Origin of the sequence: Chryseobacterium angstadtii, assembly GCF_001045465.1 — a bacterium.
Classification (GTDB): domain Bacteria; phylum Bacteroidota; class Bacteroidia; order Flavobacteriales; family Weeksellaceae; genus Chryseobacterium; species Chryseobacterium angstadtii.
This window is the reverse complement of the sequence record NZ_LFND01000003.1, coordinates 1,095,759-1,211,101: the sequence shown is the minus strand read 5'-3', so window position 1 is coordinate 1,211,101 and position 115,343 is coordinate 1,095,759. Positions and strand designations below refer to the sequence as shown.

The 115,343-nt window shown below is 37.9% G+C and carries 110 protein-coding genes (2 of these 110 cut by a window edge); 60 read left to right on the top strand and 50 right to left on the bottom strand.

From position 1 onward, the window contains the following. Window positions 1-850 carry the 5' portion of a hypothetical protein gene (locus ACM46_RS13305; RefSeq protein WP_083997408.1) on the bottom strand. The gene continues 416 nt to the left of window position 1, outside the view, so the window shows 850 of its 1,266 coding nt (coding positions 1-850); it begins with the start codon at window positions 848-850; the stop codon falls past the left edge of the window. Window positions 851-1,162: 312 nt separating this feature from the next. On the opposite strand from ACM46_RS13305, the gene ACM46_RS13300 reads away from it, so the two are divergent. From ACM46_RS13300 to ACM46_RS13280, 5 genes are all read left to right on the top strand, one after another. Beyond that, window positions 1,163-2,041 carry an AraC family transcriptional regulator gene (locus tag ACM46_RS13300; protein ID WP_083997407.1) on the top strand — a complete coding sequence of 293 codons (879 nt, stop codon included), beginning with the start codon at window positions 1,163-1,165 and terminating at the stop codon, window positions 2,039-2,041. Window positions 2,042-2,299: 258 nt separating this feature from the next. After that, complete coding sequence (locus ACM46_RS13295) at window positions 2,300-3,952, top strand: GMC family oxidoreductase (RefSeq protein ID WP_083997406.1); 1,653 nt, start codon at window positions 2,300-2,302, stop codon at window positions 3,950-3,952. 11 nt (window positions 3,953-3,963) lie between these two features. Beyond that, complete coding sequence (locus tag ACM46_RS13290; protein ID WP_048507092.1) at window positions 3,964-4,956, top strand: amidohydrolase family protein; 993 nt, start codon at window positions 3,964-3,966, stop codon at window positions 4,954-4,956. A gap of 22 nt (window positions 4,957-4,978) precedes the next feature. Then, complete coding sequence (locus ACM46_RS13285) at window positions 4,979-6,427, top strand: aldehyde dehydrogenase family protein (protein WP_048507183.1); 1,449 nt, start codon at window positions 4,979-4,981, stop codon at window positions 6,425-6,427. Between the two features lie 71 nt (window positions 6,428-6,498). Continuing rightward, window positions 6,499-7,608 carry a cytochrome P450 gene (locus ACM46_RS13280; protein ID WP_048507091.1) on the top strand — a complete coding sequence of 370 codons (1,110 nt, stop codon included), beginning with the start codon at window positions 6,499-6,501 and terminating at the stop codon, window positions 7,606-7,608. 304 nt (window positions 7,609-7,912) lie between these two features. Here ACM46_RS13280 and ACM46_RS13275 read toward each other — a convergent pair whose 3' ends face one another. After that, a complete protein-coding gene (locus ACM46_RS13275; RefSeq protein WP_053082704.1) occupies window positions 7,913-9,277 on the bottom strand; it encodes a PQQ-dependent sugar dehydrogenase in 1,365 nt (454 codons plus the stop codon). Window positions 9,278-9,780: 503 nt separating this feature from the next. Here ACM46_RS13275 and ACM46_RS13270 point away from each other — a divergent pair. Genes ACM46_RS13270 through ACM46_RS13260 form a run of 3 tightly spaced genes read left to right on the top strand, consistent with a single transcriptional unit; the run spans window position 9,781 to window position 12,346 of the window. Beyond that, on the top strand, window positions 9,781-10,038 hold the full coding sequence (locus tag ACM46_RS13270) for a hypothetical protein (RefSeq protein WP_131707588.1): 258 nt from the start codon (window positions 9,781-9,783) through the stop codon (window positions 10,036-10,038). A 12-nt stretch (window positions 10,039-10,050) separates the two neighbouring features. After that, window positions 10,051-11,466 carry an inorganic phosphate transporter gene (locus ACM46_RS13265; RefSeq protein WP_048507089.1) on the top strand — a complete coding sequence of 472 codons (1,416 nt, stop codon included), beginning with the start codon at window positions 10,051-10,053 and terminating at the stop codon, window positions 11,464-11,466. A 49-nt stretch (window positions 11,467-11,515) separates the two neighbouring features. Beyond that, a complete protein-coding gene (locus ACM46_RS13260; RefSeq protein ID WP_048507088.1) occupies window positions 11,516-12,346 on the top strand; it encodes a universal stress protein in 831 nt (276 codons plus the stop codon). Between the two features lie 122 nt (window positions 12,347-12,468). On the opposite strand, the gene ACM46_RS23395 is transcribed toward ACM46_RS13260, so the two are convergent. The 9 genes from ACM46_RS23395 to ACM46_RS13215 form a co-directional block, all read right to left on the bottom strand. Continuing rightward, complete coding sequence (locus ACM46_RS23395) at window positions 12,469-12,753, bottom strand: bacteriocin-like protein (RefSeq protein ID WP_048507087.1); 285 nt, start codon at window positions 12,751-12,753, stop codon at window positions 12,469-12,471. A 323-nt stretch (window positions 12,754-13,076) separates the two neighbouring features. Beyond that, on the bottom strand, window positions 13,077-13,514 hold the full coding sequence (locus tag ACM46_RS13250; protein ID WP_048507086.1) for an SRPBCC domain-containing protein: 438 nt from the start codon (window positions 13,512-13,514) through the stop codon (window positions 13,077-13,079). 51 nt (window positions 13,515-13,565) lie between these two features. Further along, entirely contained in the window at window positions 13,566-14,366 is an 801-nt protein-coding gene (locus tag ACM46_RS13245) for a phosphatase PAP2 family protein (RefSeq protein ID WP_083997404.1), read from the bottom strand. Window positions 14,367-14,398: 32 nt separating this feature from the next. Then, a complete protein-coding gene (locus ACM46_RS13240) occupies window positions 14,399-16,822 on the bottom strand; it encodes a TonB-dependent receptor domain-containing protein (RefSeq protein ID WP_048507085.1) in 2,424 nt (807 codons plus the stop codon). A 5-nt stretch (window positions 16,823-16,827) separates the two neighbouring features. Then, on the bottom strand, window positions 16,828-17,256 hold the full coding sequence (locus ACM46_RS13235) for a PepSY-like domain-containing protein (RefSeq protein WP_083997403.1): 429 nt from the start codon (window positions 17,254-17,256) through the stop codon (window positions 16,828-16,830). A gap of 165 nt (window positions 17,257-17,421) precedes the next feature. Next, window positions 17,422-20,481 (bottom strand): M60 family metallopeptidase, encoded by a 3,060-nt coding sequence (locus ACM46_RS13230; RefSeq protein WP_173426481.1) that lies wholly within the window; start codon window positions 20,479-20,481, stop codon window positions 17,422-17,424. A 122-nt stretch (window positions 20,482-20,603) separates the two neighbouring features. Further along, window positions 20,604-21,890 (bottom strand): sensor histidine kinase, encoded by a 1,287-nt coding sequence (locus ACM46_RS13225; RefSeq protein ID WP_048507082.1) that lies wholly within the window; start codon window positions 21,888-21,890, stop codon window positions 20,604-20,606. Window positions 21,891-21,946: 56 nt separating this feature from the next. Next, window positions 21,947-22,624, bottom strand: a complete 678-nt coding sequence (locus tag ACM46_RS13220) for a response regulator transcription factor (RefSeq protein ID WP_048507081.1) — start codon at window positions 22,622-22,624, stop codon at window positions 21,947-21,949. 262 nt (window positions 22,625-22,886) lie between these two features. After that, a complete protein-coding gene (locus tag ACM46_RS13215) occupies window positions 22,887-23,813 on the bottom strand; it encodes a glycerophosphodiester phosphodiesterase family protein (protein ID WP_157859456.1) in 927 nt (308 codons plus the stop codon). 461 nt (window positions 23,814-24,274) lie between these two features. Between ACM46_RS13215 and map the strand changes: the two genes are divergently transcribed. The 9 genes from map to ACM46_RS13170 all read left to right on the top strand — a co-directional run bounded on the left by map (window position 24,275) and on the right by ACM46_RS13170 (window position 30,204). After that, a complete protein-coding gene (gene map, locus ACM46_RS13210) occupies window positions 24,275-25,039 on the top strand; it encodes a type I methionyl aminopeptidase (RefSeq protein ID WP_048507079.1) in 765 nt (254 codons plus the stop codon). Between the two features lie 11 nt (window positions 25,040-25,050). Next, on the top strand, window positions 25,051-25,863 hold the full coding sequence (locus ACM46_RS13205; RefSeq protein ID WP_048507078.1) for a helix-turn-helix domain-containing protein: 813 nt from the start codon (window positions 25,051-25,053) through the stop codon (window positions 25,861-25,863). A gap of 73 nt (window positions 25,864-25,936) precedes the next feature. Then, window positions 25,937-26,410 carry a DUF6265 family protein gene (locus tag ACM46_RS13200; protein WP_131707587.1) on the top strand — a complete coding sequence of 158 codons (474 nt, stop codon included), beginning with the start codon at window positions 25,937-25,939 and terminating at the stop codon, window positions 26,408-26,410. Window positions 26,411-26,841: 431 nt separating this feature from the next. Further along, complete coding sequence (locus ACM46_RS13195; RefSeq protein WP_048507076.1) at window positions 26,842-27,168, top strand: ArsR/SmtB family transcription factor; 327 nt, start codon at window positions 26,842-26,844, stop codon at window positions 27,166-27,168. Window positions 27,169-27,329: 161 nt separating this feature from the next. Next, window positions 27,330-27,830, top strand: coding sequence for an SRPBCC family protein (locus tag ACM46_RS13190; RefSeq protein WP_048507075.1), 501 nt, complete (start codon window positions 27,330-27,332; stop codon window positions 27,828-27,830). An 83-nt stretch (window positions 27,831-27,913) separates the two neighbouring features. Then, window positions 27,914-28,492 (top strand): YdeI/OmpD-associated family protein, encoded by a 579-nt coding sequence (locus ACM46_RS13185; RefSeq protein WP_048507074.1) that lies wholly within the window; start codon window positions 27,914-27,916, stop codon window positions 28,490-28,492. Between the two features lie 16 nt (window positions 28,493-28,508). Then, the gene (locus tag ACM46_RS13180) at window positions 28,509-28,907 is read left to right on the top strand and encodes a DoxX family protein (protein WP_048507073.1); all 399 of its coding nucleotides are present in this window, start codon (window positions 28,509-28,511) and stop codon (window positions 28,905-28,907) included. Window positions 28,908-28,956: 49 nt separating this feature from the next. Next, the gene (locus ACM46_RS13175; protein ID WP_048507072.1) at window positions 28,957-29,514 is read left to right on the top strand and encodes a DUF4256 domain-containing protein; all 558 of its coding nucleotides are present in this window, start codon (window positions 28,957-28,959) and stop codon (window positions 29,512-29,514) included. 189 nt (window positions 29,515-29,703) lie between these two features. Then, window positions 29,704-30,204 (top strand): hypothetical protein, encoded by a 501-nt coding sequence (locus ACM46_RS13170; protein WP_048507071.1) that lies wholly within the window; start codon window positions 29,704-29,706, stop codon window positions 30,202-30,204. 65 nt (window positions 30,205-30,269) lie between these two features. Here the strand turns inward: ACM46_RS13170 and ACM46_RS13165 are convergent, their stop codons facing one another. Beyond that, window positions 30,270-31,304 (bottom strand): threonine aldolase family protein, encoded by a 1,035-nt coding sequence (locus tag ACM46_RS13165; protein WP_048507070.1) that lies wholly within the window; start codon window positions 31,302-31,304, stop codon window positions 30,270-30,272. An 85-nt stretch (window positions 31,305-31,389) separates the two neighbouring features. On the opposite strand from ACM46_RS13165, the gene ACM46_RS13160 reads away from it, so the two are divergent. Beyond that, window positions 31,390-32,043 carry a metal-dependent transcriptional regulator gene (locus tag ACM46_RS13160; protein ID WP_048507069.1) on the top strand — a complete coding sequence of 218 codons (654 nt, stop codon included), beginning with the start codon at window positions 31,390-31,392 and terminating at the stop codon, window positions 32,041-32,043. Between the two features lie 123 nt (window positions 32,044-32,166). Here ACM46_RS13160 and ACM46_RS13155 read toward each other — a convergent pair whose 3' ends face one another. The 4 genes from ACM46_RS13155 to ACM46_RS13140 form a co-directional block, all read right to left on the bottom strand. Continuing rightward, a complete protein-coding gene (locus ACM46_RS13155; protein ID WP_048507068.1) occupies window positions 32,167-33,333 on the bottom strand; it encodes an aminotransferase class V-fold PLP-dependent enzyme in 1,167 nt (388 codons plus the stop codon). Window positions 33,334-33,442: 109 nt separating this feature from the next. Next, window positions 33,443-34,582, bottom strand: a complete 1,140-nt coding sequence (locus ACM46_RS13150) for a hypothetical protein (RefSeq protein ID WP_048507067.1) — start codon at window positions 34,580-34,582, stop codon at window positions 33,443-33,445. A 27-nt stretch (window positions 34,583-34,609) separates the two neighbouring features. Then, window positions 34,610-35,512, bottom strand: coding sequence for a TssN family type VI secretion system protein (locus ACM46_RS13145; protein WP_048507066.1), 903 nt, complete (start codon window positions 35,510-35,512; stop codon window positions 34,610-34,612). A gap of 54 nt (window positions 35,513-35,566) precedes the next feature. After that, on the bottom strand, window positions 35,567-36,508 hold the full coding sequence (locus tag ACM46_RS13140; RefSeq protein ID WP_048507065.1) for a type VI secretion system baseplate subunit TssG: 942 nt from the start codon (window positions 36,506-36,508) through the stop codon (window positions 35,567-35,569). A gap of 375 nt (window positions 36,509-36,883) precedes the next feature. Here ACM46_RS13140 and ACM46_RS13135 point away from each other — a divergent pair, with 375 nt between their 5' ends. The 6 genes from ACM46_RS13135 (at window position 36,884) to pdeM (ending at window position 44,894) form a co-directional block, all read left to right on the top strand. Continuing rightward, window positions 36,884-37,675, top strand: a complete 792-nt coding sequence (locus tag ACM46_RS13135) for a S1/P1 nuclease (RefSeq protein WP_048507064.1) — start codon at window positions 36,884-36,886, stop codon at window positions 37,673-37,675. A 226-nt stretch (window positions 37,676-37,901) separates the two neighbouring features. Then, on the top strand, window positions 37,902-38,768 hold the full coding sequence (locus ACM46_RS13130) for a sigma-70 family RNA polymerase sigma factor (protein WP_002979276.1): 867 nt from the start codon (window positions 37,902-37,904) through the stop codon (window positions 38,766-38,768). Between the two features lie 312 nt (window positions 38,769-39,080). Further along, a complete protein-coding gene (locus ACM46_RS13125; RefSeq protein ID WP_048507063.1) occupies window positions 39,081-40,103 on the top strand; it encodes a ligase-associated DNA damage response exonuclease in 1,023 nt (340 codons plus the stop codon). After that, window positions 40,100-41,680: an ATP-dependent DNA ligase gene (locus ACM46_RS13120; RefSeq protein ID WP_048507062.1), complete on the top strand. Its 1,581-nt coding sequence runs from the start codon at window positions 40,100-40,102 to the stop codon at window positions 41,678-41,680. The genes ACM46_RS13125 and ACM46_RS13120 overlap by 4 nt, the downstream gene beginning before the upstream one ends. 1 nt (window position 41,681) lies before the next feature. Continuing rightward, window positions 41,682-44,129 (top strand): ligase-associated DNA damage response DEXH box helicase, encoded by a 2,448-nt coding sequence (locus ACM46_RS13115; RefSeq protein ID WP_117614436.1) that lies wholly within the window; start codon window positions 41,682-41,684, stop codon window positions 44,127-44,129. A 120-nt stretch (window positions 44,130-44,249) separates the two neighbouring features. Continuing rightward, window positions 44,250-44,894 (top strand): ligase-associated DNA damage response endonuclease PdeM, encoded by a 645-nt coding sequence (gene pdeM, locus ACM46_RS13110; protein WP_048507060.1) that lies wholly within the window; start codon window positions 44,250-44,252, stop codon window positions 44,892-44,894. Between the two features lie 100 nt (window positions 44,895-44,994). Here the strand turns inward: pdeM and ACM46_RS13105 are convergent, their stop codons facing one another. Beyond that, window positions 44,995-46,209, bottom strand: a complete 1,215-nt coding sequence (locus tag ACM46_RS13105; RefSeq protein WP_083997401.1) for an MFS transporter — start codon at window positions 46,207-46,209, stop codon at window positions 44,995-44,997. Between the two features lie 151 nt (window positions 46,210-46,360). Here ACM46_RS13105 and ACM46_RS13100 point away from each other — a divergent pair, with 151 nt between their 5' ends. The 3 genes from ACM46_RS13100 to ACM46_RS13090 all read left to right on the top strand — a co-directional run bounded on the left by ACM46_RS13100 (window position 46,361) and on the right by ACM46_RS13090 (window position 47,783). Next, on the top strand, window positions 46,361-46,951 hold the full coding sequence (locus ACM46_RS13100; protein WP_048507059.1) for a TetR/AcrR family transcriptional regulator: 591 nt from the start codon (window positions 46,361-46,363) through the stop codon (window positions 46,949-46,951). Window positions 46,952-47,019: 68 nt separating this feature from the next. Continuing rightward, entirely contained in the window at window positions 47,020-47,484 is a 465-nt protein-coding gene (locus tag ACM46_RS13095) for a hypothetical protein (protein WP_048507058.1), read from the top strand. After that, window positions 47,481-47,783: a DUF3817 domain-containing protein gene (locus ACM46_RS13090; RefSeq protein WP_048507057.1), complete on the top strand. Its 303-nt coding sequence runs from the start codon at window positions 47,481-47,483 to the stop codon at window positions 47,781-47,783. Before ACM46_RS13095 ends, ACM46_RS13090 begins: the two co-directional genes overlap by 4 nt. Before the next feature lie 77 nt (window positions 47,784-47,860). Here ACM46_RS13090 and ACM46_RS13085 read toward each other — a convergent pair whose 3' ends face one another. Next, the gene (locus tag ACM46_RS13085; RefSeq protein WP_048507056.1) at window positions 47,861-48,550 is read right to left on the bottom strand and encodes a response regulator transcription factor; all 690 of its coding nucleotides are present in this window, start codon (window positions 48,548-48,550) and stop codon (window positions 47,861-47,863) included. Continuing rightward, window positions 48,543-49,883, bottom strand: a complete 1,341-nt coding sequence (locus tag ACM46_RS13080; protein WP_048507055.1) for a sensor histidine kinase — start codon at window positions 49,881-49,883, stop codon at window positions 48,543-48,545. The genes ACM46_RS13085 and ACM46_RS13080 overlap by 8 nt, the downstream gene beginning before the upstream one ends. A 143-nt stretch (window positions 49,884-50,026) precedes the next feature. Between ACM46_RS13080 and ACM46_RS13075 the strand changes: the two genes are divergently transcribed. Beyond that, a complete protein-coding gene (locus tag ACM46_RS13075) occupies window positions 50,027-51,217 on the top strand; it encodes an aspartyl protease family protein (protein WP_048507054.1) in 1,191 nt (396 codons plus the stop codon). Window positions 51,218-51,398: 181 nt separating this feature from the next. Here the strand turns inward: ACM46_RS13075 and ACM46_RS13070 are convergent, their stop codons facing one another. The 3 genes from ACM46_RS13070 to ACM46_RS13060 form a co-directional block, all read right to left on the bottom strand. Further along, a complete protein-coding gene (locus ACM46_RS13070) occupies window positions 51,399-52,355 on the bottom strand; it encodes a nitrilase family protein (RefSeq protein WP_048507179.1) in 957 nt (318 codons plus the stop codon). A gap of 61 nt (window positions 52,356-52,416) precedes the next feature. Beyond that, complete coding sequence (locus ACM46_RS13065) at window positions 52,417-53,217, bottom strand: helix-turn-helix transcriptional regulator (RefSeq protein WP_048507053.1); 801 nt, start codon at window positions 53,215-53,217, stop codon at window positions 52,417-52,419. A 2-nt stretch (window positions 53,218-53,219) separates the two neighbouring features. Further along, window positions 53,220-54,458 carry a Na+/H+ antiporter gene (locus ACM46_RS13060; protein WP_048507052.1) on the bottom strand — a complete coding sequence of 413 codons (1,239 nt, stop codon included), beginning with the start codon at window positions 54,456-54,458 and terminating at the stop codon, window positions 53,220-53,222. Window positions 54,459-54,928: 470 nt separating this feature from the next. On the opposite strand from ACM46_RS13060, the gene ACM46_RS13055 reads away from it, so the two are divergent. After that, window positions 54,929-55,435 carry a pyridoxamine 5'-phosphate oxidase family protein gene (locus tag ACM46_RS13055; RefSeq protein ID WP_048507051.1) on the top strand — a complete coding sequence of 169 codons (507 nt, stop codon included), beginning with the start codon at window positions 54,929-54,931 and terminating at the stop codon, window positions 55,433-55,435. Between the two features lie 192 nt (window positions 55,436-55,627). Here the strand turns inward: ACM46_RS13055 and ACM46_RS13050 are convergent, their stop codons facing one another. From ACM46_RS13050 to ACM46_RS13040, 3 genes are all read right to left on the bottom strand, one after another. Continuing rightward, window positions 55,628-55,861: a hypothetical protein gene (locus tag ACM46_RS13050; protein WP_048507050.1), complete on the bottom strand. Its 234-nt coding sequence runs from the start codon at window positions 55,859-55,861 to the stop codon at window positions 55,628-55,630. Window positions 55,862-55,869: 8 nt separating this feature from the next. After that, window positions 55,870-56,754, bottom strand: coding sequence for a dihydrodipicolinate synthase family protein (locus ACM46_RS13045; protein WP_048507049.1), 885 nt, complete (start codon window positions 56,752-56,754; stop codon window positions 55,870-55,872). A 252-nt stretch (window positions 56,755-57,006) separates the two neighbouring features. Further along, the gene (locus ACM46_RS13040) at window positions 57,007-57,462 is read right to left on the bottom strand and encodes a cupin domain-containing protein (RefSeq protein WP_048507048.1); all 456 of its coding nucleotides are present in this window, start codon (window positions 57,460-57,462) and stop codon (window positions 57,007-57,009) included. Window positions 57,463-57,564: 102 nt separating this feature from the next. Here ACM46_RS13040 and pdxR point away from each other — a divergent pair, with 102 nt between their 5' ends. After that, entirely contained in the window at window positions 57,565-59,010 is a 1,446-nt protein-coding gene (pdxR, locus tag ACM46_RS13035) for a MocR-like pyridoxine biosynthesis transcription factor PdxR (protein ID WP_048507047.1), read from the top strand. Window positions 59,011-59,646: 636 nt separating this feature from the next. Here pdxR and ACM46_RS13030 read toward each other — a convergent pair. After that, window positions 59,647-60,792, bottom strand: a complete 1,146-nt coding sequence (locus ACM46_RS13030) for an NAD(P)H:quinone oxidoreductase (protein ID WP_048507046.1) — start codon at window positions 60,790-60,792, stop codon at window positions 59,647-59,649. A 69-nt stretch (window positions 60,793-60,861) separates the two neighbouring features. Between ACM46_RS13030 and ACM46_RS13025 the strand changes: the two genes are divergently transcribed. Further along, window positions 60,862-61,662, top strand: coding sequence for a helix-turn-helix domain-containing protein (locus tag ACM46_RS13025; protein ID WP_048507045.1), 801 nt, complete (start codon window positions 60,862-60,864; stop codon window positions 61,660-61,662). 2 nt (window positions 61,663-61,664) lie between these two features. Here ACM46_RS13025 and ACM46_RS13020 read toward each other — a convergent pair whose 3' ends face one another. From ACM46_RS13020 to ACM46_RS12995, 6 genes are all read right to left on the bottom strand, one after another. Further along, a complete protein-coding gene (locus ACM46_RS13020) occupies window positions 61,665-62,165 on the bottom strand; it encodes a CinA family protein (protein WP_048507044.1) in 501 nt (166 codons plus the stop codon). A 55-nt stretch (window positions 62,166-62,220) separates the two neighbouring features. Then, the gene (locus tag ACM46_RS13015) at window positions 62,221-62,607 is read right to left on the bottom strand and encodes a hypothetical protein (RefSeq protein WP_048507043.1); all 387 of its coding nucleotides are present in this window, start codon (window positions 62,605-62,607) and stop codon (window positions 62,221-62,223) included. A gap of 14 nt (window positions 62,608-62,621) precedes the next feature. Continuing rightward, window positions 62,622-62,924: a hypothetical protein gene (locus tag ACM46_RS13010; RefSeq protein ID WP_048507042.1), complete on the bottom strand. Its 303-nt coding sequence runs from the start codon at window positions 62,922-62,924 to the stop codon at window positions 62,622-62,624. A 180-nt stretch (window positions 62,925-63,104) separates the two neighbouring features. Continuing rightward, window positions 63,105-63,719 (bottom strand): Crp/Fnr family transcriptional regulator, encoded by a 615-nt coding sequence (locus ACM46_RS13005; RefSeq protein WP_241486010.1) that lies wholly within the window; start codon window positions 63,717-63,719, stop codon window positions 63,105-63,107. Between the two features lie 255 nt (window positions 63,720-63,974). Then, complete coding sequence (locus tag ACM46_RS13000) at window positions 63,975-64,187, bottom strand: hypothetical protein (protein ID WP_048507041.1); 213 nt, start codon at window positions 64,185-64,187, stop codon at window positions 63,975-63,977. Between the two features lie 87 nt (window positions 64,188-64,274). Next, window positions 64,275-65,162: a DMT family transporter gene (locus tag ACM46_RS12995; RefSeq protein ID WP_117614435.1), complete on the bottom strand. Its 888-nt coding sequence runs from the start codon at window positions 65,160-65,162 to the stop codon at window positions 64,275-64,277. 91 nt (window positions 65,163-65,253) lie between these two features. Here ACM46_RS12995 and ACM46_RS12990 point away from each other — a divergent pair, with 91 nt between their 5' ends. Further along, window positions 65,254-66,666 (top strand): aminotransferase-like domain-containing protein, encoded by a 1,413-nt coding sequence (locus ACM46_RS12990; protein ID WP_048507040.1) that lies wholly within the window; start codon window positions 65,254-65,256, stop codon window positions 66,664-66,666. Window positions 66,667-66,668: 2 nt separating this feature from the next. On the opposite strand, the gene ACM46_RS12985 is transcribed toward ACM46_RS12990, so the two are convergent. The 5 genes from ACM46_RS12985 to ACM46_RS12965 all read right to left on the bottom strand — a co-directional run bounded on the left by ACM46_RS12985 (window position 66,669) and on the right by ACM46_RS12965 (window position 69,996). Further along, window positions 66,669-67,262, bottom strand: coding sequence for a Crp/Fnr family transcriptional regulator (locus ACM46_RS12985; protein WP_034730236.1), 594 nt, complete (start codon window positions 67,260-67,262; stop codon window positions 66,669-66,671). Beyond that, on the bottom strand, window positions 67,262-67,639 hold the full coding sequence (gene ytxJ, locus ACM46_RS12980) for a bacillithiol system redox-active protein YtxJ (protein WP_048507039.1): 378 nt from the start codon (window positions 67,637-67,639) through the stop codon (window positions 67,262-67,264). The genes ACM46_RS12985 and ytxJ overlap by 1 nt, the downstream gene beginning before the upstream one ends. Further along, window positions 67,636-68,097, bottom strand: a complete 462-nt coding sequence (locus ACM46_RS12975) for a DUF1569 domain-containing protein (protein WP_241486009.1) — start codon at window positions 68,095-68,097, stop codon at window positions 67,636-67,638. The genes ytxJ and ACM46_RS12975 overlap by 4 nt, the downstream gene beginning before the upstream one ends. After that, on the bottom strand, window positions 68,091-68,627 hold the full coding sequence (locus tag ACM46_RS12970) for a YfiT family bacillithiol transferase (RefSeq protein ID WP_048507038.1): 537 nt from the start codon (window positions 68,625-68,627) through the stop codon (window positions 68,091-68,093). Before ACM46_RS12970 ends, ACM46_RS12975 begins: the two co-directional genes overlap by 7 nt. A 226-nt stretch (window positions 68,628-68,853) precedes the next feature. Continuing rightward, complete coding sequence (locus ACM46_RS12965; RefSeq protein WP_048507037.1) at window positions 68,854-69,996, bottom strand: DEAD/DEAH box helicase; 1,143 nt, start codon at window positions 69,994-69,996, stop codon at window positions 68,854-68,856. A 169-nt stretch (window positions 69,997-70,165) separates the two neighbouring features. On the opposite strand from ACM46_RS12965, the gene pncA reads away from it, so the two are divergent. Next, a complete protein-coding gene (pncA, locus tag ACM46_RS12960) occupies window positions 70,166-70,771 on the top strand; it encodes a bifunctional nicotinamidase/pyrazinamidase (RefSeq protein ID WP_048507036.1) in 606 nt (201 codons plus the stop codon). A 269-nt stretch (window positions 70,772-71,040) separates the two neighbouring features. Continuing rightward, on the top strand, window positions 71,041-72,603 hold the full coding sequence (locus ACM46_RS12955; RefSeq protein ID WP_048507035.1) for an amidase: 1,563 nt from the start codon (window positions 71,041-71,043) through the stop codon (window positions 72,601-72,603). Between the two features lie 191 nt (window positions 72,604-72,794). On the opposite strand, the gene ACM46_RS12950 is transcribed toward ACM46_RS12955, so the two are convergent. After that, window positions 72,795-73,976 (bottom strand): pseudouridine synthase, encoded by a 1,182-nt coding sequence (locus ACM46_RS12950; protein WP_241486008.1) that lies wholly within the window; start codon window positions 73,974-73,976, stop codon window positions 72,795-72,797. 102 nt (window positions 73,977-74,078) lie between these two features. On the opposite strand from ACM46_RS12950, the gene aroB reads away from it, so the two are divergent. The 7 genes from aroB (at window position 74,079) to ACM46_RS12915 (ending at window position 80,739) form a co-directional block, all read left to right on the top strand. Next, window positions 74,079-75,125 carry a 3-dehydroquinate synthase gene (aroB, locus tag ACM46_RS12945; RefSeq protein ID WP_048507034.1) on the top strand — a complete coding sequence of 349 codons (1,047 nt, stop codon included), beginning with the start codon at window positions 74,079-74,081 and terminating at the stop codon, window positions 75,123-75,125. A gap of 279 nt (window positions 75,126-75,404) precedes the next feature. Beyond that, window positions 75,405-76,034, top strand: coding sequence for a porin family protein (locus ACM46_RS12940; RefSeq protein WP_048507033.1), 630 nt, complete (start codon window positions 75,405-75,407; stop codon window positions 76,032-76,034). Between the two features lie 323 nt (window positions 76,035-76,357). Beyond that, window positions 76,358-77,053, top strand: a complete 696-nt coding sequence (locus tag ACM46_RS12935) for a porin family protein (protein ID WP_048507032.1) — start codon at window positions 76,358-76,360, stop codon at window positions 77,051-77,053. A gap of 191 nt (window positions 77,054-77,244) precedes the next feature. Next, window positions 77,245-78,273, top strand: a complete 1,029-nt coding sequence (locus ACM46_RS12930; protein WP_048507031.1) for an SDR family oxidoreductase — start codon at window positions 77,245-77,247, stop codon at window positions 78,271-78,273. A gap of 3 nt (window positions 78,274-78,276) precedes the next feature. After that, window positions 78,277-78,930, top strand: coding sequence for an NAD-dependent epimerase/dehydratase family protein (locus ACM46_RS12925; protein WP_048507030.1), 654 nt, complete (start codon window positions 78,277-78,279; stop codon window positions 78,928-78,930). 53 nt (window positions 78,931-78,983) lie between these two features. Beyond that, the gene (locus tag ACM46_RS12920; RefSeq protein WP_048507029.1) at window positions 78,984-79,778 is read left to right on the top strand and encodes a helix-turn-helix domain-containing protein; all 795 of its coding nucleotides are present in this window, start codon (window positions 78,984-78,986) and stop codon (window positions 79,776-79,778) included. Window positions 79,779-80,031: 253 nt separating this feature from the next. Continuing rightward, entirely contained in the window at window positions 80,032-80,739 is a 708-nt protein-coding gene (locus tag ACM46_RS12915; RefSeq protein WP_048507174.1) for a porin family protein, read from the top strand. Window positions 80,740-80,960: 221 nt separating this feature from the next. Here ACM46_RS12915 and ACM46_RS12910 read toward each other — a convergent pair whose 3' ends face one another. From ACM46_RS12910 to ACM46_RS12880, 7 genes are all read right to left on the bottom strand, one after another. Beyond that, entirely contained in the window at window positions 80,961-81,908 is a 948-nt protein-coding gene (locus ACM46_RS12910; RefSeq protein WP_048507028.1) for a glycerophosphodiester phosphodiesterase family protein, read from the bottom strand. A gap of 144 nt (window positions 81,909-82,052) precedes the next feature. Next, window positions 82,053-83,552, bottom strand: coding sequence for an amidophosphoribosyltransferase (purF, locus tag ACM46_RS12905; protein WP_048507027.1), 1,500 nt, complete (start codon window positions 83,550-83,552; stop codon window positions 82,053-82,055). A 64-nt stretch (window positions 83,553-83,616) separates the two neighbouring features. Continuing rightward, on the bottom strand, window positions 83,617-83,976 hold the full coding sequence (locus ACM46_RS12900; protein ID WP_048507026.1) for a four helix bundle protein: 360 nt from the start codon (window positions 83,974-83,976) through the stop codon (window positions 83,617-83,619). 36 nt (window positions 83,977-84,012) lie between these two features. Beyond that, window positions 84,013-84,732 carry a phosphoribosylaminoimidazolesuccinocarboxamide synthase gene (gene purC / locus ACM46_RS12895; RefSeq protein WP_034705960.1) on the bottom strand — a complete coding sequence of 240 codons (720 nt, stop codon included), beginning with the start codon at window positions 84,730-84,732 and terminating at the stop codon, window positions 84,013-84,015. Window positions 84,733-84,765: 33 nt separating this feature from the next. Beyond that, entirely contained in the window at window positions 84,766-85,461 is a 696-nt protein-coding gene (locus ACM46_RS12890; protein WP_048507025.1) for a DUF3307 domain-containing protein, read from the bottom strand. Between the two features lie 2 nt (window positions 85,462-85,463). Continuing rightward, window positions 85,464-86,069: a SatD family protein gene (locus tag ACM46_RS12885; protein ID WP_048507024.1), complete on the bottom strand. Its 606-nt coding sequence runs from the start codon at window positions 86,067-86,069 to the stop codon at window positions 85,464-85,466. A 230-nt stretch (window positions 86,070-86,299) separates the two neighbouring features. Continuing rightward, a complete protein-coding gene (locus ACM46_RS12880; protein WP_048507023.1) occupies window positions 86,300-88,201 on the bottom strand; it encodes an endonuclease in 1,902 nt (633 codons plus the stop codon). A 193-nt stretch (window positions 88,202-88,394) separates the two neighbouring features. Here ACM46_RS12880 and ACM46_RS12875 point away from each other — a divergent pair, with 193 nt between their 5' ends. The 9 genes from ACM46_RS12875 to ACM46_RS12835 all read left to right on the top strand — a co-directional run bounded on the left by ACM46_RS12875 (window position 88,395) and on the right by ACM46_RS12835 (window position 98,794). Further along, window positions 88,395-89,534, top strand: a complete 1,140-nt coding sequence (locus tag ACM46_RS12875) for an acyl-CoA dehydrogenase family protein (protein WP_048507022.1) — start codon at window positions 88,395-88,397, stop codon at window positions 89,532-89,534. A 238-nt stretch (window positions 89,535-89,772) separates the two neighbouring features. Beyond that, window positions 89,773-92,700 (top strand): reprolysin-like metallopeptidase, encoded by a 2,928-nt coding sequence (locus ACM46_RS12870; protein WP_048507021.1) that lies wholly within the window; start codon window positions 89,773-89,775, stop codon window positions 92,698-92,700. 223 nt (window positions 92,701-92,923) lie between these two features. Then, window positions 92,924-95,158: a reprolysin-like metallopeptidase gene (locus tag ACM46_RS12865; RefSeq protein WP_048507020.1), complete on the top strand. Its 2,235-nt coding sequence runs from the start codon at window positions 92,924-92,926 to the stop codon at window positions 95,156-95,158. A gap of 482 nt (window positions 95,159-95,640) precedes the next feature. Next, window positions 95,641-96,351 carry a glycohydrolase toxin TNT-related protein gene (locus tag ACM46_RS12860; protein WP_048507019.1) on the top strand — a complete coding sequence of 237 codons (711 nt, stop codon included), beginning with the start codon at window positions 95,641-95,643 and terminating at the stop codon, window positions 96,349-96,351. Between the two features lie 10 nt (window positions 96,352-96,361). Further along, on the top strand, window positions 96,362-96,781 hold the full coding sequence (locus ACM46_RS12855; RefSeq protein ID WP_048507018.1) for a hypothetical protein: 420 nt from the start codon (window positions 96,362-96,364) through the stop codon (window positions 96,779-96,781). Between the two features lie 174 nt (window positions 96,782-96,955). After that, window positions 96,956-97,423 carry a pyrophosphohydrolase domain-containing protein gene (locus ACM46_RS12850; RefSeq protein ID WP_048507017.1) on the top strand — a complete coding sequence of 156 codons (468 nt, stop codon included), beginning with the start codon at window positions 96,956-96,958 and terminating at the stop codon, window positions 97,421-97,423. 1 nt (window position 97,424) lies between these two features. Continuing rightward, a complete protein-coding gene (locus tag ACM46_RS12845) occupies window positions 97,425-97,991 on the top strand; it encodes a TlpA family protein disulfide reductase (protein ID WP_048507016.1) in 567 nt (188 codons plus the stop codon). Window positions 97,992-97,993: 2 nt separating this feature from the next. After that, window positions 97,994-98,599, top strand: coding sequence for a DUF4230 domain-containing protein (locus ACM46_RS12840; protein WP_048507015.1), 606 nt, complete (start codon window positions 97,994-97,996; stop codon window positions 98,597-98,599). 12 nt (window positions 98,600-98,611) lie between these two features. Beyond that, entirely contained in the window at window positions 98,612-98,794 is a 183-nt protein-coding gene (locus ACM46_RS12835; protein ID WP_048507014.1) for a hypothetical protein, read from the top strand. Window positions 98,795-99,225: 431 nt separating this feature from the next. Here the strand turns inward: ACM46_RS12835 and leuB are convergent, their stop codons facing one another. Genes leuB through ACM46_RS12815 form a run of 4 tightly spaced genes read right to left on the bottom strand, consistent with a single transcriptional unit; the run spans window position 99,226 to window position 103,535 of the window. Next, complete coding sequence (gene leuB / locus ACM46_RS12830; protein ID WP_048507013.1) at window positions 99,226-100,350, bottom strand: 3-isopropylmalate dehydrogenase; 1,125 nt, start codon at window positions 100,348-100,350, stop codon at window positions 99,226-99,228. Next, on the bottom strand, window positions 100,331-100,936 hold the full coding sequence (gene leuD / locus ACM46_RS12825; protein ID WP_048507012.1) for a 3-isopropylmalate dehydratase small subunit: 606 nt from the start codon (window positions 100,934-100,936) through the stop codon (window positions 100,331-100,333). Before leuD ends, leuB begins: the two co-directional genes overlap by 20 nt. A 15-nt stretch (window positions 100,937-100,951) precedes the next feature. Further along, on the bottom strand, window positions 100,952-102,340 hold the full coding sequence (leuC, locus tag ACM46_RS12820; RefSeq protein ID WP_048507011.1) for a 3-isopropylmalate dehydratase large subunit: 1,389 nt from the start codon (window positions 102,338-102,340) through the stop codon (window positions 100,952-100,954). A 31-nt stretch (window positions 102,341-102,371) separates the two neighbouring features. Continuing rightward, the gene (locus tag ACM46_RS12815; protein WP_083997400.1) at window positions 102,372-103,535 is read right to left on the bottom strand and encodes a 2-isopropylmalate synthase; all 1,164 of its coding nucleotides are present in this window, start codon (window positions 103,533-103,535) and stop codon (window positions 102,372-102,374) included. Between the two features lie 146 nt (window positions 103,536-103,681). Here ACM46_RS12815 and ACM46_RS12810 point away from each other — a divergent pair, with 146 nt between their 5' ends. Beyond that, window positions 103,682-105,226 (top strand): hypothetical protein, encoded by a 1,545-nt coding sequence (locus ACM46_RS12810; RefSeq protein WP_048507010.1) that lies wholly within the window; start codon window positions 103,682-103,684, stop codon window positions 105,224-105,226. 128 nt (window positions 105,227-105,354) lie between these two features. Here ACM46_RS12810 and ACM46_RS12805 read toward each other — a convergent pair whose 3' ends face one another. Continuing rightward, on the bottom strand, window positions 105,355-106,323 hold the full coding sequence (locus ACM46_RS12805) for a dipeptidase (protein ID WP_048507009.1): 969 nt from the start codon (window positions 106,321-106,323) through the stop codon (window positions 105,355-105,357). Between the two features lie 261 nt (window positions 106,324-106,584). On the opposite strand from ACM46_RS12805, the gene thrS reads away from it, so the two are divergent. The 9 genes from thrS to ACM46_RS12760 form a co-directional block, all read left to right on the top strand. Next, complete coding sequence (gene thrS / locus ACM46_RS12800) at window positions 106,585-108,504, top strand: threonine--tRNA ligase (protein WP_048507008.1); 1,920 nt, start codon at window positions 106,585-106,587, stop codon at window positions 108,502-108,504. 195 nt (window positions 108,505-108,699) lie between these two features. Beyond that, window positions 108,700-109,200 carry a translation initiation factor IF-3 gene (gene infC / locus ACM46_RS12795; RefSeq protein ID WP_172617123.1) on the top strand — a complete coding sequence of 167 codons (501 nt, stop codon included), beginning with the start codon at window positions 108,700-108,702 and terminating at the stop codon, window positions 109,198-109,200. Between the two features lie 196 nt (window positions 109,201-109,396). Further along, a complete protein-coding gene (locus ACM46_RS12790) occupies window positions 109,397-110,218 on the top strand; it encodes an alpha/beta fold hydrolase (RefSeq protein WP_048507007.1) in 822 nt (273 codons plus the stop codon). A 208-nt stretch (window positions 110,219-110,426) separates the two neighbouring features. Then, window positions 110,427-110,624, top strand: a complete 198-nt coding sequence (gene rpmI / locus ACM46_RS12785; protein ID WP_047453167.1) for a 50S ribosomal protein L35 — start codon at window positions 110,427-110,429, stop codon at window positions 110,622-110,624. A 119-nt stretch (window positions 110,625-110,743) separates the two neighbouring features. After that, window positions 110,744-111,088, top strand: a complete 345-nt coding sequence (rplT, locus tag ACM46_RS12780) for a 50S ribosomal protein L20 (RefSeq protein ID WP_048507006.1) — start codon at window positions 110,744-110,746, stop codon at window positions 111,086-111,088. Window positions 111,089-111,326: 238 nt separating this feature from the next. Further along, window positions 111,327-112,499: a M28 family peptidase gene (locus ACM46_RS12775; protein WP_048507005.1), complete on the top strand. Its 1,173-nt coding sequence runs from the start codon at window positions 111,327-111,329 to the stop codon at window positions 112,497-112,499. 33 nt (window positions 112,500-112,532) lie between these two features. Further along, the gene (locus tag ACM46_RS12770) at window positions 112,533-113,708 is read left to right on the top strand and encodes a M28 family peptidase (RefSeq protein WP_048507004.1); all 1,176 of its coding nucleotides are present in this window, start codon (window positions 112,533-112,535) and stop codon (window positions 113,706-113,708) included. Between the two features lie 76 nt (window positions 113,709-113,784). After that, the gene (locus ACM46_RS12765; RefSeq protein ID WP_048507003.1) at window positions 113,785-114,972 is read left to right on the top strand and encodes a M28 family peptidase; all 1,188 of its coding nucleotides are present in this window, start codon (window positions 113,785-113,787) and stop codon (window positions 114,970-114,972) included. Window positions 114,973-115,231: 259 nt separating this feature from the next. After that, window positions 115,232-115,343, top strand: the beginning of a protein-coding gene (locus tag ACM46_RS12760) for a hypothetical protein (RefSeq protein WP_048507002.1). The gene runs 482 nt beyond the window's last position; only the first 112 of its 594 coding nucleotides appear in the window; it begins with the start codon at window positions 115,232-115,234; its stop codon lies off the right edge, out of view.

Below are 115,343 nucleotides of genomic sequence, written 5' to 3'. Positions count from 1 at the left end.
TTTTTACAATACCAAAATTGACAAACCCTATCCCGCTGGGGCCATAAGAAATAACTGCTGCATTACTTGTCCAATTGTCAACACTTCCCCAAACGTCTAAAACCATATCGTTGACACCATAAGTAATTACTTCGCCGTCTGTAATTACTTCATTGGCATGTGCACCATAGAGCACAAATACACCCGCTGTGATATAATCGGCTACGCCCAAAGGTATTTTGCCATTGGAATAAACCGCTTTTGTATGAAGTTTTGAAATTTCTGTTCTACCGCCTTTGTCTCCAAATCCTGAAATAAAAACACCAGACCCAGAAACGGGAGCATTCTTTCTGCCAATACTTAAATGGCTCACTGCAACTGAAATAAGGCTGTCTGTATTGGGATTAATATTGTAAATCGTCAAAGCACCCTGTAATACATTGACTCCATATTTTTGAGGCTGTTCTAAATAGTGGCGGGCATCTGCCGAATGAATGTCCAAATTATTAATAACAATGTTTGCTTTCTCAACACCCACTCTTGTAATAATAGAAACCTGCCCTTTTACGAGTAAATTTTCAAAGGTAAAAGTCCCGAGGTCCTGCTTTATCATCGTATTAAAAATGGCTTTATGGTTGACAGGTACATCAATATTGAGGTTTTTGACTGTATTGTTTGCGCTCACACCAATTCCATCAGAATGTTGAAAAGACAGCAAAGGAAGCTCACCGTTTTCTTGTGGTTTTCCATTTAGATTGACTCCTTCGGGTAATAAAAGACTGTAATTGCATAGGATGCTTCTGCTAAGGATAATATTCTTCTGCCCACCCTGAATAGCAGAAACAAGATCATTGAAAGTATTAATCGACATAATGTTTTTCGGTTTTATAACAAATTTAGAAAAAAACAGATATACGGTTAAGGAAATTAATATTGTGTGGCTAAGGTGTTAGTAATGAATACTCTGTCTTAGTTTCTTCAGCAGGCAAAAATTAATAAAACAATCTTGCAGTTCCATTGTAGGTTTCAATGGCTTCCACCTTCCTGCTTCAAACAGCAGTCTCTATTTCAAAGCCCAATTTAAATCCTATAAATCTTTGCTGTATAAAGGAAAGAATAATGTTTTTTTCCGAAATTTGAAATATCATCTGGATAAAACACGGCAATAAATGTAAAATAAATTATGGGGCACATTATCACATACGCTTTTAAACCCATTGAAAATCCTAAACAGAACCTTCATGTCATATCTGTTTTTGAACGAATGGAGAAAGGAAAAGATTCTGTCCTGGTACCACACCGTACGGATTTTTACATTATCCTGGTCGTTACCAAAGGAAGATCTTCCCATATGATAGATTTCAACGAAGTAACAATAGCAGAAGGAGATGTTTTATTTATCATTCCGGGGCAGGTGCATGCTTTTCGGAAGGGGATAGATTATGACGGATGGCTTATCGCTTTTTCAAAAGATTTTTTTTACCAGTCATCCCGTGATCATTATTTTATGGATAATGCCAATATCTTTAACAACCTATATCCCGTTACAAACCTTAATTTCCAGGAGGATGAACTGAATGTTATTATTGCCCTGATTTCAAAAATTGCAGATGAGATCAAAAAGAATCATGATATATTCCAGAGCCAGATTCTTCACAATTATCTATCTAATCTGCTTCTGTTTTCAGAACGCAGATTTAAACAGAATAATATAGACGAAACGCACAACAGTACATTAAATCAGGACAATAAGCTTGTAACAGAATTTAAAAAACAGATCAATAAATATTTCAGGAATCAGACTATGGTAAAATATTATGCAGGTGAACTTTCCGTAAGCGAAAGAACATTGCAAAAAGCAACCATGGCTGTATTGGGAAAATCCCCTAAAGAACTCATTAATGAACAGATTATTCTGGAAGGTAAGCGTTTGCTTGTGCATGAATTAATGACAGTCAAGGAAATTGGTTATGATCTTGGATTTGATGAACCCTCTAATTTTACAAAATTCTTTAAAAAACAGACCGGAATTTCTCCCAGCCAGTTTAAAAACGGAAACTGATTGTTTGAAAATTCCGACAAAATAACCTTTCAATGCACATAGTGGTGATTGTGCTTCTTATGGTCGTATCTTTCGTAATTCGTATAAAAACAGATTTTATTTATCTCAAAACCTGTCGTAGAGTGACGGGCTTTTTTATGACCTGAACTTATTGATAGTGAATCGGTATCATTCGCTTTCTGCCATCTTTATTTCGGCTTTTTACCTTTATCCGCCCTCTTTTGCATCGTTACTTTGTGTAAAGAAAATCATTATCCGATGAACACAAAAACAAGCTTATTAAAATATGTTCTGGGAATAGGTTTTATAGCCTTGACCCTACATCATGTAAATGCCCAAAATGGGAAGAAAACGGAAACAAGTCCAATCATTTTACCTACAAATACTGAATATGATTATTTAATAGTAGGTGCCGGATCTGCCGGTGCAGTTTTAGGGAACAGACTTTCCGAAAACGCGGCAAAAAAAGTTCTGTTGCTGGAAGCAGGGCCCATATTTGATAAAAAAGGATATCCTAATACTTTGGCAAGCAGTGATATTTTGGGAGCTAATGGGGATAAAAGATATGAATGGGGATATCACTCTACACCTGGATATATTGGTAAATCCCTCAGCGTTCCAAGAGGTAAAGTATTGGGCGGAAGCTCTTCAATAAACGGTTCGGTTGCTGTACGTGCCCTACCTGCAGACTTTGAAAGATGGAAGGCAAAATACCATATAAAAGGCTGGACCTGGGAAGATGTTTTACCCTATTTCAAAAAAATGGAAACCTCTGATATTAAAAATAAAACCTGGCATGGTGATCAGGGACCTTTTTTAATCCATCAGATGTCTAAAACAGAGGTGAGTCCTGTTCAATTGGCATTTTTAGAAGCCTCCAAAGCAAACGGATATGAAGAAATTACAGATTTCAACGCAGGAAAACAACATGGTGTAGGTCCCTACCCGATGAATATTATTAATGGAGTAAGATATAATACCGGCATGGCTTATCTCAATGAAGAAGTCCGTAACCGGGCAAACCTTACAGTGATTGGGGAAGCTCTTACGGACAGAGTTCTGTTTGAAGGGAAAAAAGCAATAGGCGTTATTACTGATGATGGCCGTATTTTCAAAGCTAAAGAGATTATACTTTCTGCAGGGACGTATGGAAGTGCAGCAATTTTGCTCCGCTCAGGTATTGGACCTAAAGATGAGCTGGATAAAAATAAAATTCCTGTTGTAGCAGAATTACCCGTAGGAAAAAAATTATATGATCATCCGTTTTACTACAATGCATATGCTTTAGACCCGCAAAAAGTAGGCAGACAGACACCTGTCATTGGCGTCAAGCTCTGGACGAAATCATCATATGCAAAAGAGGGAGAACTGGATCTGCATATCACGGCAACACACCTTTTTCCACACGACCAAAGCCCAACTAAAGTGGGATTTGTATTGGCAGTGGCATTAACGAACCCAAAATCATCAGGCAGCCTTAAGCTTTCAAGCAGGAACCCTAAGGATGCGCCTGTAATTGATTTAAATTTTTTAGCAGAGGAAGAAGATCGCAAAAGATTACTGGAAGGAATTAAGCTGGCCCGTAAAATAGCCAAAGCCCAACCCTTAAAAGATATTTTTGTACAGGAGCTGAATCCGGGAGCTAAAGCGGTGAGTGATGAAGATATTATTCAGTCGGCAAAAGCAACCCTGGATACTTATCACCATCCTTTTTCAACGGTACCAATGGGAGAAGAAAATGACAAAAATGCAGTAGTCGATTTTTCAGGAAAAGTATACAAAACAAAAGGATTGAGAGTTGTTGATGCTTCTATATTTCCAGATGCTGTTTCGGCAGCTCCCAATCCAACCATTATCATGATGGCGGAAAAAATTGCTGATGATATTAAAAAAGAGAAACAATACAATTAATCAAAATAGTTATGAAAAAGAAAATCGTATTAGAGGAACATCTGACGACAGAACTTAATAATAGCCTATGGAATTCGTCAGGAGAATCTGCCAGAAACGGTAAAAACTATATGGAAAATGTCGATCAAAAGCTTCTGGACGTTTCACAAAGAATTGCAGAAATGGATGAAAACGGAATTGATATTTCCATCCTGTCATTAACATCTCCGGGGGCCCAGTCAATCGTTGATATTCCAAAGGCTACAAGTTTTGCTCAAAAGACGAATGACGAGATCTATGAGAGATTTACTTCAAAAAATCCGGATCGTCTGAGTGCTTTTGCCACGGTAGCTCTACAGTCTCCAAAGGATGCGGCAAAAGAATTGGAACGGGCAATAAAAGAATTTGGTTTCAAAGGAGCTTTAATTAATGGGTATACCAATATTGGTGATGAAAATACAGCCCAATATTTAGATGAGGAACCGGTTTGGGAATTCTGGGATAAAGTGTCAGAACTGAATATCCCGGTATACTTACACCCCAGGGAACCGCTTCCAACGCAACGCCGTATTTATGAAGGATATTCCTCACTTGTGGGCTCAGCATGGGGATTCGCTCACGAAACGGCAACGCATGCCATCCGGTTAATGCTTAGCGGGCTATTTGATAAGTATCCGAATCTCAATGTTATTCTCGGTCATTTGGGTGAAGGGCTTCCGTTAATGCTGCCGAGGCTGGAGCATCGTTTATATATGCAAAGAGAGGGTGAAGGATTAGGAAAAGCTCAGCGAAAGGTCAGTGAATATTTTAACGATAATTTCTATGTTACAACCAGCGGACATTTTCATACCAAAGGCCTTCTGAATACCATCAGTGAAATTGGTGTTGACCGTGTTATGTTTTCAGCAGATTATCCCTACGAAAGTATGAAAACAGCCAGTGATTGGTTTGACCAGGCTTTGATCAGTGAAAACGACAGAATAAAAATTGGAAGAACCAATGCCGCAAGATTATTTAATTTCTAATACTAACTTAAATTACAAAAGAATGAATACTACAGCATTAAACTGGATCGGTGGAGAATGGATTGATAATGGCAATTACAGGGAAAGTTCAAATCCTGCAAATGGTGAAAAAATAGGTTTTTTTGCAGATGGCGGAAAAGAAGAAGCCGCACAGGGGATAGCCGCTGCAAAAAAAGCATTTAAAGAGACAAGCTGGAAAACCGATCGTCAACTAAGATATAAAGTGCTTAATGAACTGGCAGATCAGTTTGAAATCCATCACGAAGAGTTGGTAGATATGCTTACGCTGGAAAATGGAAAAATACGTGGAGAAGCTGAATTCGAATTTGGTTTAGTGGTACCAAAACTCAGGTATTTTGCTGCACATGTACTTACGCAACATGGCCGTGCCCTGGAAACTTCACCGGGTTCTTTCAGTGTGGTACTCACCGAGGCCATTGGGGTGGCCGGAGTTATAGCTCCCTGGAATTCCCCCATTATCCTGATGATCCGTTCGCTGGCACCCGCTTTGGCTGCAGGATGTACAGCAATTATTAAAATGCCGGCTCAGACTGCTCAGGTAAATGCACTGATCAATAAAGTTTTTGCATCAGTGAAAAGTTTGCCCAAAGGCGTGATCAATCAATTTACCGAAAGCGGAAGCGAAGGTGCTGCCCTTATTGTGGAGTCTCCGGATGTTCCTGCTGTCTCTTACACAGGAAGTACACATACAGGTAAAATACTAATGCATAATGGGGCTCCACAATTGAAAAGGTTTGGCTTCGAGCTGGGTGGAAAAACACCAATGCTGATATTTGATGATGCGAATCTGGATGTTGCAGTACCCACTCTTGAGAAAGCAATTACTGTATTTGCCGGACAATTTTGCATGACAGGCAGCCGTATACTTGTACAAAAAGGGATCGCTGATGAATTAATTAAAAAGCTTTCTGAGAGACTGGAAAACGTAAAAGTAGGCCCAGCTGCTGATTCCAGGAGTGATATGGGGCCAATGATTGACAAAGCCAATGTGGAAAGAGTAGATAAAATTGTTGAAAAGGCTATTTCCGAAGGGGCTGAAGTACGGGTACGCGGAGGAAAAATAACCGAAGGACCACTGGCTTCGGGGGCTTTCTACCGCCCTACACTCCTTCAGGTATCGGACAATAAACTTGAAATTATACAGGACGAAACTTTTGGTCCGGTGGCTACGGTACAGGTTTTTGAAACGGCCCAGGAAGCTGTAGAGCTGGCGAATGACAATGTGTATGGTTTAGCAGCTTCCGTCTGGAGTCAGGATGTAGATCTGCCTTTAAAGATAGTAAGAGAGCTGGAAGCCGGAACAGTCTGGATCAATGCTTGGGCTGAAGTACGGGATGAGTTTGAAGAAGGAGGATACAAGTTGAGTGGATTAGGCAGACTGAACGGGCTAGCTTCTCTGAACGACTTTCTGGAGCATAAACACATTGTTCATCAGCACGGAACAATATAAATTTCTACAATATTGAAATACTGTCATTATTCCCAACGAATAATGGCAGTACTTTATTTAAAAAAAATAATATGAGTGATATAGATTTTGATTCAATAGAATTTGCTACCGATCCTGATAGTATTTTATCCGGACTGCGTAAAGAAAATGGGCTTTATCCATATCAATTTCCGGATGGCCCAAAGGTTTGGCTGGTTACCCGCAGAAAGGAGGTTGAGGAAGTTCTTACATCAGCAAATGTATTTCAGGTGAGCCCTGCTACAAAAGAACAGTCTTATAAGAATAATCCTTTTTCAGAGGCCATTCCAAAGCCGATGCATCTTCTGGCTACGGATGGTTTTCAGCATAAAAAACTGAGAGAACCACTTGAAAAGTTTTTTACCATAGAGATATTAGAAAATTACCGTCAATACATAACCGATGAAGTAAAGAAATTGTTGTCAGGTTGGAAGAAAGGAGAATCTATAGATCTGGCGAAAAATTTCTCATATCCCATTCCCGTAAAAGTGATTGCTAAAATGCTGGGTTTGAAGTGGAATGAACATTTTCCGCAATATGCGATTTCCTTGCAGATGGTAAAAACGTATCCTGAAGATCATTTGAAAAATGTTGTTACATTTCATCAGATTATTAAAGAAACTATTGAACATAAAAGAATATACAATCAGGGAACTGATATTATTTCTGTATTATTAAATGCAGGTCTCACAGACGAAGAAGTATTGAGTGTAAGTCTTTTGCTCTTTATTGCAGGATCAGGTACTACAGCCAGCCTCATTATCCAGGGATTGCGTGAGATCATTAATAGTGGGAACGCCCCAGATCATCAGTTGACAGATAAAATACTGTTTCGTACACCTCCAGCCAATAGTGCTTTTCCAAGATATGTACATGCAGAATATGAACTTTCCGGAACAAAGTTATATCAAGGAGACTTGCTGATTGTAATTCTGGCCTCCGCCAATTATGATTTTAAAGACAGTGATGATCCTTTAAAAAGTTATTTTTCATTTAGTAAAGGAATACACCATTGTATTGGATGGTATATAGCTAAAATGGAGGCAGAAATTGCATTTGAAGAGTTCTATAGATTCTTCCCGAAATCAAAAATACTTTCTGAAGAATGGTTCAGCAATGTACTTTCCAGAGATATTGTTTCAATGAAAGTAGAGTTAGGATAGTTTTTATAGTATTTATAGGGCTTATTTTTTAGCCAAATTTTCACTTATGACTAGTCCTGAAATAATGATACAGATTAAAGCATAAAAATAATGAATTCAACCAGAGCAAATTTATTTTTGCTTTGGTTTTTTGTTTTATAAGTTTTCATTTTTAATTTTAATTGTCGATGTGTTCATTAGTTGTGGTTTATTCCGTATTCATTACATGAATTCTTTTTTATATAAATCTCAAAAAAGCACTTGCCATTTCCGGAAGTGCTTTAATAAAATACTGGTCTTTTCTTAATTGAACTAAAAAATATCTTTATAATTTCTGAATTTTTAAAACCTGTGATATCTCCCCTTTTTCCTTAATCTTCATATAATAAAATCCTGCGGTTAAGTCTGTAATATCTATCTGCATTTCTTTTCCCTGAAACTGGATTTGTTTTACCAGTTTTCCGCTCATGTCCACCAGATCAATTTCTGTATTGCCCTTATTCGATTTGTTTTGTAGAGTGATGCTGTTATGTGCAGGAACCGGGCTTACCACCCAATTGTTTTTTAAAGCTATTGTTTCATCTGTATTTAAGGAAGGTGTAGGATCGTATATTTCGTAAATTTTATCAACCTTGTTATTCACACTGTTTGAGTTGCTGGTACTGATATAAATTTTCCCATTGGTCGCAGCCAGTACATCCCTTAGTCTTCCAAAACTTACCTCAGGTATATCCACCTGTGAAATAATAGTATTTTGATTAGCATTGAATGTTAGCACATACAAGGCCTGATTTTTCAGCGAAGCCAGGAGTAATTTGTTTTGCCATTGAGGAAATAGAGGATGTGTATAAAACTCAATCCCGCATACGGCAATCGTTGGTGTCCAGGACTTGGCGGGTTCATAAACATTGTTGGCATTACAGAAAGTGACCTCTGCAGGCAGATTGCAATAGCCTTCTACGTTGGGCCAGCCATAGTTTCTGCCGGCTTCAATAATGTTGATCTCGTCATCGTTGCTGGGACCGTGTTCACTGCTAACGAGCTTGGTTCCCATCATGGTAAGCCCTTGTGGATTACGATGGCCAAAACTCCATACCGGAGAACCGGGAATAGGATTGTCGCTTGGAATAGTGCCATCAAGGTTATAGCGGAGAATTTTACCGTTCAGTGATGATGTGTTTTGAGGAAAACTTTGATCTGCTGCATCTCCGGTAGTCATATACAGTTTATTATTACTAATGAGTAAACGGCTCCCGTTGTGAATAACATCAGCTTCTATACCATCTACGATCAGTCTTTTATAGGTAAGAGCATCTGTAGTGGGATTATATTCGTAGACCACTAATTTTTCACGATAGTCATTCCCGTTAAGGTAATAATTGTAAGAGCAAAATACTTCAGGTGTATTGGGGAAATCGGGATGAAGAGCCAGGCCAAGCATTCCTCCTTCTCCGTTATTGATAGCCACATTTTGTTCAAAGATAAGTTGTTTCATAACTCCTGTAGCCGGATTGAGCCTTGAGATGGATCCGTGTCTCTGTGTAAACCAGATACTGCCATCAGGTGCGCTCACCATGTCCCAGGGAATGTATAATCCACTTTTAACTTCTCTTACGGAATAGTCGTTTGTTTGTCCAAAAAGCTGAATACTCATAAATACAGCAATAGCGAGGGTGTAAACTTTTATCATTATTTTAAGTATTGGTGTATTCAAATTTAGAAAAAAAACACATATTTGCAATACTTTTTAAGTGTCTTAAATGCTGGTTAATAATTAGTTATGTATTTTATTCTAAAGCTTTTTTATAAGTGTGAATTTTTAATTATAAAAATCTTATTTCTTTATATTTATTTCATTGATTTTTATTTTCTTTTTAATTTAAATTTTTTTATTTATTAACATAATTAATTTTAGTTGAACTCTTTCCTATCTTCCTCATGAAGACTTCCCTGTTTGGATGTGTACTAACCTACACTGATTACCATTGTAGATTACATAAAGTATTACCTATAACATTATCAACAAGTTTATACATGTGATTTGTTATTATTAATCAACAAGTAACTTTTTGTTGCGAATAATCGTTAATTTAATTCTATCTGTTAAATAATTGTCAATTATTTAACTGTAAATTAACAACGAGATAATATAATCATCGTTCATTTGTACAAATGAAGAAAAAATTATATTTCTTGCTGCTTATATTGCCTCTTAGATATGCAGCACAAAATAACAATGCCACGTCAAGCTATGATCCTCACGACATTAAGATTACGGGCTATCTACAGACTCAGTTCCAGAAAGCACAGTCTCCTGGAATAACTTCTTTTTCCGGAGGAAATTTTCCAGCTAACTCAGACAATCGTTTTATGATCTCAAGGATGATGTTTTTACAGCACGTTTGCAATACCGTTGGTAGTTTCCGTTACAATTTAATTATTTCAATCTAAATAAAACACACCATGCTTTTAGACAATGTTCTGCCTATTTTAGGTGAATCGGATTTAACAACAGGCCTTGTAATTGTTTTTGCACTATGCCTCCTTGCTGTAGTAGCTTTTGAATTCGTCAATGGGTTTCATGATACAGCCAATGCTGTAGCAACCGTAATTTATACCAAAGCCCTTAAACCTGTTATTGCTATCCCCTGGTCCGGATTCTGGAATTTCTTAGGAGTTTTTACCGGAGGAATAGCTGTGGCTATGGGGATCTTAAAACTTGTTCCAATGGATGCACTCATGACGCTCCCGATAGCTGTCGGAGCGAGTCTGGTGCTTGCTGTTTTACTGGCTTCCATTATCTGGAATCTCGGAACCTGGTACTTAGGTATTCCATGTTCAAGCTCTCATACTCTTATCGGAGCTTTAATCGGTGCCGGTTTAGGTTTTACGTGGTATTATGGTGGCAGTGGTGTCAATTGGCATAAGGCAGAAGAAATTGGTCTTTCACTTATTCTTTCACCGATTGTTGGTTTTGGCTTAGCCGTTTTATTGATGTGGTTCTTTAAATATGTTGTGAGATACAAAGCTCTTTTTCACATCCCGACAGGCGAAAATGATAAGCCTCCTTTAGTGATCAGGGCTATTCTGGTAACCACTTGTACTTTGGTCAGCTTTTTCCATGGAAGTAACGACGGACAAAAAGGGGTTGGTCTTTTCATGCTGATACTTATTGCATTTTTGCCTGCTAAATTTGCGATCAATCATGATATTCCTAATGATAAAATAATTCATACATTGAATCAAACTGAACGTGTTTTAGAAAAAATTGCTGTCAGAAATACTAAAAACAGTGCAGAATTTACTGCATTGAATGATAAAATTGATGCTGTAAAAATGTATCTTGATTATAAAAATGAAAAAGATAAGGAAGGAACTTATCGATTCAGAAAACAAGTGGAAGGGCTTATCAATTCTATGAAGGCATTCAATGAAAATAAAGGCATAACTATTGATGAAACCAGTAGAAAAGCTTTGAATAGTGAAGTGTCTGAGCTCAAAAAGCTGGTTGAATTTGCACCAATCTGGGTAATTATGACGATTTCCGTTTCCTTAGGCCTGGGAACAATGATAGGCTGGAAAAGGATTGCAGTAACGATTGGGGAAAAAATCGGTAACGAGCATCTGAATTATGCACAGGGAGCTTCAAGTGAAATTGTGGCAGCATCTACTATTGGGATGAGCACACTTTTAGGTCTTCCGGTTAGTACAACCCATGTTTTGTCAAGCGGTATTGCGGGTTCAATGGTAGCTTCCGGCGGTAAAAGCAATCTGAACGGGGCTACATTAAAAAATATTGGCTTGGCTTGGGTGCTCACCTTGCCCGTATCCATATTGCTGTCATTGCTGTTATTTACCGTTTTCCATCTGTTTATTTAATATCGATCCCCCTTTTGATTAATTTATCATTATTAAAAACCGAAATGAAATGAAACAAATACTAGTTGCCTCAGATTTTTCAAACAGTGCAGGAAATGCATTGGCTTATGCGCTGTCTCTTGCTCAAATTTTAAAGATGGAAATTGCGGTATTGCATGCCATTCATCCAACGGAAGGCATTAACAACAGTACTTATAACGCTATTTTCATTGAAGATTATTATGCGAAGAAAAGATTAGCTCTAAAAGAATGGGTAGAAGCTGTCAGACCAAACGATGAGTATAAAGAAATACCCGTTAAGGCCATCTGTGACGTAGGTTTTTTACGGAGTGTAATCACTAAATATATAGAATACTATGATGTATCTTTCTTAGTAATGGGAATTACCGGCGCTACAGGTATTAAAGGAATTGTGGGAAGCAATGCCAGTATGGCGGTTACAAAAATGAGAATCCCTACATTGATTGTACCTTTAGAAAGTACATTGCCTTCAGTGCCCGTGATCACACTGGCTACTGATTTTAAAACAGCCAGATTGTCGGTGAAGGATGTGAAAGCACTCAACCAGATCTTGAAGGTTTCCAGTCCGAAAAAGCTGGAAGTTCTTCATATTTCCGAAAAAGAAATTGATGCTAAGGTGATTAAAAATGGAGAAAAGAAATTAAAAGATCAGCTGCCTTCCGTTGAAATTAATTTTAACTATATGGACGACGAGGGTAAAACATCAAACGGAATTATAGATTTTATTGAAACTCACGAAACAGATATTTTATGTTTAGTGAAGCGTAATCATAACATTATTTATCGTTTATTTGCAAGCAGCACCGTAAATGAAATATTAAATAAATCTGTTAAAGCAGTCATGGTGCTTCACGAATAAAGAAAGGTTGCGATTACAAATACGAAACGCTAAAAAGTAGTATTTTATTGATCCTGCTGCGTCCAATAAAAAGGGGCTGTCTCAATGATGAGACAGCCCCTGTGCTTTTTTCAACCTGTTTCTTAGCAAGTAGATCCGCAAGAAAGTACCTGGATGTGTACTACTCCATTGATTACGCATTGTACATTACATAGTGTATTCCCTACAAGAGTACCTACGCCGTTTACAGCGCCTCCTACTGTATTTCCTACACCACCTACAACACCACCAACGATAGTACCTACACCACCTACTACTCCGCCAACTACTCCACCTAGTCCGCCGATAACACCACCGATGTTATCTAATAATCCGTTACCTGAAATTGATTTCAATTCGTTTCTGTCTAATTTTTTAAAGTTTTTCATGTGTATAATTTTATATTGTTAATACATCACTAAGATAAGAATAATTACAATATGTGTATATTATTTTGAATAAATTAATCAAAATTATTTATAACTTAATATTTCATTAACATAACTGGTATTTTTTGTATATATCATTTTTATTTCTATCTCCTTGATTTCAAATTAAATCGGGCTTTATTTTAGGATTTTCTCATAATCAATTTTTTTTGGAAATTTTAAAATAACTCAACAAAAAAAATGAGGAGATATGTAAAATCTCCTCATAAAACCTTGCAAAATCAATGAATTAACGAACTTTTCAAACCGAACTTCGGTCCTGTTTATTTTTGTTCTGCCAATTCTTTAAGCTTTGTATTCATAGCTTCAAAGCCTCTTCTTGTATTATTGTCAAGTTGCTTTTTAAATAACGGAACAAGAATTCCTATAAAATTTTCACTTTGTACAAGCGTTGTGGTACCATTTCCATTATCTGTAAGTTCGAACTTATGCTCACCGTCAAAAACTCCGCGAAACAACAGAACTCCGAGCCAGCTCAGCTTTCTATTAACCTCAAATGCGGTAACTGTTGGTTTAAAGGTGTTTGAACTTGCCTCCGGAGGCTCTATTTTTACTGTAATCTTATTTCCCGCCTTTACATCCCCAGTTAACGAGGTTACGAATGGATTCCAGTTAGGATAATTATCAAAGTCCGAAAGAATAGACCAGACTTTCTCCGGTGTTGAATGAATCAAAATTTCTGTTTTTACTTCAAATGCCATTGTGTTATTTTTTTAAGACTGTAAATATAATTCTATTTACAGGGGAATTACTTAAAATGTTTTAACCCAACCTATCCCTATACTTTTATTCTGATAATATGGCATGACCATTGTGGCTGATTTTTTATTTTTACCACCCAGCATAGTATTGATTTTAGGATACAGCCAGTAGGCCAGTTCCGTGGAAAGAATTCCGAATCCTGCTCCCGCTACAACATCTCCTACCCAATGCTTATCATTCAGCATTCTGTAGATTCCTGTGAAAACAGCCAATGAATATCCCGAAATTCCCAGCCAGAAATTAACATCTTTATATTCTCTGTACATAAACTGGGCTGAAGCAAACGCAATAGCCGTATGGCCGGACGGAAAAGACAACGTATTGGACTGGTCCGGCCTCTCCTCCTTCACAATATGCTTTAACGGAATGGTAATAGCAGATGTAATAAGCATTGAAGTACCATATATAATGCTTCTCTCTTTGAAATTATGCTTCCCTTCAACACCTACAGCATTCAATCCGTACACCAGAACCGCAGGTGCAAACTGAGTATAATTATCCAGTCTGATATGATCCGGCCGGTGCTCATTAATTTCGTCTCTGGTAGAAAAATTGAGCTGTTTGAGATCCTTCACAGTCAGACTTGCTACTCCGTAACCAATGAACGCTGCAGGGATAATTAAGCTTTTATAATTCAGACGGTTTTGTTCCGTTGGTAAACTGACTGTCGTGCTGTCCGGTTTGATCTCCTGCACCTGGACACTGTCATTGGCCGTTTGGGCAGTATACTTTCCGTAAGTTGAGATTAAAAAAATCAGGGAGATGATTGTTTCTAGTGAATATCTGGACATTTTTTCTATGTATTAGTTTGTTTCTTCGTGAATTAAAACTTATAACTGTATCCCAACCTGACAACCTGCGTTTCATAATAATCATCGCTGGTATAGGCAAAGCCGTTCCCCTGGATTTCTTTCTTAATCACCATGGTGTTCAGCAGATCGGTTGCATTCAGGAATAATTCTCCTTTGCCATTTTGAATGGATTTTTTTACCCCAAGATCCATTGAAAATCTGGAACCGATTCTTCCCTGTGGAATAATATCAGGAGCTAAGTAAACAGCTGTAACCTGAGCGTCAAATCCTTTAGAAAGCTTAAAAGTATTGTTCAGCTTTACATTTCCTGAAATGGCTGATTCCCGGCTGGCAGAAAATAATTGAGGCTGTGGATAAAGATTTTCTACTGAAAAGGCATTGATCTGATTCCTATACACATTTCCATTGATATTGAATGAATATACTTTTGAAACCTTCTGATTCCAGATCATTTCCAACCCCGAATTATGGCTTTTTCCTGCATTTTGAAATACCGCATAAATCAAATTGCTTCCGGGCACCGTACTTGAAATTCTGGTGATGGTTCCGTTCGCAAAACGATGATACAATGCAGAATACAGATAACCGTTGTCCCAGTTATATTTATGCCCCACTTCTATGGAATTGGTAAATTGGGGTCTTAATCCCGGATTTCCAACTTTAATAATCTCAGCATCATCATATTTGGGGAAAATTCTGATATCCACTTCATTCGGGCGGTCTACCCTTCTGTTGTAAAATACCGAAAGCTTATTATGGTCATTAAGTTTATACGCTAATCTCATATTGGGAAACGGCTGCGTATAATTATAGCTGTCACTCTTATAAGTTGGATGGTTCGGGTTGACATCATAGCGGATCTTTACATATTCCAGCCTTACACCCAATTCTGCTTCCCATTTTTCATTCTCGAAAACATAATTTCCATACACAGCAGGAATCAGTTCTTTATAAGTGGCCTGCCCGCCGGCATTAACATCTAGAACCGAATTGGCTCCCGGAATGAAATTCATATTGGTTGGAATGCTTCTGTTTCTCAGTTTAATTCCGGTCTCAATCCGTCCATATTTCAATGGTTTTACATAATCTACATTAAAATCATACACCTGTTCATCCGACAGCAACTTGAACGCATCTGTTCCCGTAGAAGCCGGCAGATAATTGTCATAAAAGTATTTTTCATCTTCTCTGTGGAACGTATAGTTGAATCCAACATTCAATACATGCCCGGCTTCTTTAAATTTATGCTGATAAGAAGCAGTTCCCATTACCGTGGTTTTCAGCTCATCTTCCAAAAACTGCCACAAACGAAGACGCTGGGACCTATCCCCATTGAAAAAAGGCTGATCTCCACGGTCGATAATTTTTTCACTTCCATACAATCCGGAAACGGTCAAAGTATTCTGTGCATCTATATTCCAGTCAATTCCGGCTTTGGTTGTAAGATAATTGGTATTCCGGTTTCTTTTCAGCTGTGAATTGATCACTGTACCGTCATCATAGGTTCTGGTGACAAATTCATTTTTATTGAGGGTTTCCGTGTACAGATTATCAGCCTGCAGGAAAATATTCACCTTATTCTTTCTGTAATTCAAAGAAAGTGAAGGATTAATTTTAGGTGTGATTGTATATTGAGGCCTTATAGTCGGAAGATTTTCCTTTCTTACCCAATAAGACCCTGTACCGTAAGTAAAACCTACTTTTCCGTTCCAGCCACTCTGCTTATTTTTCTTCATAATAATATTGATGATTCCTGCATTTCCGTTGGCATCATATTTTGAAGAAGGATTGTTGATGATCTCAATTTTGTCTATAGCCGAAGCCGGAATATTATCAAGTCCGCTCTGGCTCCCAAAACCTGTAAGAGCGGTCTGTTTACCATCAATCAGAACGGTAACTTTGTCGTTTCCTCTTAATTGTACCTTATTGTCCTGTACGGTGATTCCAGGTAGGTTTTGCATGCTCTGCAGGACAGATCCACCACTTTGACTGATATTATCTGCCAAAGAATACGTCTTTTTATCCAGCTGATTGCTCAGTTCATTCTTTTTGGAAGCGGTTACTACAACACCTTCTATTTTGGTTTCTTTTTCCTTTATTTCTTCAAGTTCAATAACAGGGATTTCCAGGAACTCAGACAGATTTCCGACAAACAGCGGCTTGCCGGAAGACTGATATCCTGAAGAGGAAATCTCCAGATGATAACTTCCAGGTTTCATATTGGTAAGAGAAAAACGCCCTTCCTCATTGGTTATGGTTCCAGCTACAAATACACTGTCTTTTTCGTTTTTAGCTACGATATTGGCGTAAGGCAGAGCAGACTGGCCTGCTTTGCTCTTAACAATACCTGAAATGGTTACGTTGGTAACCTGTGCGAAAACGAAAGAAGAAGAGATCATGAAAACCGGAAAAAGTAACAGTCCTTTCTTGTTCATTATGTTTAGTCTTTAATTCCCTTTAAAAATTGTCCGTTGTTGTCGAATATCAGATCTTTCCCTTTGATTTCTGCTTCATAGGTGACCTCCCCTTTTGCATTGGTGATTTTGGCCGCCTCTTTTATTTTCTGATTAGGATAATGTTTGGCGACGTACGCTTTGGCAGGAGCCGAAAGAGCATTCTGGCTAATGGCTGTTTCAGTTTCAAGAAGAGTTCCTGAAATATTGAATATGGCAGATGTTTTAGTTCCGTTTAATTTGAATCCTGCTTCATAATTCTCTTTTTCTTTCTCCCATTTCACTTCCTTATTATTTGGAAATTGTTTTTGAAATCCTTTCTGAACTGATGCAGGAACGTTCTTCTGCTGAATTTTCTGAGCATGAACAAAAGCTGCTGCTAAAGCCATTGTGAATAGAAACATTAATTTTTTCATTTTTTTAAATTTTAATTGATGGTACAATATTCAGGAACGATTTAGAAGAAATTTAGAATTTTCAGTTTTGCGGACTTCTTTTGATAAAATAAATGATGGTTCTCAACATAAAAAAAGCACAGACCAAAAATCTGTGCTTTCTATTTGAAAAGAATTCAGGGATTATTATTTCCTGATGATCTTTACGGTTTTAAATTCATTGCCTTTGGCATCCTTCAGAGAAAGTAAATAAGTCCCGGAAGGATATTGAGGAAGAATGGCATTAATTGCTTTTTCAATAGTTTCAATATTCCCTTCTGAGCTGAAAATAGTCTTTCCGTCCATACCTGAAATCCGTACACGGTAATTCCCAGATGCGTTTTTAACTTTAATGTGAACTGAACCATTCTGCTCTACAGGATTAGGATAAACCACCCATTCTGAATCTTTAGTCTTCACTTCCTTAGCAGTGAGTGTCATAGCAGGATAAACCAGAATTTTCTGCCCGTCATACCCTACTGCGTAAACAGAAGCAGCATTAGAAGGATAATACACCTTTGTAGTCTGATTGGTCGTGTCGCCAGTACCCGTCACCGATACATAAATCAATTCATTATTGGCATTGAATGTTTCATAAGCGACTGCATTTTTCCAGGTACTGTGCTGTACGGTAAGATAATTATTACTCAAAGTAACTCCCTGTCCCGTTTGTCCGTTCAGCGGAAGGTGATCCCGGAAAGCCGCAATACTTCTCGTGGAGATATAATGCATTACCGGAGAAACCGGTTTCTGATAATTCTGAGCCTGTATAGAAGCAATCGTAGCATCAATCTGAGCCTGAGTAATGGTAAGCTGCCCAACGCCGTAATCATCAATAGACCTGTTTATTGGTTTTAAAAACCCGGTTTTGATGAAGAATCCGGTTAAATCTTCCTGAGTCACTGCGCAGGTATTTTTTACAAAATTCAGAACCAGTTCACCATTGGAAACACCTGAAGCATTGTAGCTTCTTGCAATATTGGCCACCATTCCGAACCAGTGTGCGTAGTCTACTCCCGTATAATTGGTTGGATAATTTAAGGAAAGAGTCGGTGCATTTCGTGAAGCTCCTGCCAGTTGATAATACAATTCAAGCTGCCAGAAAGGAACCAGTACTTTAAAGACATCCGTATTGGCATTCCCCTGCAAAGCTTCCTGGTTGATCGTAGTATTCAGAATAGCTCCGTTTATTCTTCCTCCCGTTATGCTGGCCATTCCTGTGGCAGGTTCTACAGATTCCCTTTCCAGACGGGACATTCCGTCGTTTTCAGGATTCATGTGATAATCTACCCATGCACTGTGCATATTATTCGTTACTTCCGTAGTCCCGATCCATTTAAGGTCCGGTCTAATCTGATTGATATGTCCGAATTCATGCGCAAGACCCCATAAAGACAGTCTATTCACATCCGCCATACTTTCTTCGCCCCAGTCGGAGTCCATATTGATACCCAATCCGCCTGCGTACCAGCCTCCGCCATTATTGCTGTAGCTGAACATTCTGTTTTTTGGAATCAAATTATATTTATACAGACCCATCACCAGCCATTCATTCTTTACAATAAGATCGTATTTTGCAACAAGTTCTGCAGGATTAAAAGGAGAATAATTTTTCAGCATACTCTTTTTATAAACCAAATGAGTGTGCTGACCTACAACATCCATCATATGATAAGCCGAATTTGTAAGATTCGTTTGCCAGTCGCTTTGCGTAGAGGTCTGATAATGATAAAGCCCATTCACCTTACCCGAAACAATATTAACCTGAATATCCGGTAATGCCGCATTTGTATTATAATAGCTGATGTATCCTAAACCACTGTTGGTAAGCTGAAATACATTCAAACCATTGTGAAGCTCATAATAAGAAGTAGTACCGCCAAGAACGGTAGAAAAATCCTTCACCTGTAATGAAACAGTGGTTCCCGAAGGAATATTCTGAACAAACATGGCTACTTTGCTTCCCTGTGTAAATACCATCCCAGTAGGGTTTTCAAAACTGTCGTAGCCGGATCCTACCTTTAAATTCCCAGTCGTAACGGCAATCGGCGGATAAACCCCGTAATTCTGAACCCTGTATTTACTGACATAAGTCCTGTTGAACAGACACTGTGCTAAACCTTTATAGAATGGTGATGCCATTCCATCGATATCGGTCTGCGTAACAGAGGACTGCAATGCGGAATAAAGACTGTTGGCAAAAATATTCGTGTAAGGATTGGCTGTTCCTGAAGACCCCATTTTGTAAAAGCCCATTTCAGCACAACTCGCAAAATTTCCCTGACCGTTGTTTACGGTAATTCTTACGTTTAAAGGCGTAATCTGATTGGGGAAATAGACATTCACAGGTATTGAAGAATTCTGAAAATCAAAAGACATCAGGGGAACAAACGTGCTGTTGGCCGTTGTATTATAACTGATGCTTACACTTCCAAACAAACCGTTGCTTCCGCTGGGTCTTGGAGTATATTTCAGGTAATCGATAGGCGTAACACCGTCTAATCTGTAATTGAGCACCACCGGAAAAACCGTATTGCCATAGGAAGAATGATACAGCGTATTGACATCATTATCATAAGATTTGTCGATATTTTCTCCTGACTGAAAAGAGGATGCAGTTGTTCCCGAAGGTACAATGGCGGCCTTCACATCGTTGGCTCCGTTTACACTTAACTCTGCTGTATTGATGGTACAGTCCGCACCATCAGCAACTACAGGTTGTGATTCGGAAAAGAATTTCATCTCTGCACAGCTCGAGAAGTTTCCTACTCCTGCGTTTACTGCAATTTTAATCATGTAAGGATTCTGGATTGCTGTCGGAAAAACAACCTCTTTATCCTGATTATTGGCTGCCCAGATTAAATTATTGTTTAACGAGATAAAAGTATTGGTTGCGGCCTGTGTACTATAGGAAATGCTTACATTCGTCCATATCCCGTTGGAACCTCCCGCTTGCCTTGGAGTGTAAACCAGTTTTTTAAGGCTGATAACGTTGGTGGTGAAATAGAACTTCAGTTCATCCGGAATTCCGTTCTGGGACCATTTAGAGTGATACATGGTGCTGGTATCACCATCAAGCATTTTAGATACTTCATTCCCTTGCTGTGCAGGTTGCAGAGAACTGACCGAATACACAGGAACCTGATACAATTGTGATGATGCATGTAATCCCCATAAGACAGAGAAAAACAAGAGTAGTTTTTTCATATATAATATTTTGTTAGTAGTTAAGCGTAAATTTACTATTTCTTTGGCAGAATCTAAAAAAAACAATGTACTTGTTGAAACTTCTCTGCATTTTCTGCTTGTTAATAATGTAAAGCAAGCCATCAAAAAGCTACCGAGAAGACGTGCGAATTATTTTCAAATCTATATTCAATTTTCCAATAATGGAACTTGCCTATTTCGTTGATAATGGCCAGTCCCAAACCACTTCCGTTGGTATCTGTGGATAGTTTTGAGAATCTTTTGAAAAGCATATCGCCGTTCAGTTTTTCGGTTCCGGAATTGGCAACTTCAAATCTGGAATCCGTTAAATTTACAGCAATTGATCCGCCGGATGAAGTGTGCCGTATGGCATTCAACAGTAAATTATTAATAAGAACCTCCGTTAAGCCAGTGTTTCCCCTTACTTTTATATCAGGCAGAATATGGGTGCTGACCAGAATTTTTTTCTGTTCAAAATGTTCCTGCAATACTTCCATGCTTTGAAACAACAGTTCATCAAAAAGGATAGTCTCCGAATTATCAAACTGATTATTTTCAATTTTAGCCAGCAGTAAAAGATTTTTATTGATTCTCGAACTTCTTGTCAGTGCCCGGTTCATCTCTTCCGCAATCTGATACTGCTGATCCGTAAGATGTTCCGTCTGAAGCAGAATATCCAGCTTGTTTTTAAGGATGGCCAAAGGAGTCTGTAGTTCGTGGGAAGCATTTTCAGTAAATTCCTTCTGCGTTCTGAATACAGAAATCGTGTGTTCCATCAATTGAGTTAAAGACCGGTTGAGCTCTTCAAATTCTGTGATATCGGTAGTACCAAATTCAATTCTGGTCTGACTGTTGAGATTAAAGGTTTTAAGCTTATCTAAGGTATTCCGGAATGGTTTCCATATAGACGTGGATAATTTCTTGTTCAAAAACAATAATCCGGCAACAATAAGAATAAAGAAAAAGATCGTAATGGCAGCAATGGCAGCAACGGTTTCCTGAGATTCTTCAATATTGGTTTCTACCGTGAAAAGATACGGAACATGGTGAATATAAATCACTTTTTTTAAACATCTGTACCGTTCCGTTTCAGGTTTGGACATGAAGGTTTTCTGCTTTTCAACCGTAAAAAACTGATCTTTTTTTAAATAATTGAACGGAATCCTTTCAATATCTGTGGCAGGCTGAATCTGGTTCCATAGACGGATGCTTTTTTCAAGCTCTTTATCGGAAAGCTTTAAATTGTTGAACTGATAGGCTGTTTTCTCAGCGATTGTTGTATTATGCTCATCCAGTTCACTTTTCCAAATGGTGTCAACGGCAAAATAATAGACGGGAATACTGATGACCAAAATAATAAGGACATAAATAATAAAAGGTTTTGTCGTCTTGCTTAATAATGGTTTCAATTTCAATCGTAATTATTTAGTGTAAATTTCTGGTATTGCTTTTAGATATAATATTTTTATGAGGCTTCCCATTTGTACCCTGTGCCGTAAACGGTTTTGAGATAATGATCGCACCCCGCATCATAAAGCTTTTTCTTCAGGTTTTTCACATGAGCATATACGAAATCATGATTATCCAGCATATCGGCAAAATCTCCCGAAAGATGCTCTGCCAATGTACTTTTGGAAATTACTTTGTTTTTGTTTCCAATAAAATAGATAAGCAGATCCAATTCCTTTTTGGTAAGGGCAATCGCTGTATTGTTAATGCTTACGGTTTTAGCCAGAAGATCAATCTGCAATTCATTTTGCTTAACGATATTGGAATTGTTAAACTGCTTTCTTCGGATAATGGAATAAATCCGGGCCATCAGCTCCGAAAGATGAAAAGGTTTGGTAAGATAATCATCCGCACCCAGTTGCAATCCTTTGATTTTGTCGTCTAAAGCATTTTTTGCGGAAATAATAATGACACCATCCTGTTTGTTCTGTTTTTTTAATTCTTCCAGGATCGCGAGGCCGTTTCCGTCCGGAAGCATAATGTCCAGCAGGATACAGTCGTAATGAAAAGCCCCTATTTTGTTCATGGCATCGTTAAACGTAGAGGCAAACTCACACAGGTAATTTTCTCCGGAAAGATATTCGGAGATACTTTTTGCAAGTTCTGTTTCATCTTCAATAATCAGGATTTTCATGCTGCAAAATTATATATTCAATTTTGAAGAAATTTTGAATACTATAAAAATAAGCAATTTTCAGTCTTAATTAACCTGAGTTTGGGTGATCATGTATGAGAGTTTGAAGCGAGAAAATGAGAGTTATTGATGCCGAAAATAGAGTTTCATTTCTGTCTGCTCCATAAAATAAAAAAACCTTGCCAAGATTTTAAACCTTAGCAAGGGTATTAAAGAGAACGGGAGTTTTGAACTTCCCTATTCCGGTTTCAACCTGTATTGTTTATTTCATGGCAGATCTTGCCTGAACCAGCAAAGTTGGTGCATCTGTCATTACAGCATCTGCCCCAATCTCGGCGGCTGTTTTATAGTCTTCGGCTGTATTGATCCCGAAAAGAACTATTTTGATGTTACCAGATTGACCTTTAATGGCTTTTACAAGATTTTTATCCCATAAATTAACAGTAATTGCAGTATTGCCATCACCTAGCGTAAGGGGTTCACTGACATTAAAATTTCTGGTAAGCTCAAAACCGATCCAGGTAACCTGTTTGTCCGGAGCGATAAATTTTCCGTTGATTTTGTATTCAAGCAGGCGTTGACGTGTAATTTCACGGGCTTCAAATACCTGAGCGGCCGGCCAGGCTTTCAGGGCATCCAAATGTTCTCTCGTCGTGGAATAGAAAACCACACGGTTCCAGGCACCGAGCTCATCCAAAACGGTTGCTATGCTTTGTATCAGCGTCCCGGCAGGCAGCGATTTCATATCTAAAATGATTGGCACTTTAGAAGGAATGGTATTCAATGCTTCCTTCAGGCTGGGAATTGACTGGGGATTATTTCGGTAAGGATAATTATTCTGAGGATCATAGTTCCACGCAGCGTTGAGCTTTTTTAATTCTGTAAAAGGTAAAGAAGATACTTTACCCATTCCGTTGGTCCAGATATTCAGATCCCCGGGATGGTACAGAACAGGTACAAGATCCTGGCTCACCTGAATATCCATTTCCACTCCGTCTACTCCTGTCTGAAGGGCTTTATCAAAAGAAAGAAGAGTGTTTTCAGGAAAATCAACCCTACCGCCTCTGTGGGCAATAATTTTAGGTTTGGAAATAACTTCCGGAGAATCTCCGTCCTGATCCGAGCAGGCATGAAGTGCTAAACAGCCTAATACAATGGCTGCTGTTTTAAATAGGTTTTTTCTTATCATAATAATTAACATTTATGGTTTTATTTTAGTGAAGGATTGTCTGCGAAAATGATCAATATTATCATAATCACAGGGTTTCCTACTTCATATTTCACCGAATAAAGAAAAAATATTTTTGCATTCTGTTCCTATACCAGTTTTAAAATTAAGTCACATCCAGTGTAATATCATGTTATTTAACCTAGATTCGGGTTAAGAAAATTAAGATTGATATACTGAAAGTTACGAGATACAGGATTCGGGTTTGAGAGTTTCGAGAAATGATGAGTTATTTGAGATGTATCTTGGAGTTGAAAGACTTCCATATTTCACTTGCGTAGCAAAATTGACCATTGACTTTTCTAAGTCTCAGTCTCAGCCTTAGCCTATAGATTTGAAATCCTTCCATTTTACAGAAATACAAGTTTAAATTCCCTAACTTTGTTGTTTATAAACCATTATCAACCAGAAAAATAAAAATCATGTCTATAACCAATGAACAGGAATTGATAGGAATGCAGAAAGCCAGTGAAGCCGTTGCCTATACGCTCAAAGAAATGATTGATTATGCCCGCCCGGGTATGACGACCAAAGATCTTGACGAATATGGAGCGAAAATTCTTTCCGGTTTCGGTGCCAAATCGGCCCCTTATCTTACCTATGGATTTCCCGGCTGGACCTGTATAAGTGTTGACAATGAATTTTGCCACGGTATTCCTACCGATACACGGGTTTTGCAGGAAGGAGACCTGATTAATATTGATGTTTCCGCAGAGCTCAACGGGTATTGGTCAGACAACGGAGCTTCTTTTGTGATCGGTAAAGATATTCATCAGCATCAAAAATTAGTGGATGCTTCCAAAGAAATTTTACAAAAAACCATCCAAAGCATTAAAGGAGGTGTAAAAATAGCAGATATTGGTTTTCTCATGGAAACGGAAGCGAAAAAAAGAGGTTTTAAAGTCATTAAAAATCTTGCAGGACATGGTATCGGAAGGAGTCTGCATGAACAGCCTGATGAACTTCTGAATTATAAAAACCGCTTCGATTCCAGACGTTTTAAAAAGAATTCGGTGGTGGCCATTGAAACATTTATATCAACATCATCTCAGATTGCCGTGGAGCTGAATGACGGATGGACAATGGTCGGAAATAAAGGCGGTTATATGGCACAACATGAACATACCATTGTAGTAACCGACGGACAGCCTATTATTTTAACCAAAATGAATGGCATACTCAATTAAGTAAAATAATCATGAACTATCAAACTTTCGAGCCAGACCCGGAGCTTGCTTCTCTGATTAAATGCTACTGGATTCTGGAAAATCCGAAAGAGAATATTCCCCAACAGCAGACTATAGTTCCCGACGGCTGTATGGAAATGATTTTTCATTATGGAGATCTGTATAAACAATATATGAGTGATGATCAAGCAGTTGTGCAGCCCAGAAGCTGTGTCTTTGGCCAGCTCACCCAACCGCTTGTGATAGAACCTACAGGAATCACCGGAATATTTTCTGTCCGCTTTCAATATGAAGGATTTGTTCCGTTTGCAACGATTCCTATTAAAGAAATGGATGATAAGGCGGTTTCTCTGGATCAGCTGTTTGGAGAAGACGGAATTCAGTTGGAAAAAGAGGTACTGGAATGCAGGACGGCAGAGGAGAAAATAAAGACTGTTGAAGATTTTTTACGCAAAAAACTGGATGATAAAGCTATTGACAGGGTTGTACAATCTACAATAGATACGATTCTTACAGCTGGTGGCCAAATTCCCATCAATGAACTTTCCAGACAAACCAATATCAACCGCAGACAGCTTGAAAGAAAATTTTCTTCTGCCGTAGGTCTCAGCCCTAAACAGCTTTCAAAAACCATCAGACTGCAAGCTGCTTTGAAGCTTCTTCTCAATAATGAATTTACCTCTTTTACAGATTTGGCTCATGAAACCGCTTATTATGATCAGGCTCATTTTATCAAAGATTTTAAAGATTTTACAGGGCTTACTCCGAAAGAGTTCTATGGAGAGAATCTGAAAATGTCTTCTCTTTTTTATGGTTCGGATTAGCGATGTCGCATTCTTACAATTTTAGATGGAAACAGATCCGGAACTTTGTCCTTATCATAAAAATAGGATGACAATGAAAACAAAACTGATTCTTTCAGCTATCGGGCTGGCCGTTTTATCTGCCTGGACTGCAAAACAAAGTGAAATAAAGAAACTGGAATGGCTTCTCGGAACCTGGGAAACAAAAACACCAAAAGGAAGCCTCTATGAAACCTGGACCCGGAAAAGTGAAACTGAGTTACAGGGAAAAAGCTACTATCTGAATAAAAAGGACACGATCTTTTCAGAAACTGTACGATTGGTAGAAAAAGACAAAAAGCTTCATTATATGGTATCTGTAAAAGGCCAACATGGTGAACTGCCTGTTGATTTTGTATCAACACCTGCTTCTACCCCTACTTCACTTGTATTCGAAAATCTACAGAATGATTTTCCCCAAACGATTACCTATAAAAAAATCAGGAAAGATTCTTTATTGGCTGAAATCTCAGGAACGATGAATGGTAAAAAAGGGAAACAGGCTTTTCCGATGAGAAAAATAAAATAAGGGTTTTCTTAAATAAAACTTCCCTTCTATCATTTTCGCTTATCAATACAACATTTTCTAACTTAAAATAAAAGGTTTCGGCCGCCGGAGGCGGCCGAAACTCTCCATTACCTTCATCAGGGATGAAAACCCATTCTTTGCTTTTCTTAGAATTAAAAATTCGTTGAATCCACTTTTGCACTGAGAAAATAAATGGCTTTCCATTGGACCTGCTAAATTTTAAACCATTAAGGAGAATGAAGCTATTAAAAATATGTAGTGAATGCTTAAAGATTCCCACTAAGCACATCACTTTCAATAATAAAATGGAGAGCATAAGTTCTCCATTTTTCTTTTAATAGGCAGTATTTTAAGCATTTAATATAATTTTCTCAAAAAAAACTTGCGTAGCTAAATAACTACACATATGTTTGTAGTCAAATAACTACACAATGAATTTAAGAAGAGATGTATTCCAGGCTATCGCAGACCCTACCAGAAGATCTATCCTGATGCTGGTAGCTGCACAATCTATGACGGCTGGGGCTATCGCTTCCAATTTCGATACCGCAAGACCTACCGTTTCCAAACATCTTCAAATCCTTACAGAATGCGAACTGCTGAGATCTGAACAGAACGGACGTGAAGTTATCTACCACCTCAATCCCAATAAAATGAAAGAAATAGCCGATTTTATAGAACCTTTCCGCCAAATGTGGGACGAAAAATTCAACAAGCTGGAAAGTGTAATGAAAGCGTATCAAAATAGAGATGCATGATACGGGGTTCGGGTTTCGGGTTACGAGATGCGGGGAGATACGTTGTCCGAGTTTAAAGATACCTATTAACCTTTCATTCTCATAACCTAAACCTCGCACCCCGTAACCCGTATCCCGAAACTCAAAAAACTCTCCCACCCTCAAACCCTCAAACTCAAAATATGGAACTCAAAACAAAAATTCAAGCCGAAGACGGTAAACAGGAAATTTTCATCACCAGAGAATTTGATCTTCCTGTAGAACTCCTTTTCAAGGCGTATACAGAAGCTGAACTTTTCGAGCAATGGATGGGAACTAAAGTCACAAAATTTGAAAACAAGCCTCATGGAAGTTACCGTTTCGAGACATCAAATCCTCAGGGAGATGTAGTTTTCAGCGCCAATGGAACCATTCATGACATTGTTCAGAATGAAAAAATTATAAGAACTTTCCAGATGGAAAACACCCCTTTTCCGGCTCAGATAGAGTTTTTAGAATTTGAAAAGCTAACGGATACCACCAGTAAAATTACCATTCAGACTATTTATAAATCTGCAGACTTCAGAGATCAGCATCTGAAGTTACCTTTTGCACAAGGAATTAATATGGCTCACAACCGTTTGCAGGAAATGTTTGACGTGTTCCGAGATACGAGATCCGGGGTTTGTGCTCCCCCTAAGTAACCCGAACCCCAAAGTTCAATACCTCGCATCACGAAACACAAAACTCACTAATTCGCACCTCGTAATCCGAAAACCCAAACCACATGAATTCAAAAGCTGATTTTTTCTTTGATAAAGCCGATCAATGGCACAAAGAATTTGAAAAATTAAGAACAATTGCTTTAAGCACAGACCTCATAGAAGATGTAAAATGGGGCTGTCCTTGTTACACTTATGAAAAGAAAAACATTTTCCTGATCCACGGTTTTAAGGAATATTGTGCTCTTCTTTTCTTTAAAGGGGCATTGATGAAAGACCCGGACCATATCCTCATCCAGCAATCTGAAAACGTACAGGCTGCAAGACAGATCCGTTTTACAGAGGTAGAGCAAATTAATGATCTGGAAGAAATTCTCCGTTCCTACATGTTTGAAGCGGTTGAAATTGAAGAATCGGGAGCTAAAGTGGAAATGAAGAAGACAAAAGACTTTGAAATGGTCGAAGAGTTTCAGAACAAACTGGACCAAGATCTGGCATTGCAGGAAGCTTTTAAAGCACTTACACCCGGAAGACAAAGAGCTTACCTACTCCACTTTTCTTCTGCAAAACAGTCTCAGACGAGAGAAACCAGAATTGAAAAATGCATTCCTCAGATCCTTATCGGAAAAGGCTTAAACGATTAAACTAAAAAAACTAATTATGGAAACACAGAACAAATCACAAAAAAGAAACCGGATTATCTACTGGATTTTCACCTTATGGATGGCGCTGGGTATGGTTTCGACAGCTATTGTACAGCTTATGAAAAACAAAGATGAACTTGCCAATTTTGCGAATCTCGGCTATCCTGCCTATCTCATGACGATTATCGGGATATGCAAATTACTGGGAGTTATCGCCGTATTGATTCCCAAACGGCCTTTATTGAAAGAATGGGCTTATGCTGGGTTTTTCTTTCTGATGTCCGGTGCATTGGTTTCTCATCTCATTATTGGAGATACTGCGGGAAGGACTTTCCCTGCTTTATTACTGCTTACTTTAGTCTGTATTTCCTGGTATTCAAGACCTGGGGACAGAAAATTTCCGGTATCTGCATAAAACCTCTTAAATTGTAAAGGAATATTCAAATCATTTAAATCCATCTGATATGAGCAAAAAGAAACTAACGGTCGAACAGAGCCAGGAACTCCTAAAAGTTTTAAAAACCCGTTTTGAAAAAAATAAATCCCGTCATACCAGTTTGAACTGGGAAAAAATACAATCGAAACTGGAAGCCTCTCCTGAAAAATTATGGTCACTGAATGAAATGGAAGAAACGGAAGGTGAGCCGGATGTGGTAGACTACGACAAAAAGACGGATGAATATCTATTTTTCGACTGTTCCGCAGAAAGTCCTAAGCGCAGAAGTCTCTGCTATGATTATCAAGCCTGGGAATCCCGAAAAGCCAATAAACCAGAAAACAACGTCATTGATAAAGCTGCGGAAATGGGCATCGAATTATTAACGGAAGAACAATACCGCCGGCTTCAGGAACTTGGAAAGTTTGATCTAAAAACATCAAGCTGGGTGAAAACGCCTGTCCATATAAGAGAACTTGGAGGCGCTATTTTCTGCGATCGCCGTTATAATATGGTTTTTATGTATCACAACGGAGCCGATTCTTATTACGCGGCCAGAGGTTTCCGGGGCATGCTCAGAGTTTAAAACCTTTTTTACTTTGAAGTTTTCAGGGAACACAAATATTTCCAGAGTTTTTTTATAATTAATCGCTTAAAAAGCTGAGTTAAATAAGACTCTGCATCATAAAATCATTATATGTTGATATCCTGTTTTTAATATACAAATAGTATTGCTATTTTAGCAGAATTGAAATTTGATTTAACAATTAAGGATATGAAAAAATTAATCTTATTGGGTGCTGCCTCAGCTTTTTTAATCAACTGTAATAAAAAAACTGAGACTCCGGCTCCTAAAGTGGTAGCAGATACGCTTGCCGTTGTTGAGCCTGTGGTAGATACTCTGGGACCAAAATCGTTTTGTTATGTAGGTGTTACCGGAAAAGACAGTGTTTTTGCTTCAATAGATGATAATCTGGGAACCATTACGGGAAAACTGGCTTACAAAAACAGTGAAAAAGACAGTTCAAAAGGAGATGTAACCGGGTTTAAATCAGGAGACACCTTAAAGCTTACCTATGAATTCGAATCCGAAGGTACCAAAAGCAAAAGAGATATTTTCTTTATTCAGAAAGATAATACGTTAACGGAAGGAATTGGAAATCATAAAGAAGAGGACGGACAGTCTAAATATGCCGATGAAAAAAAGATCAGCTATAAGGACGGTCAAAAGCTGGAGCCTGCAGACTGTAAAGTAGTAACTAAGGCTTTGAAGTAATATTAATTTGTCAAACAAAATAAAAAGGTGGCTAAAGAACTTGAAGCCACCTTTTCTATACTATTTTATTGAAACTCTTTTTTTATTATTTCTATAAAACGTTCTACCGCTTCATCACCTGTATTCCATGAAGTGATAAGGCGTATTGCAGATGATTGTTCATCTATTTTTTTCCAAACATAAAATTCAAAGCCTTCCGACAAAATATCAATCATTTCATGGCTTATAATCGGGAAAATCTGATTGGTATATGTATCAGAAAGGAATTGGGCTCCTTTTTCCTTTAAAGCATTCTTGATTTTCATTGCCTGATTATTGGCATGCCGGGCAAGATCAAAATACAGATCATTTTTCATCAGTTCCATAAACTGAATGCCAAGAAGACGCCCTTTAGCCAGCAAAGCGCCTTTTTGTTTAATATTAAAAGCAAAATCAGGTTGAAGTTCCGGATTATTAATAACAATGGCCTCTCCTATCAATGCTCCGTTTTTCGTTCCGCCTAAGTAAAACACATCGGTAAGCTCTGCTACTTTTTCTAAGGTCAGATCACTGATTTCAGACGTTAATCCATGTCCTAATCTGGCTCCGTCCATAAAAAGGTACAGATTTTTTTCACGGCAGAAATCCGAAAGTTCCTGAAGTTCATCAGCCAGATAAACAGTTCCCAGTTCTGTAGAGTTCGATATATAAACCAGTTTCGGCATCACCTGATGTGGAATATTGCTGTGGTTTTCCAGCACCGGCAGAATATCGGAAGGTCTGAGCTTGCCATCTTCCGTGTCAATACTTAAAACTTTGTGCCCTGTAGCTTCAATAGCTCCTGTTTCATTATTCAAAATATGGCCCGGTGCGGCTGATATTACGCATTGATAAGGTCTCAGAATCGAAGAGATCACAATCAGATTGGCCTGTGTTCCTCCGGAAACCAGATATACCTCGGAATTTGTTTTTTTAATTCTTTCCTTAATCAGTTTCTTAGCCTGAAGAGAATACTGATCTTCGCCATATCCGGCTTGCTGCTCAAGATTATATTGTACTAAGGCTTGTAGAATATTTGGGTGACATCCCTCTGAATAGTCATTTTTAAAAGAAAATTTCATAGAGTAAAATTAAAAAAAGTTAAAATAACAAGAGCAGATTTTACATAATATTTTGTTAGATTTGTACTGAAAATCATCTAACATTTTGAGAACAACATTAACAGAAGAAAATTATCTGAAGGCTTTGTTTCATTTAGTTGACAATGAAGGGAAAGTGACGATCAATGAACTCAGCAAATTTTTAAACGTGAAAATGCCGAGCGTGAATAACATGATGAAGAAATTCGCCGATAAAAAATGGGTCGTTTATGAAACATACAAGCCACTGGTAGTTACCGCAAGCGGAAAACGGGAAGCAGCTTTGGTAGTCCGTAAACACAGGCTTACCGAAATGTTTCTTGTGAAAAAAATGAACTTTGGCTGGGAAAATGTACACGAAATTGCAGAACAGCTGGAACATGTGCATTCACAGATATTTTTTGATAAAATGGATGAAATTCTGGATTATCCAAAGTTTGATCCTCATGGAGAACCCATTCCGGATAAAGACGGAAATATTATTTCACAGGACTTACAGAAACTGAGTGCGTGCAAACCAGGAGAAACTGTAGTTTTTGCATCGGTAACATTATCAGACGACGGCTTCCTGAGCTATCTCAATGAAAGAAAACTACTTCTTAATACCAAAGTTAAGGTGATTAAAATTGAAGATTTTGATAAATCCATGACCATAGAAATTGGTAATCATAAAGAAGTTCTGAGCAAAAAGGCTACTGAAAAGATATTGGTGAAGAAATAATAATTCTTGGTGGCTTCGAGGGCCTCAGCCACCGATAATATGTTACAGTTGAGCTGTAAGAAATCATTATTCTTTTGTGCCATCATTCAAGCTGGTGGCTGAGGCTCCCGAAGCCACCAGATCCTACCCTCCCAAAATTTTTACCACCTGCTCAATTTCCTCAGAAGTATTGAAATAATGCGGGGAAAAACGTATAGCCTTCTCAACATTTTTAAAGGTGAAATCAATCAGGGCATTGCTTTTATTGCTTACGGAAAAATAAACATGATTATCTTTCAAAGTTTTATAAATACTTTCGATACTTCCGTCAGCATTGCAGAACGTAACAATGCTGCACAGATTATTTCCTTCATCCAAAATTCTGAACCCTTTATTCTTTAGTCCTTCCCGTAAACTTTCTGCCAGAATTCTGTTATAGCTCTCAATATGAGATAAACCGATTCCGGTGGCATATTTGGCTGCTTCTGTAAATCCCAGAATAGAACTGATGGAAGTTTCCCAGAGTTCAAATCTTTTGGCTGTTTTTAGCAGCTTGTACTCATTAAATCCTGTCCATTCCGCTCCTTTTGTGTCTATAAAAAGCGGAGCCATATTTCTTTCCAGAACCCTGTCCGAAACGTATAATAATCCTGTTCCTCTCGGCCCGCGCATAAATTTTCTGCCTGTAGCGGTAAGAAAATCACAGTCCATCTTTTCAACATCTACAGCAAGCTGTCCTACCGACTGGCAGGCATCTACGAGATAAAGCACATCATAAAGACGGCAGATCTTTCCAGCGCCTTCCACATTCTGAATAAGCCCCGAATTAGTAGGAATATGAGTGACAGCAACCAGTTTTGGATCGTGCTTTTTTATAAGATATTCCAGATCTTCAAGATCCAGTTCATGATCAGGAAGATTTTTGACACGGATTATTTCAACATTCAGTCTTTTCTGTAATGAAAAAAAAGCAATCTGATTGGAAATATAATCATCGTTGGTTGTAATAATAACATCACCATCTTTGAAATCAATACTGGATAAAGCTTTCGCATAGGCATCTGTAGAACTTACGGTAAATGCTATATTATTCGGCTGAGCATTAATCAACTTGGCAGCTTCAGTGTAAAATTGTTCAATCTGCTCAGAATATCGGTCGGCAGCGCCATAAGCACCATGCTGCTGTTCAAGAAGGATATAGTCAGTCATTGTTTTTACGACAGGTTCCGGCATCAGAGAGCCTCCTGCACTGTTGAGAAATATTTTATCGGTGCAGCCTAATGTATCTTTTCTTATAATATCTAAGTTCATTCTTATTTAATTTAATTATAAATGCCTTTTACAGGCAGATCAAGGGGTTTTTAACCATAAAAAATCCCGACTATTTCTATCGGGATTCTGTATTTTATGAAGTCGTTTATTAATCCAGAACACTCCACCCTCTCTTCGGGTTGGTATTCGTAGAAACTTCCTGTTCGTTAACAATAATATTTTCTTTTCTCTGCCCGATGTAGTCAAGTTCACTCAGTTTAGAGAATATAATTTCAAGACTGCGTAACATCTGCTGGATATACAGCAAAGGTTCCCCACAGTTGTGGTGATCATAATTGGTTTCAGCTACAATAGAAAGCTGGTTCAGTAATGTATGAGGGGCAATTTCACTCCATTCCAAACTGTAATTCAACATTTCTTCCAGTTCGGCAGGAACCAGAAGCTGGGTAGAATTATAGAGATGAAGAGCAAGCTTCGCAAAAGACTCTATAAGAAATACAGGTGGCTGCCACGGTGTAATATTTCTGAACTGGAAATACATATCTCCGAACGTATTCACCATCGTGGTACACAGGAATTTTACATTCTGTGCCAATGCCGTATTCTGGTTTTTATGTGAGGCTTTTTGAATAATTTTAAAAGCATACTGCTGCAGGTTTCCTATGGATTTTGCATAGCTGCTATAATAATCCAGTAAAGCTGGATGACTTTGGATAGAAGTACAAGGCGGAATAAAATTAGAATCCACCTGTGCAATATTCGCTTTCAGGTCTACCTTTCCGATAATCAGATAATTTCCTCCGGAATAGCTGCTGTTCAGCGACGTTACAGGAAGAAGCTCGATATGGTGATTCGGCTGCGCATTGGGATGGCGTGGCGGAATTTCTTCCGGATCAATATCTCCGAAAGGTACTTTATCGAAAGGATTCACAGAAATCAGGATGTAATATTCTCCGTCTGCCTGTTCCTCATTCATGGATTTGGCAAGTGACTTCACACTCACTCTCCTGTCGCTAAGATCAATACGGTATCCGGCCATAGTAATGGCGCTGCATCTTTTTATAACAAGCTGTACATCATTCGTTGCTGTATTATGAACATCAAAAATGGTTTTATCCGTATACTCGTTAGATATGGGTAGAAGTCCGTAATTATATGTAGTAATCCCAAGTGAGCTGGAATCTCTGATGGTGTCAATTAAAAAATTATCCTGATCATTAAGGTGTCTCTGGGAAACTTTCATCCCGTCTACCCAATTGATTGCAAAATGTTTAATAGGCTGTATCATATGTAATACTTTTTAAATTTTCTGTGATTATGATCTTCTTTGTAGTCCTTCTTCCTCATGCTGAATAACTCTTTTGCAGATAACTACTTCGTTTTCTGAAATACCGTTGGTAGAGATATCCTGGTCGAAGTCTATATATCTTCTGAAGCTGAAGAATGATTTTTTGGTGTAAAAAATCCAGTAATAAGGCTCTTTTTCAATATCTGAAAGGTGAATGATAGAACTTGGGTTTTTGTGATTATAGTCGTCCACTACCCTGTAGAACCAATCACCGAACGTTACTCCGGTTGGAAGTGTTTTGGCTTTTATTCTGAATCTGTTGGAATCTTCAAGGTTTTTGCTCAGCTCCACATTCAGTACCATTAATCTGTCGAAATCTGCTCCTTCAAAATCCGGGAGTTTCTGATCCGGAGAATATCTCCATGTTTTGTAAATATCAAATGGAATGCTGATAAACTGTACATAGCAGTAATAAAATACCATCGGAACTACAAAGATAGCCATACTCGTAGAAGCCATTGCAGCATATCCTGCTCCTTTGCTAACTAAGTTAAAGATCAGGGTAAACAGGAATCCTCCGAAAGCAAGACACGCTAAAGACAGGATGGATTCAAACAGGATGCTCATTCCTACAGAATCAATATGCTTTCTGAAATATCTGTGCAGTAAATTAACGTGTATAATACCAAAAATGAGGTAAATAATCTGTGCAATAAGATACCAGTAAGGATTAAAAAGATTTCCGGCAAAACCAAAAATTCCAGGCAGAGCCAGACACAAGCTGCAAAGAAGAAGATATATGATAATTACTTTAATTTTAATAGCAGGTTTGTTTCTTCTGATGATTCCCAGAATAAACATCATAATCAATGCGATTAAAGGCATTAAAATATACCTTAAAAAAATACCTTTTACTGAAGAAATTTCCATTTGTTTCTTTTCAAATTTATACTTTGTTGGTAGTTGTAAATATAATAAATTATTTTAGAGGAATGTAGAGTATCCGAGGCGGCTGGCATTTCTTTCGTCGTCCTCAAGACTGAAAGAATACTCTTGCTTTTCTGTAATAAAATTCTCTTCCACGTCTACCGTTACGGGAAGAAAATAATCGTATAGCGCCTGCAGGACATTTCTGAACGGATTTCCGGAAATATATTTCTTCATTTCCATGTAAGGAATCGGGCCGATATTCACTACCCAGTTCCGTTGTCCGTCCATATGCTTTCCGCTTGGAATATAGGTAACGCCCAGTTTTGAATTACCCAATAGCATAGAATCGTCATTTCTTTCAATCCTGTCAATAATGTTAGGGGCAAAAGTAACCTCTACCGGCACCTGCAGAAAAGCAGTCATACATCTTTCAAACCATCGTTTGTCACCTCTTATCTGATGAAAAAAAGGTAAAATATAGATGAAGATATAAGCACTCTGCTCATCCAGCATTTTAATAAGAGGCCAGAGTTCGCTTACCGTATCCATTAAAGTATCCGTATCACTCGAAATATCAAATTCAGATTCTTTAAGCAGCGAACTGATTTCTGTAAAAAATATTTCCAGTTCAAAAGGACGGAAAAATTTCCGGGCATCCTCTTCTACTTTTTTCTGCTTTCGGATTTCGCGTACTACCGTATCTACATTTTTTCTGGAAGCGCCTAACGAAGGCGGATGAAAAAGACCTTCCGGGAGATAGTCATAAATACCTTCTCTGTAGGTTTCTATCGTGAAAACCTCCTCATCAAACCCTAAATAACTGCTCGAAATGCTTTTGATGTCCTTCAGATAAGCACGGTCGTTGATCCCGATCCGCTCTATAAATATATTACTTACCGCCCGTTGATATTTCAAAAGATTAACGGCCACAGCTTCAGCTTTGAAGTCGGTCTGCAGCTTATTGTAATGCATGTCTACAATATTATTCTCATACATAGTGTTTCCTGTGATTATGACTTGTAAAGATAATATATCTCATAAGTTTGAAAAAATATTTTCCCAATAATTTTCTTCTAAAAATACTAATTTATTGGCATCAAAAGGAATATTACATGACAAATTCCGTAAAAATACGGTGATACAGCTTTCAACAGGGCGAAAGTGAGAAGAGCAAAATGTAAATTTCATAACTCATATTGAGGTATTTGCGCAATAAACTTCCTTATAATTCTAATAGTTATAGAATTTTATACTTTATTTATTTTATTTAGATTAAATTTTATTAACATTTGACTGATGAGAAATTGATGATAATTGATACAGGTTCGGAAACCGGGACGTATCTTTGCAGCTTGTAAAATGTTATTTATAATGAAAAGTATTTATTCTAAAATTTTAATTTTAGCATTTATTTCATCTTCCCTTTATTCTTATGCATGGGGATTGACGGGACACCGCATCATTGCTGAAATCGCAGAAAATCATCTGTCGGGGAAAGCAAGGAGAGAAATCAAAAAAATAATGGGTAAAGAACGTCTTGCCTATTGGGCTAACTGGCCGGACTTCATCAAGTCGGATACCACCGGAGTATGGAAGCAGGCTTCATCATGGCATTATGTAAATGTTGATCCACAGACAGATTTTAAAGCTTTTGACCAAAACCTGAAAATGCAGGCAGGTCCAAGTCTTTTTACGCAGATAAATACATTGTCGAGCCAGATCAAAGACGAAAAAACTTCTGAAAAAGACAGAAAAATAGCCCTGATTTTCCTTATTCACATCATGGGTGATCTTGCCCAGCCGCTTCATGTAGGAAGAGCTGAAGATCTTGGTGGGAACAAAATTAATGTAACCTATTTCGGGGACAAAACCAATCTTCATTCCGTATGGGACGGGAAACTGGTAGATTCTCAGAAATACAGCTATACAGAATACGCCAGCCTGTTGGATATCAAATCAAAAGATGAAGTGGCAAAAATCCAGACTGGAACTGTAGAAGACTGGTTATATGATTCTCATCAGATTGCCAATAAGATTTATGCGCAGACTCCGGACGGGTCAAAATTATCTTATGATTATCAGTACAAATTCAATGATACTATGGAAAGACAGCTTCTTTACGGAGGGCTAAGACTGGCCAAATTATTGAACGATTTATTCTAATCATCAGTTTGTAAAAAATACTGGTGGCTGAGGAACTCGAAGCCACCATCCAAGCGGGGCTTCGGTTCCGCTTTTTTTATACCCTAAAGCTTTGGGTTCTGGCCGGAAATCGGACGACTCTTATCCGGTGCCGGACTTAAATTTAAAAAATAATTAAAACTGGTGTAACCTTTGTACCTCTTCATACGTATAATATACAGTAACTCTTTTTTGAGGATAAAAATAGATGAGACAATTAAAAATCACTAAGCAGGTAACCAACAGGGAAACTGCTTCATTAGACAAGTATTTGCAGGAAATTGGTAAAGTGGAACTGATCACTGCGGACGAAGAAGTAGAATTGGCACAAAGAATACGTGCAGGCGACAGAGCTGCACTGGAGAAACTAATCAAAGCCAACCTTCGTTTCGTAGTTTCTGTATCCAAGCAATACCAAAATCAAGGTCTTTCTTTACCCGATTTGATTAATGAAGGTAACTTAGGACTGATGAAAGCAGCAAAAAGGTACGATGAAACTAGAGGTTTCAAATTTATCTCTTATGCGGTTTGGTGGATTCGTCAGTCAATTTTACAGGCTTTAGCTGAACAGTCAAGGATTGTAAGGCTTCCGCTAAATAAAATCGGTTCCATCAACAAGATTAATAAAGCATACGCTCACCTTGAACAAGAAAATGAAAGACCTCCTTCTCCGGAAGAATTGGCTGAAGTTCTTGACATGAGTGAGGAAGATATCAAAGAATCTATGAAAAACTCCGGAAGACACCTGTCTATGGATGCGCCTTTAGTAGAAGGTGAAGATTCTAATCTTTATGATGTATTGCGTTCAGGTGAATCTCCAAGTCCGGACAAAGACTTAATGCTTGAATCTCTTCAGATTGAGATCGAAAGAGCATTAAATACTTTGACTCCAAGAGAGGCAGATTTGGTAAGATTATACTTCGGACTGAACGGAAAACACCCGATGACTTTAGAAGAAATCGGTGAAACTTTCGATCTTACAAGAGAGAGAGTTCGTCAGATCAAAGAAAAAGCAATTAAGAGACTAAAACACAATACCAGAAGTAAGATCCTTAAATCTTATCTAGGTAAATAATTTTAGCGTAAAAACATTAAGTGCGGAGTCTGTTTTCAGGCTCCGTTTTTTTTGTCTGATGATTTCGTATCGGGTTAAGAAAATTAAGATACTGAGAATTACGAGTTCCGGGTTTGAGAGTTTCACATTTCACTTGCGTAGCAAAATTCACCTTTCTAAATCTAGAGTTAAACCTACTCAGGCCAGATATTTAAAAATGAACAATTGATATTGATAAAAAAGTGAAAATCTCCCCTTACTGCTTAGATAAAATCATTAAATTCTTTTAAATTGGTTGGATTTTTGAATATAAAAAATAAACCAATCACACCATTGAAATTAATCACATTCACCAAAAAAGGAATATACTGCCCGCAGGGAAAATTCTATATTGATCCCTGGAGACCTGTAGATCTGGCAGTTATTACCCACGGACACGCAGATCATGCCCGCTGGGGAATGAAAAAATACCTCTGTCATCATTACACCAAACCCATCCTGTATCAGAGAATTGGGATTGATATTGAATGCCAGAGCGTTGAATATGGTGAAGCCGTAAACCTTAATGGCGTCAAAGTTTCAATGCATCCTGCCGGACACATTATCGGGTCTGCGCAGATAAGACTGGAGTATAAAGGATATGTTACCGTTATCTCAGGAGATTATAAAGTTCAGGAAGATGGTTTGAGTACACCTTTTGAACTGGTAAAATGTAACGAGTTTGTTACAGAAAGTACTTTTGGACTGCCTGTCTACAACTGGCTGGAAACAGACGATCTCAATAAAAAACTCCAGACCTGGGTTCTCAAAAATCAGGAAAATTCAAAAACATCCGTATTTATCGGGTATTCACTCGGAAAAGCTCAGCGTATTATGAAAGCGGTAGAAGGTCTGGGAAAAATATACGTTCATTATTCTATCGGAAAACTGAACGAAGCTTTTGAATCTGTTGGAATTAATCTTCCGGCTTACGAAACTGCTGATTTCAGGGAAAAGGCTAAAGAAGTGCAGCATGAAATTGTCATTGTTCCTCCTGCTTTGCTGGACAGCAGTATCATCAGAAAGATACCGGATGCGGCAACAGCCATATGTTCCGGATGGATGCAGGTGCGCGGAGCCAGAAGATGGCGCAGTGCAGATGCAGGATTTGCTATGAGCGATCATGCCGACTGGAAAGGATTGCTGCAGGCAGTAAAAGCCACAGAAGCTGAAATTGTACACGTTACCCACGGACAGACTGAAATTTTTTCCAAGTATCTAAATGAAATAGGAATAAAGGCAGATGTCGTAGAAACACTTTTTGGGGAAGACGAAGAAGAATCTGAAAAAGAAACCGTTGAAAACCCTGAGCCATGAAACATTTCGCAGATTTGATCAATGCTTTGGAAACTACCAATAAAACCAATGCCAAAATAGATGCTATCATAGATTATCTGGAGCGTGCTCCGGATGAAGATAAAGTATGGTTTATTGCATTGTTTACGGGAAAAAGACCCAAAAGAAATGTGAATACCAATTACATGAAAGAATGGGCTTTGGAGATCACTCAGCTGCCTTTCTGGTTGTTTCAGGAAAGTTATTCTTCGGTTGGAGATTTGGGCGAAACTATTTCACTGATCCTTCCGCCACCATCGGAAAAAATTGATCGTAGTCTTTCCCAATGGATGTTGGATATTATCAGTTTAAAAGATAAGTCCGAAGCCGAAAAAAAAGAATTTGTACTGCAATCATGGAATGGTTTGGATTATACCGAACGTCTCATCTTTAATAAATTACTGGGAGGAAGTTTCAGAATCGGCGTTTCCGATAAAACCCTTATCAATGCACTGACCCGGTTTTCTTCACAGGAATCCAGTACGCTTATGCACAGCCTTATGGGAAAGTGGGTTCCCGGGGAAATCTCTTTTCAGGAGCTTATTTCGGCAGAAAATGTCAATCCCGATAATTCAAAACCCTATCCTTTCTGTCTTGCTTATCCTCTTGAAAAAGAACCGGAAGAACTGGTCAATACTGAAGACTGGCAGGTAGAATATAAATGGGACGGTATTCGCGGGCAGATCATCCGCAGGAATGATGAAGTCTTTATCTGGTCGAGAGGTGAAGAGCTGGTGACTGATCAGTTTCCGGAAATCAGAGAAGCTGTACAGGCCATGAAAGGAAACTTTGTCATAGATGGAGAGATACTTGCGGTAAAGGATGATAAAGTGTTAAATTTTAATGAATTACAGAAAAGATTAAACAGGAAAACTTTAACTAAAAAAATGCTGGGGGAAATCCCGGTTGAAGTCTTTGTTTATGATCTTCTGGAACTTGAAGGAACCGATCTGCGTGAAAAATCGATGGCAGCCCGGCGGGCTATGCTGGAAGAATTACTGTTGAATGAAGCTCCTCAGAATATACAGCTTTCCCGGATGATCAGGTTTGAGAATTGGGAAGAGCTGAAAACGGTAAGAGAACAATCAAGGGAAATAAACAGTGAAGGACTGATGCTGAAAAAGAAAGATTCACCGTATCATTCAGGAAGAAAAAAAGGCGATTGGTGGAAATGGAAAGTAAGCCCGCTTACCCTTGATGCAGTCTTAATTTATGCTCAAAAAGGTAGCGGAAGACGTAGCGCCTATTACACAGACTACACATTTGCCGTAAAAAACGGAGATACTCTGGTGACCATAGCAAAGGCGTATTCTGGGCTTACCGACAAAGAAATTATGGAAGTCAGTAAATTCGTCAATAAAAACGCCATTGAAAAGTTTGGGCCTGTACGTACGGTGAAAGCAGAACTGGTTTTTGAAATCGCTTTTGAAGGAATAGGTTTCAGCAGCAGGCATAAAAGCGGTGTTGCCCTGAGATTTCCAAGAATTCTGAGATGGAGGAAAGATAAAACGGTTGACGAAATAGATGATCTTGAAGAAATAAAAAAACTGATTCAATAATTTGAAAGCATTTGACAATAGCAATGGATATAAAGTCATTCACCAATGGATGGCCGGTAAGGCTATTCAACCTTTCAAATTTCAGACCGATACCTGGCAGAAATTCGGCAGCGGATACAGCGGAATGGTTGTAGCACCCACCGGATTTGGTAAGACTTTTTCCGTGTTCCTGGCTCTGGTTTCAGACTTCATGAATCATCCGGAGAAATACAGGAAAGGGCTGAAAATGATCTGGATCACTCCCCTTCGCTCCTTGTCTAAAGATATTGCCAAAGCCATGCAGGAAGCGCTGGATGAAATTGGCCTCGACTGGTCAGTAGGCGTCAGAAATGGAGATACGGATCCCAAAGTAAGACAGCAGCAGGTCAGAAATATGCCCGAAATTCTGGTGGTTACCCCGGAAAGTCTTCATTTGCTTTTAGGACAGAAAAATCATGCCCGTTTTTTCCAGGATATGCAGTGTGTAGCCGTTGATGAATGGCATGAGCTGCTGGGCTCAAAACGCGGAGTTATGGTAGAACTGGCTATTTCTCAGTTAATGAAATATGTTCCGAAATTGAAAATCTGGGGAATTACGGCAACCATCGGAAATCTGGATGAAGCTATGGAGGTTCTGATTCCTTATGATATCAAAAAAACAAAAATTACGGCAAAAGAGCATAAAAAGATAGATATTCTCCCCGTTTTCCCGGATGAAATTGAAATTCTTCCGTGGGCGGGGCATTTAGGATCGAAATTGGCCGACAAAATAGTCCCTATTATTCTCGAATCAAAATCAACCATTGTTTTTACCAATACACGCAGCCAAAGCGAAATGTGGTACCAGCTTCTTTTGGAGGCTTATTCGGATTTTGCAGGCCAGATTGCTATTCACCACAGCTCTATTGATGCCCATCTGCGGATCTGGATTGAAGAGAATTTAAGCGCCGGAAAGCTGAAAGCAGTCGTTTCAACCTCTTCATTAGATCTTGGAATTGATTTTAAACCGGTAGATACGGTAATTCAGATCGGTTCTGCAAAAGGAGTAGCCAGATTTCTGCAAAGAGCGGGAAGAAGCGGACACTCCCCTTTCGAAACCTCAAGAATTTACTGCGTTCCTACCCATTCCCTTGAGTTGATTGAAGTAGCTGCGTTAAAAGAAGCCGTAAAACAAAAGGTCATAGAGCCCCGTGAACCTCAGGTTTTATGTTTTGATGTTCTTGTTCAGTTTCTAATGACACTGGCCGTTGGGGATGGATTTTATGCAGAGGAAACATTGAGCAGGATCAAAAAAGTATTTGCTTTCCAGGAAATGACAGCAGAAGAATGGAAAAGCATCCTCGATTTTCTGACCATCGGCGGAAGTGTTTTAAAGAGCTATGAAGAGTTTCATAAAGTCGTTGTTATGGAAGACGGCCTCCATAAAGTGATTTCACGAAAAATTGCCATGCTCCACCGTATGAATATGGGCGTTATCGTAAGTGATGCCATGCTGAAAGTAAAATTTATTTCCGGAGGTTACATTGGAATGGTGGAAGAATATTTTATTTCCAAATTAAAAAAAGAAGAAAAATTTATCCTTGCCGGGCGAACACTTGAAGTGGTCATGATTAAAGATATGACCGTTTATGTGCGGGCGGCAAAAGGAAAAGCCATGGCTCCGAGTTATCTGGGCGGAAGATTGCCTCTGAGCTCCAATCTGGGCCATTTTTTAAGAGAAAAACTGTCTCATGCGCTAAATCCAAAAGCTTCAGAAAAAGAGCTGAAATTTCTGCATCCGCTGCTGGCCAATCAGGAAAAGAACTCCCACATTCCCAAAGACGATGAGTTTCTGGTGGAATTAATCAAAAACCGCGAAGGATATCACCTTTTTATGTACCCTTTTGAAGGCCGTCTGGTTCATGAAGTAATGGCAGCTCTAATAGCTTACCGCATTTCAAAACTGGCTCCTATCTCATTTTCAATGGCCATGAATGATTATGGTTTTGAATTGTTCAGTGATAAAGAAATCCCCCTGAATGAGGAAAATCTAAGCAAGATCCTGACTCGCGATAATCTGATGAACGATGTGATTGCAAGTATTAATTCCGCAGAAATGGCACGCAGAAAATTTCGCGATATAGCCGTAATTTCAGGAATGGTGATCCAGAATTACGCAGGAAAACAGCGTTCTAATAAATCATTGCAAAGTTCTGCCGGACTTATATTCAAAGTGCTTGAAGATCACGATCCCGATCATTTCCTTGTAAGACAGGCTTATACCGAAGTATTCAATATGCAGTTACAGGAACCGCGTCTGGTAGAAGCTTTTAAAAGAATTGAAAAATCAAAAATCATTTTAAAATATTCCCATACCTTTACTCCGCTGAGCTTTCCCATCAAAGTAGACAGTCTGAGGCAAACCCTTTCCAGCGAAAGCCTTGATGCAAGAATTAAAAGAATGATTGAGCAGGCCGGAAAAAGAGGATAAATTAAATATGAAAAACAGATTAATGAGGTCAGGAAGTATATGTAACAAGATTATGTCGATCCTAATTTCCTTTTTAACTCCATCCTCTTCCAACCTCAGCCCAAATATTAAGTTTCCCCAATGAACATTGCCACAAAAAATATCATACTTAACAACGAAATTTTCACATTAACGAATCAGCGTGCGGTCTATTGGGAATCAGAAAAAGCATTGATTCTGTCTGATCTTCACATCGGAAAAACGGCTCATTTCCGTAAAAACGGCATTGCAATGGCCAATCACATTATGAAAAGTGATCTGGAAAGACTTTCCGTTCTGATTGAATATTTCAAACCTGAAAAATGGATTGTTGTTGGAGATCTTCTTCATGCGGGAGACAATTCGGATGTGGATGAATTCTGCAGCTGGAAAAACCAATATCCGGATCTCCATTTCTATCTTGTCAAAGGAAATCATGATCGTTTATCAGAAACACTTGAGAAAAAACTAGGCTTAAATTTTAAATCGAACTCTTTAGACAGGAATGGTTTTACATTTATTCATGAATTTGATCATACAATCTCTGAATTTCAAATCACCGGACATATTCATCCCGGTGTGGTTCTGAATTCTTCTGTGAAAAAGATCAGGCTGCCCTGTTTTGTACAGACCAAAAACCAATTGCTGCTTCCCGCATTCAGTGGATTTACAGGACTGGATACCAAAAATATTCCGAAAGACGGAAGATTCTACGTATTTACTGACTCCGAAATTCATGAAATATAGATTGAGATTGGTGATCAATAAGAAAAGTAAGGATAAAGAAATACAAAAAAGACCGTCCCATACAGACGGTCTTTACCCTATAAAAACAGAGAAAATAATTTTAATTTTTACTTAAACGGATGCTGTAAAGCGTAATCAATACCGTAGCCAGCAGAAATAAAGCTCCGATCCAGGGTGTGCTTGCCAGTCCCAAAGAAGAAGTTACAATAAGACCTCCTGTGTAAGATCCGATGGCAATCCCAATATTGAACGCCGCAATATTAATCCCTGATGCCACATCTTCAGTTCCCGGAAGTTCCTTTTCTGCAATCTGTACCACCAGAAGCTGAAGCCCTGGTACTGTAGCAAACGAAAGCCCTCCCAGAAGAAATAAAGTAATAATGCTTAAAATTGGATTGCCCGCTGTGAAATAAAAAGCCAGCAATACCAACCCCTGTGCGGCAAACATCCACAAAAGAGCTTTTAAAGGATTTTTATTGGCTGTTTTTCCACCCAAAAGATTTCCTAAAGCAATGGCAATCCCGTAGATAAGTAGAATAAATGTAACCGTTGATTCCTGAAATCCGGTGATCTGCTGAAGGATGGGCGATAAATAAGTGAAAACAACAAAGGTTCCGCCATATCCCATTGCAGTCATTAAAAATGCAAAGATCATCCTTTTGTTTCCAAATACTTTGGGTAAGCTTTTTAAAGATGCTGTTTGGTCACTTTTAAGGGTTTTAGGAACAAGCAGCATACTGGCTATTAGACCGATAATTCCCAGAATAGAAACTCCTATAAAAGTCGCTCTCCATCCAAAATGCTGTCCTATAAAAGTTCCTAAAGGCACTCCGGTTACAATCGCCAGAGTAAGCCCTGCAAACATAATAGAAATGGCAGTCGCTCTTTTTTCCTCCGAAACTAATGATGCTGCAATCGTAGAACCGATAGAAAAATACACACCATGCGCAAATCCCGTTAGAATTCTGGCTAAAATCAAGGTGATAAATCCAGGAGCTATAGAAGCCAATCCGTTTCCGATAACAAATAGCAGCATGATTGACACCAATAGTACTTTGCGGGGTATTTTTCCCGTTAATGCCGTAAGCACAGGAGCTCCTATCGCTACTCCTATGGCATACAAGCTTACCAGAAGCCCCGCGGAAGGAATGCTGATTCCAAGATCTCCTGCTACCGTTGGAAGAAGTCCTACAATCACGAATTCTGTGGTTCCTATTCCAAAGGCGCTGATGGTTAATGCCCATAATGCTGCCGGAAGACTCTTGCTTTTTGCAGAGGATTCCATTTTCATCTGTATATCTTTCTGATAATTCATCGTATTATTTTTTATTGATTTTGACTCTACAAATTTCCGGGTTATTATTGTATTATAAAAATTATTTAAATTCTAGTAATCTATTATAATTATGATAGTTTGTTTTATTGGACAAAAAATCCGTTCCTTTGTATACAAGCAATTTCCTTTAATGAAAAAGTCAGAAGCCACCCGTCTTAATATTCTTCAAAAAGCCTTTGAACTGATTTATGTTAAAGGATATCAGACAACAAGTGTGGATGAAATTATTGCCAATACACAGGTAACTAAAGGAGCTTTTTATTATCATTTCAAAACAAAAGACGAAATGGGCCTGGCCATCATTAATGAACTCCTGAAAAACAATTTCAGAAGCACTTTCATTGACCCTCTTGAAGACAGTGAAAATCCGCTGGAGAGCATTTACAATCTGGTTTATCATATTCTGATGGATAATGATTTTCTGAAGGTTGAATATGGCTGTCCAACCTCTAATTTCACTCAGGAAATGGCACCGTGGCATACAGATTTTACAAAGGCATTGAACGAATTGGCTGCCCGCTGGGAAAACGCCATGATTACCTGTATCGAAAACGGGAAGAAAGATGGTAGGGTCAGAGAAGATATTAATGCCAAAGAAATTGCTGTTTTTGTGATGTCTGGTTATTGGGGAGTAAGAAATTTGGGTAAACTGGAAAATTCAAAATCAGTATATCTTACTTATTTAAAGGGACTTAAAGCTTATTTCAAATCAATGGAATAATTTTTTCAACAAAAAGATACTAATTAGTATGTTTTTGTTTTATCTTTGATCCAATCAAAAAAGTTAGCATGTATCAAACCTTTACATTTCTGCATTCTGCTTTCCGGTGGGTAGTTTTAATAAGCCTTATTTATTCTATATGGAGAGCTTATAAAGGTTACTTCACTCATAAAATATTTTCAAAGACGGATGATCTGGCAAGACACTGGACTGCAACCATAGCGCATATTCAATTGATTCTTGGAATTATACTTTACACGAAAAGCCCTGTTGTAAAATATTTCTGGAAAAATTTCAGTGAAGCAAAATCTTCCATAGATGTATTGTTCTTCGGATTGATTCATTTCTTGATCATGATCACAGCCATTATTCTAATCACGGTGGGTTCTGCTATGGCAAAAAGAAAAGAAACGGACAAAGAAAAATATAAAACAATGCTCATCTGGTTTGTGACTGCTTTAATACTTATTTTCTTAGCGATACCCTGGCCGTTCTCTCCTATTGTTAACCGACCTTATTTCAGATCATTATGATACATTTATTAAAAACTAAAACCGGACGTCTCAGAATTCTGGCTATTCTTGAAGGAATATCTCTGCTTACCCTTGTTTTCATAGCTGTTCCTATGAAGTACGGACTGGGAAATCCTTCACTTGTAAAGTTAATGGGACCTGTTCACGGAACATTATTCCTGCTCTTCCTTTTCAATACTTTAAGTGTGGGTGTTGAGCAGCAATGGAAGTTTAAAGAAACAACATGGAAAGTGATTCTTGCCTGTTTTATTCCCTTCGGAACTTTTTATATAGATAAAAAAATTCTGAGCAGATTATGAAAAATATAGATTAGCTGCTATAAAAAGATAGTTTTCTCTTATAAAAATATAGGCAGAATTGTTTTTTCCAGTTTTAATTATTCCATAATGATTAACCGGTAACCTACAGCTCTGATGTTTAGAATATTGATTCTCGGGTCTTTTGAAAGTAACTTTCTCAGTTTTGAAATAAAGACATCAAGGCTTCGGCCGTTAAAGAAATTGTCATCTCCCCAAAGGTCAATGAGCGTTTTGTCCCGCAAAAGCATTCCGTTTTCACCGGTAGCAAGTCTATGCAAAATCTCTCCGGCTTTTGGGGAAAGGCTTGAAAACTCTTCTTTATATCTTAGTTTAAGGGTATAAGGGTTATATTCATAGTCACCTATTTTTATAGTCTTTACGGATACTGCCGGAATTGTTATACTTTTAAGAAGTCTGTTCATTCTGGCTACAAGTTCGTCAATATTAAAAGGTTTGCGTATATAATCGTCTGCCCCTATAGAAAAGCCTTTTAATACGTCTTCTGTTAACACTCTTGCAGAAAGTAAAATGAGAGGAATATTATTCCCTTGTTCTCTAATTGTTTTTAAGAAAGTATACCCGTCGAGCTTGGGCATCATAATATCTGCAATGATAATATCGAATAGATAATCTTTTACAGCTTCAAGTCCTTCTTCTCCATTATTTACCCATTTTACGGTAAACCCTTCTCTTTCGAGAATGTCACGGGTTATTTCTCCCAAGTCTGCATCGTCTTCTAAATATAATACTCTGATTTTATTATTCATAAACAGGGATATTTATTTCCATGATTGTACCTTGTGTATCAGAATGCAATAAGCGGATATTTCCACCTTGTTTTTTCAAAGAATTCTTCACAAAACTTAAACCTAAACCAAATCCTTTTACATCGTGTAAATCATTATTCATAATTCTGAAGTAAGGCTCAAAAATTTCTTTTCCGTATTTTTTGGGAATACCAATACCATTATCTTGTATGGTTATCATGATACGGCTATTCTTTTGGGTTGCAGAGATGGATATGAGAGGCTGCTTATCGGAATATTTTAGAGAATTGTCAATCAGATTCAGAAATATCTGTCTTAGCAGTTCATGATTTCCTTTTACATGAATATGCTCATTAATGTTTTCCAGTTTTACTTCTGCCTGTTTTTTTGCCATAATAACGGAAAGGTTATCCAGCACCTCTTGCAATAAAGATAATAAATTGACTGACTTCAGTTCTAATGTTTCTCTGTTATTATCAGACCGAACATTCTGCAGGATTGATTCTACAAGCAAAGAAAGCTGATTGGCTGCTCTTTGAATGATAAATGCATATTTTTTTGCACTTTCTGGTTCACTTGTGATATTATACTTTTCCAGCCCTTCAGCTGCGATTAAGATGGTAGATACCGGAATTTTAAGCTCGTGTGTCATATTTTGGGTGAAGACCTCTTTGTTTTTCATAAGTGCGTTATTTATCATCAGGTTACGATAAATAATGAAAAGCGTACCAAGAAACAGCAACAGATAGAATAACGAAAACATAATAGCCCAAAGTATAGAATAAACAGTGGTTGCAAATAAGTTTTTTATATGAATGCTAAACGTCCCTTTATCACCAAACAATGCACTTATTTCTTCTGTTGTATCAGAAGCAACAATAGATTGTCCTGCAGGATACATAGATACTTCCTTTTTGATTGTATGATAAACAACGATATCTCCATATTTAAACAATACCGGCATAGATTTTTTTATGGAAGAATAAATCAGGCTTTCCATTTTAATATTGGGTATATCCATGTTTTTCGTTTGCTCCGGATTCTTCAGATCGCGGGATTCCAAAACAACCACCTCCACATTTTTGTTTGCCTTATAAGATTCTTTTATCACTTTTTTTTTCTCTCCAAAAGTGGACTCCAACGCTGGATTCTTCGAAAGCTCACTCATCAGCTTATTAAGTAATATCTGCTGCAGTTCTATTTTTGTTTGCTCCAAAAGCTCTTTCTTTTTAGATTGAAAGGTATGCCACAGCCAATATCCCTGAAAAGCAAAAACCATTACCACAGTTAATATCAAAAGTTTCTTTCCAAAACGGATAAAAAAATTATACATTGAATTTAATTTCTATACAGCTAAATTAAATATTATGAATCGTAATAAAATAATTTGGTAACACTATTTAACACTTGATAACGATTTGATAACTAAGGTACTTGATCATAGTACATAAATTTGTATCCATAAAAAAAACAATTATGAATGCAGGATTTAAGAAACTAACATTTTTCTTTACTTTACTAGGTTTAATTAATATTTACGGACAACAGATAAAACTTCCTTTCGAATTATCAAAAGACGATAAGTCTATCTTTATAAAGCTTCCGATGGAAAATCAAAAAGACAGTCTGCTTTTGTTTTTTGATACTGGGGCGGCTACAACTCTATTTGACAAAAGAATAGCAGAAAAATATAACCTGAAAGCTAATTATCAAACTGAAGTATCAGGAGCAGGAGGTAAAAAGCTTTACGACATAATAACCAATCAAAAAATATTCATTGATAAAGATCAGTATGTAGATACAAATATTGTATTAGACGATCTATCAAGACTCAATAAATTGTATGAGAAAAAGTTTGACGGAATTATAGGAGCTGCAATTCTAAAAAATTACCTCACTAAAATAGATTTTGAAACACGTACCATGAGCCTGTACAAGTTTGATGATTCTTTAAACTATGATGGGTATGAAAAGATTCCTTTTGAGCTTCATTCAGGTATTCCTCAGTTTCCAATTACATTTGAGTTAAAAAATAACGAAAAGTTTTCGGGAGACATATTATTTGATAGTGGCGCAGGACTTACTCTTTTAGTCAATGCACCTTATAAAGAGAAAAATGATTTATTCAATAAACTTGGAAAAACCATAACTAAAAGCAGTACCAATCTGAGCAATAAAACAAGTTATAATAAAGGGCTTATTAAAAGTATCCGAGTAGGTAATACTTCAATTGAACATCCAAATTTAGGAATTTCTCTTTCATCAGATCAACAGGGTGTCAGTTCTTCAGATAAAATCTTAGGGATTTTAGGGAGTGAAATCATTAACAGGTTTAATTTTATACTCGATTATAAAAATAAAAATCTCTATTTAAAAACCAACCAGCTTTTCAATAAGAATTTTGAAGCAGTTGTTAGCCCTATATCTTTAAGTTACAACGAAAGCAGAAACGGAATTATCATTTCAAGTGTCATTGCAAATACTGATGCATCTAAAAAGGGATTAAAAGAAGGACAAAAGATCGTTTCTATTGATAATGTAGTGAGTAAAGATCTCAATATCTATGAACAGCTTCTAAAACAAATGAATAAGAAGGTTACGATTAAATATATGGATGATAATGGCCAGATTAAATCGGTAAAAATCAAGCTAAAAAAATTACTGTAAAATAGTACTTTAAAATTCTAAGTAAATCTAAAATAAAATTGGGTTTGGCTGTAGCAGTCAAGCCCAATTTTGTAATAATGCCAAGAATAGTTCTCTTGAGAAAATCCCATCAGATAATCATAAAACTCTCACGGATCAAAATTTTTGAATACTCGGTAAAAGGGAAAAAAGCAACATAATTTTAAATACTCCGGTCTTTCATCCAGACTACATTCTGCTCCGGATGATGCTCCATCCCGATAATGTCTCTGTACAATTCAGGTCTTCTGGCTTTTATATACCTGCTTCCTCCGGCCTGGACGAGCTTTTCGGGAATAAGGGTAACAGTCTCAAAACTGTCATCAAATGATCTGCATTCCGCAATTACATCTCCAAAAGGATCAACAATCATGGAACATCCGTTTTTCAGCTGATCGTCGTCCATACCCACAGGATTTGAGAAAACAGCATACACCGCATTATCGTAGGCTCTTGCAGGCAGCCATTTCATCAGCCAGTCTCTTCCCTTCATCCCGTCAAATTCCAGGCGAAGCGAGGTTGGATCAGTTTCTCTGTTCTTCCAAAGTTCAGGGTCAACAAATCCGGCTCCCGGCCTTGTGGAAGGCGTACCCATCGTAACATGAGGCATGAAAATAATATCGGCTCCCAAAAGTTTTGTTGCTCTTACATTTTCAGTAATATTATTGTCGTAGCAGATTAAAATTCCGCATTTCCAGCCGTGAATCTCAAAAACACAATACTGATTTCCGGGCGTTAAGTGTGGATTGATAAAAGGATGAAGCTTTCTGTATTTGGCTTTTAATCCGTTTTTATCAACACACACATATGCTTTATAAAGGTTGTCGTCTTCATCTTTTTCAAAAAGACCGGCAAGGAGAATGATGTTATGTCGGGCAGCAATATGCTGTAATTCTATGATGCTTTTTCCTTCGGGAATGAGTTCCGCGATATCGAGAAGCTGCTCTCTGGAAAGGTTTCTGGCAAATGTGTAACCTGTAATCGAGCATTCATGAAAAGCAATGACCTGGGAACCTTTGGCAGCCGCTTCTCCGGCCAGTTTCTCTATGACTGAAAGATTGTATTCCTTGTCTCCGCTTTTGTTTTCGAACTGGGCCGTTGAAATTTTGATATTGTCCATCTTTTTTTTCTGCAAAACTATACAGCTTAGCCTTTCGGAAATTGTACAAAACCGACATGTATTATGAAAATGGAAGCTCGATAAAGTTGACGGCCAACTTATTTCTGGTTGTATCGTATTGGCGGGGAGTCAATCCGATTGTATTTTTAAACTCCCGAATCAGATGGGACTGATCCGAATAACCCGCTTCATAAGAAAGTTTCGTGATACTTTGCTGATGGGTTTTATTCTTCATCAGACTTAAAAAATGATGCAACCTGATAATGGTACTGTACTTTTTGGGAGACATTCCGATATGTTCCTCAAACTTTCTTTCAATATGCCGTTCAGAATATCCTGTAAACTGCTCCAGTTCTTTTAAAGATAAGCTGCCTTTGTTTTTCAACATATGCTGCTGCAGATTGATAAGCCATGAATCCGGATTGTTTCTTGTAGAAATCAGTTTTGTGAAATATAGGTTTAAGGCGGCAATGATGGATTGAGGATCTTCCTGATTATAAAGATTTTCCTGAAACGGCAATAGCTGGTTTTTTAAGATATCCGAAGCGGAAATAATTTGGTTTTTGATGTCTTTAGCCGCAACATTAAAGAGAAGATTAAAAAAGTAAGGCTGAAAAACAACCGCCAATAGAGAAAACTCTCCTTTCGTACTCATATTTTTATATGACGAAAGCTGTCCGTAAAAAAAGGTTAACGGTAGATTTCTATTCGATTCATCCTGCATATTCATCTCAGCAGAAATAATCAATCCGGTGTTTCCATCTGCAAAGAGCCGCAAGTTTTTAACCCTATTCTCTTTATTTTCCAGGAAAATATAGTGTTTAATGTATTGAGCCAGATGTTTCGGAGGGGAGATTTGCATGATTACAGTTTAAGCTTTTTTATAATCCACGGTAAGGTCAATCCCTGTCCTAAAAGAGAAATCAATACAACGGCAATGGATAAGAAAATAATTTCGCTTCGTAAAGGAAAAGGTTCTCCATCGCTCAATAGAACAGGAAGCCCGAGAGCAATAGCCAGTGAGACTATTCCCCGCATTCCGGACCAGGTGATGATAAAACTTGTTTTGGAATCAAATAAGGCATCTTCACTGATTTTTCTTTTCCCCTGGAAAGCTTTTTGAAGATTAAACTGCTGCAAATAGACCCTTGCCATTCTGATCAGCAAAGTGACCAGAACAATTACGACCGCATAACCGGCATAAGTCCATACCTGTAGGTGAGATATTTTGTTTAAAATGATGGGGAATTCAAGGCCAATTAATAAAAATATCAGTCCGTTAAGAAGGAAGATAATAATATCCCAGAAATTCCGGGACTGTTCTTTCACATGATCCGGAAACTTGTTTCTGCTCAATTTGGACATTCCCAAACCAAGAAATACCACTGCAATAACGCCCGACACTTCAAAATGTTCTGCAATAAGATAGGTTACAAAAGGCATTAACAGAATTAAACTATTGACAACCATTGCATCTTTACGAAAGAAGCTGATGGTAAGAGCCAGTAATTGAAAGATCACCCAGCCGACAAGAAAACCGCCTCCTAAAACCATAAAAAACTCCAGCGCTGCTTTCCAGGTAACAAAACTTACTCCCGAAACTGCTGCGACTGCAAAACGATAGGCCACCAATGCCGAAGCATCATTGATAAGGCTTTCTCCTTCTAAAATGGTTATGGTTCTGTGTGAAAGCCCTAATCCCTTAGTCACTCCTACCGCTGCCACAGCATCCGTAGCCGAAAGTATGGATCCCAATACAAAAGCCAATGGCCAGGTCATCCCGGGAATTAAATAATAAGCAATAACAGCAATGCCTGCCGTGGTTAAAAACACCAGGCCGAATGCTAATGTTCCGATGGTATTAAAATTGGTCTTAAACTGCTGAAAAGAGATATTAAAAGCAGCATCATAGAGCAATGGCGGCAGGAAAAGCAGCATGATGATTTCCGGATTGATTTCTACAGCCGGCATAGCTGGAATAAAACCAATTGCAATTCCCGCAATCAAAAGCAGCATGGGAACCGGAATTTTTATTTTACCCGCCAAACCGGAAATGCCAATCATTAAGGCCATGATCACTAAGATGACCGCGTAATTTTCCATCAGATTATATCGTATTCAAATTGTTTAAACTTCTCTTTTTGAAAAAGATTCGGGTAACAAATGTAACTATTTCTGATCAGGATGGCTATTTTTCGGGCTTATTTATCTTCTGCTTTTTATTGAAATTATATTTACTTCAGTCCTATTCTTCATCCTTCATCGAATCAATGAAATTGATTCTCTCTTTGCCTCCTGAGTTATACATGATTCAATTAAACCTTTGCGCTAAAAACAAATCATCTCCTATTGTTTTTGTTCATTCAAAGAACATGGTATGCTATAGAATAAAGTGAGCTAAGGCGGAATCAATTTCTTTGATTCGATGAAGCATGTGAATAACACGTCAGGTCGTTTCTTTAGTTAAAACATTAAAAATAATCTCTTTTGGTTGGATTTTTGAACTATAGATGACAGCAGAGAATCATCGATGGGTTCTCATTCTGAAATTCTAAACACCAAAAAAATATAATATGTCAACACAAAATTTAACCCATCTTGAAGCGATTAAAAAGATTCAGGAATTGTCGGAGAAAGCCAGAATATGTATGTTCTGCACCGAACTTGAAAGTACACCCGTTAATGCCCGTCCCATGACATTGCAGGAAACTGATGACAGCGGTAATTTATGGTTTATAAGCAGCGGAACAAGCAATAAAAACTTTGAAATAAAAGAAGACCGCCGGGTACAGCTTTTCTTCATGAACAACAGCGATTCTCAATACCTTTCAGTCTATGGAAAAGCCTCTGTTTATAAGGATAAAGCCACAATTGAGGAGAAATGGTCGCCAATGGCCAATGCATGGTTCGACGGGAAGAATGATCCGGATGTAACCATCATTCGTGTAGAACCGAAAGAAACCTATTATTGGGATACTAAAGCCGGAAAACTGGTCAGTCTGTTCAGCTTTGTGGCGTCTGCCCTTACCGGCATTAAAACCAATAATTCTGATGGCGTGGAAGGAAACGCCATTATATAAAAATTACAAAAAAGGTGGCTTTGAATATCTCAGCCACCTTCACAACATAAATATAAACTGACATCAAAATCTATTGATGATGGTTTCAAACTTCTGTTGGCCGAGGCTTTCAAAGCCACGCGTTCTACAAGAAAAAAATATAAACTGATAATAATGCTATGATGACTTTGGGAACCTCCGCCACCAGTTTTTTTATTTCTTTACATCCTCCATGGATGCCCCGAAGTTGATATGCAGTACATTTCCATTCGACGTTACCAAAGCCGGAACCGATTGTATTCCTGCTTTTTCTGCCTCTGCAATTTTGCTTCTGTCATTTCCTAAATGTACGATTTCAACATTATCAGCACCCATAAGATTGATGATATCATGCTCTGCACTTACACATACAGAACATCCTGCATGATAAAAAATAGGCTTTTTCATAATGTAAATTAATTGGAAAGTGTTTTAATAATAGCTTTAAGTTCTTCCGATTCTTTTGCGGTTAAAGGTTTTAAAGGACTTCTTAAATTTCCTCCTTCCTCTCCCAGAATATTCAGACCGGCTTTTACAGCTCTCGGCAATCCTTTGTTTACAATAAACTTCAGCAGGTCAAACTGTTTATAGAAAACATCTTTTGCCTTTTCCAGATCTCCTTCTTCAATGGCTTTATACAAACCGACATTCAGTTCCGGGATCAGGTTAGGAGCAGCCGTACACCAGCCTCTTGCTCCGGCCGTAAATGCAGCCAGCGCCAGTGGATTGGATCCGTTATAGAAAGCCGTTTCCTCACCCAGTTCTTTTCTTAAATAATGCATTCTCTGGATATCTCCCGTACTTTCCTTGATCATCGTCACATTCGGGATTTCCAGAAGCCTTTTAAGCAGTGCAGGAGACATGTCTACTCCACTTGTTGCCGGATTATTATACGCCATAATAGGAATGGAAATTTTACTGGCCACAGCATCATAATGGGCTACAATCTCATCATCCGTCAGTTTCCAGTAGCTCATAGGAATGATCATAACGGCATCTGCTCCGGCTTTTTCTGCAAACACGGCGTGATGAATCGTTTTTTCTGTGGTAAGGTTGGATACCCCTACCAGCGTAGGAATTCTTCCGTTGGTCTGCTGTATTGAGGCTTCCGTTATGGCTTCTTTTTCTTCATCGGACAGATAAGGCATTACTCCTGTACTTCCTAACGGGGCAATTCCGTGGCTTCCGGAAACAATAAGTCTCTCTACCAGCTTTTTAAAAAGTGGAATGTCTACCTTTTCATTCTGGTCAAAAGGGGTAATTGGATAAGCAATTATTCCTTTGAATGGGACATTTTTCATGTTTTATTTATTTAAAATTAAAAATGATTATTTAGAAATCTTGACAACTAACCATTAAGAAAAGTTTAAGCTGTTGAGAATACTCTACTGAATGGATCTTTAAACATTTAAAACCTTCCGCTTCATCGTAAGTGTTTTATTTTCAGGAAGTATTTTAAATGAATTAAAGTATGGGTTGATCTAGTGGCATAAAAACCAGTATCATATTCCCGACTCTGCTTAAACTTTTATTTGTTCTTAATGATTGTAATATTAAAGGTCTCTGCCTTCTTCTTCTCTCAGGGCTACACCCAGGTTCTGAAGCTGTGGTGCATTCTCACAGGCCAGATATTTGGCAGGTTCAGTATCGCTTAGATTTTGATGCTTGTGCCATGCCCAAGACGGAATATAAACGGCATCTCCGGCTTCCCAGTGTACTCTTTCGTCCTCTACTTCTGTCCATCCTTTTCCTTCAATCACATACAATACGGTTTCATAGGTATGGCGGTGTCTGTTGGTTTGCTGACCCGGAGTAAGTCCTCCAATGGTCATACTTACATTCTTGCTTGGAAGGTCTACGAAGAAAACAGGGTGCTTTCTTTCTGTTGAAAACTGGTTGTGAACTCCTGCGTTTTCTACGTTTTTATGGATTAAGTGACTAGGCTTTACATACTTTGGTCTTGCAAATGTTTCGTGAAAATCTTTTGAACTGAAATCTTTTTTGTCCATGATGTTTTAAATTTTAATTGTTTTGTGCGTTATTGCATGACAAAATTATCTTATATTTGGACTGTTTAAATGATTCAGTTTTTACATAAATAGGTAGTCCAGATGCTTCGTCCTTGGAAATTAGAATTTGAAATTGATAAAAAGCTTGAAAAAGCGGTCTATTTGCAGATCGCAGATACTATTATTGCGGATATACGTTCCGGAAGGCTGGCCGCCGGGGATGCACTTCCCGGAAGCCGTAATCTGGCCCTGATGCTGAAGATCAACAGGAATACGGTAGTGGAAGCCTATCAGGTTCTCATTAATGAAGAATGGGTGATTTCGAAGGAAAGGAAAGGAATTTTTGTATCTGAAAAACTTCCCGTTTTACAGGAAAGACTGAGTGAAAAAAGAACGGCTCCAGAAGAAAATGTATCGGCTTTGAACAGACCTGTCATTAATTTTGACGATGGGCATCCGGACAGTAAAATAGCCCCGGTAGCAGAGCTCGCAAGGGCCTATCGCCAGATCTTCAACAGAAAAGCAAAATGGCAGATGATGGGCTACGGGAATGAGCACGGCGATATTGAATTCAGGAAAGTTATTTCTCAGATGCTGAACCATCAGCGGGGAATGCACATCAACGAAAATGAAATTTCAATCACCAGAGGAAGCCAGATGGCTATGTTTCTGACGGCTCAATGTCTGTTAAAAGCCGGAGATCAGGTTATTGTAGAGAATCCGGGCTATAAACCCGCCTGGAAAGCCTTCGAATATGCCGGAGCAGAACTTCTGCCTGCCGGAGTAGATCATGAAGGAATTATCATTGAAGATATTGAAAAGCTTTTAACGGAGAATCAAAATATAAAAGCTATCTACATAACCCCTCACAGACAGTATCCTACGACGGTTACTTTAAGTTTAACAAGAAGATTAAAATTAATAGAATTGTCAAACCAATACGGAATTACCATTATTGAAGATGATTATGATAATGAGTTTCATTTCGGTTACCGTCCTATTCTTCCCGTTTCCAGCTTTGCTGAGCTCAACAGCTATGTTTATATTGGAACATTGAGTAAAGTGGTCGCTCCGGCTCTTCGAATCGGTTATCTGGCCTCCAAAGATCCGAATATGATTCAGAAAATAGGAGATCTCAGGAAAATAATAGATGTTCAGGGGGATGTTATTATGGAACAGGCCGTTTTGCAGCTTATTAAGGAAGGCACTGTAAAAAAACATATTAAAAAAGCAACAGTTCATTATAAAAACAAAAGAGATCTCGTGTTTTATTTTTTGGAGAAATATTTGAAAGACATTGCCGATTTTACCCTTCCCGAAGGAGGACTTGCCTTTTGGATTGCCCCGAGAAAAAAACTTAACTGGGATGCTGTAAGTGCCTTACTTCTGGAAAAAAACATTAATATTATTCATCCGCAGCAATACAGTCATGACCGTATTATCAACGGATTCAGGTTAAGTTACGGTTCTTTGTCCGAAGAACAGCTGGAACTGAGCATCAAGATTATTTCTGAGGTCCTGAAAAATGAGAGCGCAAGATCAAAATAAAATCCGGCTGTAGAAATAAAAAAAATCTGCCTAATCAGCACAATCTGCGAGAGATTAAAATAATTGAGCCATTAAGTTTTTTTAGGCTTTTAAGAATATTAAGACAAGCTTCGTTTCAAGAGGAACAGCTTAAAAAATCATTTGATTTTTTCTTAACTATTCTTATTACCTTCATTGATCTTAATGGTTTTGTTAACCACAAAAGTCACAAAAGCTTTTAACAACTTAGTTTTTTAGATTAAAACTTTATGTATAAAAAACTCACATAAGTTCTTAAAAAATCAAAGATTTTTATTATTCCCGCAGATGCCGCGAATTGAGCAGATTTTTCACAAATAAGAATTCTGAGATCTTTTGGAAATTATTGGATCAAACCTTATAGGTTTTTATTGTGCATAAGTTTTAAAACCTATAAGGTTTAGTCCTTTATAAAATCAGAGTCATCTGTAAAATCAGCAAGAGAAAAGTTTCCACAAAAATCACAAAAATTTTTGAACATTTTAGTTTGATAAGCCAAATATTTAATGTAAAAAAGTACACACAAGTTCTAAAAAAATCTGCCTAATCAGCATAATCTGCAAGAGATTAAAAAGAACTGATTAAGCAGATGAATATAATTTAAGCAAATAACAAAGTCTACTCCACTTCAAAAATAGCCTGTATCTCTACAGATGAATTTACAGGAATAGACGATGCTCCCAAAGTAGCTCTGGCATGTTTTCCTTTTTCACCCAGGATTTCCACGACAAGGTCTGAAGCTGTATTCATAAGGTCTGCATGTTTTGTATAATCATCTTTCGTGTTGAAAATTCCCGTCAGCTGAACACATTGTTTCACTTTATTAAGATCTCCGTTCACCGCTTCCTTTAAAACGGCTATAACATTGAGCATTGTTGCTTTTGTAGCCTCTTTTACCTGCTGTTCATTAACCTCAACACCCAGTTTTCCGGGATTTAAAATTTTGCCGTCTTTCAATGCCACCTGATTGATAAATACGAGATTTCCGGAACGCACATAAGGTTTATAATTTCCGGCTGGCAACGGTACTTTTGGAAGGACTATATTTTTCTGTTTCAGAATGGTATTGATATCTTCAGACTTTTCTATACCTGAAACTGCGGTTTGTTTGGAAGTGAATGTTCCTTTCAGGGCCAAAGCTGTTTTAGCAAAATTCTTTCCCTGAAGTACAGCCAGTTCCCGTTCATCCTTCGTTGGTCTTTCCACATCTTTTAGAGAAGCCATACTGGTTACCCCTAAAACCGTATTTCCCTGGGGAATTGTTTTGTTGATATTTTCTGTTCCTCTGATGCCGTTGGAAACCAGAACCATCCCGTGAACGGCAAGCGTATTCCAGAAAGCATTAAGAGCCAGTTCTTTTCCGGCACCGCTTCCGGCAGACATAAAAACGGTTGCAGGCATTCCTTCCAGCGCATGATTCGTCCATAAATTAACCGTTTTGGATAAAAATTCACTCATTCCGGTACTGATATTTCCAAAATAAACAGGGGATCCAAAAGCAATTCCGTCATAAGAAGGCAGTTCCTCTACAGAAGCGACAGGGATATTTTTTAGCTTTGGATTTTGGGATTCTTTCACCTGCTTGATCACAGCTGTTGCATTGTTGCTGTTTTCGATGCCGGATGCTATTTCTTTAGCGAGTTCATAGGTTCCTCCGTTATCTGAATGGATAAGAACCAATATTTTAGCTTTATGATCTTGTGCCATGAGATTGGTGATTTTCAATAATAAGATGAATACAAAAACCGTACTTAGTTTTTTCATTTGTAATGGAATAAATATTTATCATACAAAATTAATAGTGTCGTTTTTATTAAATTTGCCAAAAATATCATGCAGAACGACATTATAAAATGCGGCTTAACGGAAGAAGCCAACAGCCGGTTTGTAGACCGTATCGGTAAAGAAGCTTACGTCTGGTGTGAAAAAGACTGGAAACATGATGCCCACGAGCATGCGCATCACCGTGCACAGTTTACTTTTGTAGAAGAAGGCTATCAGTATTTTCATATAGACCAGAAGATTTATCTTGTGCCGCAGCATCATGTCATCTGGATTCCTTCAGGAAAAGCCCACAGAATTACTTCTGATGCGAAGACGGTGAACCTGATGGTTTTCTTATTCAAAACCGTTTTCAAAGAGGATTTTTACAGGAATGTTCATGTTTTTGCTGTTCCTCCGGTTTTGAAAGAGATGCTTTTGTATGCTTCGAAATGGAATCAGCAGACCGAAGAAGATGAAGAGCAGGATTTGTTTTTTAAAGCCATTCTGAAAAGCCTGCCCAACCTTTGTAAAGAAAGCAGTAATCTTGAAATTCCTGTTCCGGCTGATATCCGTCTTATTCCGGTTTGTACATCCATCAATTCTAATTTTAAATACAGTCTGAATACGGATGAGCTGGCAGAAAAAGCACAGATGTCTGTACGGAGTCTGCAGAGAATATTCAAGAAAGAAACAGGAATTACCCTTCAGAAATACCTACAGCTTGTAAGGATTCTGAAAAGTATAGAGCTGATTGATTCCGGGCAGTTCACATTGAGCCAGATTGCATACAAAGTGGGTTACAGAAGCTTATCTGCTTTTACCTCATCCTATCAGACCATTATGAAGGCCAAACCCAGGGTTAAAATCTGAAGCTATTTCAGAATCAGCAGCTGGTTGATTTCACTTTTAAAACAGCCCAGAATAAATTCAGTGTAATACAGCTGAGCATTAAGGGCTTGTGTTTTTGGGTGAAGTTCAAGCTTTTTGGTAAGAACAATTTCGCCTTTGTAGGAAAAAGAAAAATACGCGAAAATCTTGTACAATGAATTTCTGATGGGTGTGCTGTATCCGCTGGTGGCTATAGACCATTCGGAATCGAAGAGTTTTGCTGCATTCAGAGCCATTGTGCTTACGATATTTTCCGATACGCTGTCACATTCTTCAGCTTCTGTTTTATCCACCTGCAGGAGGTTTACTTTTTGGGGCAGTGTGTACGCTGTAATTCCTCCTTTATAAAACAGAGAGGCATTGGGCATCTGCGAAAAGGCAAGCTGAAGACATCCTGAAGTGACGCTTTCTGCAATAGAGATGGTTTCGCCAGCGGTGATGAGCGACCGGCTTATGTATTCTAAAAGACTTTTTTGAAATTCCATATAATAAAGTGTTAAGTGATTGTGGTGTGAAGGAAATTGAAATTTCGGGAAAGATCTATAGGGTTTCTGCCTTATCTTTTTCCAGGGTGGTCAGGAGCTTATTAAGATATTCTTCTTCTTTCAATACTTTGTAATAAGCTGTTTTGGCATACAGCGTAAAAGATGAATTCTCTATTGCTATTTCCGGATCCGGACGGGCTGAAGGTATTGTTCTTTCACTATGATATTCCGTAATATTCAGAATGTATTCCCGGGTATAGGTATCAATTACATTTTTCAGAATATCGCATTTCGCATTGTTTTTGATCTTTTCCAGTGATTTAATCAGAAAAGCGGTAACTCCGTAAGAATTGATAACACTTGGAAATAGAGATTCATTCTCTATCATATTGTTTTTATCATTCAGTCCGGAATGTTTTAAAGTGTCGTTTTCAAATATCATAGGTTCTGTGGTTATTAGTTATCGGAAATTTTTAGATATTTCTCAAAATAATGAAGGTCTTTTTTATCTTTGATGGAAAGGTAAAACATAATCTGCTCCGGCTCTTTCTCTCCAATACTGCTAAAGCTGTCGAAGTGGGCGATTAATGCTTTGATGTTTTCAATTTCAATGTCTTTTAAAATCACAAACAGCAAAAAAATATTGGTCTTTATTTCTTTTGCATAAATAACCGCTCCGTCTTCAAAACAGTTTCCTTTATTGGGGACCCGTATAAAATGTTTATGCTTCAGGGTCTTTACTATTTTCTGACAATCCATATATCCGAGTAATCATGGTTGATACCAATTCTCCACAGCAAGCTTTGTAAAACCTATTGGGAGAATGGCTTTTTCCAAATACATCCTTTGTACTGCACAAGTATGTTTCAGAACTTGATCTCTCAAATATACGCCTGAATAAATCCTTTTCTTATGATCTGGATCATAACGGATTCTGTATCAATAAATGATTTTTCTGTCTCTTATCGAAATATTCCCTTCTTTTTCCATTTTCTTTAAAGTCCTGATAACGGTTTCTATTCTAAGCCCAATTAAATTAGCCATTTGTTGTCTGGTAAGTTCTACCTGAAAGCAATTTTCGCATTCATCGTCGTGGTAACTTTTTAGATAGTCCAGGAGTCCTCTCAGCCTTGATGCAGGATTCAAAGAAGCCATATTATGAAGCATAATTGCTTTGAAATAGAGTCTCTGGGAAAGACAGGCATTCATTTCCAAAGAAAGGTGAGGATGTGTTTTTATTAATTTCAAAAAAAGTTCTTTCGGCACCCTTATGATCTCAACGGGTGAAATACATGTAGCATTCATGGGATAAAACTTATCTACAAAAAGCATGGAATCCCCAAAGCTTTGTTTGGGCCCAAAAATATTGTGTATAAATTCTTTTCCTTCTTCATCATAATTATTCAGCTTTACTTTACCTTCTTTGATCTGGTAATAATAAAGGGCATGATCCCCTTCCCTGTATATGAGTTCCCCCTTTTTATACAGTTTAATCTCCCCTCCGGATGAACATAAAAAATTTTCTTCAATATTCATACAGCTTATTGTTTTCATAGTATTTCTTTAAAATATTTTCAAAAAGGTAAATTCATTACCTCAAGTACGATTTTATATGCCTATACAAATATTAAACCCTATTTATTGAGTAGACTGTTAAATAAAGTTAAAATAATTACGTATATACCACATAAATAAATTATTTCTTAAATTATATATAATACTCGGAAAAATACTTTAAACCATGAGTCATAAAAACAGTAAACCCCATTTTAATAATAAAACGGGGCTTTAGGATCTATGACGGTAAAATTATTTTTTAATTGTTGTGGTGCTGTCCGCTTTTTTAGTGGGAGCAGTATCTTTTATTTCTAAAGTATCTGAAGGTATTGCAGCTGTAAGAGTATCTGCAGGCAGAGTGTCGATAACGATGCTGTCTGAGTTTGTAGAGAGTTCTGTTTTTGCTTCTTTTTTGCAGCTTAATACAGTAAAGCCGATAATCATTACTAAAATGATAGATTTCATGATGGATCTTTTTTTGTGATGTAGAACCAAAGATAACCCAAATATTGTTGCTATTTTATGACTGTATCCATAATCGTTTATTTTTAATTATTTCGCAAATTTCTTTGTTCCGGCTACACATAAAATAACGCCTACTGTAATACCTACCATTCCCAAACTTACCTGCTCGTGGAGGAAATAGTCAGCAAGTCCCAATCCAAAAAATGGCTGCAACAGCTGTAACTGGCCCACTGTAGCAATGCCTCCCTGCGCCAGGCCTTTATACCAGAATATAAAACCAATGAACATACTGAAAAGAGAGATGTATGCCAAGCCAAACCATCCCTGGAAACTAACGGTCTCAATATGATCAGGAAAATAAATGAAAAATAAAGGAATCATAATGGGAAGTGCCAATACCAGAGCCCAGGAAATAACCTGCCATCCTCCTAATGTTTTGGACAGTTTCGCTCCTTCAGCATAGCCCATACCACATAAAATTACAGCTAACAGCATCAGAATGTCGCCAATGGGTGACGCCGATATTCCCTGCGAAAAAGCATATCCAACGACCAAAAGGCTACCTATCACAGAAAAGAACCAGAATATCGGATGAGGACGTTCTCCCCCTCTGAAAACTCCGAATACAGCGGTCGCCAGCGGCAACATTCCCAGAAATACAATAGAATGCGCCGAGGTAAGATATTGGAGCGCCAGCGCAGACAGAAGCGGAAATCCTATTACACAGCCAACAGATACCAGCAACAGGGGAAAAATCTGCTTTTTTTCAGGGCGTTTTTCTTTATAAATAATCAAAACAGCAAGAGCGAGTATCCCGGCAATAGCTGCACGGGCAATCGTTACGAAAATAGGGTTCATTTCCATAACCGCCAATTTGGTGGCCGGCATGGATCCGCTGAATAGCAATACGCCTATAAAGCCGTTGATCCAGCCATTTAAACTTTCATCTTTTGATATGAATTTATCCGTCATCATTTTATTATTTTTTGATATTTCAAAATTAGAAAGCTGAAATGAATAAACACAGTCTCAGTTTTGTATATTTGCATGAGCACAGTTTAAAGATATGAGCAAAGAATTTATATACACAGAAATCGCTGCCGGAATTGCCACCCAGATCCGGAATGGAGTCCTGAAAGCAGGAGACAGACTTCCTTCCGTAAGAATGATGTGCCAGGAACATCAGGTAAGTATGAATACGGCCAAAAGGGTTTTTCTGGAACTCGAATCACAGTCTTTAATTGAATCCAAACCCCAATCGGGATACTTTGTAAGCAGGCTGATGTCCGTAAAACTTCCTCTTCCCGAAGTAAGCCGGCCTTCCCTGATTGCAAACAATGATGAACCGGATGAACTCATCAGCCGTGTTTATGAAAATATGGGTAAAAAAGGATTGACATTTTTCTCCATCGGAATTCCTTCAGGAGACCTTCTGCCACAGGCTAAGCTGAAAAAAGAAATCATTAATGCAACGCGTGAATTGAAAGACGGCGGAACAGAATATGAAGAGCTTCAGGGGAACCTAAAACTCCGCAGAATGATTGCTGTACGCTCCCTCCAATGGGGTGGAAATTTAAATGAAAACGATTTGGTCACAACAAACGGAGGCATGAATGCTCTTTCTTTCTGTCTGATGGCTCTCGGAAAACCTGGTGATACAATAGCGATTGAAAGTCCCTGCTATCCGGGTATTTTACAGCTGGCAAACGGTTTGGGGTTGAATGTACTAGAACTTCCCACACACCCGACAACCGGGATTGAAATAGAAGCCCTGCGAAAAGTAATTCCTCAAATCGATCTCTGTCTGCTGATCCCTAATTTCAATTCACCGCTGGGAAGCTGTATGCCGGACGAAAATAAGAAAGAAATCGTAAAAATTCTGTCTGAAAATAATATTCCACTGATTGAAGACGATGTGTATGGAGATCTTTATTTCGGTTCCAGCCGTCCAAAATGCTGTAAATCTTTTGATAAAGACGGAAATGTTCTCTACTGTAGTTCTATATCCAAAACACTGGCGCCAGGTTATCGTGTAGGATGGATTGCTCCGGGCAGATACAAAGACAAGATTATGAAGCTGAAACTCCTCCACTCTACTTCTTCTATTTCTATTGTGAATGAAGCGGTTGCTAATTTCCTTAAATCCGGGAGGTATGAAAAGCATCTTCAGCAGATGCGTAAAGCGTTGCAAAACAATTATCAGAACTATGTACAGACGATTGCAGACTACTTCCCTGAAGGCACAAAAACAAGCCGCCCGCAAGGAGGATTATCTCTTTGGGTGGAATTTGATAAAAAGATCCGTACCACTGAACTTTATGATCATGCGATTAAGCAGAGCATCAGTATTGCTCCCGGCAGGATGTTTTCCCTTCAGAATCAGTTTGAAAACTGCATGCGTCTCTGTATAGGCCTTCCGTGGACGAAAGAAACCCAATTGTGCTTGCAGCAGGTCGGAAATCTTGCGAAAAGAATCTGATATTATTTATCCGGAACGAAGTTTTTTCTTGCCAGTTCTTTTCTTACTCTGCTAAGGCTTTCAGGGGTAATTCCCAGGTAAGAAGCAATCATCCACTGTGGAACTCTGAGAAGAAGATCGGGATACATCTTGATGAATTTCATGTATCTTTCTTCTGCGGTTTCGCCCAGCAGAGAGTTGATTCTGTTCTGCAAACTTCTGATGTGCTTTTGCAGTAAGAAATCACTTCTTTCTATGCTGTTGGGAAACTGTTCTACCAGCTTATTGAAAAAATCAGGGTGAAGAAACAGCACTTCCGTATCTTCCACTGCTTCTATGTAGTAAATGGACTTTTCATTGAAATAAAGACTGCTTCGGTCAGAAATCAGCCAGCTTTCAGGGGCAAACTGAATGATGTGTTCTTTTCCGTTTTTATCAATAGAGTACATTTTCAACAGTCCCTTTTCTACAAAAAATATGTGCCTGCAGATTTCGCCATACTGTAAAAGAAACTGATTTTTAGGGATTTTCTTTACTTCATAGTGTAAACTGCACATATTCACCTTTTCTATGGGAACATTGAGTACTTTGGCTAAATAAGTGTTAATATTCTTCATTATAAAACCTGGCTTATAGATATATCTTCATGTGAAGCACTGTCAATCACTTTTCCGTCTTCTATAATGATCAACTGAGGGCTTTCGTGCCTGATTCCAAGGTCTTCAGATATTTTATTTGAAATCGGCCTGTGTTCCAGCAAATCTAGGTAATATAAATCCAGCTTATTATCTAAATTATCTATTTCTTTCTCAAAATTTTTCAATACTGTTTTGCTGATGAAGCAGCGTGTGGAATGTTTAAAAATAGCAATTCTGTGGTGATAAGAATTTTCTATTGCATTGGCCAGATCTTCTTCAGATTCTATCTTTTTCCAGAAAGATTTACGTTCAGGGTTGTTTTCTTTTCCTCCGAATATTTTATCAAAAAAACTCATACATTAAATTGTTTTAAATGATGATCAAGGTGTTTGTATTCCAAAAATCCCCAGTCTCGTTCAGTCATTGTACCGAATAATTGATGATGATCCGGCAGCATTTTATTTTCATATGCCGTCCGGAATTCTTTCAACGTATTCAGCAGATTGGTCCTTGACTCATCAAAATCACACTCAAAATTAATGATTAGTTTTTGAAAAGTAGGCATGTTTCGGGGAATTCCATTGTTAAAAATCTGCATTTCCATTTTGGTTACTGCTCCTATCGTTCTAAAAACAGGGTTAATGCCGGGAAGCTCAATTTTTCCTATGGCTACTTTAAGAACTAGGTCACAGTGTTTTAGCATCCGGGCTGCATTCATTTTCCCCCACCTCCGCTGACTGGTTTCGGTAAGCTTCAAAATTCTGCAAATAATTTCTTCAAAATCAACCGGATTATGCAGACTTTTCTTTACCACCCTTTTTCTATCTTCAGATGTTCAATATGAGCAAAATGATGGTTGCAGTGCCAAACATAGAGAGCCAGATAACTTCTCAGATCATAATTCTGGTTGTGTTCAGGATGATGGAAAGTTCTTTCAAATTGTTTATTCGTAAGTGTTTTAAGCAAAGCTGCCCATCTTTGGTGGGTTCCTTTTATCATTCTCATAGCGGGTTTTATCGGCATATTGGCACTGTCCTGGAGTTCTGCCCATTTGGCTTCATCATAAGGTCTGATCGTCGGGTTATCTTCAGTTAGCGCCAATTTTAAACGGATGAAACTATTGATATGGCTATCGGCAATATGGTTTACAAGTTGCCTTACCGTCCATCCTCCTTCTCTGTAAGGGGTATCCAGCTGATCATCAGAAAAGTCTTCTATCAAGTTTTTAAGCTTTTCAGGAAAGTTTTTGATGACTTTAATATATTCATCAAGTTTAATATCGCAGATGTTTTCAGGCTGTTGGTATTCACCTATTGGAAATCTTTTCTGTTGTAAGTTATCCATATTCAATTATCTTTTTTAATCTGTTTTAATAAAAAAAGGTCATTCTGTTTTGGGATTGTATTCTTTTATCTGAAATTCCGGATTTCAAAAAAAAACACAGTTTTTATCATTTAAAAATTTCCCTAAAATTACTACAAGAAAACCAACAAGCCAATAAAAAAAATAAAGATAAAAAAAGAGCTTCAGTTCTGTTAAAAATGAAGCTCTTCCTATTGGGGTTGATGTATTAATATCCGTGTAAATCAATGCCCTCTGTTCTCTGTAAGGTTACTTTCTTACCCATTTTCTTCTGAATCACTCTGAAATGCTGCAGTTCATCATCCGTCAGAATAGTAATGGCAGTTCCTTTTTCGTTGGCTCGGCCTGTTCTACCAATACGGTGAATGTAATCTAAAGGCGAGCGCGGCAGTTCGTAATTGATAACGCAAGGTAAAGATTCGATGTGAATACCACGTCCAATCAAGTCTGTGGCAACTAAGATCTGTGCACCGTCCACTTTAAATTCTTCCAGATTATTTCTGCGGGCACCCTGCGATTTCTGGCTGTGAATAGCTACGGCTTTGATTTTATTCTTTTTAAGTTTTTCTACCAATCTGTCTGCGGATTTTGTAGAGGAAACAAAAACCAATGCTTTTTCAACTTTCTTTTCTTTAATTAAATAGCGTAAAAAAGGTCCTTTGTCTTCCGGAGAAACATGATAAGCCAGCTGTTCGATATGATCAATTTCAACTTCTTCTTTCTTAATTTCAATAATCGTAGGATCAATGGACAGGCGTTCCTTCATCTCAGATACCTTATCATTTAAAGTGGCTGAAAACAACGTTGTTTGTTTCATCACAGGCATGAGCGCAAAAAGTTTATTCATTTCCTCCTCAAAGCCCAGCTGAAACATTTTATCTGCCTCATCAATCACCAGATGCTGAATTCCTGAAATACTCAATGCATTATGTTCAATTAAATCCAATAAACGGCCCGGCGTTGCGATCAGAACTTCTACTCCGAACATTCCTTTCATCTGCGGATTGATGGAAACACCACCATAGACTGCCATTGTACGGACTTCCCTTTTCAGATTTTCGGTGAATGCTCTGAAAACTTCATCAATCTGAATGGCCAGTTCACGGGTAGGAACTAATACTAATACCTGAACATTACGGTCTTTCTTAACTTCCGAATTCTGTAGTTTTTCTAAGATAGGCATCACAAAACAGGCGGTTTTTCCGGAACCTGTCTGAGCAATTCCCATCAGATCCTTTCCTTTTAAAATAACAGGAACTGCCTTTTCCTGAATCGGAAATGGTTTCAGATACCCCAGTTTGTTGACGGAACGAATAATATTGTGTGATAATCCTAAAGATTCAAATGACATAAAATACTTATTTGCTGCAAAGATAAGCTATTGATATTTGGCTGGCCGCCGAAACCGAACAAGGATTGAAATTATTTTCTTTTAAAAATTTTATATTGCCGATTTGTCCGATAATTCCGTTTTGGTCGGTTTTTTGAGTAAATTTATCCAAAATTCGAGAAATCTAAATATGAAAAAAGCGTTAATAATCGTAGATGTACAGAATGATTTCTGTGAAGGCGGCGCATTAGCAGTTCCGGGAGCCAATGAAGTGATTCCTTATATCAATCTTCTGATGGAAGAAAATGAATATGACCAAATTGTTCTCACTCAGGACTGGCATCCTGCTGATCATAAAAGTTTTGCAAGCAATAATAACCGGAAAGTGGGTGAAAGTATTATTCTGAACGGGGTTCCGCAGTTTATGTGGCCGGATCACTGTGTTCAGGGAACTTTCGGAGCAGAATTCCACAAAGATCTGAACAGAGATAAAGTAACCCACATCATTCAAAAAGGAAAAAATACAGAAATCGACAGCTACAGTGGTTTTCAGGATAACAATCACTTTATGAAGACAGGGCTGGATGATTTCCTGAAATACCATGAAATTCAATTGCTGGAAGTGGTAGGCCTCGCTATGGATTACTGTGTAAAATTTACCTGTCAGGATGCCGTGGCAAATGGTTATATCACCTGCCTGCATTTCAACGGAACCAAAGCAGTGAATGTAAAGCCGGATAATGGCAGAGATGCAATTTATGATATGATTCAGAAGGGTGTTACGGTTCTTGGATAGTTTTTACATTAAGAAAAGTAACTTTTCAGCTTAATAAAATAAAAACAGGTTATAAAGACGCGGGATTTTTTCTCTGCGTCTTTTTTGTTTTACTACCCCGTCTTTTTGAGGTGCAAAAATTCAATCCTTCAGAGAAGGGCAATCAGAGCCTACATAATCTTGTTGTACTTACTCCGGCTTCTGCCCGGAAACTTAAAATTTCGAATTTGCAACCAATTTGCAACATCATTTTTTAAGATAATTATCTATATTTGAAAGAAATACATGACATGAAAAAAGGGGTCTTACTCGCTGCATTTCTTATGGTAGTTTTTGGAAAAGCTCAAAAAACAAAAGACAATGAGTTTAAATATCTGGAATATGATATTCAGAAAATCCAAAATCTTTACAAAAATAAAAAAGTCTCTGTAAAAGAAGTTGTAGAGGCTTATCTGAAAAGAATTGATGAGATTGATAAAAATGGGGTAAAACTCAATTCAGTCATTGCCATTAATCCGGATGCCATTAAAATTGCCGATTCTTTGGATCACATCAGTCCAAATTTGAAAGATAAACCTTTGTTTGGTATTCCTGTTCTGTTGAAGGATAATATAGATACCCATGATAAAATGCCCAATACGGCAGGATCTTTAGCGCTTAAAAATTCTTTTCCTCTGCAGGACAGTTATCTGGTCAAAAAATTAAGAGAAGCCGGTGCTGTTATTATTGGGAAAACCAATCTCAGTGAATGGGCCAACTTCAGAGGCATGAAATCTACCAGCGGATGGAGCGGGCTGGGCGGACTTACCAAAAATCCTTATATTCTGAACAGAAATACCTGTGGATCCAGTGCGGGCTCCGGAGCTGCTATTTCAGCCAATCTGGGGATTATTGCCATAGGAACCGAAACCAACGGTTCTATAGTTTGTCCGTCGGGTATTAATGGAATTGTAGGATTAAAGCCAACCGTCGGGTTAATTTCAAGACAGGGAATCATTCCTATTTCAAGTTCCCAGGATACAGCAGGCCCAATGGCAAGAACGGTAAGAGACGTGGCCATAAGTCTTGGGACTATGGTGGGAGAAGATAAAAGGGATACAAAAACCATTGGAAACACCCCATTCATTCATAAAGATTATACTCCTTATCTTACTTTAACCGGGCTGAAGGGCAAAAGATTAGGTTATGTGAAAGGAATTACCCAGGGAGCTGATAAAAAAGTAGATGTGCTTTTCACAGAAACATTAAAGAATCTTGAATCTGAGGGCGCTGTTATTGTTGAAATGGAAAATGATTTTCTTCCTGAAGAAGTCATTCAAAAATCTTTGGAGTTGATGATTGCTGAATATAAAGATGGTTTGAATGATTATTTTACTTCGTTGGGTAAAAACAGACCTATAAAGAATATTGATGAACTGATTGCTTTCAATAAGGAGAACGAAGAAGAGCTCAGATACTTTGGGCAGGAATATCTTGAACTTGCTGCTAAAAGTAAAGGCACGAAGGACGAGAATTATAAAAAAGCAGTAGAAGCCGCTCAGACAGGAAGCCGTGAAAAAGGGATAGATTTTGTTATGAAAAAATACAATCTGGATGCTATTATTTCTCCTACAACTACGGAAGCATGGAAAACAGATTTACAAAACGGTGATCATTATACCTTTGGAAGTTCAGATGCCGCAGCCATTGCAGGCTATCCAAGTATCACCCTTACGATGGGTTATGTTGATGGTTTACCGGTCGGGATTTTATTTTCTGCTGAAAAATGGAGCGAGGGAAAACTGATTAATATGGCATACACCTTTGAGCAGGCTTATCCGCAAAGAAAAGTCCCTCAGTTTTTAAAGGAGTAACAGGTTCTGAAAAGACAGGATTTTAATCCCAATTATAGCTTGACCCATATAAAAACAAAAGAGCGCAGAAGTAAAATTTCTGCGCTCTTTTTATCATTCTCTTATACTACTTTGAATTCAGCTTTCTGTGAAGATTCATTATCCAGATCCCGAAACCCGAAACCTCGCATCACGAAATTCACAACAGCCTATTAAAGCATTTTAAGATTATTCACTTCCAGTTCTGTAAGGATTCTCCAGTGTCCGCGTTTAATGTTTTTCTTGGTCATTCCGGCAAACATTACTCTGTCTAAGGCTTCTACTTCGTATCCTAATCTTTGGAAAATTCTTCTGATCACACGGTTCCATCCGATATGAATTTCAATCCCGATTTCATTCTTAGGTTTTCCTTCAATAAATGAAATCTGATCTACTACCGCTACTCCTTCATCAAGACGAATACCTTCTGCAATAAGTTTCATGTCTTCATGGGTAAGTTTTTTATCCAGGGTAACATGGTAAATCTTTTTGGCATCAAAAGAAGGATGTGTCAGCTTTTTCGTCATATGCCCGTCATTCGTTAAAAGAATAACTCCCGTTGTAGAACGGTCCAGTCTTCCAACCGGGAAAAGGCGGTATGGCGATGCATTGGCTACCAGATCCATTACGGTTTTTCTGGCTTTATCGTCCTTAGTGGTAGAAATATAACCTTTTGGCTTATTTAAAAGAACATATACCGGCTTTTCAGGGGTAATGCCTTGTCCGTCAAAAATTACTTTATCGGTTTTCTGAACCTGATATCCCATTTCAGTTACCACTACTCCGTTTACCTCTACCAGTCCCTGCGTGATCAGTTCGTCTGCCTCTCTTCTGCTGCAGATTCCGGAGTTGGCGATATACTTGTTAAGACGGATGGTATCTTTATGAACATCTTTGTCAATCTTGTTCAACCTTCTTTTCTGTACAAAAGATCTTGCCTTGTCTTCATTTCTGTCATCCCCGCCGGATGGTCTTCTTCCATATTTCAGGCTGCCTCTTTCATACTTGTCTCTGGTATCAAAATTCTTTCCGCCTCTTTTTGGAGCTGGTTTTCCGAAAGTTTTTCTTTCACGTCCTTCGCTGGAATTGGTGATGTACGCTCTGCTTTCAGATTTTGATCCCTGATCTTCGTCTCTGTTGGCTGAACCATCATTTCTTTTGAACGATTTATTTTCAAATTTTGAATTACTTCCTTTATGGTCGAAATTTCTTTCGCCAGCTTTTGGAAATGGTTTCTTAAAAGGTTTTGATCCTGAAGAATTTCCAGATCTAGAAGCACGAGAATCATCAGAACTTTTTCTTGTTGAAATTCTTGGTCTTTTTGGTCTTTCTGAATTGTTGTTATCTCTGCTCATGCTAAAAATTTCTGCAAAGATAGTAATTTAGTTACGAGTTAAAAATTAAGAATCATAACTTTGCAGAATAGTTTTATTTTAATTTTAAAGAAACTCCAATAAATGATAACAATATTAAACGATGATTTTTCCCAATTAAACAGCTTTTTACACGAAAAATCTTTCAGTAAAATCTTTATTTTAGTTGATGAAAACACCCATGAATATTGTCTTCCGGTTCTTTTAGGCAACATGGAAACAGACCTGGGCTTTGAAATTTTAGAGATTGAGGCGGGTGAAGAAATGAAAAATATTCAGACGGCCAACCAGCTTTGGGAGATTCTGACGGAAATGCAGGCGGACAGAAAAGCCCTTGTCATCAATCTCGGTGGAGGCGTTATCACAGATATGGGCGGTTTTATAGCATCTACTTATAAGAGAGGGATACAGTTTATTAATATTCCCACTACCCTTTTATCCATGTGTGATGCTTCCATAGGAGGAAAAACAGGGATAGATCTGATGCATTATAAAAATATGGTAGGTACTTTTGCTTTTCCTGAGCAGATCTTTATTTATCCTAAATTTTTAGAAACGCTTCCGTTTAAAGAACTTCGCAGTGGTTTTGCAGAAATGCTGAAGCATGGTCTTATTGCCGATAAAGCACATTGGGACAGCCTGATCAGGATTCAGAAGCTGGATGTGGAAACCGTGGTTCCGCATATTCAAATCTCGATGGATATCAAACAGGATGTGGTAGAAAAAGATTTTCATGAAAGAAACATCAGAAAGACCCTGAATTTCGGGCATACTATCGGACATTCCGTAGAAAGTCTTTGTCTGAGCCAGGGAAATCCTATCCTGCATGGCGAGGCAGTTGCTATGGGAATGATCTGTGAGGCTCACCTTGCCCGTCTTGAAGATCTGATTACGGAAGAGGATGCTGCTTTTATTATTGAAAATATTCAGAGGTATTATCCATACCTTGATATCAGTGACTTTACGGATGAAAGCATCACTGCTCTTTTATTGAATGATAAAAAGAATACAGACAGTAAAATCAATTTTTCTTTGCTTTCCGGGATAGGTTCGTGCACCTATGATTACCAGTGCAGCCAGAAAAATATTCTGAAATCTTTGGATTTCTACAGAAAATTGAATGATAAATAGATATTTCCCTGGGAAATTCTTTTAATTAATCCCTATTGAAGTGAATAAAACAATTTAGATCTTTTCTAAACAAACGTTTGATAGATATTTTAATTAACTGATTATCAGCACACTTTATGTAAAACAGCTTATTCACTAAGCTGTTTTTTTATTGACTTTTATCATGTCAATTATTTTTGGCAAGCAATTTGAAAGATACTCTGCGTCAAACTCAGTAGTAAGGTTTGACGGTAGTAAAATTTAAAATTATAAATAGTAAAATATTAAAAAATTAAAGTTATGAAAAAGTTAATTTTAGGATTAGCAGTAACTGCAAGTTCACTGGCATTCGCTCAGCAGACTCAAAAATCTTCTTCTAACCCGGTAACATTCGGTGTGAAAGGGGGTATGAACGTATCTTCTCTTTCTAAAGACGAAGGTTTAGACGATCAAAAATCTAAAATCGGTTTCAACGCAGGTGTATTTGCAAACATTCCAGTGGCAGAATCATTCAGCATCCAGCCGGAGGTATTGTACTCTCAATATGGATCAAAAGCAGATTACACTGTTTTAGGAACCAAGTTTTCTTCTTCAACTAAGTTAGATTATATCACGGTACCGGTAATGTTCCAGTACAACCTGATCCCTAATCTATTTGTAGAAGCAGGTCCTGAATTCGGATTCATGGTAAGTGCAAAAAATAAAATTAAAAACGAGAATAATGGTAACTCTACCACTTCTGATAACTACAAAGATGATCTGAAAACATTCAACTTTGGAATCGGTCTTGGTGCAGGATATTATTTCACTCAAAACTTTGGAATTACAGCCAGATATGTAGCTGGAGTAACTGATATTTTCAAAGATAATTCTGGTGATGCTATAAGAAACAATACATTCCAGGTAGGACTAGCTTATAAATTCAAATAATAAGCTTCAACATTCAGTAACAAATTTTATATTTAATAGAAAAAGTCGGATTATTCATTTAATTCGGCTTTTTTGTTATTTAAAGCTCATTTCCGAGGTTTTGGCAAGAAGTTTGCGTATATAGAATTAGCCGGAAAACTGGAGATTTTATATTTCAGTCGGAGGGCTAAAGTTTCTTCATATATAAATTGATTTCAATAGAGAAGGTCAGGTTTATTCATTTAAACCTGACCTTTTCGCCTTGAAATATGATTTTTATCAGTTTATTCCCTTTGGCGGGAATTTTGATACCATGTGGACTACAAGTTTAAACTTTAAAAATCATGAAAAGACTAATTATTGTATTAGCATTTGCAGGAAGCTTATTGGTGAATGCACAGGAAAAAACGAAATCTTCTTCTCCTGTTACCTTCGGAGTTAAAGGGGGATTAAACGGATCTACCTTAACAAAGAAAGACGGTTACTATGATTACTATGAGAATGACCAGAGACTGAAGGCGGGGTTTAATGCAGGTATTTTCGTTAATATTCCTGTCGCTGAAAAATTCAGTATTCAGCCGGAAGTTCTTTTTAGCCAGCTAGGTTCTAAAACAGAAGACAGAAATAGATATAATTCAAATTCTTACAGTTCCAGACAGGAATATGATTATAAATTGACTTTAAATTATATTACACTTCCTCTAATGGTACAGTATAATATTCTTCCTCAGCTTTATGTAGAAGCAGGACCGGAATTCGGATTATTATTGGGTGGAAGATCAAAAGGAGACGAGACCTACACAGAAACTAACGGAAATATTACAACGACTACCCACAGAGAATTTTCAAACAAAATTAATATGGATTTATACAATAAATTCAATTTTGGGATTGGTATCGGAGCCGGATATTATTTCACGCAGAACTTTGGCGTAACTGCCAGATTTGTTGCCGGAGTAACGGATATTTATAAGAGCAACAACGGAGATACTGTCAGAAACAATGCATTCCAGGTGGGTGTAGCTTACAAATTCAAATAATATTATATATATTTTCAAAGTGAATACCGGGTTTCTCAAGAGCCCGGTATTTTTTGTTATGATATCCGGATAAAAAAGAACTGTAAAGAAAAAACTGATTTATTCTGAACTTAACAACAAACAAGATTGGACTTTACAGCAAAGTCTTTATGCCTGTCATTTTAGAAATTTGTATTATAAAATTTTTAATAATGGAAAATAAAGAAACAGTCTTGGTAACAGGAGGTTCAGGTTTTATAGCCTCATACTGTATCATTGCTTTGCTCAATAACGGATACAGAGTAAAAGCCACGCTTCGTTCACTTAAAAAATCAGATCTGCTAAAAGAAATGCTGAAAGAAGGCGGAATCACTTCTTTTGAAGACTTATCATTTGCAGAAGCAGATCTGCTGGATGAATCAGGCTGGGAAAAAGCGGCTGAAGGCTGCCAGTATGTTATTCATGTCGCCTCTCCTACACCGTACACAGATGCCACCACAGAAGATGATTTTGTAATTCCGGCCAAAAACGGAGTTCTTTTCGTCCTGAAAGCGGCCAGGAAAGCAGGTGTGAAAAGAGTCGTACTTACTTCTGCTTTCGGGGCTGTAGGATATGGAACGGTAAAAACAACACCGTATACCGAAGAAGACTGGACAGTACTGAATGATACCGTATTCCCCTACCAGAAATCCAAGACCATCTCTGAAAAAGCGGCGTGGGAATATATAAAAACTGAAGGGGCAGGAATGGAACTTTCTGTAGTAAATCCTACAGGAGTCCTGGGACCTATTCTGGCAGATGACTTTTCACATTCTATTCAAAATATTAAGCAAATGCTGAATGGAGAAATGAAAGCCTGCCCTAAAATTATATCCGGATATGTGGATGTACGCGATGTTGCTGATCTTCATTTCAAAGCCATGACTATGCCACAGGCTAACGGACAGCGTTTTATAGCTGTTGCCGGAGATGGTTATTCATTATTGGAAACCGCTCAGGTACTCAGAAAAAACCTGGGTCAAAAAGCAGCCAAAGTTCCTTCCCGAGAATTACCTACCTGGCTTATAAAATTATTAGCTATATTTAATCCTAAGCTGAAAGCTGTAACCCCTTATTTGGGAATGGTAAAAAGAGCCAGCAACCAGAAAGCAACGACTATGCTGGGATGGAAACCCCGCCCTACTGAAGAAGCTATTCTGGCAACGGCAAACAGCCTGATCAGAATGAATTTAATACCATAAACGATGAAAATAATAATTACGGGTGCAACAGGACTGGTGGGAGAAGGTGTGCTTCTGGTATGCCTGGAAAACCCTGCCGTTACAGAAATAATATCTGTCAGCAGAAAACCTTTGCTTCTTAAAAATAATAAGCTGAAAGAAATTATCGTCAAAGATTTTTCGGAAATCAAAGATCACGCACTACAGCTTAAAGATTATGATGCCTGCTTTTTCTGTGCAGGAGTAAGTGCTGTAGGTGAAAATGAAGAATCATTTACCCGGAAAACTTTTGATTTTGTGGTCCCTTTTGCACAATCACTCTCAGAAATCAATCCCGGAATGACGTTTATTTATGTTTCGGGAAACCGTACCGACAGCACAGAACAAGGGAAAGTAATGTGGGCCAGAGTAAAAGGAAAAACCGAAAACACATTACTCAAATTACCTTTTAAAGCAGCGTATAATTTCCGTCCAGGTTTTATGCAGCCAGTAAAAGGACAAAAAAATGTACGGTTGATCTACCGGGTATTTGACAGGCTGTCTCCTTTATGGTATCTGATTTTCCCAAACTGGATCTGCCGCATGCAGGAAGTAGGCTCAGCAATGATTCATTGTGTATCAAAAGGATATCATCAGTCGATTCTGGAAGTAAAAGACATCAAATTACAGGCAAAATAGCTCAGGTTCTACGTTGGGCCAATATTAAAAGTATCAATAGAAAAAATAGACAAATGAAAATATCAGAAATAAAATCCTGTTTTGTTGGTCCTTTGGTTTCTCCAGAGCAATTCATTGCTGAACATTTCTTTATATTTCTAGCAAAAGGAATGATGAATGGTTATGACGGGAATAAACATTATAAATTAAAACCCGGTGAAAGCTGTATTATCCGTAAAAACAGACTCGCCCGGTACAACAAAGTAAAAGAGAATAATGAATTCGAGAAAGTGATTTTCATTTTTGATGAGCCTTTCCTCAAAAGCTTTCAGAAAAAACATAATATTCTTTTTAAAAATTATACCTCAAAAGATGCTTTCGTAAAGCTTAGAAAAGACAGTCTGATAGACAGTTTTTTATTGTCGCTGGAGCCTTATTACAATGATTCCGGAAACATAGGAGCTGTGTTTTCAGATCTCAAAAGAGAAGAGCTGCTGCTCATCCTGTTAAAGCTGCACCCCGAGCTTTCGGACATACTCTTTGATTTCGGGATACCCGGACGGCTGGATCTTGAAAAATTTATGCAGCAAAATTATAAGTTTAATGTGAGTACAGAGCGGTTTGCATTTCTTACCGGGCGAAGCCTTTCTGCATTTAAAAGGGATTTTAAAACTATTTTTAATGAAACACCCAACCGATGGCTTATAAAACGACGACTTCAGGAAGCCCGTTTTTTAATCGAGGAAAAAAAGCAGAGACCTACAGATATTTATATGGATCTGGGCTTTGAAGATCTATCTCACTTTTCATTTGCTTTCAGAAAAGAGTTTGGAATAACAGCCTCTGAGCTGCTGGAAAAGATGAAATAAATTCCTTATTTAATACTCTGCCAAATCATCAACATAAATCAGGATTTCTTTAAAATGATCCTTAAAAACGAATTTTTCATAACCAAATTTTTCTTAAAATCCAGTTAAAAACACAAACCTAGCAATGCGTAAAACCGCCCAAGAAGCCCTTCGAATAAGGGTTTTCAGAGTTTGGCAAGCCTTTTGCAAAATTATTCAAGTCTGATTGAAAAATCGGATGAGAAGTACAATAGTAAAATTAAAAAATAAAATTATGAAGAAGTTATTTCTAGGGTTGGCAGTTACTGCTGGCATGATGACATTTGCTCAAGAAACAAAAACAGTAACCCCTGAACCTATCAAAAAAGAAAAACAACCAATCAGATTTGGTATCAAAGCGGGAGGAAACTCTTCTTACTTCAGTGAGCAGAAATTAAGCCTTGATAACCAGAAAATCGGATTCCATGCTGGGGTTTTAGTTAATATTCCACTATCTCAGAAGTTCAGCTTACAGCCGGAGGTTTTGTATAACCAGTTAGGAGCAAAAAGCGTGATTTCATCCACAGATGTAACAACGGGTGCTACCAACGTTAAAACGAAAAGCGAGTACAAAACGACCATGAACTATATCTCAGTCCCTTTAATGGTACAAATGAGACCTACTGAAAGATTTTATGTAGAGGCAGGACCTGAATTCAGCTATTTCATCAACGGAAAAAATTCCGGAGACAGCACAATTTCCACGACTACGGGAGGGGTAACAACTACTCAGTCCGTATCTAATTCCGAAGATATTAATAAAGACAATATCAATAAATTCAATTTAGGATTAGGTTTAGGTCTTGGATATGATATCACTCAGAATTTAGGGATCAATGCAAGATACATCAACAGTCTTACGGATATGAGAAACCAAAAGCCTGAAGGTACAGAACCATTGAACCACAGAGCGTTTCAGTTAGGTCTGAACTATAAATTTTAATCAGAGACAACCAATTTTTTAACCTATAGTAAAGTCCGGATTTAATTTTTTAAGTCCGGACTTTCGTTTTTATTCCTGGTGGCTTCGGGAGCCTCAGCCACCAGATATTGGTCATTTATTTCATGTTTTTCTGGATATACTGGCTTTCCGGATATTAGTTAGAAATCAGAAAACCCGAAACACGCATCTCGAAACTCTCAAACCCACATCTCGTATCACGATTATTCAAATATTCGCGGATCATCGCTGATCACTCCGTCTATTCCCATCTCTTTTAATTCTTTCAGCCTTTCTTTGGTATTGACGGTCCAGGGAATCACTTTCATACCCAACGCATGGCATTCCTGTATCATTTGAGGAGTGACAAGTGTATGATCAGGGCTGTAGATGGTTGGGATAAAGCTCAGAAACTTCATATCTCCTGCTACCCCGCTCAGATGATCCGGATATTGCTTGAATTTAGCCACAGGGATATTCTGGAAATGAAACCTCTGCTGTGTCAGTTTTTTATCATCCACTTTTTCCACCAGCAAAGCGGTCATTATTTTAGGATATTCTTTATGGATGATTTCCAGTGTTCTTGGATCAAACGACTGAATAATGACCCGGTCCTGAATTCTTTTTTCTACAATAATTTTCATCATCAGATCTACAAATTCTTTAGGCTCCGGATGGAAAATATGATCTGAGAAAGGACGGGTTTTGGTTTCTATATTATAAAACGGTAAAGGTCTGTTCAGTTCACGGGAGTACGCCTCACAAGCATCTATTACTTCCGAAAAAAGAGGTTTCTGAGCCTTCATTTTCTTCTGATCGGGATAGTTTTTGAGTTTCTTTAAGCCAACATCAAATGTTTGAATTTTGGCATAAGGTATTTCATATATTTTATAGTAAAAACCTGAGTCTTCCGGAATATAGGTTCCATCCTGTTTGGTGATGAGCTCCGGAGAAAGGAAAGCATCATGGGAAAGAATTACTTTTTTATCCTTTGTGATGGCCAGATCCATTTCAAGGGTCGTTACATTCATTTTTAAGGCATTTTTCATCGCCGGAACTGTATTTTCGGGGTATAAAGACTTTCCTCCCCGGTGCGCCTGATTATCGAAAGACTGAGCGGAATACAGCTGCATAAATGCCAGAAGAATACCTGTTAAAAATACGTTTTTCATATTCTGAAGTTTTAATGAACAAAATTAAAACATGCTCTGATAAGCCATAATACAGGAATATTAAGCTTTTGATACATTTATAAAAACAAAAAGAGCCAGACATTCAGTCCGGCTCTTGCTGCTTTTATTTTAATCAACAGAATATTAATTAAATAATTCTACTTCTTCTCCTTTTCCTACCGGATATTCTTCGGTAAAACATCCGAAACAGTGATTGGAAGAACCCAAAATATCTTTCAGGTTATCTGTACTTAAAAACTCTAAAGAATCTACTCCAAGATATTTTCTAAGCTCTTCAGTCGTCATATTGGCTGAGATCAGATCATCTTTGGAAGGTGTATCAATACCCAGATAACATGGGGCTATGATAGGCGGAGAAACACTTCTGAAGTGAATCTCTTTTACTCCGGCATCTTTAAGTATTTTTACCAGTCTTTTGGAAGTGGTTCCTCTTACAATAGAATCGTCTATAATGACCACTCTTTTATCCTTAATTTCAGAAATAATAGGATTAAGTTTAAGGTTTACTACTCTTTCTCTCATTTCCTGAGTAGGAACGATGAAACTTCTGCCGATATATCTGTTTTTAATCAGAACCGGGCGGAAAGGTATTCCGGAAGCTTTTGAGAACCCAATAGCCGCAGGAACTCCTGAATCAGGAACTCCGATTACTACATCGGCTTCTACAGGCGCCTGTTCCCAGATTTTTTCACCGGATTTCTCTCTGATTTCGTATACATTAATATTTTCCAGTGTAGAGTCAGGTCTTGCAAAATAAATATATTCAAAAGAGCATATTCTTTGTTTTCCTTTCTCTTCATTCACCATATAAGAGTGAAGTTTTCCAGGCTCATTTTCGTTGGTATAAATGATCTCTCCCGGAAGAATATCACGTACATATTGTGCCCCTACAGCATCAAGTGCTACAGATTCGGAAGCTACAACATAGGTTTTTTCGTCAACAGCTCCTAAAACCAATGGACGGATTCCATTAAAATCTCTGAATGCGAAGAATTTGTTTCTGGTCATTCCCACTACGGAATAAGCGCCTTCAATTTTTTCCATGGTTGCTTTGATAGCTCCGCGAAGACCTAAATCAAGGTTTTTCTGGATCAGTCTTAGAATCACCTCAGAATCGGAAGTGGCTCTGAAAACTACTCCTTCAGCTTCCAGCTCAGCTTTTAATTCTTTTGCATTGGTAAGGTTACCGTTATGTGCTATAGAAAGTATAATCTGGTCGTATTCGTTTTTTGCGAAGAACGGCTGAAAATTATATTTCTTTTTGTCTCCTGCAGTGGTATAACGGGTATGCCCTATTGCAGAATTTCCCATAAAAGTCTCAGGTTCCTGAATTTCTTTATAAACATCCAAAACCAATCCCTCATCTTTCATGTTCGTGATTTTCCCATCTTTAAGAACGGAAATACCACAAGCTTCCTGACCTCTGTGCTGCAGGGCAAAAAGTCCGAACTGCGAAAGAGAAAAGGTATCTACATCACTATCAGAATACATTCCGAAGATCCCGCACTCCTCGTTAGGAGCATCCAGTCTTTCTTCTTCCTGCGTTCTGAAAAGATTTCTCCCGTAGGTTTGGTCTTTAAACTGTTTTAAATATTCACTTTTATGAATGTCTAAACTTTTCATTTCTATTTTTTCTAAATTAGAAGTTAGATATTAGATGTTAGAAATTAGTCTAAGTTAACTTCAATTATAATTTTAAACTTCCTTTTAATGAGTATATCATTTTCTGAATTTCAGTTAAAAGTTCTTTTAAAGGTGCTATTTTGACTTCAGAAATAAAATCAAGGTCTACTAATAACTGTAACTGGGTTTGCAGTTCATAGGTTGAACCAAATGCAATTCCAAGAAATTGATAGAACTCATTTTTGTTATTTCTTCCAGCTCCTTCAGCAATATTAGAAGGTATTGAAACGGCACATCTTCTGATTTGAGACAGTAAACCGAATTTCTCCTCACCCGGCAGTTCTGCAGAAACCAAATAGACTTCTTTTACCAAAATCATCGATTTCTTCCAAACTTTCAAGTCTTCTATCCGGTGCGATTTCATACTAACTTCTAATATCTAACTTCTAACTTCTCAAATTTACTTCCCAAGTAAATTTTTAAGACGGTTGTAGATCTCTACATACGCTTCCGTAACTTCACCAAGATCTCTTCTGAATCTGTCTTTGTCCAGTTTTTTCATGGTGTCTTTATCCCAAAGTCTGCATGTATCCGGAGAAATTTCGTCTGCAAGGATGATTTCACCGTCAGCTGTTTTTCCTAATTCAATTTTGAAATCAACCAGGATGATGTTCATTTTATCAAAAAGATCGATCAGAATTTCGTTGATATCAGAAGTAAGCTCATACATTTCATCAAGCTCTTCGTATGTTGCTGCCCCTAAGAATACCGCATGGTGATCATTGATAAGCGGATCTCCCAATTCGTCTTTTTTGTAGCAGATATCGAAGATGGTCACCGGAGATTTAATTCCTTCTTCCACGCCCAGTCTTTGAGCCATGCTTCCTGCAGAATAGTTTCTCACAACCATTTCCAAAGGAATGATGGATACTTTTTTTACAAGCTGCTCTCTTTCGTTTAATTGTTTAATGAAATGAGTTTTAACCCCTTTTTCATTTAAATATTCAAAAATAAGAGTGGTGATCGCGTTGTTCATTTCGCCTTTCAAATCAACAGATCCTCTTTTTTGAGCATTAAATGCTGTAGCATCGTCTTTAAAACGTACCACTACTTCATTAGGATTATCGGTAGCAAATACCTGTTTTGCTTTCCCTTCGTACAACATTTCTTTCTTTTCCATTTCTAAATTCTTATTAGTTAGATTTATTTTATATTACTTAATTAAAATTCCTGTTAAAACAGCCATTCCAAAACTCAGCAATGTCCCGATAAGCACATATTCCGTGAGTTTTCTCTGCTTGGCCTGCGCCAGATCACTGAATCTGAAGACAGATTTGGCAGCCACCATAAAGCCTACTCCTTCCCAGTGGTTCACCATAATAAATGTGAATACCAGTAAACGTTCCAGAATACCGATATATTTTCCTGCACTGGATAAAGACTCGGTCTGTAAACTGCTTTGAGTTTCCGGAACCGGAGTCCATGAAGACAATAATATTTTAATGAAAATAGAGGCTGGCGTTGTAAGAAACAAAGCCGCCATCAGTACTTTCAGAAATTCCTGATTGTTTAAAAATCCAAAACTGAATTCTTTACAATAAAAAGAGATTCCCGCAATCACAAGAACGTGAAGCATCTGATCAATGAAAAACCATCTTTTTTTATTTTTTACAGTCTGGAAGATCAGTTTTGAGGCATCAATAATAAAATGGGTAACTCCAATCAGTATGGAAACCCACCACAACTCTATATTCCATAGAAAAATAAAGCTTAAAACGGTATGAATCAGTACATGAATATACAGATACGGGCTCTTCAGTTTACGGTGTTCTTTATCTGCAACCCAAGAATTTGGCTGAAGAATAAAATCTCCGAGTAAATGTGCCAATATGAGTTTAGTAAAGATCATGCTTAGAGTTCTGAGATTTTCTTTCTAAAGTATTGATTTGTTTCTACGATAAGTTCGTAGTTCGCGCGTTTCAGTCTCTGGCTTACAGAAGACTGTGAAATAGCAAATTTTTTGGCGAGATCTTCCTGGGTGATATCCCGGTTCATAATCATTTCGTGGATGATCTCTGCTGTGGCTACTGTCCAGCTGTCGAAATCTTTTGAGGACCATTTCAGAAGAATATTCAAATCTCTGTCAACAGCTTCGTTTGAGGTTTTTATAGATACGGTGTGGCCATCACTTTTAAGGTCATTCAGCAGCCTTCCTGAATTTACGTAAGCGGTTCCGTTGGATTCTGTGATCTTTTCGGAGGAGAAATTCTCTTCACCAATGCCTATGGCAATTCTTACATCTAAATTTTCCTGACTTCTTATAAGGGACTTGATGGCAAGAAAACGCCAGAACACTTCATCAATACTGCATTTGAACTGAAATTCGTCTCCTCTGTAGATTTCCCATGCGAGCGGTGAGCTTCCCCAGTTTTCCAGGAGATTCTTGAGTCTGGTGATCCAAACTTCCGTGTCTGCATGCTGTGAATTTATAATATCACCGGTTATGACCGCTATCATTGTGCAAATATAAGCATAATTACTTATAAATAAAAAATATAAGCAGAAACACTTATAGATATTGATTATTAGTGAATCTGCTTATATCAATTATGTATTGTTGATAAGCTTTTTAGCGAAACGAATGCATATAAATGTCATGGAGACATAACATAAAATCACTTTCGTTTCATATAATTATATAGAATACGTATGAGATTGCTTCGCTTCGCTCGCAATGACTATCGGGTTTATTTTTTGATAAACTGATAGGCTTTCTCATCCAGTTTTAGGAAATAAAAACCGGAAGGAAGATTCTGTACAGAGATATTTTTCTTATTTCTGAACGGATCTTTCTCCGTATAAATTATTTTTCCTGAAACATCTATGATCTGTGCCGCTTTAATATCCTGAGTTTCTCCGCTCACAAAAAGATCATCATGAGCCGGGTTCGGATATATTTTAAATTCTTTGTTTGAAGTAATAAGATCAGTTGTGGATAAAGTTCCTCCAAGATTCTGACAGTAGTTGATAGCATAAGAATCCCATTCACTTAAAGTAAATGTGCCTGTTGGCTGGTTGACTGTATTTTTTCTGTAAAGAGAAACATTACCGTTTGCATTAGCAGTACTTTTCAAACCGATTGCATCTACTGTTCCAAAACCTTTATAGGCCAATTCCACATACTGACTTCCTGTATATGTCATAGGAGTAGAAGCCGTAACAAATTTTGCCTGTGAATTAGTATAACACGTAAATGCAGCGTTGGGGTTTAAAACGACAAATGTTTCATTATTGGCAATTTTGCCTTCAAGCTGAAAACTGTCTGAGAAATAATAACTGGTTCCGCTGCTAAACTGAATATTCAGATTGTAATTATTCAGATTAACCTCATGTCCTGTTTTATTGGTAATTTCTATCGCTTTATTATTACTACTTCCTTCAATATATTTAGTAATCATTAAATCCTTTGAAAAACCATCTGAAGCAATTGTGGCAGCTGTTGCAACGTTACTCACTGGAGATTCCAGATATCCTTTATCATAAGATTTCACCGTAAAAGTATAAGTTGTTGACGGAGTCAGTCTATCAATGGAGATACTGGTATTTTTGGTAGTAGCAATAGGTGTTGCAGCTCCGTTCATATAAATTTTGTATCCCAAAATATCCGTATCTGTACTTGGGGTCCAGCTTAAATTGACAAAATTGGCATTCTGTTGTGCCACCGACAGGTTTATCGGGGCTGCTGGTGCATTTGTATCAGGAGTTTCAGACCATATTAAATCAACCCAACCAGGATTATCAATAAATGGATTCCTGTTTTTCTGAATGCTGTACACCGTATTATTTCGGTCTATTTCCCTCTGAGAAACGGGGTCTAAAGCATTCCACTCTTTTAACATTGTAATGTAAGCCGGTTCAAAAGCACGTTCTTCTGTTCCATCCAACTGGGACTCGTCATTGGCCGGAGTAGTTCCTGCGTTATGATTAAAGCCATTCAACTTGCCTTCATATCTTACCGCAAAATACAACAATGCTCTGGCAACATCTCCTTTAAATTCATTGATGGGTTCATAAACACGGCCTGTATAAGCCAAACCCGGAGTCGCATCGTTTCCAATTTTTGACCCATTAGTAAAACTATAATAAATTGTAGATCCTGCTACACCATAGGGGTAATTGGATCTTCTCTGATTGATCCAGGCATCTACCGGCACTACATAAAACAGATCAGAATACATAGGATAATTACTGATGCTTCCTGTACTGAATGTACTTTGCGGAACCATATGCTCCCGGTTCCAAGCCAGTCCTTCTCCTGTAATAGAACCTGATCCCTGCAATTGTGTGGAATTGTACTCATATGAATCTGGTCCACCCGGAATTTCCGAATAAATATCCAGTAATATATAGTTCCCATTGGAAGGATTGTTGGTGCTGTTATGATCGTAATAAACATCTAAATCTGTCTGTTTATAATATTCCTGCAAATCACCATAATGCCAGTTGACATTCTTTTCAGCAATAATATCATGCAATTTAGACTTCAGTGCATATCCTGTAAGTCCGGCTGTTCCGTCATAGTATCCTGCCGGAATCTGGGCAGAAACAGAAGACGAAATTAAAATAATAGGTAGTAGAAGTTTTTTCATTCCTTAAAAATTGGGTGGCTAAAATAGTAAATTAAAACACTTAAAGTTCTGAAAAATTTATTAAAAAATCATTAATTATCAAAATATAAAAAATTGATTATTAAAATTTTGCGTATATGATACTGTGTGCTAAATAATTATTTTTGGCATTCCATCAATTTAATTATCTTTGGGAACTAACTATTTTATCTATATGAACACAGAGACTATTGACAACATTAAAATGATAGCGGAAACGGCAAGAGAATTTGCTGAGAAGAATATCAGACCGAATATTATGGAATGGGACGAGAGCCAGACATTTCCAAAAGATCTTTTTCACCAGCTTGGAGAAATGGGCTTTATGGGAATTGTAGTTCCTGAGCAGTACGGAGGTTCCGGTCTGGGTTATCATGAATATGTTGCTATTCTGGACGAGATCTCTCAGGTAGACCCTTCTATCGGTCTTTCTGTAGCAGCACACAATTCACTTTGTACCAATCATATTTATGAATTTGGAAATGAGGAGCAGAGAAACAAGTGGCTTCCACAGCTTGCTTCAGGAAAAGTAATCGGTGCATGGGGACTTACAGAGCACAATACAGGTTCTGATTCAGGAGGAATGTCTACTACAGCAGTAAAAGACGGCGATGAATGGATCATTAACGGAGCTAAAAACTTCATTACCCACGCTATCTCGGGAGATATCGCCGTAGTAATGACCAGAACGGGCGAAATTGGAGCGAAAAACAACTCTACTGCATTTGTTTTGGAAAAAGGAATGCCGGGATTCACCTCAGGAAAGAAAGAAAATAAACTGGGAATGCGTGCATCAGAAACTGCTGAGCTTATCTTTGACAGTGTTCGTGTACCGGATTCACACCGTTTAGGAGAAGTAGGTGAAGGATTCAAGCAGGCTATGAAAATTTTGGACGGAGGAAGAATTTCTATCGCAGCTTTAAGTTTAGGAACTGCAAGAGGAGCCTATAAAGCTGCTTTAAAATATGCAAAAGAAAGACATCAGTTCGGAAAAGCCATTGCTGAATTCCAGGCGATCAACTTTATGCTTGCCGATATGGCAACTGAAATTGATGCAGCTGAGCTTTTAATCCAAAGAGCTTCCACATTGAAAAATGCCAAGCAAAAAATGACTAAAGAAGGAGCAATGGCAAAACTATATGCTTCCGAAGCTTGTGTAAGAATTTCCAATAATGCAGTTCAGATCTTCGGTGGTTACGGATATACAAAGGACTTCCCTGCTGAAAAATTCTACAGAGATTCTAAATTATGTACCATAGGTGAAGGAACTTCAGAAATCCAGAGACTGGTAATCGGAAGAGATATTACAAAATAATTGGTAATTACTCAATTCTGACCATACTATAGAATTGAGAATTATTTCATGAATAAATTAATAGCATACGTATTTTGCGTATGCTATTTTCTTTTTGTGAGATAATATATTTTCAATGATATTTAATGTATTGCATAATATATTAAATGAATACTCTAAAATTTTCTTAAATAATTTTGTTTTTCGTAATATAATTTTTATTAGCTTTGATATTCCACAACCAAAACAAATAATTAATATGAAAAAACAATTATCCATGATCGGAATGCTTCTTATTACGGGCATTTCTTTCGCGCAGACTGACCGTCTCTGGAGCGAAGGTTCAAAAAAAGCACCTTCAGACATTTTTGAAAACAAAACTTCAATCACTAATCCGAAGATTTACAGCTTGGATTTCGCAGGACTTAAAAATGCACTGGCAAGAGTTCCTAAGAAACTGGCTCCGGGAGAAAAATCAGAAACCATCATTTCTTTTCCTAATTCCGATGGAAAAATGGAAAACTTCAAAGTAAGAGAAAATTCCAACTTTGATCCTCAGCTTGCCGCGAAATATCCGGATATCAAATCTTACGTAGGCGAAGGCCTTAATGATCCTACTTCTACTGTTTACTTCAGTATTTCCCCTCTAGGTCTTTCTTCTATGGAAATTTACGGAAACAAATCCGCTGTTTTCATTGAGCCGTATACTAAAGATCTTTCTTCTTATGTAGTATACAAGAAATCTGACAAAAAAGACGATCTCAACAAATTTGAATGTACAGTTATTGACGTCGCTCAAAAAGGGGTAACCAATTCCAATATTGCTGCAAGACCTAATGCAGATGATGCTAAATTGAGAACATTCAGACTGGCTCTTTCCACCACCGGAGAATACACGGTGTATTTCGGAGGAACTAAAGCCAATGCGCTGGCTGCTATCAACAATACCATGACCCGCGTGAATGGTGTTTTTGAAAAAGACTTTGCCGCAAGAATGGTTCTGATCGCCAACAACGATGCTGTAATCTATACCAACGCTTCTACAGACCCTTATTCTGCCGCTTCAGGAATGAGCAGCTGGAATTCACAGCTTCAAAGTACCCTTACTTCCGTGATCGGGGAAGCCAATTATGACATCGGCCACTTATTCGGAGCTTCCGGTGGCGGAGGAAATGCAGGCTGTATAGGCTGTGTCTGTACCAACGGTTCAAAAGGAAGCGGATACACTTCTCCGGCAGATGCCATTCCTTCAGGGGATAATTTCGATATTGACTATGTAGCTCACGAAATGGGACATCAGTTTGGAGGAAATCACACCTTCTCTCATGGCAATGAAGGAACAGGAGTTAATATGGAGCCCGGTTCCGGATCAACCATTATGGGATATGCAGGAATTACCGGTCAGGACGTTCAGCCGCATTCCGATGCCTTCTTCCATGCAGTAAGTATCCAGCAGATCACCAACAATATTAAAGCGAAAACCTGCCCTGTAAGCACGGCAACTGGAAATGCCATTCCAACAGCGAATGCAGGTCTTGACTATACGATTCCAAAAGGAACGCCATTCATGCTTACCGGAACAGGAACGGATACCAACGGAGATTCGTTAACCTATATCTGGGAACAGATGGATAATGCTTCATCTTCTCAAACAGGAGCAAGCTCTGCGGCAAGTGCTACGAAAGCAACAGGACCTACTTTCAGGTCATGGACACCTACTGCTTCGCCTACAAGATATTTCCCGAGAATGGCATCCATATTAACCGGAGCAACCACTACTGCGGGTTCAGAAATCACTGTTGAAGCTCTATCCAATGTAGCCCGATCATTGAATTTCAGATTTACGGTACGCGATAACAGAGCCGGAGGTTCAGGAAATAATTCTGACGATACTCTGATTACCGTAAATGCCACAGCCGGACCATTCAGTGTATCTTCACAAAACACAGCTATATCTTATGCAGGAGGAAGCTCACAAACCGTTACCTGGAATGTAGCAGGAACTACTGCCAATAATGTGAATGCTGCGAATGTAGATATCCTTTGGTCAACAGACAGCGGAAATACATGGACTACCCTACTTGCAGGAACGCCTAACGATGGATCTCAAGCTGTAACAATTCCTAATTCATCAACTACCACCGGCAGAATTATGGTAAAAGGCTCCAATCACATTTTCTTTGATGTGAATAATGCCAATATTACTGTCAATGCAGGTTCAGGAACTGATACTGTAGCACCTACAGCGCCAACCCTTGCTGCTTCGGGAACTACTGCCACAACGACTAACCTGTCATGGAGCGGAGCTACCGACAACGTTGGCGTTACAGGATATGATGTCTATATGAACGGAGCAGCAATAGGCAGCACCGCATCTACTACATATACTGTAACAAGCCTTACTCCTGCAACTACTTACAGCTTTACTGTTAAATCTAAAGATGCTGCAGGAAATACATCTCCTTCCAGCAATACGGTAAGTGTTACAACTCTTTCAGGGGGTACGGTAACTTACTGTTCTGCTTCTGCTAACAATACGGCAGATGAAAGAATCGGAAATATAAAATTTGGAACCATCAACAATACTTCTACAGGAACTGCCGGATATGAAAACTTCACTTCTGTTTCTACCAATGTTACAAAAGGAAGCGCATATACCATTTCAGTAACTCCGGTGTGGACTTCTACTGTTTACAGCGAAGCTTACGCGGTTTATATTGATTACAACGGAGACGGAGACTTTACAGACAGCGGAGAGCTAGCCTGGTCTAAAACAGGTTCTACAACAACGCCTGTTACAGGAAGCATTACAATCCCTGCCACTGCTGTTACAGGATCTACCAGAATGAGAGTAATGATGCAGTACAGCTCTGTTCCTAGTTCTTCATGTGGTACATACACTTATGGCCAGGTTGAAGATTACACATTAAATATTGTTTCTTCAGGAAGAGGTGAGCTTTCCGATATCAAAGAACTGATCACTGATATCAAATTGTATCCTAACCCTGCAAAAGACCTATTGCACATTTCAAATACAACCTCTGAAGATTATAAGATCTTCGATATGGGCGGAAAACTAATCAGCTCAGGAAAACTAGAGCGAGGAAGTGTGAATGTAAGCAGCCTTATTAAAGGAGCTTATATGATCCAGGTAGGAGAATCATCCAAACGATTTATTAAAAACTAATAACCTCATACCTATTTATTCAATACTGCCTCATCCGGGGCAGTATTTTTTTTACTCCTTAATTTTCTTTCAATTGTATTTTTTTTCAGCAAAATAAAAAATGAATTATTATTTAATGTTAAAAGATAAAAGTTAATTAACGGCCGTCTAAAATATTCATAATGAGTGATTTTGTAAGTTGTTTATTCACTAGATTTGGAATAAACCAATTCTAAACATCCATATGAAAAAACAACTATTAATGAGTGGTATGCTTATGATTACAGGCATCACTTTCGCACAGACGGACCACTTATGGTCTCCTGCCTCACTTAAAAGATCAGCTGACGTATTTGAAAACAAAACAAGAATTAATGATCCGAAGATTTTCAGTCTTGATGTCAACGGATTAAAAAACGCATTATCTACAGCACCCAAAAGAAATCTAGAGGGAAAGAATTCAGGAATCATTATTTCCCTTCCTAATTCTGAAGGGAGAATGGAAAACTTTAAGGTTACGGAAAATTCAAATCTTGCCCCTGAACTTGCTGCGAAATATCCGGATATTAAATCATACATAGGCGAAAACGTAGAAGATCCAAGTTCTACGGTTTATTTCAGTGTTTCCCCGCTAGGTCTTTCTTCTATGGAAATTTACGGAAACAAATCCGCTGTTTTCATTGAGCCGTATACTAAAGATCTTTCTTCTTATGTAGTATACAAGAAATCTGATAAAAAAGACAATCTCAACACATTCGAATGTACAGTTATTGACGTCGCTCAAAAAGGGGTAACCAATTCCGATATGGCTGCAAGGCCCAATGCAGATGATGCTAAATTGAGAACGTTCAGGCTGGCTCTTTCCACTACCGGAGAATATACTGCTTATTTTGGAGGAACCAAAACCAATGCACTGGCAGCCATGAATAACACCATGACCCGCGTAAATGGTGTATTTGAAAAAGATATGGCTGTACGAATGGTTCTTATTGGGAATACAGATGCTTTGATATATACAAATGCTGCTTCGGATCCCTATTCAACAGTTACAAGCCCTTCTTCTCCTCCATCCTCATGGAATTCACAACTTCAAACCACCATCACTAATATCATTGGTGAAGCGAATTACGATGTCGGCCATTTATTTGGTGCTTCCGGAGGAGGTGGAAATTCAGGCTGTATTGGCTGTGTTTGTGAGAATGGTAAAGGAAGCGGAATTACATCTCCGGCCACAGGCAGCGTAAATTCTTCTCCTAATTTTCCACCTTCAGGCGATACTTTTGATATTGATTATGTTGCCCATGAGCTAGGACACCAGTTTGGAGGAAATCATACCTATTCTCATCGTAACGAACAAACAGGAGTTAATGTGGAACCGGGTTCCGGATCTACCATTATGGGGTATGCAGGAATTACAGCTCAGGATGTGCAGCCCCATTCAGATGCATTTTTCCACGCCGCCAGTATCCAGCAAATTACGGATAATGTTAAAACCAAAACATGCCCCGTTACAACTGCCACAGGAAATTCAATTCCTACAGCAAATGCAGGCCTTGATTATACAATTCCAAAGGGAACTCCATTCATGCTGAAAGGTACGGGAACAGATGCTAACGGAGATTCATTAACCTATATCTGGGAACAGATGGATAGCGCATCTGCTTCACAAACAGGAACAAGCTCAGGAGCAAGTGCCACGAAAACAACAGGCCCTACTTTCAGGTCATGGACCCCAACAACCTCTCCTGTAAGGTATTTCCCGAGAATGGAATCCATATTAACCGGAGCAACGACTACTGCAGGTTCAGAAATTACGGTAGAAGCTCTATCCAATGTAGCCCGATCATTGAATTTCAGATTTACAGTTCGTGATAACAGAGCGGGAGGTTCCGGAAATAATTCTGATGATGCAAAAATAATGGTAAATGGAACTGCCGGACCATTTAATATCACCACTCAAAATTCGGCAGTGACCTACACCGGAGGAACTTCTCAAACCGTAAGCTGGAATGTAGCAGGAACAACAACCAATGGAGTAAATGCAGCAAATGTTGATATACTTTGGTCAACAGACAGCGGAAATACATGGACTACCCTACTTGCAGCAACACCTAATGACGGATCTCAGACGGTAACCATTCCTAATGCAGCCACTACAACAGGAAGAATTATGGTGAAAGGGTCTAATCACATTTTCTTTGACGTGAACAATGCTAATATTAAAGTGAATGCCAGTGCAGCAAAAGCAGTTCAGGAAACGAAAGAAACGCATACAGATATCAAAGTATATCCTAACCCGGTAAAAGATATTCTGAATATTTCCAACACCACCTCTGAGGAGTATAAGATCTTCGATATGTCCGGCAAACTAATCACTTCAGGAAAACTGGAAAGAGGCAGCGTAAATGTAAGCAAATTGATCAAAGGAGCTTATGTAATTCAGGTAGGAGAATTTTCCAAAAGGTTTATTAAAAATTAATTGTATCTGCATATGATTGGAAAGGCCGTTCAGTATTGAGCGGTCTTTTTTTATAAATGATGATATGATAAATTTCCTTCAGAAGTCAAATAGTTCAGTATAAATGATTATTTGTCACTCAATCTAAATTGATTATTCATTTTAATTCATTCATAATATTTTATTTTAAAACATTTGCTATTTTTTGTTTTTTGATTTAAATTTATCCCTCAAAACTATTCTTCCGTAGTACCGTTGAATCCGTTTTAATTCAAAAAAAACTGAGACTGAATTGGTAAGTTTATCAGATCGGTAGCTATACTATAATTCAAAAACAGATTTTAAAAGAATAATAAAAATTTGATACAATTATTCTACAAAACCACAAATCTACTTCCATCATCAGGCTTTTTTTATCTCATTATAACTCCTGATCATAACAGGAGGAATAATTTACATACTTTCAGAAAAACTAAAAAACTAAAACCATTAAAACTTTTATTATGAAACATTTATTTAAGTACATTTTTCTATTTGTGACGGTCTTTTCTTCGCTGGCATGCAGCTCAGACAGAGAAGATGAAGTTAACAATTCCGGCGTCACCCACGTATTTTACAAAAGCGCTGATGAGCTTGCTTTAACCTATGATCCGGCTGGAACCGTAAGTCCAACCCTTAGAAGTCAGGTATTTGATTTATACAAACAAGGGAAATGGAGCGAACTGGAAGCATTGTTTAATGCTAATAAACTAAACGGCGGCTGGCCTCCTGCCAATGGCGGGTACAACATCTATGATGATGTTTCTTTTCAGGCCGGACAGAAATTCGACCGTTATAGTGGCGCTATCGGAAACTATGATGGGACAGGAATTCCTACGTTAGGAGGTAGTTTTACCAGCCCAATCATTAACGGATATGCCTATACTTTTACACAAAGAGCACTAAACCAGCCTGAAAACAAGTATGATTTTTATTATGAAATAGACGTTCTGAATAATTTACTTCCTTTCAAATCTCAGGTAGGCGACATTATTCCCTGGTTTAATCAGGCCGGTGGCGGTAAACAGACGATGTGGAAAATCCCTATTGATGTTGCAACAGGCTACCAGAAGACATGGAACAAACTGGCACAGGAAGGATATATAAAAATCACCATTAAAAGAAGTCCCAGCGGAAAATATAATAACTTAGCAGGCACCGTTATTCAGCAATAAATCAACTCAGATGTATCCGATATCAAAGAAAATACATATAGGCAGGCAGGCTTTTGTGGCAAAAAATTCTTTCAGCAATGATGAAATTACTCATTCTGCCACAACAGAATTCACCTGTTGCGATTGTGGTCGTAAAAATACCATAGAAATTACACCGTATCAATCAGGATTTCCGATTTTTCAGATGTATCATGAAAATAAAGTGGTATCCGGAAGTGAATTATTAAAGAACAAAATAGTCACTGAAACATCCAAAGGAATGATCCATTTTGGAGAATTAACGGTACAGGACTTACCTACCCTATATTTCGGAACACAATGCCAATCATGCTTTGCGAAGTATATATGTGTATTCGGATATGGCGAAAAACAGCCGGGATTAACTCTGTTACACATTTCCGGAGTCTGGAAATATGAGGAAGCAGAATAGAAGTAAATGTATTTTTCATCAAAAGGACGATTCTGAATTAAAAAAATCCGCAGTCTAAACTGTGGATTTTTTGTTCAGTTCAATCAAACTGGAGTTATTTAAACCGATATATATGCCGTCTGCATTATCAATTTCCAAAATCGTTTTCTATCTTTGCTGTAAATAATAAAATTCATGGATAAAATTGACAGTCTGAACCAAGTTGCAGAATTCCACACTACTTTTAAAGCCCCTATTTTAGATATCCCACAGATTCCTTCCCAGGAGAGATGCGACCTAAGAGTTGAACTTCTTCAGGAAGAGTTAAACGAATTAAAACAGGCTATTGCCGATAATAATATTGTAGAAATTGCTGATGCTCTTTGCGATCTTCAGTATGTTTTAAGCGGTGCGGTACTGGAATTCGGACTTGGCAATAAATTTGTAGAGCTATTCAACGAAGTACAGCGTTCCAATATGTCTAAAGCTTGCGACAATGAAGAACAGGCGGAAGAAACTGTAGCTTTCTATAAGGAAAAAGAGGTTGAATCTTTTTATGAAAAATCAGGAGAAAAATTCAATGTGTACAGAAAGGCAGACCATAAAGTTCTGAAAAATAAGTACTACTCTCCTGCTGATTTAAAAACCATTATCGAAAAATAATATGAAGAAATTTATTACCCAGATTGTTGCCGTTTCAGGCCTGTTTTTGGCTTCTCAGCAGCTCAGTGCCCAAAAAGTGGTAATGAACCGTGAAGTAGAAACTCAGAATGACGGTAAAATGCTTTTAGGGAATCAGTTGAAAGACCAGTTCCTGAAAGCGCCTTATGCAGACTGGTACGTGAAGGAACATGATGAATATGCTATAGACCAGAAAGCAATCAGTGAATTAAGAAAAGCCAAATTCAACACCTATTCCCTTGTTGTTTTTATGGGAACCTGGTGCGAAGACAGCCACAGGGACTTTCCAAGGCTGATGAAAATTCTGGAGGAACTGAAATATTCGGATAATAAACTGTCTATCATTGCTGTGAACCGTAAAAAAGAATCTCCTACAGGAGACGAAGTACGCTATAATATCCAGAAAGTTCCTACCATTATCGTAGAAAAATACGGTAAGGAGGTCGGAAGAATCATAGAAATGCCAACGTCAGGTTGTATAGAAAGAGATCTGGTTGAGATCCTGAAAAAAGATGACAGCTCTGTAATCAAAGAAATTTTTAGCAAATAACATTGAGAAATTATAAAGTAATTATATCATTCGCAGCGGGAATTCTCGTTATGCTGATCCTTTTTTTCGGACTTAAATCCTGTTTAAATCTGGGTGGAAAAACAGAAAAATCGGATTACTATATTCTGACTAACCAAATCTCCAAAATGAATAAAATGGTGGTTCTGGAGCAGAATATTTCCAGCATGCAGAAAACTAAAATGGGCTATGAAATGTTTGGAAAAGAAGTTTCAAACAACAGTATTATTACGTATACCAAAACCAATGCACAGGTTTCCTATGATCTTAACAAAATGAAGATTGAAGTAGACTCCATCAAGAAAAAGCTGGTGATTACGGAACTTCCTGATGCAGATATAAGAATTACGCCAAGCGTTGAAATTCAGTCGCTGGATGATTCTTTTTTCAATAGAATTTCAGAAAAGGACATTAAAAATGTGACTCAGAAAGCGAAAGAAAGTGCTATAAATTCTGTTAATCAGAATCAATTGAGAACAGAAGGACGCAAACAATTAATGGAAAATCTTAATAATATTTTCGTTTTGGCAAAAGCTTTGAATTATACCATAGAAGATGAGACCGGCAAGCTCGGTGTTTTAGGACTCTAAAAATATAAAGCTATGGATTCAAAAGACAACAAAAAGAAAGAATCTGCCAATTCAGCAGAAACGAAAAAGCAAAATCAGGATTTTCAGAATATTCCTGCTTCCTCAGAAAAAAGCAATCCGCCTGATATAGATAAAGAAGATATTCAGAAATCTTCAAAAAACAAGTCGGGGAAAACGGATAATACCAAAAAATAAAACCAAAAGGTTCTGCTTCATATGACGCGGAACCTTTTTTATTGGACCGTCTTTCAACCATAAAAGGCACTTTAATTTGGCTATGGTGGCTTCGAGTGCCTCAGCCACCAATGGGAAGGTTCCAAAGCTTTTGAAACTTAAATGCTTAAAATAATTTTTTACGCAGATTTTTCGGGTGATGCAGATTTTTTCTAAAATATTGGACCGTTGCTTAAAAAATCTTTGATTTTTAAAAAGACTTATGCGTACTCTCTTTCCGCATTTTGCTTAACTTCAAAATAGGTAAAGTGTAAAAACTTTTGTGCCTTTTGTGGTTAAAAAAATGTTCTTTGTCACAAACCATGCAATTTCAAAAAACAGAAAAGTCCCGCTCAAATGAACGGAACCTTTCCTACTATCTATCTATTTATACGGACTGCTTAGTTGGTTGTTTATACGATCGTAGATTTTCCGATCTTTATATTTTCAAAATTGTAATAGGATTTTTCAGAATATTTAATGTAATCGGCAATAAAGCTTCCCACTTCACTGGTTGAATAATGCTGCTCCGAGTTAAGATCTACCGTGACATATCTATTTTCAATAGCATGTTCCACCGCTCTTTTTAACTTTTCTGCGGCTTCCGGAAGTTCCAGATAATCAAGCATCATAGCGGTACTTAAAATCGAAGCTACAGGATTGGCAATTCCTTTCCCTTTGGCCTGCGGATAAGAACCATGAATCGGTTCAAACAGGGCATTTTCCTCTCCTACTGACGCAGATGGAAGAAGCCCGATAGACCCTCCGATCACACTGGCCTCGTCAGAGATAATATCCCCGAACATATTTTCTGTTAAAATAACATCAAACTGCTTAGGATTAAGAACCAGCTGCATAGCGGCATTGTCTACAAAAATATAATCCAGCTGCACATCAGGATATTGAGGAGCAATTTTCTGACAGATTTTTCGCCAAAGCCTTGATGTATCCAAAACATTCGCTTTATCAATCAGGGTAAGCTTCTTTTTTCTTTTTTCAGCTTCTTTAAAAGCCATGTGAGCGATGGGAATAATATCTTCAGTACTGTATTTACAGACATCATAAGCATATTTCCCATCCGGATCTGTAAATTTCTCACCAAAATAAATTCCGCTCACCAATTCTCTGAAAATCTGGATATCCGTTCCCTCAATGATATCCCTTTTCAAAGGACTTTTGTCTATAAGTGAAGCATAGGTTTTCAGAGGTCTGATATTGGCATACAGCCCCAATTCTTTGCGAAGCTTTAAAAGTCCCTGCTCCGGTCTTACTTTCGCATCAGGATTATTGTCGAAAATCGGATCTCCGATGGCTCCGAAGAGAACGGCATCAGACTCTTTACATATTTTCAGGGTTTCATCCGGCAAAGGATTGCCTGTTTTAAAAATAGCCTCCGCTCCCATTAGTCCGTAGGAAAACTGAAACTTGCACTGAAATACTTCAGCTACAGCTTCCAATACTTTAATACTTTCATTCACGACTTCCGGACCGATTCCGTCTCCGGGAAGAACGGCTATTTTAAAATAACTGTTGCTCATACTTTTGTGTTTTTAGTTCAAACTGTTTTATCGCCTGTTTTTTGCTGATTAGAAAATCAATATCGTCATAGCCGTTAAGCAGGCATATTTTTTTATAAGAATCGAGTTCAAATGTTTCGGTTTTTCCATTAAAACTGATGGACTGCTGCTCTACATCTACAGCTATTTCCGCTTCAGGATTTTCTGTGATCCCTTTTAAAATATCTTTCAGAAACGCTTCGGACACTTTTACAGGAAGAAGTCCATTGTTCAGGGCATTTCCTTTAAAAATATCAGCAAAATAGCTTGAAATAATCACTTTAAAGCCATAGTCGGTTAAAGACCAGGCGGCATGTTCCCTGCTGCTTCCGCAACCAAAATTGTTTCCGGCTACTAAAATTTCACCGCTATATCCAGGGTTATTCAACACAAATTCAGCATTGGGTTCTCCGGTATGGATATTAAATCGCCAGTCTCTGAAAAGATTTTCTCCAAAGCCCTTTCTGTCAATACTTTTTAGGAATCTGGCAGGAATAATCTGGTCTGTATCTATATTTTCGGCAGGCAATGGTACTGCGCGGGATTGTATAAGTGTTAATTTTTGCATGGGTAGTCTGATCTTTTAGTTTAAGCTTTCAAAAGCTGAAATTTTTCCTTCAATTGCTGCTTTTGCAGCTGTAAGCGGGCTGGCAAGAATTGTTCTGGCTCCCTGTCCCTGTCTTCCTTCAAAATTTCTGTTGGATGTGGAAACACAATATTCTCCTTCCGGAATTTTATCATCATTCATCGCAAGGCACGCTGAACAGCCGGGCTGACGGATCTGAAATCCTGCATCACTGAAAATCTTGTCCAGACCTTCTTCGTAGATCTGTTTCACAACCTGCTGTGAACCGGGAACAATCAGTGCGTTCACTGTGTCGGATTTACTTTTTCCTTTAATATACTGAGCGGCAGAACGGAAATCTTCTATTCTGGCATTGGTACAGCTTCCGATAAAAACGTGATGTACTTTAATTCCTGAAACTTCCTGTCCGGCTTTCAATCCCATATACTGAAGGGCTTTTTCTTCAGATTCATTCTGCGGAACCGGTATGGCTTCATGAATGGAAATTCCCATTCCCGGGTTGGTACCATAAGTAATCATTGGAAAAATTTCCGATGCATCAAAGCTTAATTCTTTATCAAAAATAGCTCCTTCATCAGTTTTCAGGGTTTTCCAGTAAGTAGATTTCTCTGTCCATTCTTCCCCTTTCGGAGCAAAAGTTTTTCCTTTTACATATTCAAAAGTGGTTTCATCCGGTGCGATCATTCCGCCTCTGGCTCCCATTTCAATGCTCATATTGCAAACCGTCATTCTCCCTTCCATAGACATTTCTTCAAAAACATTTCCGGCGTACTCGCAGAAATATCCTGTTCCGCCATCGGTTCCGATTTTGGAAATAATATAAAGGATCACATCTTTGGGCTGAACATTCTCATTAAGAACTCCGTTTACTGTAATCCTCATGGATTTAGGCTTATTAAGCAACAGACACTGGCTTGCAAAAACCTGTGCAACCTGGCTGGTTCCTATCCCAAAAGCAATAGCACCAAAAGCACCGTGGGTAGAAGTATGACTGTCTCCGCATACAATGCTCATTCCCGGCTGGGTAATTCCCAATTCAGGAGCGATGATATGCACGATTCCCTGATACTGATGTCCCAATCCAAAAAGTTCAATATTGTTTTTATTGCAGTTTTCTGTCAGCTGTTCTACCTGATTTCTTGATAGTTCATCTCTGATCGGCTGTTCCTGATTGAGTGTCGGAACATTATGATCTGCAGTTGCTACAATTTGCTTTGGTCTGAAAATCTCCAGATTCCTTGCTTCAAGTTCTGCGAAAGCCTGAGGGCTGGTCACTTCATGAATCAGGTGCTTATCTATATAAATAATTTGAGGTCCATCCGGAACGGTTTCTACAACATGAGCGTCCCAGACTTTGTCAAAAAGTGTTTTTTTACTATTGTCCATATTCAATTTGCCTTGATTTTACAGTCAGTTACTATCCTATTTTTCGGCTGCAGATCTCCATAATTCTATACAGATCATCATTTTTCACCTCCTTTTTCATATCCGCAACTTTCAAAAATTCCTGATACAGGAAATCAAGCTCACTTTTGGTAATATCATAACCGATATGTTTAAACCTGTATGCCAAAGCAGATCTTCCGCTTCTTGCAGTAAGAATGATGGATGAAGCATTAACTCCCACTTCTTCAGGATCTATAATTTCGTAAGTTTCCCTGTTTTTAATCACCCCATCCTGATGAATTCCTGAGCTGTGTGCAAAAGCATTGGCCCCGACAATCGCTTTATTAGGCTGAACCGGCATTCCCATCAGATCCGAAACCATAAAACTCATCTCATTAAGCATTTTTGAATTGATATCGGTATGAAAGTTTAAGTCTTTATGCTGTTTTAAAATCATGACGACTTCTTCCAGTGCTGTGTTTCCTGCTCTTTCTCCTAATCCGTTGATTGTACATTCAATCTGACGCGCTCCGTTGATCGCTCCGGCAATAGAGTTGGCTGTAGCCAATCCCAGATCATTGTGGCAATGGCAAGACAGGATAGCTTTTTCAATCCCTTTGACATTTTCACGAAGATATCTTATCTTTTCCCCATATTCTTCAGGAAGGCAGTAGCCTGTAGTATCAGGGATATTTAAAACGGTAGCTCCGGCCTTAATGACTTCTTCGCAGACTCTTGCCAGATAAGCATTATCCGTTCTTCCGGCATCTTCTGCATAAAATTCTACATCTTCAACATATCTTTTTGCATATTTTACGGCTTCAGTGGCACGTTCGATAATATCTTCCCTTGTGGAATTGAATTTATATTGAATGTGAGAATCCGAAGTTCCGATTCCTGTATGAATGCGGGGTCTTTTTGCATGTCTCAATGCTTCGGCAGCTGCATCTATATCTTTTCTGTTAGCTCTTGTGAGTCCGCAAACTTTTGCATTTTTCACCAGTTTTGAAATTTCCGAAACAGATTCAAAATCTCCGGGACTTGAAATGGGAAAACCCGCTTCAATTACGTCAATCCCTAGCTTATCAAGCCTTTCGGCGATTATGAGTTTTTGATGAGTATTCAGTTTACATCCGGGAACCTGTTCCCCATCTCTCAGCGTGGTATCAAAAATTTCAATTTTTTCGGAATTCATAATGAAGTTTTTTACTTAATTTTGATCAAAACTACTGCTTACAATATTTTTACGTTTTCGTCTTTTCTGAAAATTACAATATTCAAAAGCTTACAAAATAGCCTTATTCACTTAACAATCAATTTATTACATTTTATAAATTTACAATGGCAGAATTGCAGAAAGATTTCTTGTTTATACTGATTAAGTCATTAACAACCTCTGAAAAACGTCAGTTCAGGCTGTACGTAAACCGTCTTGGAATTAATGTAGATGCAAAATTTCTGCTTCTTTTCTCTGAGCTGGATAAAATGAAGGAATATGACGAACAGGTCATTATTGAGAAAAAAATTTCAACAAAACAGCAGCTTTCCAATCTGAAAGCCCACCTTTACAAACAGATTCTGGTGAGTCTCCGCATGAACCCAAGCCATCAGAATTACAGGATTCAGCTTCGGGAACAGCTTGATTTTGCTAATATTCTCTATCAAAAAGGACTTTACAAGCAAGCTTTGAAAATACTGGATAAAACTAAGCAATCTGCTATGGAACTGGACGAAAAAAGTATTGCATCCGAAATTATCAATCTGGAGAAAGTAATAGAATCGCAGTTTATTACAAGAAGTATTGTAGGCCGTGCAGATGAACTTATAGAACAGTCTACAGAGATCAGCCGACAAAATCAATACGCTACAGATCTGTCAAATCTGTCTCTGAAATTATACAGTGAAATGCTGACGCATGGTTATGTAAAAAATGATAAAGATCGTGAAGAAGTATTGGAGCTTTTCAATAGTCAGATCCGGAAAATAAAGCTTGAAAAACTAAATTTCACTGAAAAATTGTGGTATTTTAAAGCCCATGTCTGGAAAAACCAATTGCTACAGGAATATAAATATACCCTGAAATATGCCTATCAATGGGTAGATCTTTTTCATAAGAATCCGGAGATGATTATCAGTCATCCGGTATGGTACATCAAAGGAAATACTTATCTCTTGAAAATCCTCTTCCTGTATGGAAATATTGATATTCTTGAAGAACATTTTGAAAATTTCAATACTACGGTGAATTCTGAGAATTTTGCTCAGAATGAAAACCTGCAGGCTCTTATTTTCCTTACTCATTATAATACTTTAATGAATATCCATTTTGTAAAAGGTGAATTTTTCACAGGGACAAAGCTGATTCCTGAGATTGAACTAAAAATGGAGAGACTTCGCGAAAAAATAGACGAACACCACTTTATGATTCTATATCTGAAAATGGCAGCCATGTTTTTCGGAAGTAAAAACTTTAAGAAATCTATCGAATATTCTATGAATGTGGTTGAATGCAAAGGCAATGTTCAGGAAGATCTTCTTTTTCATACAAGAATTCTGATTCTGATGGCTAAATATGAGTCCGGAAACGATGAAGACTATGATGAATTTATCAGTTCAACCCTCAAATTTGCTAAAAAAATGAAGAAGCCTGAAACGTTCCATTTCGAAAGCATTCAGTTCTTTAAAAATATCAATGATCTGGTCTTAAATAAACAGCTGGAAGCATTTGCTGCCTTTGATCAAATACTGGAAACCTTTTCCAAAAATGAATACTACAGAAGATCACTTCTGTACATTGATATTCACGGTTGGGTAAAATCCAAAGTGCAGAATGTGGATGTCATTGAAATTATCAAGCAGAAAGTAAGGTATAAGAGAAAAGGATAAAATTACCTGGTGACTTCGAGAGCCTCAGCCACCAGTAGGTTGGATAATCAAAGATTGTAGAAGATATCAGATATTCCAATTATAAATTGGGCATTCTGGTGGCTGAGGCTCTCGAAGCCACCAGAAAACTACATTCCCTCCATAAATCTCAACGCATTTTTGTAGCTTATTTTCTCCATAATCTCTCCGGAAAAATCCTTTTCAATTTTTTCATTGATAGAATTGAAAGCGGATGCATCGTCATATCCTTTAAAGAAAAACGGATGGCGTGATGTATCCGGATGATCTTTGCAGTAGAAAAAATCAGCTCCATAAGCTATAGCGTCTTCTCCTCCCAGATCCAGACCATATTGAAGATGCTCGTACAGTTTTTCCGGATTTTTATCATCAACGCAGTTTCGAATAAAATTGAGACCAATCAGTCCTTTTCTTTTAATCACTTCCAGAGCCAGTTCATCAGGAAGATTTCTGTTTTTATCATGAACAGCCCTGTAATTGGAGTGGCTTGCCAGGATAGGGATTTGATAATTTCTCTGATCTATATAATTAAGAATACCATAAGCAAGCTGATCACTTGTGTGCGCAAGATCTATGGCAATTTTACGGTCTGCAATATAGTCAATCAATACTTTTCCATCTTCTTTCAATCCGGCTTCGGAATTATTTCCCCCTCCAAAACGGTTTTCAGTATGATGAGTGATTCCCAAATAAAGAATCTTTTCTGTTTTTTCAATGATCGTTTCCAGATTTTTAAACCCGGATTTTAAAGGATCATTTTCACCGCAAAAACCGGATGCATTTTCAATAGAAGCGATCACTCCTACCCTGTTTTCATTTTCAGGATTTTTGTAGTTTTCACCATTAAATAAAAAGAAGTTTTCATTTTTCAGCATATCAGAAAATAGATCACTCTGTTTTGCTCCATACTCCGTACTGTTTGCTCCTGTCGCCGAATAAATAGCCATTACCTGGAGTTTTACATTTCCTTCCTGTAAGTAAGGAAGTGAGCATCCCAGTTCTTTATCATCAACTGTGGAAGCAGGATTCAATAAATGACAGAGTAAATCGCAGTGGAGATCAATAGTAAAGTTTTTCATAACATCAGATAGTATCATTTCTATTTACAGTGAATATTGAATTTTAAAGAGCAGGAAGTCACATTTTCCCGGGTTTTCATCATAGAACATATGAAATTCAGGGGATTTCTCACTGCAAAGCTTAAATTGAAGATGGGACAATTTAAAATCACCCATCTGATTTTAAAGATTCAATTGTAATTCTTATTTCAAATATACTTTAAAAATAGCATATTATTTAAAAAATGCGTATTTTTGCATCTTAAAATTTCTTAGTAAACAATGATAAAAATTACACTTCCAGACAATAGTGTCAAAGAATTCGAAGGAGAAGTTACTCCTCTAGATGTGGCAAAATCTATAAGCGAGGGATTGGCTAGAAATACCATTTCCGCAGTTGTAAACGGCAAACAAGTAGAAACGACCACACCTATAACCACGGATTCAACGGTACAATTGTTGACATGGAATGATGATCTAGGTAAGAAAGCCTTCTGGCACTCTTCTGCCCACTTATTGGCGCAGGCTATCCTTGAATTTTATCCTGATGCTAAGCTTACCATTGGTCCGGCTATCGAAAGCGGATTCTATTATGATGTAGATTTCGGAGACGAAAGTTTATCTGAAAAAGATTTTGAGAAAATTGAAAAGAAAGTTTTGGAAAATGCCAAGAAAGGTTCAACATTCTCATTATACCCTGTATCTAAAGAAGAAGCATTAAAAACATATGCAGACAATCCTTACAAAGTAGAGCTTATCTCTAATCTTAATGATGGAGAAATCACTTTTGTAACGCATGATAATTTTACGGATTTATGCCGTGGCGGCCATATTCCTAACACAGGAATTGTAAAAGCTGTGAAAATTTTAAATGCTGCCGGGGCTTACTGGAGAGGAAATGAAAAAAATCCTCAGCTTACAAGAGTTTATGGTATTTCTTTCCCAAAACAGAAAGAGCTTTCCGAATATCTTGAAAAGCTGGAAGAAGCCAAAAGAAGAGACCACAGAAAACTGGGTAAGGAACTTGGTATTTTTGCATTTTCTGAAAAAGTAGGTGCAGGTCTTCCGTTATGGTTGCCAAAAGGAACTGCTTTAAGAAGAAAACTGGAGAATTTCCTTTCTGAAGCTCAGAAAAAAGGAGGTTATGAATTTGTAATGTCTCCACATATCGGATCAAAAGAACTGTATGTAACTTCAGGACACTGGGATAAATATGGTGCAGACAGCTTCCAGCCTATTAAAACGCCTAATGAAGGTGAAGAATTTTTGCTGAAACCTATGAACTGCCCTCATCACTGTGAGATCTACAAAACTTCGCAATGGAGCTACAGAGATCTTCCAAAGAGATATGCAGAATTCGGAACTGTTTACAGATATGAGCAAAGCGGAGAGCTTCACGGACTGACAAGAGTTCGTGGATTTACTCAGGATGACGCCCACCTTTTCTGTACTCCGGATCAGCTTTTAGAAGAATTTGAAAAAGTAATTGATTTGACTCTTTACGTCTTTAAATCATTAGGTTTTGAAGACTTTGTCACTCAGGTTTCTTTAAGAGATCCTGAAAACAGAGAAAAATATATCGGTTCTGATGAAAATTGGGAAAAAGCCGAAAGTGCCATCATTAGTGCCGCTGAGAAAAAAGGTTTGAAAACGATTGTGGAATACGGTGAAGCTGCATTCTATGGTCCTAAACTGGATTTCATGGTGAAAGATGCTTTAGGCAGAAAATGGCAGCTGGGAACTATTCAGGTAGATTATAACTTACCGGAAAGATTTGATCTTCATTATATCGGAAACGATAATGAAAAGCACAGACCGGTAATGATCCACAGAGCTCCGTTTGGATCTATGGAACGTTTTATCGCGATCCTTCTGGAGAATACTGCAGGAGACTTTCCGTTGTGGTTGAGCCCTGATCAGTTCATCATCCTGCCAATCAGTGAAAAGTATGTAGATTATGCAAAAAAAGTTTCACAATTTTTGGAAAATCACGATATTAGCGGTCTGATTGACGACAGAAATGAGAAAACCGGGAAAAAGATCCGTGATGCGGAATTGAAGAAGATCCCGTTCATGCTGGTAGTAGGTGAAAATGAAGCCAATGAAGGCACAATTTCTGTAAGAAGACGTGGAGAAGGAGACCTCGGGGCAATGAGCATGGAGGATTTTGTTTCTTACTTTAAAAAAGAAGCAGCGATATAAAAAAATATTAAAAGATTAAAGAATTTAAAGATTGAAAAACTGCTAAACGCACACTAATCTTTTAATCATTCAATTTTTTAATCTTTTAATTTAAGAAAAAATAGATAAGTAATTAACCAATAAAATTATAATACAATAGCACAAAGATTTAACAACAGGGGCCCACAGAGACGTCCGGTACAGGAGGACTTACACTTGATCAACGATAAAATTCGTGTGAGAGAGCTTCGTTTGGTGGGCGATAACGTAGAGCCAGGAGTTTATCCGATTGATAAAGCAAGACAGCTTGCTACAGAGCAGGAACTTGATCTGGTAGTAATCTCCGATAAGGCTGAGCCTTTTATTGCAAGAATATTAGACTATAAAAAGTTTTTATACGAGCAAAAGAAAAAACAAAAGGAACTAAAGGCAAAACAAGTAAAAGTGGTTGTAAAAGAGATCCGTTTCGGGCCTCAGACTGATGATCACGATTATGAATTTAAGAAGAAACATGCTGAAAAATTCCTTGAAGAAGGTTCGAAATTAAAGACCTACGTATTTTTTAAGGGACGTTCAATTATCTTTAAAGATCAGGGAGAAATCTTACTTCTGAAGCTTGCTCAGGAACTTGAGCACGTTGGAAAAGTAGACCAGCTTCCTAAGCTTGAAGGGAAAAGAATGATTATGATGATGAGTCCTAAAAAACCAGCTAAATAGTTTTAACAGATGTAATATCTGTTTCCTATCATATAAAACCTCAAATTATTTTGAGGTTTTTTGTTTTCCGAATAGTTAAGTTTTTATTAAATATTATCCTATATCAATATTTTTTGAAAGATATAGATATACATTTGTATTAAGCCTATCAAAAACAAATATTCATTATATTATTAATAACTTAAACAGGAAAACAATGAGCACACTTAGATTAAAAGACGGAACAGAAATTTATTACAAAGACTGGGGAAAAGGACAGCCTCTTTTTTTTCATCACGGATGGCCATTATCCGGGGACGACTGGGATGCACAAATGTTGTTCTTCCTGGAGCAGGGTTACAGGGTGATTGCACATGACAGAAGAGGTCATGGAAGATCAGAACAAACCGCTGAAGGACACAATATGGACACTTATGCCTCAGATGTAGCAGAAATCGTTGAAGCCTTAGACCTGAAAGATGTGATCCATATCGGCCATTCTACAGGCGGCGGTGAAGTCATCAGATATGTAGCTCAATACAGCAAAGGAAGGGCTTCCAAAGCTGTTCTTGTAAGTGCGGTAACACCTATTATGATCAGGAATGAAAACAATCCGAACGGCATCCCTATGTCTGTTTTTGATGAAATCCGTCATTTTACAGCGACTCAGAGACAGCAGTATTTTATAGACTTTACCCTTCCCTTCTATGGATACAACAGAGAAGGAGCAGAAGTTTCTGAAGGTGTGAGAAGAAACTGGTGGAGACAGGGAATGATGGGATCCATTAAAGCGCATTACGACTGTATCAAAGCATTTTCTGAAACCGATTTTACAGAAGACCTGAAAAGTACTGATATTCCGGTTTTGGTGCTGCATGGAGAAGATGATCAGATCGTTCCTTTTGAAACAACCGGTAAGGTTGCCGCTACCCTTCTTAAAAACGGAAAACTGATTTCTTATCCGGGATTTCCACATGGAATGCCTACTACAGAAGCTGAAACAATCAATAAAGATTTATTATCATTTTTCCAGTCATAATAATTATTGTTGAAAACATCTTCAAAAAATATTTTTAATATAGAGCCGTTTCTCAACAGAGACGGCTTTTTTATCATATAACTCCGATAAAATCACAGATAATAAAAGTTTGGATTGATTTTTTTTGTATCTTTGCAAACTGTAAATCCTACGTATTGCAGGAATCAAAGACAAGATATTGATAACAAAACAATAAAAAAGCAGAACAATGCCAAAATTAAAAACGAAATCAGGTGCTAAAAAGCGTTTTAAACTTACCGGAACTGGGAAGATTAAAAGAAAAAATGCTTTCAAAAGCCACATCTTAACTAAGAAAGAAACTAAGCAGAAGAGAAATCTTACGCAGACTTCTTACGTTGCTGCTGTGGACACGAAAAGCGTTCTACGTCAATTAGCAATTAAGTAGTTTTTATAAATCTATATTCGGTTTATAAGAATTCAAAACAAATTCAACAATTTAACCCTGAAACGGTGCCACTAAGAGCAGTTTAAACTGCCGCCCTTTTCAAAAAAACAATTTAAATTATGCCAAGATCAGTAAATGCAGTAGCTTCAAGAGCTCGCAGAAAAAAAATTATTAAGCAAGCTAAAGGTTTTTTCGGTAGAAGAAAGAACGTTTGGACAGTAGCTAAAAACGCGGTAGAAAAAGCAATGCAATATGCTTACCGTGGAAGAAAAGAGAAGAAAAGAAATTTCAGAGCACTTTGGATCACTCGTATCAACGCGGGAGCTAGAGAGCACGGAATGTCTTACTCTCAATTTATGGGAGCTCTTAAAAAGAACAACATTGAGCTTAACAGAAAAGTTTTAGCAGATTTAGCAATGAATCACCCTGAAGCTTTCAAAGCAGTTGTAGATCAAGTAAAATAATGTAGAATTTTTTGTTATCAATATAATCCCGGGCTATGCTCGGGATTTTTTTATTTCTAATAATCTGATGTGATTTTTATTCACTAAAAAATCAATAATATAGATTAAAATTAACCCTTTCAAACACGTTAGAAAAAATAAAGCCGGATTACAGAATTTTTCCTTTTTGCATAAAATAAAATTGATTTTTATTATCTACATTTGTTGAATTATTAAATCTTTAAAATTTTAGTGAAAAGTGAAAAAAATATCGACTATTATTCTTCTTTCTTTATCAGCTTACAGCCTTCAGGCCCAGAATTTTATACAGGCTTACCAGACGAGAGTTGATAAAATAACGCAGGCCAACATCACATCAAACCTTCAGCAATTCAGTGATCTTGGGGTAAAAACCACAGGTTCTGTTGAAAATACAAATGCGCTGAATTGGCTCAAAGCTAAATACGAATCTTACGGATACACTGCCAGCCAGATTACCGAAGACGCTTTCACTTATGGGGCTTCTACCTCTAAGAATTTAATTATAACCAAAACAGGAACTCTTTATCCCAATACCTACGTAGTTATCTGTGGGCACTATGATACCGTTACAGGTCCCGGAGTAAGTGATAATGGCAGCGGAACTTCTATTTTACTGGAAGCAGCAAGGATTTTAAAAGATGTTCCTACCGATTACTCCATTAAATTCATCCACTTTTCCGGAGAAGAACAGGGACTTTTAGGGAGTAAACATTATGTGAACAATGTAATATTCCAGAACAACGCACGCCAGGTTAATCTGAAACTTGTTTTCAATATAGACCAGGTAGGCGGAAAAATAGGCAATGTAAACAGCAATATTACCTGCGAAAGCGATCAGAGCGGACAGACGGGTAATAATGCGGCATCACTGGCAGTGACTCAGGAGTTAGCTACATGCACTACCCTTTATTCCCCACTCCAGCCAACCATGTCCAACGCTTATGCTTCAGATTATATTTCATTTGAAAATAAAGGAGATATTATTACAGGTTTTTATGAAACAACGAGAAGCCATAATGAACATACCGTAAACGACACTTTTGCCAATATAGATCCTGTATATGTTTTCAATGTAGGAAAAGCAGCATTGGGTGCTCTTCAACATTATGCAGGTGCTTCCAGTACTCTGGGGACGGATGAAGTATACGCTGACAATCCATTGGAAACCATCAAAATTTATCCTAATCCGGCTCAGGATGTCCTTCATATTGAACTTCCGAAAGAAAACAAAAATTTCCAGGTTGAAATCAGTGATATGAACGGCCGTCTGTTAATTAATGCAGAAAGTGAGAAAAAAATAAATACTTCAGCTTTGATGAACGGAGTATATATGGTAACCGTAAAATCTGACAAAAACAGCATAACCAAAAAAATCATTATCGAAAAATAACACCAACACACACACCACAAACAAAATTTTAAGATGAAAAAGTTGACTACATTTTTATGTGTTGCAGCAGCCTGTGGCAGCTTCAGCGCACAAACCCTCATTCAGGCCTACAAAAACAGGGCAGATCTGGTATCTCAAACCAATATCACCACCAATCTTCAGGAGTTTGCCAATTTAGGGGTCAAGACTTCCGGATCGGTGAATAATGCCAATACACTGACCTGGATTAAAAACAAGTACACCTCTTATGGGTATACTGCCAGCCAGATCGTAGAAAATCCTTTTACGTTCGGAAGTACCAGCACGAAAAATCTGGTAATAACCAAAACAGGAACCCTCTACCCTGATAAGTATGTCATTATCTGCGGCCATTTCGATACCGTTACAGGTCCGGGCGTGAATGACAACGGAAGCGGGACTTCTGCTATTCTGGAAGCTGCCAGAATTTTAAAAGATGTTCCAACAGAATATTCCATTAAATTCATTCACTTTTCCGGTGAAGAGCAAGGTTTATACGGAAGTTCTTATTATGCCAACAATGTCGCTTTTCAGAGTGGCGTAAAAAAACTGGATATCAAGCTGGTTTTCAATCTTGATCAGGTAGGCGGGAAACTTGGAAACACCAATAACAAAATTATCTGTGAAAGAGATACCGGCGGACAATCCGGAAACAATGCCACTTCCAATACAATGACACAGCAGCTGGCAACATGTACTACCCTGTACTCTCCTCTTCAGACCAGTATTGCAAGCGCTTATTCCTCCGATTATATGCCTTTTGAGCAAAAAGGATATGTAATTACAGGTTTTTATGAATCTACCAGAAGTTATACTGAGCATACCGTGAATGATACCTTTGCGAATGTAGATCCTGTATATGTATTCAAAGTAGCTAAAGCTGCCGTAGGGGCCATGCAGCATTTTGCAACGGCTTCCACAACTGTTTCTGCAGCTAAAGAAAGTCCTGCGAAGAGTTTAGAAACCGTAAAATTGTATCCCAATCCGGTAAAAGATATCCTTACTGTTGAACTTCCCGATTCAAAAATAAAGACGTTTACGGTTGAAATTACGGATCTGGCAGGAAATCCTTTACTGAAAGAAGAAAATCAGGCACGGATCAATATTTCACGTATTGCCAATGGAATCTATTTATGCACGGTGAAAGCCGAAGGCAGCAACATCACAAGAAAAATAATTATTGAAAAATAATCATCAACAGGCCCTGGCTTTTGCTTAGGGCCTTTCATTTTATAACCTACACCACAAACCACTAAATATAATTACAATGAAAAAAGCAATCATTCTTATGTCTGTTGCTCTATCGGTATCCGGTATGAAGTCACAGACTTTTATCCAGGCTTATCAGGATAGGGCTAATCTGGTTTCGCAGAGCAATATTACAACCAACCTTCAAGGGTTTTCCAATTTAGGAATAAAAACTACAGGCTCTGTGAATAACGCCAATGCTCTGACCTGGATTAAAAATAAGTACATTTCTTACGGGTATTCTGCAAGCCAGATTGTGGAAGATCCTTTTACTTACGGAAGCACAAGTTCAAAGAATCTGGTGATTACTAAAACCGGAACCGTTTATCCTAATAAATATGTTATTATCTGCGGGCATTTTGACAGTATTAATGGCCCTGGCGTGAACGATAACGGAAGCGGAACTTCAATTATTCTGGAAGCGGCAAGAATTTTAAGAAACGTTCCTACGGAGTATTCCATTAAGTTCATCCACTTTTCCGGCGAAGAACAGGGATTAAGAGGAAGCAGCCATTATGTCAACAATGTAGCCTATCAGAATGGTACCAGAGTCCTGGATATTAAACTTGTATTTAATCTTGATCAGGTAGGAGGCGTTATGGGTAATAATAACAACACCGTATATTGCGATCAGGACCAAGCGGGACCAACAAGCAATAATGCAGCCTCTGCAACAGTAACACAGGAGCTTAGAAACTGTACTGCTCTGTACTCTCCTCTTCAGACTGCTGTAGATCCTGCGGAAGACACAGATTATATTCCTTTTGAAAGAAAAGGTGAAGTGATTACAGGCTTTTTTGAAAGAATAAGAAGCAGCTATCCGCATACATCCAATGATACTTTTGCCAACACAGATCCTGTTTATATCTACAAAATTGGAAAGGCCACAGTAGGAGCCCTTCAACATTTTGCAGTGGCCTCTACTGTAAATTCCCTTATGCTCAATACCAAAGAAGAGACTTCAAATTCTTCTCTTGAAGCAGTATCCCTGTATCCGAATCCGTCAAAAGACTTGATCAATATTGAACTTCCGGATAAAAATGTAAAAGACTTCAGTTTTGAAATTACAGATCTTTCAGGAAAATTACTCCTTAAAAAGAATAATGAAACAAAGATTAATATTTCCGGACTGGCAGCAGGAGCCTATATTGGAATTATCAATGCTGATGGTCAAAAAGCTGTACGAAAGGTTTTAATCGAAAGATAATCCCAACCTTTACAATCCATTCAAAATAATACTGCAGGAAGTCTTCTTCCTGCTTTTTTATTGGATACAACTGCAAAAACTGACACACGAAAACCCTCCAGGAGAAGATGTGGGAATATAAAAAATCCTTAATTTTGGAAGTGAGGACAATTATTTTTTAACATCTGCTGGTATTTTGCTACTAATTCTATGGTAACCAGGAACACACTGCATACCGTTAGAAATAAATAAACCTCGTATTACACCAAATCAAAAACATATGAAAAAAATACTTTTCACAACCGCATTGGCTTTGTCCATCTTTTCCTGCAAAGAAAATAAGTCCCGGAATACTCCGATTGTAGAAAACGCCGTAGACAATGCAGAATCTT

Coding starts and splice junctions, on each gene's coding strand:
- ACM46_RS23395 (WP_048507087.1), bottom strand. CDS start 12,753: ATGAAAAACTTTAAAAAATTAGACAGAAACGAATTGAAATCAATTTCA.
- ACM46_RS13220 (WP_048507081.1), bottom strand. CDS start 22,624: ATGAAAATCCTGATTATTGAAGATGAAACAGAACTTGCAAAAAGTATC.
- ACM46_RS12810 (WP_048507010.1), top strand. CDS start 103,682: ATGGCAGAATTGCAGAAAGATTTCTTGTTTATACTGATTAAGTCATTA.
- ACM46_RS13275 (WP_053082704.1), bottom strand. CDS start 9,277: ATGATAAAAGTTTACACCCTCGCTATTGCTGTATTTATGAGTATTCAG.
- ACM46_RS13000 (WP_048507041.1), bottom strand. CDS start 64,187: ATGAAATCTATCATTTTAGTAATGATTATCGGCTTTACTGTATTAAGC.
- rpmI (WP_047453167.1), top strand. CDS start 110,427: ATGCCAAAATTAAAAACGAAATCAGGTGCTAAAAAGCGTTTTAAACTT.
- ACM46_RS12940 (WP_048507033.1), top strand. CDS start 75,405: ATGAAAAAGTTAATTTTAGGATTAGCAGTAACTGCAAGTTCACTGGCA.
- ACM46_RS13205 (WP_048507078.1), top strand. CDS start 25,051: ATGAACTATCAAACTTTCGAGCCAGACCCGGAGCTTGCTTCTCTGATT.
- ACM46_RS13170 (WP_048507071.1), top strand. CDS start 29,704: ATGAAAAAATTAATCTTATTGGGTGCTGCCTCAGCTTTTTTAATCAAC.
- ACM46_RS12850 (WP_048507017.1), top strand. CDS start 96,956: ATGGATAAAATTGACAGTCTGAACCAAGTTGCAGAATTCCACACTACT.
- leuD (WP_048507012.1), bottom strand. CDS start 100,936: ATGCAAAAATTAACACTTATACAATCCCGCGCAGTACCATTGCCTGCC.
- ACM46_RS12985 (WP_034730236.1), bottom strand. CDS start 67,262: ATGAAGAATATTAACACTTATTTAGCCAAAGTACTCAATGTTCCCATA.
- ACM46_RS12770 (WP_048507004.1), top strand. CDS start 112,533: ATGAAAAAGTTGACTACATTTTTATGTGTTGCAGCAGCCTGTGGCAGC.
- ACM46_RS12805 (WP_048507009.1), bottom strand. CDS start 106,323: ATGAAAAACTTTACTATTGATCTCCACTGCGATTTACTCTGTCATTTA.
- ACM46_RS12870 (WP_048507021.1), top strand. CDS start 89,773: ATGAAAAAACAATTATCCATGATCGGAATGCTTCTTATTACGGGCATT.
- ACM46_RS13250 (WP_048507086.1), bottom strand. CDS start 13,514: ATGGCATTTGAAGTAAAAACAGAAATTTTGATTCATTCAACACCGGAG.
- ACM46_RS13065 (WP_048507053.1), bottom strand. CDS start 53,217: ATGCAAATCTCCCCTCCGAAACATCTGGCTCAATACATTAAACACTAT.
- ACM46_RS13150 (WP_048507067.1), bottom strand. CDS start 34,582: ATGATACAGCCTATTAAACATTTTGCAATCAATTGGGTAGACGGGATG.
- ACM46_RS12990 (WP_048507040.1), top strand. CDS start 65,254: ATGAGCAAAGAATTTATATACACAGAAATCGCTGCCGGAATTGCCACC.
- ACM46_RS13195 (WP_048507076.1), top strand. CDS start 26,842: ATGAATTTAAGAAGAGATGTATTCCAGGCTATCGCAGACCCTACCAGA.
- ACM46_RS13010 (WP_048507042.1), bottom strand. CDS start 62,924: ATGGATTGTCAGAAAATAGTAAAGACCCTGAAGCATAAACATTTTATA.
- ACM46_RS13140 (WP_048507065.1), bottom strand. CDS start 36,508: ATGTATGAGAATAATATTGTAGACATGCATTACAATAAGCTGCAGACC.
- ACM46_RS13085 (WP_048507056.1), bottom strand. CDS start 48,550: ATGAATAATAAAATCAGAGTATTATATTTAGAAGACGATGCAGACTTG.
- ACM46_RS13120 (WP_048507062.1), top strand. CDS start 40,100: ATGAAACATTTCGCAGATTTGATCAATGCTTTGGAAACTACCAATAAA.
- ACM46_RS13030 (WP_048507046.1), bottom strand. CDS start 60,792: ATGAAAAAACTAAGTACGGTTTTTGTATTCATCTTATTATTGAAAATC.
- ACM46_RS13040 (WP_048507048.1), bottom strand. CDS start 57,462: ATGGACAAAAAAGATTTCAGTTCAAAAGATTTTCACGAAACATTTGCA.
- ACM46_RS13090 (WP_048507057.1), top strand. CDS start 47,481: ATGATACATTTATTAAAAACTAAAACCGGACGTCTCAGAATTCTGGCT.
- ACM46_RS13165 (WP_048507070.1), bottom strand. CDS start 31,304: ATGAAATTTTCTTTTAAAAATGACTATTCAGAGGGATGTCACCCAAAT.
- ACM46_RS13155 (WP_048507068.1), bottom strand. CDS start 33,333: ATGAACTTAGATATTATAAGAAAAGATACATTAGGCTGCACCGATAAA.
- leuB (WP_048507013.1), bottom strand. CDS start 100,350: ATGAGCAACAGTTATTTTAAAATAGCCGTTCTTCCCGGAGACGGAATC.
- ACM46_RS12790 (WP_048507007.1), top strand. CDS start 109,397: ATGAGCACACTTAGATTAAAAGACGGAACAGAAATTTATTACAAAGAC.
- ACM46_RS13050 (WP_048507050.1), bottom strand. CDS start 55,861: ATGAAAAAGCCTATTTTTTATCATGCAGGATGTTCTGTATGTGTAAGT.
- ACM46_RS13045 (WP_048507049.1), bottom strand. CDS start 56,754: ATGAAAAATGTCCCATTCAAAGGAATAATTGCTTATCCAATTACCCCT.
- ACM46_RS13100 (WP_048507059.1), top strand. CDS start 46,361: ATGAAAAAGTCAGAAGCCACCCGTCTTAATATTCTTCAAAAAGCCTTT.
- ACM46_RS12995 (WP_117614435.1), bottom strand. CDS start 65,162: ATGATGACGGATAAATTCATATCAAAAGATGAAAGTTTAAATGGCTGG.
- ACM46_RS13055 (WP_048507051.1), top strand. CDS start 54,929: ATGTCAACACAAAATTTAACCCATCTTGAAGCGATTAAAAAGATTCAG.
- ACM46_RS12765 (WP_048507003.1), top strand. CDS start 113,785: ATGAAAAAAGCAATCATTCTTATGTCTGTTGCTCTATCGGTATCCGGT.
- ACM46_RS13235 (WP_083997403.1), bottom strand. CDS start 17,256: ATGAAAAAATTAATGTTTCTATTCACAATGGCTTTAGCAGCAGCTTTT.
- ACM46_RS12950 (WP_241486008.1), bottom strand. CDS start 73,976: ATGAGCAGAGATAACAACAATTCAGAAAGACCAAAAAGACCAAGAATT.
- ACM46_RS13105 (WP_083997401.1), bottom strand. CDS start 46,209: ATGAATTATCAGAAAGATATACAGATGAAAATGGAATCCTCTGCAAAA.
- ACM46_RS13215 (WP_157859456.1), bottom strand. CDS start 23,813: ATGATAAGAAAAAACCTATTTAAAACAGCAGCCATTGTATTAGGCTGT.
- ACM46_RS13070 (WP_048507179.1), bottom strand. CDS start 52,355: ATGGACAATATCAAAATTTCAACGGCCCAGTTCGAAAACAAAAGCGGA.
- ACM46_RS12920 (WP_048507029.1), top strand. CDS start 78,984: ATGAAAATATCAGAAATAAAATCCTGTTTTGTTGGTCCTTTGGTTTCT.
- ACM46_RS12860 (WP_048507019.1), top strand. CDS start 95,641: ATGAAACATTTATTTAAGTACATTTTTCTATTTGTGACGGTCTTTTCT.
- ACM46_RS13075 (WP_048507054.1), top strand. CDS start 50,027: ATGAATGCAGGATTTAAGAAACTAACATTTTTCTTTACTTTACTAGGT.
- ACM46_RS12965 (WP_048507037.1), bottom strand. CDS start 69,996: ATGTCATTTGAATCTTTAGGATTATCACACAATATTATTCGTTCCGTC.
- leuC (WP_048507011.1), bottom strand. CDS start 102,340: ATGGACAATAGTAAAAAAACACTTTTTGACAAAGTCTGGGACGCTCAT.
- ACM46_RS13080 (WP_048507055.1), bottom strand. CDS start 49,883: ATGTATAATTTTTTTATCCGTTTTGGAAAGAAACTTTTGATATTAACT.
- ACM46_RS13135 (WP_048507064.1), top strand. CDS start 36,884: ATGAAAAGTATTTATTCTAAAATTTTAATTTTAGCATTTATTTCATCT.
- ACM46_RS13265 (WP_048507089.1), top strand. CDS start 10,051: ATGCTTTTAGACAATGTTCTGCCTATTTTAGGTGAATCGGATTTAACA.
- ACM46_RS13300 (WP_083997407.1), top strand. CDS start 1,163: ATGGGGCACATTATCACATACGCTTTTAAACCCATTGAAAATCCTAAA.
- purF (WP_048507027.1), bottom strand. CDS start 83,552: ATGAAAAGTTTAGACATTCATAAAAGTGAATATTTAAAACAGTTTAAA.
- ACM46_RS12880 (WP_048507023.1), bottom strand. CDS start 88,201: ATGAAAAAACTTCTACTACCTATTATTTTAATTTCGTCTTCTGTTTCT.
- ACM46_RS13260 (WP_048507088.1), top strand. CDS start 11,516: ATGAAACAAATACTAGTTGCCTCAGATTTTTCAAACAGTGCAGGAAAT.
- ACM46_RS13245 (WP_083997404.1), bottom strand. CDS start 14,366: ATGTCCAGATATTCACTAGAAACAATCATCTCCCTGATTTTTTTAATC.
- ACM46_RS13005 (WP_241486010.1), bottom strand. CDS start 63,719: ATGAAAACAATAAGCTGTATGAATATTGAAGAAAATTTTTTATGTTCA.
- ACM46_RS12925 (WP_048507030.1), top strand. CDS start 78,277: ATGAAAATAATAATTACGGGTGCAACAGGACTGGTGGGAGAAGGTGTG.
- ACM46_RS13175 (WP_048507072.1), top strand. CDS start 28,957: ATGAGCAAAAAGAAACTAACGGTCGAACAGAGCCAGGAACTCCTAAAA.
- ACM46_RS12900 (WP_048507026.1), bottom strand. CDS start 83,976: ATGAAATCGCACCGGATAGAAGACTTGAAAGTTTGGAAGAAATCGATG.
- ACM46_RS12910 (WP_048507028.1), bottom strand. CDS start 81,908: ATGAAAAACGTATTTTTAACAGGTATTCTTCTGGCATTTATGCAGCTG.
- ACM46_RS12835 (WP_048507014.1), top strand. CDS start 98,612: ATGGATTCAAAAGACAACAAAAAGAAAGAATCTGCCAATTCAGCAGAA.
- ACM46_RS13025 (WP_048507045.1), top strand. CDS start 60,862: ATGCAGAACGACATTATAAAATGCGGCTTAACGGAAGAAGCCAACAGC.
- pdeM (WP_048507060.1), top strand. CDS start 44,250: ATGAACATTGCCACAAAAAATATCATACTTAACAACGAAATTTTCACA.
- ACM46_RS13130 (WP_002979276.1), top strand. CDS start 37,902: ATGAGACAATTAAAAATCACTAAGCAGGTAACCAACAGGGAAACTGCT.
- ACM46_RS12865 (WP_048507020.1), top strand. CDS start 92,924: ATGAAAAAACAACTATTAATGAGTGGTATGCTTATGATTACAGGCATC.
- ACM46_RS13290 (WP_048507092.1), top strand. CDS start 3,964: ATGAAAAAGAAAATCGTATTAGAGGAACATCTGACGACAGAACTTAAT.
- ACM46_RS12955 (WP_048507035.1), top strand. CDS start 71,041: ATGAAAAAAGGGGTCTTACTCGCTGCATTTCTTATGGTAGTTTTTGGA.
- ACM46_RS12935 (WP_048507032.1), top strand. CDS start 76,358: ATGAAAAGACTAATTATTGTATTAGCATTTGCAGGAAGCTTATTGGTG.
- ACM46_RS13145 (WP_048507066.1), bottom strand. CDS start 35,512: ATGGAAATTTCTTCAGTAAAAGGTATTTTTTTAAGGTATATTTTAATG.
- ACM46_RS13295 (WP_083997406.1), top strand. CDS start 2,300: ATGAACACAAAAACAAGCTTATTAAAATATGTTCTGGGAATAGGTTTT.
- ACM46_RS12815 (WP_083997400.1), bottom strand. CDS start 103,535: ATGAATTCCGAAAAAATTGAAATTTTTGATACCACGCTGAGAGATGGG.
- ACM46_RS12915 (WP_048507174.1), top strand. CDS start 80,032: ATGAAGAAGTTATTTCTAGGGTTGGCAGTTACTGCTGGCATGATGACA.
- ACM46_RS12845 (WP_048507016.1), top strand. CDS start 97,425: ATGAAGAAATTTATTACCCAGATTGTTGCCGTTTCAGGCCTGTTTTTG.
- pncA (WP_048507036.1), top strand. CDS start 70,166: ATGAAAAAAGCGTTAATAATCGTAGATGTACAGAATGATTTCTGTGAA.
- thrS (WP_048507008.1), top strand. CDS start 106,585: ATGATAAAAATTACACTTCCAGACAATAGTGTCAAAGAATTCGAAGGA.
- ACM46_RS13185 (WP_048507074.1), top strand. CDS start 27,914: ATGAATTCAAAAGCTGATTTTTTCTTTGATAAAGCCGATCAATGGCAC.
- ACM46_RS12875 (WP_048507022.1), top strand. CDS start 88,395: ATGAACACAGAGACTATTGACAACATTAAAATGATAGCGGAAACGGCA.
- ACM46_RS13095 (WP_048507058.1), top strand. CDS start 47,020: ATGTATCAAACCTTTACATTTCTGCATTCTGCTTTCCGGTGGGTAGTT.
- ACM46_RS13180 (WP_048507073.1), top strand. CDS start 28,509: ATGGAAACACAGAACAAATCACAAAAAAGAAACCGGATTATCTACTGG.
- ytxJ (WP_048507039.1), bottom strand. CDS start 67,639: ATGAGTTTTTTTGATAAAATATTCGGAGGAAAAGAAAACAACCCTGAA.
- ACM46_RS13230 (WP_173426481.1), bottom strand. CDS start 20,481: ATGAAAAAACTACTCTTGTTTTTCTCTGTCTTATGGGGATTACATGCA.
- ACM46_RS13285 (WP_048507183.1), top strand. CDS start 4,979: ATGAATACTACAGCATTAAACTGGATCGGTGGAGAATGGATTGATAAT.
- purC (WP_034705960.1), bottom strand. CDS start 84,732: ATGGAAAAGAAAGAAATGTTGTACGAAGGGAAAGCAAAACAGGTATTT.
- ACM46_RS13190 (WP_048507075.1), top strand. CDS start 27,330: ATGGAACTCAAAACAAAAATTCAAGCCGAAGACGGTAAACAGGAAATT.
- rplT (WP_048507006.1), top strand. CDS start 110,744: ATGCCAAGATCAGTAAATGCAGTAGCTTCAAGAGCTCGCAGAAAAAAA.
- ACM46_RS12930 (WP_048507031.1), top strand. CDS start 77,245: ATGGAAAATAAAGAAACAGTCTTGGTAACAGGAGGTTCAGGTTTTATA.
- map (WP_048507079.1), top strand. CDS start 24,275: ATGTCTATAACCAATGAACAGGAATTGATAGGAATGCAGAAAGCCAGT.
- ACM46_RS13200 (WP_131707587.1), top strand. CDS start 25,937: ATGAAAACAAAACTGATTCTTTCAGCTATCGGGCTGGCCGTTTTATCT.
- ACM46_RS12890 (WP_048507025.1), bottom strand. CDS start 85,461: ATGATCTTTACTAAACTCATATTGGCACATTTACTCGGAGATTTTATT.
- ACM46_RS13015 (WP_048507043.1), bottom strand. CDS start 62,607: ATGATATTTGAAAACGACACTTTAAAACATTCCGGACTGAATGATAAA.
- ACM46_RS12885 (WP_048507024.1), bottom strand. CDS start 86,069: ATGATAGCGGTCATAACCGGTGATATTATAAATTCACAGCATGCAGAC.
- ACM46_RS13020 (WP_048507044.1), bottom strand. CDS start 62,165: ATGGAATTTCAAAAAAGTCTTTTAGAATACATAAGCCGGTCGCTCATC.
- ACM46_RS12970 (WP_048507038.1), bottom strand. CDS start 68,627: ATGGATAACTTACAACAGAAAAGATTTCCAATAGGTGAATACCAACAG.
- ACM46_RS13280 (WP_048507091.1), top strand. CDS start 6,499: ATGAGTGATATAGATTTTGATTCAATAGAATTTGCTACCGATCCTGAT.
- ACM46_RS12855 (WP_048507018.1), top strand. CDS start 96,362: ATGTATCCGATATCAAAGAAAATACATATAGGCAGGCAGGCTTTTGTG.
- ACM46_RS13060 (WP_048507052.1), bottom strand. CDS start 54,458: ATGGAAAATTACGCGGTCATCTTAGTGATCATGGCCTTAATGATTGGC.
- pdxR (WP_048507047.1), top strand. CDS start 57,565: ATGCTTCGTCCTTGGAAATTAGAATTTGAAATTGATAAAAAGCTTGAA.
- aroB (WP_048507034.1), top strand. CDS start 74,079: ATGATAACAATATTAAACGATGATTTTTCCCAATTAAACAGCTTTTTA.
- ACM46_RS13240 (WP_048507085.1), bottom strand. CDS start 16,822: ATGAACAAGAAAGGACTGTTACTTTTTCCGGTTTTCATGATCTCTTCT.